Source organism: Streptomyces sp. B5E4 (assembly GCF_039871555.1).
Lineage (GTDB): Bacteria > Actinomycetota > Actinomycetes > Streptomycetales > Streptomycetaceae > Streptomyces.
The window spans coordinates 1-86,213 of record NZ_JBDPMI010000036.1; the positions used below are offsets into that span (position 1 = coordinate 1).

At 74.8% G+C, this 86,213-nt stretch carries 80 protein-coding genes and 1 riboswitch; of the genes, 35 read left to right on the forward strand and 45 right to left on the reverse strand.

What is annotated here, in order from left to right; genetic code table 11:
• Positions 1-41: 41 nt before the first annotated feature.
• From ABGA99_RS31745 to ABGA99_RS31755, 3 genes are all read left to right on the forward strand, one after another.
• The gene (locus ABGA99_RS31745; protein WP_347583995.1) at positions 42-1,322 is read left to right on the forward strand and encodes a pectate lyase; all 1,281 of its coding nucleotides are present in this window, start codon (positions 42-44) and stop codon (positions 1,320-1,322) included.
• Between the two features lie 173 nt (positions 1,323-1,495).
• Positions 1,496-2,944 carry an NCS2 family permease gene (locus tag ABGA99_RS31750; RefSeq protein ID WP_347575649.1) on the forward strand — a complete coding sequence of 483 codons (1,449 nt, stop codon included), beginning with the start codon at positions 1,496-1,498 and terminating at the stop codon, positions 2,942-2,944.
• A 365-nt stretch (positions 2,945-3,309) separates the two neighbouring features.
• Positions 3,310-4,215 (forward strand): NADP-dependent oxidoreductase, encoded by a 906-nt coding sequence (locus ABGA99_RS31755; protein WP_347575650.1) that lies wholly within the window; start codon positions 3,310-3,312, stop codon positions 4,213-4,215.
• A 15-nt stretch (positions 4,216-4,230) separates the two neighbouring features.
• Here ABGA99_RS31755 and ABGA99_RS31760 read toward each other — a convergent pair whose 3' ends face one another.
• From ABGA99_RS31760 to ABGA99_RS31775, 4 genes are all read right to left on the reverse strand, one after another.
• Positions 4,231-4,872, reverse strand: a complete 642-nt coding sequence (locus ABGA99_RS31760) for a response regulator transcription factor (RefSeq protein WP_347584014.1) — start codon at positions 4,870-4,872, stop codon at positions 4,231-4,233.
• 71 nt (positions 4,873-4,943) lie between these two features.
• Entirely contained in the window at positions 4,944-6,182 is a 1,239-nt protein-coding gene (locus ABGA99_RS31765) for a histidine kinase (protein WP_347583996.1), read from the reverse strand.
• A 3-nt stretch (positions 6,183-6,185) separates the two neighbouring features.
• Positions 6,186-7,304: a hypothetical protein gene (locus ABGA99_RS31770; RefSeq protein ID WP_347583997.1), complete on the reverse strand. Its 1,119-nt coding sequence runs from the start codon at positions 7,302-7,304 to the stop codon at positions 6,186-6,188.
• 149 nt (positions 7,305-7,453) lie between these two features.
• Entirely contained in the window at positions 7,454-8,227 is a 774-nt protein-coding gene (locus ABGA99_RS31775; protein ID WP_347575653.1) for an IclR family transcriptional regulator, read from the reverse strand.
• Between the two features lie 136 nt (positions 8,228-8,363).
• On the opposite strand from ABGA99_RS31775, the gene ABGA99_RS31780 reads away from it, so the two are divergent.
• Positions 8,364-9,902 carry an aldehyde dehydrogenase (NADP(+)) gene (locus ABGA99_RS31780; RefSeq protein WP_347575654.1) on the forward strand — a complete coding sequence of 513 codons (1,539 nt, stop codon included), beginning with the start codon at positions 8,364-8,366 and terminating at the stop codon, positions 9,900-9,902.
• 138 nt (positions 9,903-10,040) lie between these two features.
• Entirely contained in the window at positions 10,041-12,164 is a 2,124-nt protein-coding gene (locus tag ABGA99_RS31785; protein ID WP_347583998.1) for a hypothetical protein, read from the forward strand.
• A 22-nt stretch (positions 12,165-12,186) separates the two neighbouring features.
• On the opposite strand, the gene cobC is transcribed toward ABGA99_RS31785, so the two are convergent.
• The 16 genes from cobC to ABGA99_RS31865 all read right to left on the reverse strand — a co-directional run bounded on the left by cobC (position 12,187) and on the right by ABGA99_RS31865 (position 32,044).
• On the reverse strand, positions 12,187-13,272 hold the full coding sequence (gene cobC, locus ABGA99_RS31790; RefSeq protein ID WP_347583999.1) for an Rv2231c family pyridoxal phosphate-dependent protein CobC: 1,086 nt from the start codon (positions 13,270-13,272) through the stop codon (positions 12,187-12,189).
• Positions 13,262-14,173, reverse strand: a complete 912-nt coding sequence (locus ABGA99_RS31795; protein ID WP_347575657.1) for a sirohydrochlorin chelatase — start codon at positions 14,171-14,173, stop codon at positions 13,262-13,264. The genes cobC and ABGA99_RS31795 overlap by 11 nt, the downstream gene beginning before the upstream one ends.
• Positions 14,174-14,232: 59 nt before the next feature.
• Positions 14,233-14,925: a precorrin-8X methylmutase gene (locus ABGA99_RS31800; RefSeq protein ID WP_347584000.1), complete on the reverse strand. Its 693-nt coding sequence runs from the start codon at positions 14,923-14,925 to the stop codon at positions 14,233-14,235.
• Positions 14,922-15,230 carry a 4Fe-4S binding protein gene (locus tag ABGA99_RS31805; RefSeq protein WP_347584001.1) on the reverse strand — a complete coding sequence of 103 codons (309 nt, stop codon included), beginning with the start codon at positions 15,228-15,230 and terminating at the stop codon, positions 14,922-14,924. Before ABGA99_RS31805 ends, ABGA99_RS31800 begins: the two co-directional genes overlap by 4 nt.
• Positions 15,227-16,939 (reverse strand): precorrin-3B C(17)-methyltransferase, encoded by a 1,713-nt coding sequence (gene cobJ / locus ABGA99_RS31810; protein ID WP_347575742.1) that lies wholly within the window; start codon positions 16,937-16,939, stop codon positions 15,227-15,229. The genes ABGA99_RS31805 and cobJ overlap by 4 nt, the downstream gene beginning before the upstream one ends.
• A 59-nt stretch (positions 16,940-16,998) precedes the next feature.
• A complete protein-coding gene (gene cbiE, locus ABGA99_RS31815) occupies positions 16,999-18,546 on the reverse strand; it encodes a precorrin-6y C5,15-methyltransferase (decarboxylating) subunit CbiE (RefSeq protein ID WP_347584002.1) in 1,548 nt (515 codons plus the stop codon).
• A complete protein-coding gene (locus tag ABGA99_RS31820; RefSeq protein ID WP_347584003.1) occupies positions 18,543-19,808 on the reverse strand; it encodes a cobalt-precorrin-5B (C(1))-methyltransferase in 1,266 nt (421 codons plus the stop codon). Before ABGA99_RS31820 ends, cbiE begins: the two co-directional genes overlap by 4 nt.
• Before the next feature lie 46 nt (positions 19,809-19,854).
• On the reverse strand, positions 19,855-20,676 hold the full coding sequence (cobM, locus tag ABGA99_RS31825; RefSeq protein WP_347575743.1) for a precorrin-4 C(11)-methyltransferase: 822 nt from the start codon (positions 20,674-20,676) through the stop codon (positions 19,855-19,857).
• Between the two features lie 11 nt (positions 20,677-20,687).
• The gene (cobI, locus tag ABGA99_RS31830) at positions 20,688-21,416 is read right to left on the reverse strand and encodes a precorrin-2 C(20)-methyltransferase (protein WP_347575662.1); all 729 of its coding nucleotides are present in this window, start codon (positions 21,414-21,416) and stop codon (positions 20,688-20,690) included.
• Positions 21,413-22,978, reverse strand: a complete 1,566-nt coding sequence (locus tag ABGA99_RS31835) for a cobyrinate a,c-diamide synthase (protein WP_347575663.1) — start codon at positions 22,976-22,978, stop codon at positions 21,413-21,415. The genes cobI and ABGA99_RS31835 overlap by 4 nt, the downstream gene beginning before the upstream one ends.
• Positions 22,979-22,985: 7 nt before the next feature.
• Positions 22,986-23,594 (reverse strand): cob(I)yrinic acid a,c-diamide adenosyltransferase, encoded by a 609-nt coding sequence (cobO, locus tag ABGA99_RS31840; protein ID WP_347575664.1) that lies wholly within the window; start codon positions 23,592-23,594, stop codon positions 22,986-22,988.
• A complete protein-coding gene (locus tag ABGA99_RS31845; RefSeq protein WP_347575665.1) occupies positions 23,594-25,789 on the reverse strand; it encodes a putative cobaltochelatase in 2,196 nt (731 codons plus the stop codon). The genes cobO and ABGA99_RS31845 overlap by 1 nt, the downstream gene beginning before the upstream one ends.
• A 115-nt stretch (positions 25,790-25,904) precedes the next feature.
• Entirely contained in the window at positions 25,905-29,642 is a 3,738-nt protein-coding gene (gene cobN, locus ABGA99_RS31850) for a cobaltochelatase subunit CobN (RefSeq protein WP_347575666.1), read from the reverse strand.
• Positions 29,639-30,817 carry a cobalamin biosynthesis protein gene (locus ABGA99_RS31855; RefSeq protein WP_347584004.1) on the reverse strand — a complete coding sequence of 393 codons (1,179 nt, stop codon included), beginning with the start codon at positions 30,815-30,817 and terminating at the stop codon, positions 29,639-29,641. Before ABGA99_RS31855 ends, cobN begins: the two co-directional genes overlap by 4 nt.
• A gap of 181 nt (positions 30,818-30,998) precedes the next feature.
• A complete protein-coding gene (locus ABGA99_RS31860; RefSeq protein ID WP_347575744.1) occupies positions 30,999-31,784 on the reverse strand; it encodes a CbtA family protein in 786 nt (261 codons plus the stop codon).
• A gap of 23 nt (positions 31,785-31,807) precedes the next feature.
• Positions 31,808-32,044 (reverse strand): CbtB domain-containing protein, encoded by a 237-nt coding sequence (locus tag ABGA99_RS31865; RefSeq protein WP_347575668.1) that lies wholly within the window; start codon positions 32,042-32,044, stop codon positions 31,808-31,810.
• Between the two features lie 60 nt (positions 32,045-32,104).
• Positions 32,105-32,187, reverse strand: a riboswitch (cobalamin riboswitch).
• A 122-nt stretch (positions 32,188-32,309) separates the two neighbouring features.
• Between ABGA99_RS31865 and ABGA99_RS31870 the strand changes: the two genes are divergently transcribed.
• Positions 32,310-32,963, forward strand: coding sequence for a histidine phosphatase family protein (locus ABGA99_RS31870; RefSeq protein ID WP_347575745.1), 654 nt, complete (start codon positions 32,310-32,312; stop codon positions 32,961-32,963).
• A gap of 60 nt (positions 32,964-33,023) precedes the next feature.
• Positions 33,024-33,725, forward strand: a complete 702-nt coding sequence (locus ABGA99_RS31875) for a DsbA family oxidoreductase (protein ID WP_347575669.1) — start codon at positions 33,024-33,026, stop codon at positions 33,723-33,725.
• 113 nt (positions 33,726-33,838) lie between these two features.
• Here ABGA99_RS31875 and thpD read toward each other — a convergent pair whose 3' ends face one another.
• From thpD to ectA, 4 genes are all read right to left on the reverse strand, one after another.
• Positions 33,839-34,732, reverse strand: coding sequence for an ectoine hydroxylase (thpD, locus tag ABGA99_RS31880; protein WP_347575670.1), 894 nt, complete (start codon positions 34,730-34,732; stop codon positions 33,839-33,841).
• Positions 34,733-34,737: 5 nt separating this feature from the next.
• Positions 34,738-35,136: an ectoine synthase gene (locus ABGA99_RS31885; protein ID WP_101425214.1), complete on the reverse strand. Its 399-nt coding sequence runs from the start codon at positions 35,134-35,136 to the stop codon at positions 34,738-34,740.
• A 105-nt stretch (positions 35,137-35,241) separates the two neighbouring features.
• Positions 35,242-36,510 carry a diaminobutyrate--2-oxoglutarate transaminase gene (gene ectB, locus ABGA99_RS31890; RefSeq protein ID WP_347575671.1) on the reverse strand — a complete coding sequence of 423 codons (1,269 nt, stop codon included), beginning with the start codon at positions 36,508-36,510 and terminating at the stop codon, positions 35,242-35,244.
• Between the two features lie 55 nt (positions 36,511-36,565).
• Complete coding sequence (gene ectA, locus ABGA99_RS31895; RefSeq protein ID WP_347575672.1) at positions 36,566-37,120, reverse strand: diaminobutyrate acetyltransferase; 555 nt, start codon at positions 37,118-37,120, stop codon at positions 36,566-36,568.
• Positions 37,121-37,530: 410 nt separating this feature from the next.
• On the opposite strand from ectA, the gene ABGA99_RS31900 reads away from it, so the two are divergent.
• A complete protein-coding gene (locus ABGA99_RS31900) occupies positions 37,531-38,622 on the forward strand; it encodes an amidohydrolase family protein (protein ID WP_347575673.1) in 1,092 nt (363 codons plus the stop codon).
• A 180-nt stretch (positions 38,623-38,802) separates the two neighbouring features.
• Positions 38,803-39,777 (forward strand): SCO1860 family LAETG-anchored protein, encoded by a 975-nt coding sequence (locus ABGA99_RS31905; RefSeq protein ID WP_347575674.1) that lies wholly within the window; start codon positions 38,803-38,805, stop codon positions 39,775-39,777.
• An 83-nt stretch (positions 39,778-39,860) separates the two neighbouring features.
• On the opposite strand, the gene ABGA99_RS31910 is transcribed toward ABGA99_RS31905, so the two are convergent.
• From ABGA99_RS31910 to ABGA99_RS31920, 3 genes are read right to left on the reverse strand one after another with little or no spacing between them, the layout of a single operon-like run.
• The gene (locus tag ABGA99_RS31910; RefSeq protein WP_347575675.1) at positions 39,861-41,390 is read right to left on the reverse strand and encodes a cobyric acid synthase; all 1,530 of its coding nucleotides are present in this window, start codon (positions 41,388-41,390) and stop codon (positions 39,861-39,863) included.
• Positions 41,387-41,629 carry a hypothetical protein gene (locus tag ABGA99_RS31915; protein ID WP_347575676.1) on the reverse strand — a complete coding sequence of 81 codons (243 nt, stop codon included), beginning with the start codon at positions 41,627-41,629 and terminating at the stop codon, positions 41,387-41,389. Before ABGA99_RS31915 ends, ABGA99_RS31910 begins: the two co-directional genes overlap by 4 nt.
• A gap of 35 nt (positions 41,630-41,664) precedes the next feature.
• Entirely contained in the window at positions 41,665-42,885 is a 1,221-nt protein-coding gene (locus ABGA99_RS31920) for an inorganic phosphate transporter (RefSeq protein ID WP_347575677.1), read from the reverse strand.
• 160 nt (positions 42,886-43,045) lie between these two features.
• Here ABGA99_RS31920 and ABGA99_RS31925 point away from each other — a divergent pair, with 160 nt between their 5' ends.
• The 3 genes from ABGA99_RS31925 (at position 43,046) to ABGA99_RS31935 (ending at position 46,366) form a co-directional block, all read left to right on the forward strand.
• A complete protein-coding gene (locus ABGA99_RS31925; RefSeq protein ID WP_347575678.1) occupies positions 43,046-43,678 on the forward strand; it encodes a class II aldolase/adducin family protein in 633 nt (210 codons plus the stop codon).
• Positions 43,679-43,756: 78 nt separating this feature from the next.
• Positions 43,757-44,896: a prolyl oligopeptidase family serine peptidase gene (locus ABGA99_RS31930; RefSeq protein ID WP_347584005.1), complete on the forward strand. Its 1,140-nt coding sequence runs from the start codon at positions 43,757-43,759 to the stop codon at positions 44,894-44,896.
• 165 nt (positions 44,897-45,061) lie between these two features.
• Positions 45,062-46,366, forward strand: a complete 1,305-nt coding sequence (locus ABGA99_RS31935; RefSeq protein ID WP_347584006.1) for a hypothetical protein — start codon at positions 45,062-45,064, stop codon at positions 46,364-46,366.
• Between the two features lie 16 nt (positions 46,367-46,382).
• Here the strand turns inward: ABGA99_RS31935 and ABGA99_RS31940 are convergent, their stop codons facing one another.
• Positions 46,383-46,790: a VOC family protein gene (locus ABGA99_RS31940; RefSeq protein ID WP_347575681.1), complete on the reverse strand. Its 408-nt coding sequence runs from the start codon at positions 46,788-46,790 to the stop codon at positions 46,383-46,385.
• Between the two features lie 220 nt (positions 46,791-47,010).
• Here ABGA99_RS31940 and ABGA99_RS31945 point away from each other — a divergent pair, with 220 nt between their 5' ends.
• From ABGA99_RS31945 to ABGA99_RS31955, 3 genes are all read left to right on the forward strand, one after another.
• Entirely contained in the window at positions 47,011-48,609 is a 1,599-nt protein-coding gene (locus ABGA99_RS31945; RefSeq protein WP_347575682.1) for an ABC-F family ATP-binding cassette domain-containing protein, read from the forward strand.
• A 335-nt stretch (positions 48,610-48,944) separates the two neighbouring features.
• Positions 48,945-49,163: a helix-turn-helix domain-containing protein gene (locus ABGA99_RS31950; RefSeq protein WP_347575683.1), complete on the forward strand. Its 219-nt coding sequence runs from the start codon at positions 48,945-48,947 to the stop codon at positions 49,161-49,163.
• Positions 49,164-49,256: 93 nt separating this feature from the next.
• The gene (locus tag ABGA99_RS31955) at positions 49,257-50,048 is read left to right on the forward strand and encodes an enoyl-CoA hydratase/isomerase family protein (RefSeq protein WP_347575684.1); all 792 of its coding nucleotides are present in this window, start codon (positions 49,257-49,259) and stop codon (positions 50,046-50,048) included.
• A 110-nt stretch (positions 50,049-50,158) separates the two neighbouring features.
• On the opposite strand, the gene ABGA99_RS31960 is transcribed toward ABGA99_RS31955, so the two are convergent.
• On the reverse strand, positions 50,159-50,986 hold the full coding sequence (locus tag ABGA99_RS31960; protein WP_347584007.1) for a hypothetical protein: 828 nt from the start codon (positions 50,984-50,986) through the stop codon (positions 50,159-50,161).
• 275 nt (positions 50,987-51,261) lie between these two features.
• On the opposite strand from ABGA99_RS31960, the gene ABGA99_RS31965 reads away from it, so the two are divergent.
• From ABGA99_RS31965 to ABGA99_RS31985, 5 genes are read left to right on the forward strand one after another with little or no spacing between them, the layout of a single operon-like run.
• Complete coding sequence (locus ABGA99_RS31965; protein ID WP_347584015.1) at positions 51,262-51,678, forward strand: Asp23/Gls24 family envelope stress response protein; 417 nt, start codon at positions 51,262-51,264, stop codon at positions 51,676-51,678.
• Positions 51,679-51,726: 48 nt separating this feature from the next.
• A complete protein-coding gene (locus tag ABGA99_RS31970) occupies positions 51,727-51,921 on the forward strand; it encodes a hypothetical protein (RefSeq protein WP_018835772.1) in 195 nt (64 codons plus the stop codon).
• Between the two features lie 4 nt (positions 51,922-51,925).
• Positions 51,926-52,327: a hypothetical protein gene (locus ABGA99_RS31975; protein ID WP_347575687.1), complete on the forward strand. Its 402-nt coding sequence runs from the start codon at positions 51,926-51,928 to the stop codon at positions 52,325-52,327.
• Complete coding sequence (locus ABGA99_RS31980; protein WP_347584008.1) at positions 52,324-52,998, forward strand: DUF6286 domain-containing protein; 675 nt, start codon at positions 52,324-52,326, stop codon at positions 52,996-52,998. The genes ABGA99_RS31975 and ABGA99_RS31980 overlap by 4 nt, the downstream gene beginning before the upstream one ends.
• A gap of 5 nt (positions 52,999-53,003) precedes the next feature.
• Positions 53,004-53,714 (forward strand): hypothetical protein, encoded by a 711-nt coding sequence (locus ABGA99_RS31985; RefSeq protein WP_347575746.1) that lies wholly within the window; start codon positions 53,004-53,006, stop codon positions 53,712-53,714.
• A 202-nt stretch (positions 53,715-53,916) separates the two neighbouring features.
• Here the strand turns inward: ABGA99_RS31985 and ABGA99_RS31990 are convergent, their stop codons facing one another.
• The 5 genes from ABGA99_RS31990 to ABGA99_RS32010 form a co-directional block, all read right to left on the reverse strand.
• Entirely contained in the window at positions 53,917-54,672 is a 756-nt protein-coding gene (locus tag ABGA99_RS31990) for an SDR family oxidoreductase (RefSeq protein ID WP_347575689.1), read from the reverse strand.
• A 5-nt stretch (positions 54,673-54,677) separates the two neighbouring features.
• Positions 54,678-55,607 (reverse strand): SURF1 family protein, encoded by a 930-nt coding sequence (locus ABGA99_RS31995; RefSeq protein WP_347584009.1) that lies wholly within the window; start codon positions 55,605-55,607, stop codon positions 54,678-54,680.
• A gap of 45 nt (positions 55,608-55,652) precedes the next feature.
• On the reverse strand, positions 55,653-56,864 hold the full coding sequence (locus ABGA99_RS32000; RefSeq protein WP_347584010.1) for a DEDDh family exonuclease: 1,212 nt from the start codon (positions 56,862-56,864) through the stop codon (positions 55,653-55,655).
• A 70-nt stretch (positions 56,865-56,934) separates the two neighbouring features.
• Complete coding sequence (locus ABGA99_RS32005; RefSeq protein WP_347575692.1) at positions 56,935-57,624, reverse strand: response regulator transcription factor; 690 nt, start codon at positions 57,622-57,624, stop codon at positions 56,935-56,937.
• Entirely contained in the window at positions 57,621-58,856 is a 1,236-nt protein-coding gene (locus ABGA99_RS32010) for a histidine kinase (protein ID WP_347584011.1), read from the reverse strand. The genes ABGA99_RS32005 and ABGA99_RS32010 overlap by 4 nt, the downstream gene beginning before the upstream one ends.
• A gap of 218 nt (positions 58,857-59,074) precedes the next feature.
• On the opposite strand from ABGA99_RS32010, the gene ABGA99_RS32015 reads away from it, so the two are divergent.
• On the forward strand, positions 59,075-59,437 hold the full coding sequence (locus tag ABGA99_RS32015) for a hypothetical protein (protein WP_347575694.1): 363 nt from the start codon (positions 59,075-59,077) through the stop codon (positions 59,435-59,437).
• A gap of 161 nt (positions 59,438-59,598) precedes the next feature.
• Positions 59,599-60,534 (forward strand): LysR family transcriptional regulator, encoded by a 936-nt coding sequence (locus ABGA99_RS32020; protein WP_347584012.1) that lies wholly within the window; start codon positions 59,599-59,601, stop codon positions 60,532-60,534.
• A gap of 11 nt (positions 60,535-60,545) precedes the next feature.
• Here the strand turns inward: ABGA99_RS32020 and ABGA99_RS32025 are convergent, their stop codons facing one another.
• Positions 60,546-60,995 (reverse strand): carboxymuconolactone decarboxylase family protein, encoded by a 450-nt coding sequence (locus ABGA99_RS32025; protein WP_347575696.1) that lies wholly within the window; start codon positions 60,993-60,995, stop codon positions 60,546-60,548.
• Positions 60,996-61,078: 83 nt separating this feature from the next.
• On the opposite strand from ABGA99_RS32025, the gene ABGA99_RS32030 reads away from it, so the two are divergent.
• Together ABGA99_RS32030 and ABGA99_RS32035 are read left to right on the forward strand one after the other, a co-directional pair.
• Positions 61,079-62,068, forward strand: a complete 990-nt coding sequence (locus tag ABGA99_RS32030) for a sigma-70 family RNA polymerase sigma factor (protein ID WP_347575697.1) — start codon at positions 61,079-61,081, stop codon at positions 62,066-62,068.
• 4 nt (positions 62,069-62,072) lie between these two features.
• Complete coding sequence (locus ABGA99_RS32035) at positions 62,073-62,795, forward strand: lysoplasmalogenase (RefSeq protein ID WP_347575698.1); 723 nt, start codon at positions 62,073-62,075, stop codon at positions 62,793-62,795.
• 53 nt (positions 62,796-62,848) lie between these two features.
• Here ABGA99_RS32035 and ABGA99_RS32040 read toward each other — a convergent pair whose 3' ends face one another.
• Positions 62,849-64,372, reverse strand: coding sequence for a S8 family serine peptidase (locus ABGA99_RS32040; RefSeq protein ID WP_347575699.1), 1,524 nt, complete (start codon positions 64,370-64,372; stop codon positions 62,849-62,851).
• A 268-nt stretch (positions 64,373-64,640) separates the two neighbouring features.
• Between ABGA99_RS32040 and moaA the strand changes: the two genes are divergently transcribed.
• Entirely contained in the window at positions 64,641-65,630 is a 990-nt protein-coding gene (gene moaA / locus ABGA99_RS32045; protein ID WP_347575700.1) for a GTP 3',8-cyclase MoaA, read from the forward strand.
• A gap of 40 nt (positions 65,631-65,670) precedes the next feature.
• Here moaA and ABGA99_RS32050 read toward each other — a convergent pair whose 3' ends face one another.
• Positions 65,671-65,970 carry a hypothetical protein gene (locus tag ABGA99_RS32050; RefSeq protein WP_347575701.1) on the reverse strand — a complete coding sequence of 100 codons (300 nt, stop codon included), beginning with the start codon at positions 65,968-65,970 and terminating at the stop codon, positions 65,671-65,673.
• 159 nt (positions 65,971-66,129) lie between these two features.
• Positions 66,130-66,525, reverse strand: coding sequence for a DUF3099 domain-containing protein (locus ABGA99_RS32055; protein WP_347575702.1), 396 nt, complete (start codon positions 66,523-66,525; stop codon positions 66,130-66,132).
• A 173-nt stretch (positions 66,526-66,698) separates the two neighbouring features.
• Between ABGA99_RS32055 and ABGA99_RS32060 the strand changes: the two genes are divergently transcribed.
• The gene (locus ABGA99_RS32060) at positions 66,699-66,980 is read left to right on the forward strand and encodes a GlsB/YeaQ/YmgE family stress response membrane protein (protein ID WP_347575703.1); all 282 of its coding nucleotides are present in this window, start codon (positions 66,699-66,701) and stop codon (positions 66,978-66,980) included.
• Between the two features lie 33 nt (positions 66,981-67,013).
• Here the strand turns inward: ABGA99_RS32060 and tyrS are convergent, their stop codons facing one another.
• From tyrS to ABGA99_RS32075, 3 genes are all read right to left on the reverse strand, one after another.
• Positions 67,014-68,291 carry a tyrosine--tRNA ligase gene (gene tyrS, locus ABGA99_RS32065; RefSeq protein ID WP_347575704.1) on the reverse strand — a complete coding sequence of 426 codons (1,278 nt, stop codon included), beginning with the start codon at positions 68,289-68,291 and terminating at the stop codon, positions 67,014-67,016.
• A 96-nt stretch (positions 68,292-68,387) separates the two neighbouring features.
• Positions 68,388-69,797 (reverse strand): metallopeptidase TldD-related protein, encoded by a 1,410-nt coding sequence (locus tag ABGA99_RS32070; RefSeq protein ID WP_347575705.1) that lies wholly within the window; start codon positions 69,795-69,797, stop codon positions 68,388-68,390.
• Positions 69,794-71,323 (reverse strand): TldD/PmbA family protein, encoded by a 1,530-nt coding sequence (locus tag ABGA99_RS32075; protein WP_347584013.1) that lies wholly within the window; start codon positions 71,321-71,323, stop codon positions 69,794-69,796. Before ABGA99_RS32075 ends, ABGA99_RS32070 begins: the two co-directional genes overlap by 4 nt.
• 234 nt (positions 71,324-71,557) lie before the next feature.
• Here ABGA99_RS32075 and fabG point away from each other — a divergent pair, with 234 nt between their 5' ends.
• From fabG to ABGA99_RS32090, 3 genes are all read left to right on the forward strand, one after another.
• Positions 71,558-72,277, forward strand: a complete 720-nt coding sequence (fabG, locus tag ABGA99_RS32080; protein WP_027772956.1) for a 3-oxoacyl-[acyl-carrier-protein] reductase — start codon at positions 71,558-71,560, stop codon at positions 72,275-72,277.
• A 5-nt stretch (positions 72,278-72,282) separates the two neighbouring features.
• On the forward strand, positions 72,283-73,050 hold the full coding sequence (gene fabI, locus ABGA99_RS32085; RefSeq protein WP_347575707.1) for an enoyl-ACP reductase FabI: 768 nt from the start codon (positions 72,283-72,285) through the stop codon (positions 73,048-73,050).
• Positions 73,051-73,272: 222 nt separating this feature from the next.
• Positions 73,273-73,683, forward strand: coding sequence for a hypothetical protein (locus tag ABGA99_RS32090; protein WP_347575708.1), 411 nt, complete (start codon positions 73,273-73,275; stop codon positions 73,681-73,683).
• Between the two features lie 15 nt (positions 73,684-73,698).
• Here ABGA99_RS32090 and ABGA99_RS32095 read toward each other — a convergent pair whose 3' ends face one another.
• Positions 73,699-74,382, reverse strand: coding sequence for a FadR/GntR family transcriptional regulator (locus tag ABGA99_RS32095; protein ID WP_347575709.1), 684 nt, complete (start codon positions 74,380-74,382; stop codon positions 73,699-73,701).
• A gap of 52 nt (positions 74,383-74,434) precedes the next feature.
• Here ABGA99_RS32095 and ABGA99_RS32100 point away from each other — a divergent pair, with 52 nt between their 5' ends.
• The gene (locus tag ABGA99_RS32100) at positions 74,435-75,799 is read left to right on the forward strand and encodes an MFS transporter (RefSeq protein ID WP_347575710.1); all 1,365 of its coding nucleotides are present in this window, start codon (positions 74,435-74,437) and stop codon (positions 75,797-75,799) included.
• Between the two features lie 55 nt (positions 75,800-75,854).
• On the opposite strand, the gene ABGA99_RS32105 is transcribed toward ABGA99_RS32100, so the two are convergent.
• On the reverse strand, positions 75,855-75,971 hold the full coding sequence (locus ABGA99_RS32105) for an SGM_5486 family transporter-associated protein (protein WP_018835810.1): 117 nt from the start codon (positions 75,969-75,971) through the stop codon (positions 75,855-75,857).
• A gap of 409 nt (positions 75,972-76,380) precedes the next feature.
• Here ABGA99_RS32105 and ABGA99_RS32110 point away from each other — a divergent pair, with 409 nt between their 5' ends.
• Entirely contained in the window at positions 76,381-76,899 is a 519-nt protein-coding gene (locus ABGA99_RS32110) for a histidine phosphatase family protein (RefSeq protein ID WP_347575711.1), read from the forward strand.
• A 105-nt stretch (positions 76,900-77,004) separates the two neighbouring features.
• Here ABGA99_RS32110 and ABGA99_RS32115 read toward each other — a convergent pair whose 3' ends face one another.
• A complete protein-coding gene (locus tag ABGA99_RS32115) occupies positions 77,005-78,363 on the reverse strand; it encodes a hypothetical protein (protein WP_347575712.1) in 1,359 nt (452 codons plus the stop codon).
• 62 nt (positions 78,364-78,425) lie between these two features.
• Between ABGA99_RS32115 and ABGA99_RS32120 the strand changes: the two genes are divergently transcribed.
• Positions 78,426-79,568 carry a WYL domain-containing protein gene (locus tag ABGA99_RS32120; protein WP_347575713.1) on the forward strand — a complete coding sequence of 381 codons (1,143 nt, stop codon included), beginning with the start codon at positions 78,426-78,428 and terminating at the stop codon, positions 79,566-79,568.
• Here ABGA99_RS32120 and serB read toward each other — a convergent pair.
• The gene (serB, locus tag ABGA99_RS32125) at positions 79,528-80,718 is read right to left on the reverse strand and encodes a phosphoserine phosphatase SerB (RefSeq protein ID WP_347575714.1); all 1,191 of its coding nucleotides are present in this window, start codon (positions 80,716-80,718) and stop codon (positions 79,528-79,530) included. The genes ABGA99_RS32120 and serB overlap by 41 nt on opposite strands.
• 687 nt (positions 80,719-81,405) lie before the next feature.
• Here serB and ABGA99_RS32130 point away from each other — a divergent pair.
• The 3 genes from ABGA99_RS32130 to ABGA99_RS32140 all read left to right on the forward strand — a co-directional run bounded on the left by ABGA99_RS32130 (position 81,406) and on the right by ABGA99_RS32140 (position 86,056).
• Entirely contained in the window at positions 81,406-83,982 is a 2,577-nt protein-coding gene (locus ABGA99_RS32130; RefSeq protein ID WP_347575715.1) for an FHA domain-containing protein, read from the forward strand.
• A gap of 219 nt (positions 83,983-84,201) precedes the next feature.
• Positions 84,202-85,368 (forward strand): GAF domain-containing sensor histidine kinase, encoded by a 1,167-nt coding sequence (locus ABGA99_RS32135; RefSeq protein WP_347575716.1) that lies wholly within the window; start codon positions 84,202-84,204, stop codon positions 85,366-85,368.
• Positions 85,361-86,056 (forward strand): response regulator transcription factor, encoded by a 696-nt coding sequence (locus ABGA99_RS32140; protein WP_347575717.1) that lies wholly within the window; start codon positions 85,361-85,363, stop codon positions 86,054-86,056. The genes ABGA99_RS32135 and ABGA99_RS32140 overlap by 8 nt, the downstream gene beginning before the upstream one ends.
• Positions 86,057-86,213: the final 157 nt, after the last annotated feature.

Genomic DNA, 86,213 nt, shown 5'->3' on the forward strand with positions numbered 1-86,213 from the left:
CCCCCGCCCCCGCCGACACCGACTCTGTGAAGGAGCCGCACATGCGTCACCTGACACGTCACACGGCGGGGTCGCTCGCGTGCTGCGCCGCACTGCTGGCCCCGGCGGCCGCTCCCGCGTCCGGGCACGACCTCGCCCGCGACACCCTCCCCGCGGGCGACGGCTGGGCGTCGGCGGCCGGCGGCACGACGGGCGGCGCGGCGGCGGGCCGGGAGAACGTCCGCACGGTCCGTACGTGGGACGAGTTCCGCGCCGCGCTCGCGGCGGGCGGCGGGGAGCCGCAGATCGTCCGTGTCGCCGGCACGATCGACGCCCACGCGGGCGGCTGCGCGGCGTACGGGGCACCCGGATACGACTTCGACCGCTACCTCGCCGACTACGATCCCGCCGTCTGGGGCTACGACACCCCGGTCAGCGGTCCCCAGGAGGACGCCCGCGCCGCCTCCGCCGCGAACCAGGCCGCGGCGATCGAGGCGTACGTGCCCTCGGACACCACCGTCGTCGGCGTCGGCCGCGACGCCGCCCTCAGGGGCGCCAGTCTCCAGATCAAGGACGCCGACAACGTCATCGTCCGCAACCTCACGGTGGAGAGCCCGCTCGACTGCTTCCCGCAGTGGGACCCCACGGACGGCGCGCGCGGCGCGTGGAACTCCGCGTACGACGCGGCCGTGGTCCACAACTCCACCCACGTCTGGCTGGACCACAACACCTTCACCGACGGCCGCCACCCCGACAGCTCCCTGCCGCGCCACTACGGCGAGCTGTACCAGCAGCACGACGGCGAACTCGACGTCGTGCGCGGCGCGGACCTCGTGACGCTCTCCTGGAACGTCTTCGAGGACCACGCCAAGACCCTGATGATCGGTAACAGCGACGGGGCGGGCGGCACCGACCGCGGCAGGCTGCGGGTGACGCTGCACCACAACCTGTTCCGCGAGGTGGGGGAGCGGGCGCCGCGGGTGCGGTTCGGGCAGGTGGACGCGTACAACAACCACTACGTGATAGCGGCGGAGTCGTACGCGTACTCCTTCGGCATCGGCTTCGAGTCGCGGCTGGTGGCGGAGAAGAACTCGTTCCGCCTGCCGCCGGGGGTGGGCGCCGGCCGGATCCTGAAGAAGTGGAGCGAGGCCCCCGTGACGGCAGACCACAACACCGTCAACGGCGTCCCCACCGACCTCGTCACGGCCCACAACACGGCCCATCCGGACACCCCGCTCCCACGGGACGCCGGCTGGACCCCGACGCTGCGCACCCGGGTCGACGACCCGCGGGCGGTGCCGGGCGTGGTGGTGCCGCGGGCGGGCGCGGGACGGATCCGCTGAGACCGCGGGCCGGTCGCGTACCCGGGCGGAACGATGCGTGGACAGGGCACGGAACTGTACGGCTCCGCCGCTGAGGTGTAACACAAGCTCAACCTGATCAGGCGGCTCAGCAGGCACAATGCGACCTGCCGTGTCCACGGCAACCGTCCCCGTCGCCGCTCAGGAGCACCCCCGTGTCCGACCAGATTGCCGACAAGTCCCCTTCGCCAGCGCCGGGTTCCCAGCGCCTGGAGAGTTTCTTCCGCATACGTGAGCGCGGGTCCACCGTCGGACGGGAGATACGCGGTGGACTCGCCACGTTCTTTACGATGGCGTACATCCTCGTGCTCAATCCGATCATCCTCAGCGGTGCCGAGGACAAGTACGGCAACCAGCTCGACTTCGGTCAGCTCGTCACCGTCACCGCCCTCGTCGCCGCCGTGATGACCGTGCTCATGGGGGTGACCGCCAATCTCCCGCTCGCGCTCGCCGCCGGGCTCGGGATCAACGCCGTCGTCGCGTACCAGATCGCACCGCTGATGACCTGGCCCGATGCGATGGGGCTCATCGTGCTGGAGGGCATCATCGTCTGCCTGCTCGCCGCCACCGGCGTGCGCGAGGCCGTCATGAACGCCATCCCGCAGCCGCTGAAGGTCGCGATCAGCGTGGGCATCGGCATGTTCATCGCCCTGATCGGCTTCATCGACGCCGGCTTCGCCACCCGTATCCCCGACATCGCCGACACCACCGTCCCGCTGCAGCTCGGCAGCACCGGGTCGCTCAGCGGCTGGCCGGTCGTCGTGTTCTGCGCCGGGGTACTGCTCACGGTGTCGCTGCTCGCGCGGGGCGTGAAGGGCGCCATCCTCATCAGCATCCTGGCGATGACCGTCGTCGCCATCGTCATCAACTCCGTCGCCGACATCGCCGACGAGGCGTGGGGCCTGACCGTCCCGGACTGGCCCGGCGACGTGGTCGAGGCCCCGGACTTCGGGCTGCTCGGAGAGTTCAGCTTCTTCGGCGCGTTCGACGAGGTCAGCGCGGTGACCGTGGTGCTGCTCGTCTTCACCCTCTTCCTCACCGACTTCTTCGACACCATGGGCACGGCGGTCGGCGTCACCAGCGAGGCCGGCCTCCTCGACGAGCAGGGCCGCGTCCCCCGCCTGGGCCGCCTCCTCTTCGTCGACGGCCTCGCCACCGTCTTCGGCGGCGCCGCCTCCGGCTCCTCCAGCACCAGCTACATCGAATCCGCCGCGGGTGTCGGCGAAGGCGCCCGCACCGGCCTGGCCAACCTCGTCACCGGCGGACTCTTCGCCCTGGCCCTCCTCTTCACCCCGCTCGCCCTGGTCGTCCCCTCCCAGGCCGCGGCGCCCGCGCTGATCGCGGTCGGCTTCCTGCTGATGACGCAGGTACGTCACGTCGACTGGACCCGCTACGAGATCGCCGTCCCCGCCTTCCTCACGATCGCCGTGATGCCGTTCACGTACTCCATCACCAACGGCCTGGGCGCCGGCTTCATCGCGTACGTGCTCCTCCAGGCGGTCATGGGCCGCGCCCGCAAGGTGCACCCGCTGATGTGGGCGGTGTCGGCGCTGTTCGTGATCTACTTCGCGATCGAGCCGATCGAGGACCTGCTCGGGGTGTGATGTCAGACCCGGCCGGTAACGTCCGCCGCCGGCCCCGAGGAGCAGGGCCCGTACACCCGGTTCGTGCACAGCGACGGCGTGCGGATGACGTTCCTGCGGGGCCGCGAGGTGGTGGCGGGGCTGACCCCCGGAACCTCGCGGAATCACCGCCGGCCGCGTACGCTGCGCCCGCCTCATCGCCTCTCAGGGCGGATGCGCATGCAACGTCATGAACGAGATCAGCACAGCCGGCAGTCCCGGCCTCCGGGCGTGGCTTGCGTCTGACGTTGGCGTGAGGTTCTAGCGTGGGCGTCTCGGCACGTGCCGAGCGGTCGGCCCACGATCGTACGAACGGCCCGTTCAGGCCGTGGGAAAGGCAGAACGTCATGCGCGCAGCCCGGTATCACGAGTACGGCGGTGTGGAGACCCTCGTGGTCGAGCAGGTGCCGGATCCGCACCCCGGGCCCGGTGAGATCCGCGTCCGGGTGGCGGCGGCCGGGGTCAACCCCGTCGACTGGAAGGTGCGCTCCGGGGCGGCGCGGGACGCGGTCTCCGTGGAACTGCCCGCGATTCCCGGGCGGGATGCCGCCGGGGTGGTCGACGAGATCGGCGCGGGGGTGGAGGGCGTGGGCGTCGGGGACCGGGTCTTCGGGATGGGCGGGGTCACCGGTGCGACCGCGGAGCTGGCCGTGCTGTCGGTCTGGGCCCGCACGCCCGGTACGTGGACCGACGAGGAGGCCGCCGGTGCCGGTCTGGTGTCCGTGACGGCGATGGGCGGGCTGCAGCCGCTCGGTCCGCTGCAGGGGCGCACGCTGCTCGTCGAGGGCGCCGCCGGGGGCGTGGGCAGCGCCGCGGTCGAGATCGCGGTGGCCCGGGGCGCCACCGTGATCGGGACGGCCGGCGAGCGCAACCACGACTTCCTCACCACCCTCGGAGCCGTTCCCACCACCTACGGCCCCGGGCTCGCCGAGCGCCTCGCGACCCTGGCTCCGGACGGTGTCGACCTCGCGCTCGACACCGCCGCCTCCGGGTCCCTGGACGATCTCGTCGCGATCGTGGGCGATCCCGCCCGCGTCTCGACGATCGCCGACTACCCCAACGCGCAGCGCCTGGGTGTGCACTGGGCCCACGCGGAGAACGACCCCGCTCTCCTCGCCGAAGCGGCCGCACTCGGCCGGCAGGGCCGCTTCACACCGCGCATCGAGAGGACGTACCCGCTCGACGAGATCAGGGAAGCGCACACCTACGCCGAGCGCGGACACACGCGGGGGAAGATCGTGGTCCGCCTCTGAGCCCGCCCGGAGCGCTCAGCCGGGGGTGACGAAGCCCGACTCGTACGCGGCGATCACCGCCTGCGTACGGTCCCGCGCGCCCAACTTGGCGAGGAGCGCGGCGACATGCGACTTCACCGTCGCCGCGCCGATGCCCAGCCGGCCGGCGATCTCCGCGTTCGTCAGCCCCCGCGCCATCAGCCGCAGCACGTCGGCCTCCCGGTCGGTGAGCCGGGCGCGGAGCGCGGTGGTGCGGTGGGATCTGGCGTGTGCGGCGGCCAGGGCGCGTACGGCGGCGGGGTAGAGGAGGGAGTCGGTGCGGGCCACGAGGCGGACGGCCCGGACCAGGTCGGCGGCGCCCGCGCGCTTGAGGAGGAAGCCGGCGGCGCCGGCGCGGAGCGCGTCGTAGACGTACGAGTCGTTCTCGAAGGTGGTGACGACGACGATGCGGGGCGGGGCGGGCATCGTGCGCAGGAGTTGCTCGGTGGCGCGGATGCCGTCGATCTCCGGCATGCGTACGTCCATCAGCACGACGTCGGGCTCCAGCCGGCGCACGACGGACACCGCCTCGGCGCCGGTGGCGGCTTCGCCGACGACGGCCAGGTCGTCCTCCGCGGAGAGGATGGCCCGTAGGGCGGTGCGCACCATGCGCTCGTCGTCCGCGACGACGATGCGCAGCGGCCGCGGGCCCGGCGGCTCCTGCTGCTCGTCGGGCCGCCGCGGCCCTCCGGCGTCCTCGCGCGGCTCGTTCACAGGGGGAGCCTCGCCGTCAGGCGCCAGCCCCGCTCGTACGGGCCCGCCTCCGCGGCGCCGCCGAGCAGCCGCGCGCGTTCGGCGACCCCGCGCAGTCCCCTCCCGCCGCGGGCGGCGGGTTCCGTCCCGCGCGCGGCCTCCGGCACGTCGTTCTCCAGCACGATCCCCAACTCTCCCTCCGCCACCGTGATCCGCAGCCGTACCGCCACCGGGCCCGCGTGCCGCAGCACGTTCCCCAGCCCTTCCTGCACGATCCGGTACGCCTCCCGCGACACCGGCCCCGGCAGCGCCGCCGTCTCCGCGGGCACCTGTGCCCGCACCGCCGCACCCGCCGCCCGGGTGCGCGCCAGCAGCGCGTCCAGGTCGCGGGCCAGGTCCGGCGCCGGCGCGTGGCCGTGGCCGGGGGCGGAGGCGGCTGCGGGGCCGGCGTCCTCCTGCCGTAGCAGCCCCAGCACCGTGTCCAGTTCCGCGACCGCCGAGCGGGTCGTGCCCTCGATCGCCGCCAGCGCCTCCCGTACGAACTGCGGGTCCCGGTCGAAGACCCGCCGCGCCGCGCTCGCCTGCAGCGTGACCGCGCTCAGCGCGTGCCCGACCGAGTCGTGCAGCTCCCGGGCCAGGCGGTTGCGGCGGGCCAGGTCGGCGGCGCGCTCCTCGGCGGCGGCGAGCCGGTCGGCCGGGGTCGGGCCGAGGAGTGCCGGGGCGGCGCGGGCGAGCAGCAGGCCGGCGCCGGCCGCGGCGGCGGTGAGCGCGGCCAGCAGCGCGAGGCCGAGCGGCGGGGCGAGCCACGCGGGCACCGCGAGCAGCCCCCAGTCCCGCTCGCGCAACTCGCGCCAAAACGGCGTCGCGAGCAGCACCACCGCCATCGGAGGCACCGCCAGCGTCGCCCCGCTGACCAGCGCCCCCAGCCCCACGTGCAGCGTGAACCACCCGGCCGTCCGGCGCCGCGCCGCCCACGACCGGTCCCGCCCGGCGGGCGGCAGCCCGCCGGGCACCCGGCACAGCGCCTGCGCGGCGGAGGTCTCCAGCGTCCGCACCATCGGGAACGCCAGCGGCGTCGCCGCCACCAGGGGCAGGGCCAGCAGGTACGCCACGACTTGCCAGCCCGGGCTGCGGAACGTGTCGACGTCGTGGTCCGCGACCTGGAGCGCCACGCTGACCAGCAGGAAGTACGGCATGAGCAGCGCCCCGCCGAGCAGCAGATGGGCCCAGCGAAGCCGCACGGCCCCCGCGGACACGGATCAGCCCCGCCCGCGCGGCGGCGAGCCCGCGGGTACCGGGCCCCGCGCGGATCCGGCGGGGCCGGTGGGGGAGGCGGGCACGGCGGGGGGCCGTGGCCCGGGGCCTCCGGCGGACACCGCGCGGCCGGCGGGCCGCAGGCCGCCCGCGGATACCGCCGCCGCGCGCTCCGCGAGCAGGGTGGCGCCGACCGCGAGGACCAGCAGGCCGGTGATCATGCCGCCAGCGTAGGCGAGGTTCATGGCCTGGGTCGGCTGCCTGTCGCCCCGTACCGGGTTCTCCGTGACGAGCGACGCGAGCAGCATCCAGCCGCTCCACGCCGCCAGCGCCGCGCCGCCGGTCCAGCCCAGTGCCACGGTCGTCGCCAGACGGGTGCGCGGGCGCGGGCGGTGGGCGAGGAGGACGACGCCCGCCGCGGCGGTCAGCGCGAAGACGACCTGGATCGCCTCGTTCACGCGGAGGTTGGCCGAGCGCTGCCCGACCAGGTGGCCGGACAGCCCCGCCGTCGAACCCAGCGCCCAGCTCAGGTGCACCCCCGCGACCGCCAGCGCGACGACCGCGGCGAGCACCGCGAGCACGCGCTGCGCCGGTGCGGTCGGGGACGGGGGCAGATCGCCGATCCCGCCGCGGAGCAGGTGGCCCCAGCGGTCGCGTACGTACAGCGCGAACAGCCCGCCGAGCGCCAGCGCCTGCACGCCGAAGCCGACGTAGACGACGGTGAACACCCACTCGTGCAGGAACGGCTCGTCGCCGCCCGCCGCGGCGCTGCCGCCGCCGAACAGGCTGACCACCGTCTGCAGCGGGAAGCCCACCACGATCGGCGCGAGCAGCCCGGTGGCGACCCACAGCGGCAGCGCGACGAGCCACGCCGGGATCCGGCGGCCCCAGGGGCGGGTCAGCGCGAAGGCCAGCACGATGACGGCCGCGTCCATGAGGACGGTGAGGGAGTTGACGGCGGCCATGGTGCCGCGCTGCTCCAGCAGTTCGCTGCCGGCCGGGATGCCGACGGTGCTGCCGGCGATCCAGGCGATCTTCAGCGACAGGTACGGCAGGCAGGCGACGGCCGCGACGAGGCGCAGCAGGCGGGCGGCCGGCGAGGGGTGCGGGGTGGTGACGTCCATGCGTTCACGTTCCCCTCCGGCCCCCGTTCCGTACGTCGCCCCCGCCGACGATCCGCCTCCGCCGCGCGGCGGAGACGGCCCCGCCGCCGGGTCGTACGCCCCGGGCTCCCGGGCCCGCGGCCTGTGCCCCGGATCCGGCAGCGCCCCGCTCAGAGGTGCCGCGTCGCCAGCGTCAGCCGGTCGCGGGCGTCGAGCAGCGCGTCCCGGATCCCCTGCTCGTGCGCCGGCGTCAGCCGCGCCACCGGCACCGAGCAGCTGATGGCGTCGCGCGCCGGCGTCCGGTACGGGACCGCGACCCCCAGGCAGCGCAGCCCGAGCGTCGACTCCTCCCGGTCCAGGGCGTATCCGCGTTCGCGCACCCCGTGCAGCTCCTCGATCAGCCGCTCCCGGTCCGTGACCGTGTGCTCGGTCAGCGGCGCCAGCGACTCGGGCAGCAGCTTGCGGACCTCCTCGTCGGGGCAGGTCGCGAGCAGCGCCTTGCCCAGCGCCGTCGCGTGCGCCGGGAGCCGGCGGCCGACGCGGGTGAACGGCCGCAGGTAGTGCTGGGACTGGCGGGTGGCGAGGTAGACGATGTTCACGCCGTCCAGCCGCGCCAGGTGGATGGTCTCCGTGGTGTCGTCCGCGAGCCGGTCGAGGGTGGGCCGGGCGGCGGCGACGACCTCGTCGCCGTCGATGTACGACGTGCCGACGAGGAGCGCCCGCACCCCGATCCCGTACCGTGTGCCGGTCGCGTCGGTCTCCACCCAGCCCAGCTCCGTGAGCGTGCGAAGGAGCATGTAGAGGCTGGACTTGGGGTAGCCGACGGCGTGCTGGACATCTCCGAGGCTGTGCATTCCGGGCCTGGCCGCGAAATACTCAAGCAGTTCCACGGTGCGGACGGCAGACTTGACCTGTCCACCCCCACCGGCGTCGGCGACCCCCATGGCGCTTGACCTCTCTGCTGCCGCAGCGATAAAAGTCCAAGAAAATTCATGTATAGAGACGGCGTTCAGAATACCGAACCAACGGTATCGTCGGTCACCGTCCGCCCAGTGTGCAAGAGGAACGGAGACATCTCAGTTGTCCGCACCAGTCTGGAGCGTCGATCCCCGCACCGGTAACCGCCGGGAGCAGGTCGCCACCGAGGCGACCGCCCAGGAGGTCGACGACACCGTACGCGCCGCGCACGCCGCCGCCCCGGCGCTCGCCGAACGCGCGCAGCGTGCCCGGTTGTTGCGGGCCGCGGCCGACCTCTTCGACCAGCACGTCGACAAGGTCGTCGAGTGCGCCGACGCCGAGACCGCCCTCGGGCCGGGCCGGCTCAGCGGCGAACTCACCCGCACGACCTACCAGTTGCGCGCCTTCGCCGACATCGCCGAGACCGGCGACTTCCTCGACGTCCGCATCGACCACGCCGACGCCGCCCTCGCCCCGCCGCGGCCCGACCTGCGCCGCTGGAAGGTGCCGCTCGGCGTCGTCGCCGTCTACTCCGCCTCGAACTTCCCGCTCGCCTTCTCCGTCCCCGGCGGCGACACCGCCAGCGCGCTCGCCGCCGGCTGCCCCGTCGTGGTCAAGGCCCACCCCGACCACCCGGGCACCTCCGAGCTGTGCGCGGCGCTGCTGCACCGCGCGGCCGAGGAGGCGGGGCTGCCGCAGGAGGTCGTCTCCGTCGTGCACGGCTTCGACGCCGGCGTCGAGCTGGTACGCCATCCCGTCGTCGCCGCGGCCGGGTTCACCGGCTCGGTCCGCGGCGGGCGGGCCCTCTTCGACGCCGCGGCGGCCCGCCCCCGGCCGATCCCGTTCCACGGCGAGCTGGGCAGCCTCAACCCCGTCGTGGTCAGTGTGGCGGCGGCCGCGGAGCGCGCCGAGGAGATCGGCGCGGGGCTCGCGGGGTCGATGACGCTGGGCGTCGGGCAGTTCTGCACGAAGCCGGGTCTGGTGCTGGTGCCGGCGGGCGAGGCCGGTGACCGGCTCGTCACGTCGCTCACGGCGGCGGTCAGCGACACCGAGCCGGGCGTGATGCTCGACCCGCGGATGCGGGAGGCATTCGTCGCCGGTGTACGGGAACGGGCGGAGCTGCCCGGCGTGGAGAGCCCGGTGACGCCGGGCGCGAACGGCGAGCACACCGTCAGCGGCGGCTTCCTCACCGTCGACGCCCCCCGCCTCGCCGGCGGCGGGGAGTACGACCTGCTCACCGAGGAGTGCTTCGGGCCCGTGACCGTCATCGTGCGGTACGAGGACGTGGCGCAGGTCTCCGCGGTGCTGGCCCGGACGCCGGGCAACCTCACGGCGACCGCGCACCTGGGCGCGGCGGAGGCCGCGGACGCGGGCGCAGGGGACGGTGGCGCGGCGCGGCTGCTCGCCGAACTGACCCCGCTCGCCGGGCGGATCCTCGTCGACGGCTGGCCCACGGGCGTCGCCGTCGCCCCCGCGCAGCACCACGGCGGCCCGTACCCGGCGACGACGTCGACCTCGACGTCCGTCGGCGGCACGGCGATCGAGCGCTGGCTGCGCCCGGTGACGTACCAGAACGCGCCCCAGGCGCTGCTGCCCGCCGAGCTGCGCGAGGACAACCCCGCGGGCGTGCCCCGCACGGTGGACGGGGTCCGGGAGAACTGACGAACGGGGCGGGCGGCGGAGGTTCGAACGCCGCCCGCACCCGTCGCCCGTACGGGTGGCGCGAGGCCGCGCACCCCCGTCCCGTCCCGCAGGATGGCTCCCCGGGAGAGCACGACGGCGCTCCCGGGGAGGAGCACCATGGTCCGGTCCAGGCGCCTGGCCGCGGCGTGCGCGATCGCCGCCGCGCTGTCCTTCGCCGCCGTCCCGAACGCCCGCACCGCGGGCACGCCGCGCGTCGACCTGGCCGTGCTCCTCGTGGACGACGGCGGGGAGCCCGTCGCGGCGATCGCCGAGCACCTGGCGGCGATCGGCGCGCCGGTCACGCAGGTGCGGCTGGGGGAGCGGGGCCGGCCGCGGATCGACGAGGAGTTCCTGGCCGGTACGAAGGACGGGCGGCCGCGGGCGCGGTATCAGGCGGTGGTGGTACCGGGCGGAGCCGACGCGGGGGCGGTTCCCGCCGTCGCGGCGGGCGGCGCCGCGCCGTTGCGTGCCGAAGCCCCCGCTCCCGACGGCGCCCGCGTCTCTCCCCTCGCCCTCGGCCATGCCGAGACCGCCGCCCTCGCCTCGTACGAGCGGCGCTTCGGCATCCGCCAGGTCGACGCCCACGCCGCCCCCGGCCCGCACTCCGCCTTCGGCACACCCGTGTGGTCCGGCCGCCTCGACGGCCGCACCGCCCGCGTCACCCCCGCCGGGCGGGCCGGGCCCTTCGGCTACCTCGCGGGTCCGGTGCCGTTCGCGGACCTCGATCCGCGGGTGGCCGAGACGTACGGCCGTCTCGTGCGGCCGGGCCCGGACTTCACGCCGTACGTGGACGCCGCCGTGCCCGGGACGCCGCGCGCTCGCGGCGCGCTCGTCGGCGAGTACGCCGACGACGGGCGGCGCCGGCTCCTCGTCACCTTCGGCGACCCCGGCGACCGGCTCGCGTACCGGCTGCTGGCCCGCGGCATCGTCGACTGGGCCACGAACGGCGTCCATCTCGGCGCCGCCCGCTACGGGTTCGCCGTCCATGTCGACGGCGTCCTCGGCCGCGACGCCCGCTGGGACCCCGAAGGCGACTGCACCGCCGGCACCCCCGGCTGCGCCGGCCTGCCGCCGGTCCGGATGAGCGGTGGCGACGCCGCGTACGCCCGCGACTGGTCGGCCGACCGGGACTTCACCCTCGACCTCGTCTACAGCGGCGGCGCCGCGGAGCGCCACCGCCGGGCGCACGGCGGCGGCGACCCGCTCGCCGACCGGTTGATCACGGACCGGGAGGCGTACCGCTGGATCAACGGCACGTACGATCGCGCGCCGCTCGGCTGCGTCCGCGGGGGCCGTGACGATGCGGCGCGCTGCGCGCGGGACGCGGCGGGGGAGGTGCGGTGGAAGCCGGAGCGGCGCATCGCGCGGCAGATCGAGGACAACGTCGGCTGGGGGTGGGCCAGGAACCTGCTCGTGCGCAGGGACGAGTTGGTCACCGCCGGCCACTCGGGGCTCGCCGCCCCGCCGGGGCAGCCGTTCGACAACCCGAACCTCGCGCCCGCTCTGGGGACGACGGGCGTCCGCTGGCTGGCCTCCGACCGGGCCCGGGATCCGCTGCAGCGGCGGGTGGGGACGGCGTCGACGGTGCCGCGGTACGGGCTGGGGCTGTTCGCGGGGGCGGGGCGGGAGCGGGAGCAGGTCGACGCGTACACGTACCGGTACGGGGAGGGGAGCCTGGCAGCGGACCCCGGTGCCGGGGACGGTGGCGGCGGGGACCGCGGTGCCGGGGAGGGCCCCGTGGCCGGGGGTGGCGGCCTCTGCGCCGCCCCGCCCGACCCGGAGTCCCGCTACCGCTCGTCCCTCGTGCCCCGTGCCGCGCACGCCGCCCTCGGCCACGTCCTCGCCCCCGACCCCGGCCCGCACTACCTCCACCAGTCGAACCTCGCCGAGGACCGCATCGCCTACCCCCTCCTCGACCGCGTCCTCGCCGACTACCGCCGCCTGTTCACCCCCGCCACCCCGCTCGACAACCCCCGCCTCGGCGCCATCGCCCGCGACCTCCGGCGGCGCGGCGTCTGGGCGGAGGCGGTACGCAACGGGGAGGTGACCGCGTACCGCGTCGGCGGCACCGTGACGGTGCGGGCGCCGGCCGGTGTCGAGGTACCCCTCACCGCGCCGCCCGGTACCCGGCAGCGGTTCGGCCGCGGCGACGCCAAGGTGGGCCGTCCGTACGCCGGGCGGGCCGCCGGCTGGACGCGCGCCGATCCGGTCCGCGAACCGGTCGTCCTCCGGCTGCCGTGACCGCCCCCGCGCCGGCCCCGGCTCAGCTCAGCGCCCGTGCCAGCGCCTCGGCGAACCGGTCCGTCGTGTGCCGGTCCCGCACCGCGAGCCGCAGCCAGCCGGGGCCGAGACCGGGAAAGGTGTCGCCGCGGCGTACGGCGAAGCCGAGGTGGCGCAGCCGTTCGCGTACGAGGAGACCGGCGGCGGCGCCGTCCGCACCCGCGACATGGACCGGCACGAACGGCGCCTCCGGCGTCCCCGCGGTCGTGACCTCCGCGAACTCCCCGAGCCTGGCCAGCAGATACGCCCGGTCCGCGGCGATCGCCCGCGATGCCGCCGCCGCCTCCGCGAGCGCCCGCGGCGCGCACACCGCCTCCGCCGCCGCCAGCGCGGGTGTCGACACCGGCCACAGCGGCTGGGCCCGTGCCAGCGCCGCGACGGTGCCGGGGCCGCCGAGGACGTAGCCGACGCGCAGGCCCGCGAGCCCCCAGGTCTTGGTGAGGCTGCGCAGGACGACCAGACCGGGGACGTCGGTGCGCCCGGCCAGCGACTCGCGCTCGCCCGGCACCGCGTCCATGAACGCCTCGTCCACGACGAGCGTGCGCCCCGGCCGGGCCAGCGCGGCGAGGGCGGCGGCGGGGTGGAGGACGGACGTCGGGTTGGTCGGGTTGCCGACGACGACGAGGTCGGCGTCCTCCGGCACCGCCCGCGGCGGCAGCCGGAAGCCGTGCTCCGCGCGCAGCAGCACCCGGTCCACGGCGTACCCCGCGTCCCGCAGCGCCGCCTCCGGCTCCGTGAACTGCGGGTGGACGACGACCGCCCGGCGCACCGCGGGCCGCGACGCCCGCGCCAGCAGCACGAACGCCTCCGCCGCACCGGCGGTGAGCAGCACCCGGTCGGCCGGCACCCGGTGGCGCGCGGCGACGGCGGCACGGGCGGCGCGGCCGTCGGGGTAGGCGGCGAGCCGGTCGAGGGAGGCGGCGAGGCGGGCCTTGAGCCAGGCGGGGGGCGTGCCGGCGCGGACGTTGACGGCGAGGTCGGTGAGGCCGGGGGCGGCGTCGCGGAGTTCGGCGTCGCCGTGGTGGCGGAGGTCGTCCGCGGCGGGCGGCGGCGGGGGTTCAGTGCGCATGGGCGTGGTCGCCGTGGTGGTGGTGACCCGGACCGTGGCCGTGGGCCGTGCCGTCTTCGCCGGGGTGGAAGTGGGGGTGCTGCGGGGCGCCGACCTTGTCCTCGTAGCCGGGGAGGGCGATGCGGTAGACGCAGGAGTCGCAGTTCATGCGCAGGTCCCCGGCGACGGCCTCCTCGTACCGTTCCGTCACCAGCTCCACCAGCTCCGCCGCCGGGCCGATGACGTCCGCCGTGCGCACGTCGACCTCGGGGTGGGCCGCCGCCCACTGCCGCGCCTGGTGGGCGACGCGCTCGGGGAGCACGCCGGTGAAGAGGAAGTACGGCAGCACGACGACGTGTTCGGCGCCCAGCCGGCGGCAGCGTTCCAGCCCGGCGGCCACGTCCGGCGCGGCGAGCGACACGAACGCCGTCTCCACGCCCGCGTACCCGCGGCCCTCCCAGAGCAGCCGGGCGGCCTTGTGGACCTCGGCGTTGGCGTCGGGGTCGGTGGAGCCGCGGCCGACGAGGAGGACGGTGGTACGGGCCGGTTCGGTGCTCCGGGCTTCCGCCACGCGGCGCGCCAGGACGGCGAGCAGCTTCGGGTGCGGGCCGAGGGGGCGGCCGTAGGCGTACGAGAGGCCGGGGTGGCGCTCCTTCTCGCGGGCCAGCGCGGCGGGGATGTCGCCCTTGGCGTGCCCGGCGGAGACGAGCATGAGGGGGACGGCGGCGAAGTGCCGTACGCCGCGCGCCACGAGCTGCGCGACGGCCTCGCCCAGCGGGGGCGGGGACAGCTCGATGAACCCCCCGGCGACGGGCAGCCCGGGGCTGCGCTCGGCGAGCACACGCACGAACGCGCGGAACGCCTCGGCACCGGCGGCGTCACGGGTGCCGTGACCGGCGATGAGCAGGGCGGGCTTGGTCACTTGCGTCCTCTCGGTGGTACGGGATCCGGCGGGGCCGGGCGGGCCGGTGCGGCGGGTGGTCACGGGCCGGGGCTCGTCCGGCGCGCGGCGGGGGCGTGTCCTGCGGGGCGGGTGACCGGGCTCGGCGCTCCGGGTTCCGTAGCGGTGCGGTACGCGGCGGCCGGTGCCCCCGGCGCCGCCGCCGGGGGCGGCTCGTAGAGGAGGGCGTTCAGGGCGGCCGCGGCCACCGCCGAGCCGCCCTTCTCCGAGACGTTGCTGATCGCCGGCAGCCCCGCGGCCCGTAGCGCCGCCTTGCTCTCCACCGCCCCCACGAACCCCACCGGCAACCCGATCACCAGCGCCGGCGCCGCGCCCAGCGCGAGCAGTGCCTCCAGCGCCGTCGGCGCACAGCCGACCACCCACACGGCGCCGTCCCCCACCTCCCCGTACGCCAGCCGCACCGCCGCCGCCGAGCGGGTCAGCCCGGGTGCGGCCACCGCGTCGCGCAGCCTGCAGACCGCCCTGCGCGCGGTGATCCCCGCGGCGACCATCTCGACGTCGGCGACGACCGGCGCGCCCGCGTGCAGCGCGGCGTGCGCCGCGCGCAGCGCCGTCTCGTCGCACACCAGGTCGCCGGCGTAGGCGGGATCGGCGGAGGAGTGGATGACGCGCTCGACGACCGCGCGGGTCAGCGGCGGCAGATGCGCGGTGTCGACGCGGGCGCGCAGCCGGCGGTACGACTCCTCCTCGATGGGGTGGACGGTCCTCGTCACGGGTGTTCCTCCGGGGCCTCGTCGATGGCGTCGGCCGGGCAGACCTCCACGCACTCCAGACAGCCGGTGCACAGGTCGGCGCGGACGAACAGGGCGCCGCCGCGGGGGCGGACGGCGTGTGCGGGGCAGGTGAGGAGGCAGGCGCCGCAGCCGGTGCAGCGGTCGGTGACGGTGAGGGTGAGGGCCGGCGTGCCCGCCGACCGGGGAGCGGCGTGGCCGTCGCCGGTGGCCGCTCGCGCGGTGGTGCGTGCCGTCCCCGTCGGGGCGGGGGCCGGGGCCGGGGGATTGCGCGTACGGGCGTTCACGTCTGCCACCGGTAGCCGCGCGGCGTCACCATGCGGCCCGCGATCTCGCGGGACGCCGAGTTGCCGACCGTCACCACGGTCATCATGTCCACCGTCTCCGGGTCGAGTTCGGCCAGCGTCGTCAGCAGCACGTGCTCGTCGGGCCGGGACGCGCTGCGTACGACACCCACCGGCGTCGTCGGCGCGCGGTGCTTCGCCAGCAGCGCCAGCGCCTGCGGGAGCTGGCGGCGGCGGGCGCGGCTGCGCGGGTTGTAGAACGTGACCACGAGGTCCGCCTCCGCCGCCGCCCGCACCCGGCGCTCGATGACCTCCCACGGCGTGTGCAGGTCGGACAGGCTGACGGCGACGTGGTCGTGCCCCAGCGGCGCGCCCAGCAGCGCCGCCGCGGCCAGCGCCGCGGTCACGCCCGGCACGCCGGCGACGTCGATGTCCGCGCCCGCCTCCGCCAGCGCCGGGGCGGCCATCGCGTACACCCCGGCGTCACCGCTGCCGACCAGCGCGACCGCGTGCCCCGCGCGGGCCTCGGCGACGGCGGTACGGGCCCGCTCCTCCTCGGCGCCGAGCCCGGATTCGAGAACCCGGGTGCCGGGGCGGAGCAGGTCGCGGATCTGCGCGACGTACTGGTCCAGGCCGACGACCACCGACGCCCGGCGCAGCTCCGCGCGGGCCCGCGGCGTCAGCAGGTCGCGGGCGCCGGGGCCGAGGCCCACGACCGCGAGCCGCCCGCGGGGGCGGCGGCGGGCGACGGCGCAGGTGGCCATGGCGGGGCGGTCTGCGGGCCGGGACTTCCGTTTGGGTACGAGGAGTTCGGCGTCCGGGCCCGCGGCCGTGAGCGCCGCGGCCTCCGCGACGCTGGGCGTGCCGACGGCGGCCAGCGGCGCGGCGGAGGGCGTGGGTACGTCGACGGTGGCCAACCCGGCGGCGGGGAAGGTGCGCAGCGGCACCCCGAGGCGGTCGGCGGCGGCGAGCAGGCCGGGTTCGCCGGCCTTGGCGTCGACGGTGGCGAGCGCGGCCACGGAACGCGGGCTCAACCCGGCCTCGTCGAGGGCGTCCCCGACGAGGCCCAGCACCTCGTCGACCCCCACGCCGCGGCTTGCCCCCACGCCGACGACGAGGGACGGCGGGCGGAGCACCGCCTCGCGGGCGGCGAGCGGCAGCCGGCGGTCGGTGACGTACAGGCGGACGTCCGTCGCCACGCCGCGGACACCGACGTGCGGCGGCAGCGCGGGCAGCGGCCACGTCGCGTCGGCCCGCAGCGCGACGGGAGCGCCGTCCAGCACCGCGCGCGTCACGGCGGCGACCGCGCCCTCGACGGGCCAGCCGACGGAGTCGAGGCCGGGGATGCCGACGGCGTCGGTGGCGGTGGTCACGACCGGCGTGCACCCGTCGCCGAGCAGGTCGGCGACCTCGGCGGCCAGGTCGTTGGCGCCGCCGCCGTGGCCGCCGAGGAGCGCGACGGCGAAGCGGCCCGCCTCGTCGACGCAGACCACGCCGGGGTCGGCGGCCTTGTCGCGGAGCAGTGGGGCGAGGAGGCGGACGGTGGCGCCGGTGGCGAGAAAGCAGACGAGTCGGTCGCAGTCCTCGAAGGCGCGCGCGACGGCGGTACGGACCGGGCCCTCGTCGTAGCGGCGGGTCCGGTCGGGCCAGGCGTCGGCCAGCCGCTGCGCGGCGGCGGAGCCGGCGGCGGTGGCGGCGACGAGGCCGATCACGGGGCGGTCCGGCGGGGCGGTCACGGGTGGTTTCTCCTGGGGGAGTCGCGGGTGGTGTGTCATGTGCTCAGGCCGAGGGGTGGTGAGGTGTCCGGTGGTCGCCGGGGTGCCGGCTGCTGCCGCCCTGCTTCCGGCCGCGCCTCCCGGCGGCCCCACAGGACGAACACCGGGTTGGCCGCCGCCAGTCGCGTGACCTCGCCGGGCAGCGGAGCGAGCCGGGAGGACTGCAGCAACACGCCGTCCACCGCGAACCCGGCCGCCGCCAGCGCGGCACGTACCCCCGGCACCCGGTCGACGGCGGCCAGCGTCACCACCACCGCCCGGCGCGCCCGCCGGGCACACGCGGCGACGACTTCCGCGACGTCGCCGCCCCCGCCGCCGACGAACACCGCGTCAGGGTCGGGGAGTTGGGCCAGCGCGGCGGGGGCCGTACCGTGCACGGCCTGTACGTCGACGCCGTGCGCCGCCGCGTTGGCCCGGATCCGTGCGACGCCCCCGGCGTCCCGCTCCACGGCGACGACGGCGGCCCCGAACCGCGCACACTCCACCGCGACGGACCCGGACCCGGCACCCACGTCCCACACCAGGTCGCCGAGGCGGGGCACGAGCCGCGCGAGGGCGAGGGCGCGCACCTCGAACTTGGTGACCATGCCGGCGCGGTGCTCGAAGTCCGCCTCGGGCAGCGCCCAGCCGTCACCGGGGCGACGGGCCAGGGGGTACGGGCCGGGGCCTGCGAGGGCGCGCTGTGCCGGGGCGAGGGTACGGCCGGGGCGTTCGTCGAGGCAGAGCACGACGTTGACGGAGTGCGGCGGCCAGGGGCGGGCGGCGGCGTCGGCGGGGGAGAGGCGGACGACGTCCTCGTCGGCGGTGCCGAGTCCGGTGCCGACGACGAGGGTACGGGGCACGCCGGACGCGGCGAGCGCGGCGCCGAGTTCGGCGGGGCCGGCACCGGGTCCGGTGAGGACGGCGGTCTTGGGATGGGCGCGGCAGACGTGGACGGCGGTACGGAGGTCGCGCCCGTGGGCGCTGACGACGACGGCGTCGTCCCAGGGAAGCCCGACGCGGGCGAAGGCGACGGCGAGGGAGGGAACGGCGGGACGGACGTCGAGCAGCCGGGGCCCGAAGCGGCCGGCGAGAACCCGGACCACCCCGAAGAACCCGGGGTCGCCTGAGGCCAGTACGACGACGCGGGCCGGCGGCCGGGGGGTCTTCCCCGTCCCCGCCCCTTCCCGAAACTCAGGGGCTGTGCCTCCGAGCCCCCCGCCGAGGGCTGCGCCCCAGGTCCCCGCCCGGGGGTCCGCCCCAGGACCTCCACGGGGCTCCGCCCCGAGCTGCCCACGGGCCTTCGCCCCCGGCCCGCCTCCGTGCTCCGCCTCAGCCGCACCCCGCGGCTCCGCCGTGCAGGTCCCGTCCGCCGGCGCCCTCTCCTCTCCCCCCACATACGCCGCGATCCGGTCCAGGGCCGGGCCCAGCGGCCCCAGCGTCACGCGCTCCGCCCTCCGCGGCAGCTCCGCCTCCGCCAGGTGCCGCGCCGCGCCCACCACCAGCGCCGCGTCCCCGACCCGCGCCGGAGGCGAGCCCGTGCCGCAGCCTATGACCGTGATCACCGCGGCGACTCCCCGTCGCTCCGCGCCACCAGCACGCGCCCCGTGAAGTCCACCATCGCCGCCTCCGCCGCCACCCGCCGCTCCGTGAAGCGCTCCAGCACCTCCGCCACCCGGCCGCACAACTCCCGCCCCGCCGCCGGCAGCAGACCCGCCGCCTCCCACAACTCGTACGCGTGCCGCCCCGTGTTCGCCTCCGCCACCGCCGCCGCCAGGTCCCCCGGTCCGCCCGCCACGCGCGTGATGTCCGCCAGCACCCCCGGGTCGACCTTCGAGCGCGTGTAGTGCGTCATCAGCACCCCCGCCGCCAGCTTTGTCAGCTTCCCGACCATGCCCACGAACACCACCCGCTCCACCCCCTGCGCCACCGCCCGCCGCAGCGCCGCCCCCGTGAAGTCCCCCACCTCCACGAAGCACACCGCCGGCAGCCCCGGCAGCAGCTCCATCGCCCCGCGCTCCGTCCGGCCGCCCGTGCACAGCACCACCGCCGTCTCGCCCTGCGCCGCCGCCACCGACACCGCCTGCTCGACGCTCGCCCGCCACGACGCCGTCGAGAACGGCCGCACGATGCCCGTCGTGCCGAGGATGGAGATGCCGCCCAGGATGCCCAGCCGGGCGTTCGTCGTCTTCCGTGCCCGCCGCTCGCCGTCCGGCACGCTGATCGTCACGTCCAGACCCCGCCGCCCCAGGTCCACGACCTCCGCCACCGCCTGCGTGATCATCCGCCGCGGTACGGGGTTGATCGCCGGGCCGCCCAGCTCCAGGCCCAGGCCCGGCTTCGTCACCACCCCCACCCCCACGCCGCCGTGCAGCCCGAGACCCGGCGCCGCGCGCCAACTGACCGTCGCCGTCAGGTGGGAGCCGTGCGTGACGTCCGGGTCGTCGCCCGCGTCCTTGACCACCACCGCCTCCGTACGCCCCGGCCGCAGCTCCACCGCCCGCTCCACCGCGAAGGTCACGCGCCGCCCCGACGGCAGCGCCACCTCCACCCACCGCCGCGCCTCGCCGGTCGCCAGCAGCAGCGCCGCCGCGCGCGCGGCGGCCGACGCGCAGGTGCCGGTGGTCCATCCCGTGCGCAGCGCCTTCTGCCGCACCTTCGCGGTACGCGGCAGGTCGGGTTCACGGAGGTCCGGCCCCCGCCGGTCCGGTTCCGGCGGCCCAGGCTCCCGGACCTCCGGTTGCCGTACGTCCCCTGCCCGCACCTTTCGTTCATCCCGGCCCGGCTCCTCCGCGCCTTCCGCGTCCGCACCCCGCTCCCCTGGCATCCGCCCTCCCCCTCTCCGCCGTCTCGAACCGACCACCGCGCCCGCCCTACGCCCCGCCCTCGCGCAGCGCCTTCCGCGCCTCCGGGTCCGCCCGGCGGAAGCCGTGGAAGTGCCCCGGGTGGTACAGATGCGACCGCGTGCCCGCCGCCCCCAGCGCCGGGCCGACGAGGAAGAGCGTGTGCTTCCACAGCCGGTGCTCCTTCACCGCCGCCTCCAGCGTGCCGACCGTGCAGCGCACCACCAGCTCGTCCGGCCACGTCACCCGGTACGCCACCACCACCGGCGTCTGCGCCGCGTACCCGCCCGCCAGCAGCTCCGCCGCCAGCCGGCCGGAGCGGGCCGCCGACAGGAACACCGCCATCGTCGTGCCGTGCCGCGCGAACTCCCGTACCTCCTCGCCGCTCGGCATCGGCGTCTTCCCGCCGCCCAGCCGCGTGAGGATCACCGACTGCGCCACCTCCGGGACCGTCAGCTCCCGCCCCGCCGCGGCCGCCGCCGCCGAGAACGACGACACCCCCGGCACGATCTCCACGTCGAGTCCCAGCTCGGCGCACCGCTCCACCTGCTCCTGCGTGCCGCCCCACAGCGCCGGGTCCCCGGAGTGCACCCGCGCCACCCGCAGTCCCGCGCGGGCCGCCCGCGCGTAGACCGCGACGACCTCCTCCAGCGGCACCGCCGCCGAGTCGACGATCTCCGCGTCCGCGCGGGCGTGCAGGAGTACGTCCTCGTGGACGAGGCTCGCCGCCCAGATCACGACGTCCGCCTCCGCGATGGCGCGCGCGGCCCGGAACGTCAGCAGATCCGCCGCCCCCGGTCCGGCCCCGACGAACGTCACCCTGCCCGTGGCGTACGGCCGCTGCCCCGGCACTCCCGCCGCGCTCACAGTTTCTCCCCCCGCCCCGTCCGCCGCGCCGGCGCGATCAGCGTCGACAGATACGGCAGCGGCCGCGCCCCCAACTCCGCCGCCGGCCGCACCGACTCCTCCGCCAGCCCCAGCGACGACCCCCACACCGCCCCCTCCATCCGGCCCGTCTCCGCGAGCACCCCCGCCACCTCGCCCGCCAGCCGGCCGAACTTGTACGCCACCACCGTCCCCGGCCCCCGCAGCGCCTCCTTCAGCACCGCCGTGCCCGCCGTCACCGGCACCAGCGTCAGCGGCTCCGTGCCCTCCGCGAGCACCGCGCCGCCGCGTGCCGCCAGGTCCTGCATCGCGGTGATGCCCGGCACGCTCGCGACCGTGACGTCCGGGAGCAGGGCGGTGACGGTCGCGGCGAGGTAGGTGAACGTCGAGTAGACGTTGGGGTCGCCGAGCGTGGCGAACGCCACCGAGCGGTGCTCGCGCAGCAGTTCCGCGACCCGCGCGCCCGCCGCGTCCCACGCCGCCTCGCGGCGCGCGGCGTCGCTGCGCTCGTTGAGCGCGAAGACGACGCGTACGACCTTCGCCTCGTCGACGTAGTGCAGGACCGTCGCCTCGGCCCGGCCGGTGCCGCCGCCCTCCATCACGGGGACGACGACCACCGCCGCCGTCCGCAGCGCGCCCGCGCCCTTGACTGTGACCAGCTCGGGGTCGCCGGGGCCCACCCCGACGCCGACGAGTCGCATGTTCATGCCGTCTCACACCCTTCGACGAGCCGGCGCGCCACGGCGGGGGCGGCGGCCCAGTGCACGTGCAGGTAGGAGGCGTGGACTCCGCCCCGTACGAATCCTTCGACGCGCCGGACGGGCCGCGTCATCCCCCATGCGGGCGTCTCGCCGGCGGGCGGGTCGAGCGCGGTGCGGTGGAACTCGTGGCCGCGTACCCGGGTGCCGGCGGCGGCCAGCGCGCTGTCGGCGACGGCCACGGCGTCGCGGTAGCCGAGGGTGAGGCTGTCGGTCATCCGCGCCCGGGCGTCCAGAACGCCGCACATGGGGGCGCCGTCGAGGTCGCGGGCGAGGTAGACGAGGCCCGCGCACTCGGCCGCCACCGGCGCGCCGGCGGCGGCGAGCCGGGCGACGTCGCGGCGCAGCGGCTCGTTGGCGGCCAGCTCGGCGCCGTACACCTCGGGGAAGCCGCCGCCGATGACGAGGGCGCGGGTGCCGGGGGGCAGGGCCTCGTCGTGCAGGGGGTCGAAGGGCACGACGTCGGCGCCGGCGGCGGCGAGGAGTTCGGCGTGCTCGGCGTACGAGAACGTGAACGCGGGGCCGGCCGCCATGGCGACCACCGGCCGGTCGGCGGTGCGGGAGGTGTTCCCCGATCCCGCCCCTTCCCGAAACCGGGGGGCGGCCCCCGGGCCCCCGGTGGCGCCCGCGCCTGCGGCGCGCGGCGCGCTTCGGGAACTCCGCCCCCCGGTCCCCGCCGCGGGTCCGGTCTCGCGGTCGTCTCCCGTGCCGTGCCCACCGTGCGGCGCCGCGCCCGCCTCTGCCGTCCCCGGCGGCCCCACCGCCTCCGCCGCCGACCACGCCTCCGCCGCCAGCGGCGGTGCCGTGCGCGCCAGCCGCAGCAGCTCCGGGACATCGCACGACTCCCGCACCCGCGCCGCCAGCGCCCGTACCGCCGCCACCGCCGCCGGGCGGCGCTCCGCCGCCGGGACCAGGCCCAGGTGCCGCGACGGTGCCGCCAGTTCCGGGTGCCGGCGCAGTGCGCCCAGGACCGGGACGCCCGCCTCGTCCAGGGCCTCGCGCAGCAGGGACTCGTGGCGGTCGGAGGCGACCTTGTTGAGCACGACACCCCCGATCCGCACCTCCGGATCCCACGACGCGAAGCCGTGCACCAGCGCCGCCACCGACCGCGACTGCCCCGAGGCGTCGACCACCAGCACCACCGGTGCCCTCAGCAGCTTCGCCAGCTCCGCCGTCGAGCCCGACTCGCCGGCGCCGGAGGCGCCGTCGTACAGGCCCATCACGCCCTCCACGACGGCCACGTCCGCGCCCGCCGCGCCGTGCGCGAACAGCGGGGCGATCAGGCCGGGGCCGCACATGTGCGCGTCGAGGTTCCGGCCCGGGCGGCCGCCCGCCGGGGAGCCGGCGACGGCGAGCGCGTGGTAGCCGGGGTCGATGTAGTCGGGGCCCGCCTTGTGCGGCGAGACGGTCAGGCCGGCGGCGGTGAACGCCGCCATCAGGCCGGTCGCGACGGTCGTCTTGCCGCTGCCGGAGGCCGGCGCGGCGACGACGAGCCGGGGGATGTCGATCACGGGAATCTCACCATTCGATGCCTCGCTGGCCCTTCTGGCCCGCGTCCATGGGGTGCTTGACCTTGCCCATCTCCGTGACGAGATCGGCGAACCCGACCAGCGGCGCGGGCGCGTTGCGGCCCGTGATGACGACGTGCTGGCTGCCCGGCCGGTCCCGCAGCACCGCGATCACCTCGGCGGTGTCCACCCACCCCCAGTGCATCGGGTACGCGAACTCGTCGAGGACGTACAGCCGGTACGTCTGCGCCGCCAGGTCCCGCTTGACCTGCTCCCAGCCCTCCCGGGCCCGCGCCTCGTTGTCCGGCTCGGCCTCCTTGGCGGGCCGCTGGATCCACGACCAGCCCTCGCCCATCTTGTGCCACGCCACCGTGCCGCCCTCGCCGCTCGCGCCGAGGACCCGCAGCGCCCGCTCCTCGCCGACCCGCCACTTGGCGGACTTCACGAACTGGAACACCCCGATCGGCCACCCCTGGTTCCAGGCCCGCAGCGCCAGCCCGAAGGCGGCCGTGGACTTCCCCTTGCCCGTGCCCGTGTGCACCACGACCAGCGGGCGGTTGCGGCGCTGCCGCGTCGTCAGGCCGTCGTCCGGTACGGCGGCGGGCTGTCCCTTCGGCATCAGGCGGCCCTCCTCGGACTCCTCGACTCACGACCGGTGCCGGGCACGTCGGGTACGGCACGTGCGCGCCGGTCCCCCCGGGCGTCCCGGACGAGCCCGGTCACCGCCTCCGCCCGCAGCTCGCCCAGCGCCACCGCCGTGCCCCGCAGCTCGCGGGCCAGTTCGCCCGCGAGCCCCAGCCGCACCGGCCCCGACTCGCAGTCGACGACTACCGAAGCGACCCCCTCGGCCGCCAGCAGGCGCGCCGCGCGCGCCGCCCGGCCCACCGGCTCCCGGCCGCCCGTCGCCCGGCCGTCGGTGACGACGACCAGCAGCGGGCGGCGCGCCGGGTCCCGCAGCCGCTCGACGCGCAGCGTCTCGCGGGCCCGCAGCAGCCCGGCGGCCAGCGGGGTGCGGCCGCCGGTGGGCAGCCGCTCCAGCCGGACCGCCGCGGCGTCCACCGAGGAGGTGGGCGGCAGCGCCACCTCCGCGTCCCGGCCGCGGAAGGTGACCAGGCCGACCTTGTCACGGCGCTGGTACGCATCCAGCAGCAGCGACAGCACGGCGCCCTTCACGGCGCCCATGCGCTGCCGCGCGCCCATCGATCCCGAGGCGTCGACGGCGAAGAGCACGAGATTCGACTCGCGGCCCTCGCGGACGGCCTCGTGCAGGTCGTCGCGGCGGACGACGAGACCGGGGCCGCGGCGGCCGCGCGCGTGCTGGTGCGGGGCGGCGGCCTGGACCGTGGCGGCGAGGTGCAGGGTGCCGAGGGCGCCGCGGGGGCGGCGGGCGCCGGTGGTGCGGCCGCGGGCGGTACGGGCGCGGGAGCGGCGGCCTGCGGCGCCCTCCCCGACGCCGGGGACGTCGAGGCGGCGGGTGCGGAACGGCTCGGCGGGGGCGGCGGGCCGGTCGTCGGGCGGGGGTGGCGCGGTCCCGGGCGGAGAGGGCTCCACGCCGGGTTCCTCCGCCGGGGCGCGGGTGGCGGTGGGGGCGGAGCCGGGCGGCTCGGCGGTGTCCGTACGGGACGGGTCCTGCGGCGCGGGGTCCCGCGGGGCGCCGGCGCCGGGGTGTCGCTGCGGCGCCGCGTCACCGGGTCCGGCGTCGCCGGGCTGCTCCGGCCGGGCCGGCTCCGGTCCGTCCGCGTCCCCGGGCGGTGCCCCGCCGCCGTCGCCGTCCGGCGGGCCCTCGTCCGTGCCGCCGTGCTCCCGTAGCGTGTCGTCCAGCTTCTCCTCGTCGAGCCCCGGCGCGTCGAAGGGGTTGCGCCGCCGCCGGTGCGGCAGCGCCAGCAGCGCCGCCTGCCGTACGTCCTCCGCCGCCACGTCCGTACGCCCCGACCACGCCGCCAGCACCGTCGCCGTCCGGGCCATGACGATGTCCGCGCGCATCCCGTCCACTTCGAACGCCGCGCACGTCGCCGTGATCTGCCGCAGCGCCGCGTCGCCCAGCGTCACCGCGGGCAGCAGCGCCCGGGCCGCCGCGATCCGGGCCCGCAGCGCGTCCTCCTCCGTCGCCCAGCGCGCCGCGAAGCCGGCCGCGTCCGCGTCGTACGCGAGGCGCCGCCGCACCACGTCCGCCCGCTCCGCCGGCTCCCGGGACGCGGCGACCTCCACCGTCAGCCCGAACCGGTCCAGCAACTGCGGGCGCAGCTCGCCCTCCTCCGGGTTCATGGTGCCCACCAGCAGGAAGCGCGCCGCGTGCCGGACGGAGACGCCCTCGCGCTCCACGTAGTTGGCGCCCATGGCCGCGGCGTCCAGCAGCAGGTCGACGAGGTGGTCGTGGAGCAGGTTGACCTCGTCCACGTACAGCACGCCGCGGTGCGCCTCCGCCAGCAGCCCCGGCTCGAACGTCTTGCGGCCCTCGGCCAGCGCCCGTTCGATGTCCAGCGCCCCCGCGAGCCGGTCCTCGGAGGCGCCCACGGGCAGCTCCACCATCCGCGCCGCGCGCACACCGTCCGTGCGCGCCGACTCGTGCGGGCCGTCCGGGCAGCCGGCGTCCGGCACGGCCGGGTCGCAGGAGAAACGGCAGCCGGGCACCACGGCGACCTCGGGGAGCAGCGCGGCGAGGGCTCGTACGGCGGTCGATTTCGCCGTTCCCTTCTCGCCGCGCACGAGCACCCCGCCGACCGCCGGGGACACCGCGTTGAGCAGCAGCGCGAGCCGGAGTTCTGCCATGCCGACGACGGCGGTGAACGGATAGTGCGGCGCACCGGTGTTCATGCGCGGACCCCTCCAACGGGTGATATGGCGGTCAACTGCTGTGATACGCGGAAGAATCGTGCCAGCGTGTACGTGCCGGACGTGGAGCGGACTTGCACGGTCCGCGTCCTGTGGGTCATTCCTCCCCCTCCAGATCGCCCTCGAGTTCGAGGTAGATCTCGCGGAGCCGGGCCAGGGTCCGCTGGTCCGGCTCCGCCCACAGACCGCGCCCGGCCGCCTCCAGCAGCCGTTCGCCGATCCCGCGCAGCGCCCACGGGTTGGAGCGCCGCATGAACTCCTGGTTCTCGGCGTCGAAGACGTACTCGGCGGCGAGCTTCTCGTACATCCAGTCGTCCACCACGCCGGCGGTCGCGTCGTAGCCGAACAGGTAGTCGACGGTGGCGGCCATCTCGAACGCGCCCTTGTAGCCGTGCCGCCGCATCGCCGCCGTCCAGCGCGGGTTCACCACCCGGGCGCGGAAGACGCGGTGCGTCTCCTCGCCCAGCGTGCGCGTTTTCACCTGCTCGGGCACGGCGCTGTCGCCGATGTACGCCTCCGGCGAACCGCCCGTCAGATGGCGGACCATCGCCACCATGCCGCCGTGGTACTGGAAGTAGTCGTCGGCGTCGGCGATGTCGTGCTCGCGCGTGTCGACGTTCTTCGCCGCCACCTGGATCCGCCGGAACGCCGCCTCCATGTCGCCGCGCGCCGCCCTCCCGTCGAGCCCGCGGCCGTAGGCGTAGCCGCCCCAGACCGCGTAGACCTCCGCGAGGTCGGCGTCGGAGCGCCAGTTGCGGGCGTCGATCAGCGGCAGCAGGCCCGCGCCGTACGCGCCGGGCTTGGAGCCGAAGATGCGGGCGGTGGCGCGGCGGCGATCGCCGTGGGCGGCGGTGTCCTCGTCCGCGTGCGCCCGTACGAAGTTGGCCTCCGGCGGCTCGTCCAGCTCCGCGACCGCGCGCACCGCGTCGTCCATCAGGCCGACGACGTGCGGGAAGGCATCGCGGAAGAAGCCCGAGATGCGTACCGTCACGTCGATGCGCGGCCGGCCCAGCTCCGCGGGCGGCACCACCTCGAAGCCCGTCACCCGCCGCGAGGCGTCGTCCCACACCGGGCGGCAGCCCAGCAGCGCCAGGATCTCCGCGATGTCGTCGCCCTGGGTGCGCATGCAGGAGGTGCCCCAGACCGTCAGCCCCACGGACTTCGGGTACGCCCCGTGGTCGGCGAGGTGGCGGGCGAGGAGGGAGTCGGCGAGGGCGCTGCCGACGTCCCAGGAGAGCCGGGAGGGGATGGCCTTGGGGTCGACGGAGTAGAAGTTGCGGCCGGTCGGCAGCACGTTGACGAGACCGCGGGTGGGGGAGCCGGACGGCCCCGCGGGGACGTAGCCGCCGTCGAGCGCGTGCAGGACGTTGCCGATCTCGTCGCCGGTGCGGCGCAGCCGCGGAACGAGTTCCGCGGCTGCGAACTCCAGTACCCGTACGGCGTCCGGGCACTCGACCCCCAGCACCTCCGCCACGGCGGGACCCGCGGCCTCGGCGGACCAGTCGTGCGCCTCCATGAACTCCGCGAGGCGACGGGCGAGGGATTCCAGCAGGTCGACGGCGTCGGAAGCGGTACGGAGGGCCGGGGGCCGCCGGTCCCCCGCAGCGGCGGCTGCCGAGGGTTCCGCCGGACCGCGCCCGGCAGGCCGACCGCCACCCCCGGCCGCGCCCCACTCCGCCAGCGTGGCCGGCACCGCGATCCGCGCCCCCGGCTCCGCCAGCAGCTCCGCCTCGACCAGCCCCGCCCGCGCCGCGAGCGCCGCCCGCAGCCCCGGCAGCGCCCCGCCGGCACCGCCCCACATCTGTGCGGAACGCAGCACCGCCAGCGCCAGGTTCACCCGTGGCCCGCCGACCGGTCCCGCGCCCAGCACGTGCAGCCCGTCCCGGATCTGCACGTCCTTGATCTCGCACAGCCAGCCGTCGACGTGCAGGACGAACTCGTCGAAGTCGGCGTCCTCCGGCTGCTCCGCCACATGCAGGTCGTGGTGCAGCTCCGCGGCCCGTACCAGCGTCCAGATCTGGCTGCGCACCGCCGGGGCCTTCGCCGGATCGAGGTCGCAGACGAGCGCGTACTCGTCGAGCAACTGCTCCAGCTTCGCCAGGTCGCCGTAGGAGTCGGCGCGGGCCATCGGCGGCACGAGGTGGTCGACCACCGTGGCGTGTCCGCGGCGCTTGGCCTGGGTGCCCTCGCCCGGGTCGTTGACGATGAACGGGTACACCAGCGGCAGATCCCCCAGCACCGCGTCCGGCGCACACCCCGCCGACAGCCCGAGGCCCTTGCCCGGCAGCCACTCCATCGTGCCGTGCTTGCCCATGTGCACGAGCGCGTCGGCGCCGAACGTGCGATCCAGCCAGCGGTACGCGGCCAGGTAGTGGTGCGACGGCGGCAGGTCCGGGTCGTGGTAGATCGCGATGGGGTTCTCGCCGAAGCCGCGCGGCGGCTGGATCATCACCACGACGTTGCCGAAGCGCAGCGACGCCAGCACGACGGCGGGCCCGCCGTCACCGTCGTCCACGTACAGCTCGCCCGGCGGCTCGCCCCAGTGCTCGACCACCGAGGCCCGCAGCTCCGGGTCGAGCGCGGCGAACCACCGCTCGTAGTCGCCCAGCGGCACGCGCGCGGGTGCCGCCGCCAACTGCTCCTCCGTCAGCCACTCCACGTCGTGCCCGCCGGCGGCGATCAGCCGGTGGATCAGCTCGTCGCCGTCGTCGGGGTGGCCCTCGACGCCGTACCCCGCGGCCCGTAGCGCGTCGAGCAGCCTGACGGCGGAGGCGGGCGTGTCCAGGCCGACGGCGTTGCCGACGCGGGAGTGCTTGGTGGGGTACGCGGTGAAGACGAGCCCGACCCGCTTCTCGCCGTTCGGCGTGTGCCGCAGCCGCGCGTGCCGCACCGCGATCCCCGCGACCCGCGCGGCCCGCTCCGCGTCCGCGACGTACACCGGCACGCCGCCCGGACCGTCCTCCTTGAACGAGAACGGCACCGTCACCAGCCGCCCGTCGAACTCGGGAATCGCCACCTGCATCGCCGCGTCCATCGGCGACAGCGCCGCGTCCGAGGCCAGCCACGCGCCGCGCCCCGACGTCAGGCACAGCCCCTGGAGCACCGGCACGTCCAGCTCCGCGAGCGCCCCGACGTCCCACGCCTCGTCGTCCCCGCCGGCGGAGGCGTCGCCCGGCCGCGTCCCACCGGAGGCGAGCACGGTGGCCACGAGGGCGTCGGCGCGGCCCAGCAGCTCGAACAGCCCGGACTCCGCGCCGCGCAGCGAACCGCAGTACACGGGCAGGGCGTTGGCTCCGTGCGCCTCGACGGCCCCGCAGAGGGTGTCGACGAAGGCGGTGTTCCCGGAGAGTTCGTGGGCGCGGTAGAAGAGCACGCCGACGGTGGGCCGGTCGTCCTTCAGCCCGTACGAACCGTGCACCCCGTAGGCCGGCATCACCCTCGGCGGGGCGAAGCCCTCGCCGGTGAGCAGCACGGTGTCCGACAGGAACCGGCTCAGCTCGGCGAGGTTCGCGGGCCCGCCCTCCACCAGATAGCGCAACGCCTCGGCGACCACCCCGGCGGGCACGGACGACTCGGCCATCAGTTCGGCGTCGGGCACCGACTCCCCGCCCAGTAGCACGGTGGGCCGCCCCGCGGCCCGCAGGGCGGCGAGCCCGTCCGCCCAGGCGCGCTTGCCGCCGAGGAGCCGGACGACGACGACGTCCGTTCCGTCGAGGAGTCCGGGCAGGTCGGAGGGGTCGGTGCGGGAAGGGTTGGCGATACGGAAGTCCGCGCCGGAGGCGCGGGCGGCGAGGAGGTCGGTGTCGGCGGTGGACAGGAGGAGCACGGTGGTCATGCGGCACTCGCTTCGGTGGGGAGCAGGGCGGCGAGGGTGGTGGTGAGGAGGGCGAGGAAGCAGACACGGGAGGAGAGGCGGACGGCACGCTCGATGTCGTGGACGTCCGGAACCCGTCCGGTCGGGTTGAGGAGGGCCCGGTGCTCCTTCCGCCCCGCGTACGACAGCTCCCCGCCGAGCCGCAGCCCGAGCGCACCGGCGAACGCGGCTTCCACGGGGCCGGCGTTGGGGCTCGGATGCCCGGGCCCGTCCTCGCGCCAGACGCGCCGGGCGGCGCGGGGATCGGGCCCGGCGAGCGTCGCGAGCGCGGCGGTGAGGCGGGCGCCGGGACGGCCGATGAGATCGTCGAGCCGGGCGGCGGCCCAGCCGAAGCGCAGATAGCGGGCGGACCTGTGCCCGACCATGGCGTCGAGGGTGTTGACGGCCCGGAACCCGGCGAGCCCGGGAACGCCGCCGACGGCCCCCCAGACGAGGGCGCCGACGACGGCGTCGGAGGTGTTCTCGGCGACGGACTCGACGACGGCGCGGGCGATGTCGGCTTCACCGAGGAGGTGGGGGTCGCGCCCGCAGAGACGGGGGAGGCGGTGGCGGGCGTCGTCGAGGTCGTGGGCGTGGAGGGCGCGGGCGATGCCGAGGGCTTCCCGCCGCAGGGAGGCACCGCCGAGAACGGCCCAGGAGCCGAGCGCGGTGAGGAGGACCAGGGGGGTGTGTTCCCCGATCCCGCCCCTTCCCGGAACCCGGAGGCTGCGCCCCCGAGGCCCCGCCGGGGCTGCGCCCCTGATCCCCTTGGGGCTCCGCCCCGGGTCCCGGCCACGGGCCGCGCGCGCGGGTCCTGCGAGGCCGCGCCTCGGCCCCTCACTTGCGCGCCCCTCGGGGCTCCGCCCCGAACCGCCGCCCACGGCTGCGCCCTTGCGGGTTGCTGCCGTGGCCAGGGCGGCAGCCGCCACCGTCGCGCCTACGCAGAGCGCCGTGTGCAGGGCGCCCGCCGGGCGGGTGTCGCGCCAGAGGCGGGTTTCGAGTGCCGCTGCCGCGCGGCCGAACCCCGCTACCGGGTGGCCGCGTCGGGGGTCGCCGAAGAGGTGGTCGGCGGCGTAACCCAGGGTGATGCCCAGGGCGTACGCCAGAGAGCGGCCGCGGACGAGCCGGGCAGGGTGTGATGCGCTGGTGGGTGTCATGGTGCCGTTCGGTGCGGTTGGGGTGCGATTCGGGCGAAGCCCCCGGAAGGGGTGCGGGGCGCAGCCCCGCCCGGAGCTCCGGGCGGCTACGTGGACGCGGGTGCCGGGCGCGGCCCCGCGGGGGTCTCGGGGGCGGAGCCCCTGAGTTTCGGGAAGGGGCGGGGCCGGGGAACAACCCCCCTCAGCCCGCCACCGGCGCCCCCCGCGCCCGGCCCGCCCCACCCCTCGCCAGCAACCTCTCCGCCAACTCCCCGAACAACAACCCGAACCCCACCCACACCACCCCGTGCACCCCCACAGACGCCAACCTGAACCGCCACAGCACATCCGCCGGATACCCCTCCGGCACGGCCACCGACGACTCCGGCAGCAGCGCCGCCGCCACCGCCGCCGCCGCCACGAACACCGCGCCGCCCGCCACCGTCGCGTACCAGCCGCCCAGCCGCGGCACCAGCCGCCGCCCGACCACCGCCGCACCGACCGCCAGCAGCACGCTCAGCACCACCATCAGGAAGTACTGCGTCGTCCGGGAGCCGACCGTCGACGGGTCGCCGACGCCCGGTGGGTTCGCCGGGTATTTCAGGAACGGCACCGCGGAGACCGTGACCAGTCCGCCCAGCGCCAGCAGCAGCGCCGTCGACCGCGGTCCGAACCGGCCGACGCGGCCCAGCGCGTACGCGACGGCCAGCGCCGCGAGGCCGCCGAGCGCGACGCCGTAGACGAGCAGGCCCGTCGCCAGGCCCGCCGTGGACTGCAGGGAGCGGCTGACCAGTTCTTCTTCTCCGGAACCGGAACCGGAACCGGAACCGGAACCGGAACCGTGACCGCCCGCGTGCGCCTCCTGGGCGATCGCCGCATCCACCTGCGGTTCGCCCACGACGTACGCGACGGCCAGCCCCAGCACCCCCGCCCCCAGCCCCGCCAGCATTCCGCGCAGCAACAGCCCGCGCACCGCCGCAGAGTTCAGCGTCATCACCGGAATCCCCCCGCTCAGTGGCAGGGGAAGCCCAGGAGATGCCGGCCGTCGTGCAACCACTCGTGCACGCCTTCGCCGGACACCACGGACGCAGCGCCCTGTTCGGCGCCGACGAAGTACAGCAGAACGAGCATCAGGATCCCGCCGAACAGCGCCCACGGGGCGAGGGTCTTCAGCGGGACGGGGGTGAGGAGAGAGCCGGCCGGTCCGTCGGCGGCGGATGTCGTGGGTGACACGGCTGACTGAGCCATGGCGGAAAACCTCCCGGGGATCACGCGTCCCATTCGGTGGAGCTGCTCACGACGGTGCGGGTCTGACTCACCGGACTCCGCCCCGCGCGGGGCGTCGTCCGGCTCACAGTGGCGCGGCCGTGCCGGAATCTCACCGGGCTTCCGTTGCGCCGTCGTCTTCGGTTGACGAGGTGACGATACCGTCGCCTGCGGGTCGGCGACCAGCGGGCGTCCGCCGGCCGAGATAGGGAAGGGGCAGGTGAGACGGCTGGTGACAGTCCGGGTGATGCTCGTCACGCCGGCGGTCAACGCCGAGCTGCGGCACGCGGTGTTCGGCGCGGACGAGCCGCTGGACGCGGCGGGCCGACGTGCGGCGGAGCGCGCAGGCGCACATGCGGCGGCTTCGCTGCGTACGCACACGCCGGCGTACGCCGCGCCGTCGGTCCGCTGCCGGCAGACGGCCGACGCGCTGGGGCTCGCGGCGGAGCCGGAGGCGGAACTGGCGGACTGGGACGTCGGCCGCTGGCGCGGGCGGGGGCTGGAGGAACTGGCGGAGGCGGAGGGCGAGGCGGTACGGGCCTGGCTGACGGATCCGGCTGCGGCGCCGCACGGCGGGGAGTCTCTGCTGCAGTTGCGGGGGCGGGTGGGCGTGTGGCTGGACGGCCTGACCGGGCCGGCGGGACCGGCCGTACCGTCCGGTCCGGAGAGCACGAAGAGCCCTGCCGCCCCGGTGTCCGAGCGCACCCACCGCATCGTCGCCGTCGCCGAGCCCGCGGCCGTGCGGGCCGCCGTCATACACGCCCTCGACCTGCCCTCCGCGGCCTTCTGGCGCCTTGACGTACCGCCTCTGACCCGCACCGAGCTGACCGGCCGCGCCGGCCGCTGGAACCTGCGCTGCGGCATCCCCCTGACCCCGGATCCCCTGACCCCGGATCCCTGACCGCCGTGGTCTCGTAGCCCGCGGGGAATACCCCCCACCGCCTCGCCCGTTGATGCCGTCATGCGTGTAGAGATCTGGTCCGACGTCATCTGCCCCTGGTGCTATATAGGCAAGGCCCGGTTCGAGAAGGGCCTGGCCGCCTTCGCCGGCCGGGACGAGGTCGAGGTGGTGCACCGCTCGTTCGAGCTGTCCGCCGGGGCGCCGCGGGACGGCCGCCAGCCGCTCGGCGACGAGCTGAAGGCCAAGTTCGGCTGGGACGACGCGCAGCTCAAGGCGATGGAGGACCGGGTCGGCGGCGCCGCCGCGGCCGAGGGCCTCGGCATGCGCCACGACCGGTTCGTCACCGGCACCTTCGACCTGCACCGCCTCCTGCACCTCGCCAAGGAGCACGGCCTCCAGGACCGGCTCCTCGACGCGCTGTACACGGCGAACTTCGCCGAGGCCCGCCCGATCGGCGAGGACGACACGATCGTCGACATCGCCACCGGCGTCGGCCTCGACGCCGACGAGGTACGCAGGGTGCTCGCGGACGAGCACGCCTACGCCGACGCCGTGCGCGCCGACGAGAAGGAAGCCGCCGAGCTGGGCGCGGGCGGTGTGCCGTTCTTCGTCATCGACCGCCGCTTCGCCGTCTCCGGCGGGCAGCCGGCGGACGTCTTCACGCAGGCCCTGGAGCAGGCGGCCGTGCGGCGGCTGCAGGACGTCACGGGCACGGGCGGCCAGGGCCTCTGCGCGGACGACCACGCCTTCGACGCCCCGTAGCCGACCGGTCACAGGCGTACACACCGAAGCAGCCACGGACGCGTCCGCGCCCCCCGCCCGGAGATCCGGGCGGGGGGCGCGGTACGTGTACTCCGTGACCTCGGCGCTCCGCGTCACCTCACCGGCGTGAAGTCCCGTGCGCCGATGAAGTCAGGCCGCCGCACCGGGGCCGCGAACGGCTCCACCGCCGCGTTCTCCACGCTGTTGAAGACGAGAAAAACGTTGCTGCGCGCATACGGGGTGATGTTGTCGCCCGAGCCGTGCATGCAGTTGCAGTCGAACCAGGTCGCACCCCCGGCCGTGCCGGTGAACAGCTTGATACCGTGCGCCTCGGCCATCTCCGTCAGCGCCCCGTCCGACGGCGTGCCGGCGTCCTGCATCTGCAGCGACTTCTTGTAGTTGTCCTTCGGCGTGGCGCCCGCGCAGCCGAGGAAGGTCTTGTGCGACCCCGGCATGATCATGAGGCCGCCGTTGGTCTCGTAGTTCTCCGTCAACGCGATCGAGACCGACACGGTCCGCATGTTCGGCAGGCCGTCCTCGGCGTGCCAGGTCTCGAAGTCCGAGTGCCAGTAGAAGCCGGTGGCACCGAACCCGGGCTTGATGTTGATCCGGCTCTGGTGGATGTACACGTCGGAGCCGAGGATCTGCCGCGCCCGGTCGAGGACGCGCTCGTCGCGTACCAGCTTGCCGAAGACGTCGCTGATCTTGTGGATCTCGAAGATGGAGCGTACGGCCTGGGTGCTGGCCTCGACGACCGAGCGCTCGTCGGCGCGTATCTGCGGGTCGGCGATGAGCCGGTCCAGCTCGGCCTTGTACGTCTCCACCTCCTCCGGAGTGATCAGTTGGTCGACCGTCAGGTAGCCGTTGCGCTCGTAGCCCTCCAGCTCCCAGGGCGGGATGGGCCCGTCGGCACCCGGTTCCGACCAGACCACCGGGTCCTGACGGGGCGTGCTCACTTCTTCCGCGCCGCGCGTCGGGTAGAGGTCGGTGACAGTCGGGCTGGCCATGGTTCTCAGTCCTCCTCAGTCAGCAGGGGGTACACGCCGTTCTCGTCGTGGTCTTCGCGGCCCGTGACCGGCGGGTTGAAGACACAGATGCAGCGGAAGTCCTGCTTGATCCGCATGGTGTGCTTCTCGTGCCCGTCCAGCAGGTACATCGTCCCCGGCGTGATGGCGTGCTTCTCGCCGGTCTCGTCGTTGGTGAGTTCGGCCTCGCCCTCGACGCAGACGACGGCCTCTATGTGGTTGGCGTACCACATGGACGTCTCGGTGCCCGCGTAGAGCACGGTCTCGTGGAGGGAGAAGCCGACGCGCTCCTTCGCGAGCACGATGCGCTTGCTCTCCCAGGTGCCCGACGCGGATTTGATGTGCCGGTCGGTGCCCTCAAGCTCCTTGAAGGATCGGACGATCACGGTGCCTTGGTGCCTCTCTCTCGGGACTGGCCGGCGGCTCTGCCGCCGGCCGGTCGCGTGTACGTGCCTGCCCGTACGCGACGGGCGGGGGCCGCGCCCCGGTCCTCAGGCGGTCTCGCGGACCGCCCGGGCCAGCGTGCGCAGCCCCTCGTCCAGGTCGTCCGGCGTCGTCGTCAGCGCCGGCAGCAGCTTGACGACCTCGCTCTGCGGCCCGGAGGTCTCCAGGATGAGTCCCAGCTCGAAGGCGCGCCGGCAGACACGCGTGGCGCGCGCGGGGTCGGGGAACTCAAGCCCCCACACCATGCCGCGACCGCGGTACGTGGCGTCCGCGTCGGCGTGCTCCGCGCAGATCGCGACCAGCGCCTGCTCGATCTGCCGGCCGCGGGCGAGGGTCTGCTTCTCCATCTGCCCGTCGGCCCAGTACGTGTCGAGCGCCGCGGTGGCGGTGACGAACGCCGGGTTGTGGCCGCGGAACGTGCCGTTGTGCTCGCCCGGCTCCCAGATGTCCAGCTCCGGCTTGAACAGCGTGAGCGACATCGGCAGCCCGTAGCCGCTGATCGACTTGGACAGCGTGACGATGTCCGGCGTGATGCCCGCGTCCTCGAAGGAGAAGAAGCCGCCGGTGCGGCCGCAGCCCATCTGGATGTCGTCGACGATGAGCAGCATGTCGCGGCGTTTGCACAGCTCGGCGAGGCCGCGGAGCCACTCGGCGCGGGCCACGTTGATGCCGCCCTCGCCCTGGATGGTCTCGACGATGACGGCGGCGGGCTTGTTGAGCCCGGAGCCCTGGTCCTCCAGCAGCCGCTCGAACCACAGGAAGTCCGGGACCTGGCCGTCGAGGTAGTTGTCGAACGGCATCGGGGTGCCGTGCACCAGCGGGATGCCGGCGCCGGCGCGCTTGAAGGCGTTGCCGGTGACGGCGAGCGAGCCGAGCGACATGCCGTGGAAGGCGTTGGTGAACGAGACGATCGACTCGCGGCCCTTGACCTTGCGGGCCAGCTTCAGCGCCGCCTCGACGGCGTTGGTGCCCGTCGGCCCGGGGAACATGACCTTGTACGGCAGGTCGCGGGGGCGCAGCACGACGTTCTGGAAGGTCTCCAGGAACGCCCGCTTGGCGGTGGTGGCCATGTCCAGGCCGTGCACGATGCCGTCGCGCTCCAGGTAGTCGAGCAGGGCGCGCTTGAGCACGGCGTTGTTGTGGCCGTAGTTGAGGGAGCCGGCGCCGGCGAAGAAGTCGAGGTAGGTGTGGCCGTCCTCGTCGTACAGATAGCTGCCCTGGGCCCGGTCGAAGACCGCGGGCCAGCCACGGCAGTAGCTGCGCACCTCCGACTCCAGGGTCTCGAAGACGCTCAGGGCGGGCGGTGTGATGGTCACAGCGTTCTCCTGGGAGATGATCCGACGTGCGGGGGGTGCGAATGGGGCGGTGCACTCAGCCCGCGAGGGGGCCGATGCGGTACAGCAGCTCGGGCTCGTGCCCGTCCGGGAAGTGCTCGCCGTGGAACAGCACGTCGCGGTCGACGTCGGCGCCGTGGCGGCGCGCGTACGAGCGGAAGAGCTGGTCGGAGGCGGAGTTGTCCGGCGTGATGGTCGTTTCGAGACGCTGTATGGCGCGGTCCTGCAGCGCGCGCTCCGTCAGCCCGTCGAGCAGTGCGCCGGCCAGTCCGCGGCCGCGGAACGCGGCGTCCACGGCGATCTGCCAGACGACGAGGGTCTCCGGCCGCGCGGGCCGGATATAGCCGGTGACGAAGCCGACCGGGGCGCCGTCCGAGTCCCGTGCCACGACCGTGGTGTCGGCGAAGTCGCGACACCACAGGAGATAGCTGTACGACGAGTTGAGGTCCAGCGAGCCGGAGTCGCGTGCGATGCGCCAGATTGCGGCGCCGTCCTCGATTCGCGGGGTGTCCAGCCGGACACCCGCCTCGTCTGCAGCCGCGGTGCGGGGTTTATCGGGAGGGCCTGCTAGGTCTGCTTGTGCGGCAGTCATGCAGATTGAATTTACCTAGGGGAAATTGAAATCGCACGGCCGATAGGGGTTACAAAAGGGACGTAGATATGTTATCCGCGGGCACGCGCGAGCGCGCGAACCGAAGGGGATATGCCCCGATATATCATGGAATTCCCGGGGGGACTCGACGTCCAGGTCAGAAATGTAACGTATTGATAACGACTCCGGCCAGTGTCCGGATTGAGAAGGTTGACTGGCCGAAAAATTACCTGGTTTATCCGACCGGGAAGCGGGCAGAAGAAGACGGGAAAATCACTTCGCGGAGGCGACGATAAACTGCCGTTAAACATACGTCAATGCCTCACCCCCCGTGTTCGTTCCTTCGCGTGTACGTCGCTGTGCTACGCCCGGGAGATCGCCGGAGCCGGCGGTTGGCTAAGGTGCCCCGCATGAGCGAGAGCCCGGTGCTGCGCGTGAGGGGCCGGGTGCTGACCGGCCGCGAGGAAGTCCGCGACGAGCTGTGGGTGGTGGGCGGGCGCGTCACCTTCACGCCACCGGCCGCCGCGCGTGAGGTCGTCGACATCGAGGGCTGGGCGCTGCCCGGGCTCGTCGACGCACACTGCCACGTCGGGCTCGACGCACACGGCGCCGTGGACGACGCCACCAGCGAGAAGCAGGCCCGCGCCGAGCGCGAGGCCGGCGCCCTGCTGCTGCGCGACGCGGGCTCCGCCGCCGACACCCGCTGGATCGACGACCGCGACGACCTGCCGCGGATCGTCCGCGCCGGCCGTCACATCGCCCGTACCCGCCGCTACATCCGCAACTACGCCCACGAGATCGAACCCGCCGACCTCGTCGCGTACGTCGCCCGCGAGGCGCGCAGGGGCGACGGCTGGGTCAAGCTCGTCGGCGACTGGATCGACCGCGTGGCGGGCGACCTCACTCCCTGCTGGCCGCGCGAGGCCCTGGCCCCCGCGATCGCCGAGGCGCACCGCCTGGGCGCCCGCGTGACCGCCCACTGCTTCGCCGAGGACTCGCTGCGCGACCTGGTCGAGGCGGGCATCGACTGCATCGAGCACGCCACGGGGCTCACCGAGGAGACCCTGCCGCTCTTCGCCGAGCGCGGCGTCGCCATCGTGCCCACGCTCGTCAACATCGCGACGTTCCCCGAGCTCGCGGCGGGCGGCCAGGCCAGGTTCCCGCGCTGGGCGGACCACATGCGCCGGCTGCACAGCCGCCGCTACGCCACCGTGCGCGCCGCCTACGACGCCGGGATCCCCGTCTACGCCGGCACCGACGCCGGCGGGTCGCTGGCGCACGGTCTGGTCGGGCAGGAGGTGGGTGAGCTGGTCGCCGCCGGGATCCCGGTGGCGGACGCCGTCTCGGCGGCGGCATGGGGTGCGCGGGAGTGGCTCGGGCGGCCGGGTCTGGAGGAGGGCGCGCCGGCGGATCTCGTGGTGTACGAGGCCGATCCGCTGGGCGACGTGCGGGTACTGACGGCGCCGCGGCGGATCGTCCTGCGGGGCCGGATCGTCGGCTGAGAGCAGAGTGCCGGGGGAGGGGGCCGACTTCCGTGGCCTGATTCGCCCGATGGGGTGAACGAGCGCAGAGTGTCCGTCGGGTCACCCTGAGTGCGTAAGCATGGCGGGGCAGTTGACGATCCGACGCACGTTCACCCGTGGGGGGTTTGTTCCTTGTCCCGTTTGTCCCGTCTGTTTCGCATGCCCGCGACCGCCGTCACGGCGGCCGCGCTGACCGGCCCGGCCCTGTTCCTCGCCGTACCCGCGCACGCCGACGACACCGGCGGCGCCGCCCCGGCCCGTACGGGCTCGGCCGGCGCCTCCGTGCTCCGCGCCGACCTCGACGTCTCGCTGCTCGACAAGACCGTGCAGGTACCGGTGCTCTCCACGCTCAACGAGGTCCGCGTGCCCGCCGCCGGCCGCGACTCCGGCGCCGCGGACAAGACCGCGCTCGACGTCCGGGTCGACGGCCTCAGGGCCGCCGAGGGCGAGGAACACCCCGCCGGCGCCGGGGCGGTGAACATCGCGCGCGCCGAAGTCGCCACCGCGGACGCCACCGTGGACGAGGACGGCGCCGAGGCGTCGTCGAACCTCGCCCGCGCCGAGGTGCACGTCCCCGGGCTGCCCGCGCTCTCCCTCATCGAGGTCGAGGAGGTGACGTCGACGGCCGTGTGCGCGGTGGGCGCGAAGCCGAGGGCGGAGTCCCGCACCCTCGGCTCCGTCACGGTGCTGGGCAAGCGCGTCACGGTCACCGTGGGCGGGGAGCCGACGGTGGTCACGGTGCCGGGCGTGGGGGAGGTGTCGCTCGGCTTCTCGCAGACGGAGACCACGCGGTCGGCGGCGAGCGCCGCGGCGCTGCGGCTGCGGGTGTCGGTGAACCCGCTGAAGCTGAACGTCGCCGCGGTGGAGGGCGAGGTGACGCTGGTCGAGGCCGCGTGCGAGACCCCGGCGGGCGGCGGTACGGACCCGGCGGAGGAGCCCGGCGAACGCCCGCAGGGCGACGCCGAGCCGGTCCAGGACGAACGGCCCGGCGACACCACGGACCCCGCCCCCGGGCAGCAACTCGCCGAAACGGGCGGCAGCTCGACGACCCCGTACCTGGTCGGCGGCGCGGCCCTGCTCGTCGGCCTGGGCCTGAGCGGCCTGGTGCTGGCCCGAATCCGGACGCGGGGCTGACACGCGCCTGAGCGGCGCGCGTGCGGCACCGTGCCCGAAGGCCGTACCGGTATCGGCGACGTCCCCGCGTACCGGTACGGCCGCTACTTCGTCGGTGCCCCGGGCGGCAGGAACGGAAGGTCGCCCGGGGCGCCCGACTCGATCAGGCGCAGCAGGGCCTTGGTGTCCGCGTGCTCCTCGATGAGGTCCCCCAGCCGCTCCAACTGCTCCTCCCGCAGCCCCGCGAAGGACGTGTCCGGCGCCGGGACGAACGCCCGGCCCGCGTCCGACGCCACCTGCCGCAGGAACGCCCGCCGGAAGCCGTCGTTCTCCAGGGCTCCGTGCCAGTGCGTCCCCCACACCTGGCCCACCCGGCACCCGGCGAGGAACGGCTCCCCGCCCCGTACGTCCGCGACCCCGTGGTGGATCTCGTACCCCTCCACCGGCTCGCCCAGCGCCGTGCCCGCCGGCCGGCCCAGCGTCTTGTCCGCCGCGAACTCCACCCGCACCGGCAGCAGTCCCAGCCCGGCCACCGACTGCGCCGGCCGCGCCTCCACGCCCTCCGCGTCGCCGATCCGCTCCGCCAGCATCTGGAACCCGCCGCAGATGCCCAGCACCGGCCGCCCCTGCGCCGCCCGGCGCGCCACCGCCGCGTCGATGCCCCGCTCCCGCAGCCACGCGAGCGCCCGTATCGTGCCCCGCGTTCCCGGCAGCACCACCAGGTCCGCGTCCGCCAGCTCCTCCGGCCGGTCGGTGAACTGCACCGCGACGCCCGGCTCCGCGGCCAGCGCGTCCACGTCGGTGAAGTTCGACATCAGCGGCACCGGCACCACCGCCACCCGCAGCACCTCCGCCCCGTGCGGCGGCTCCGCGGGCAGCTCGCGTATCCGGCCGCGCAGCGACAGCCGCAGCCCGTCCTCCTCGTCGATGCCCAGCCCGTGCCGGTACGGCAGCACCCCCAGGGTCTGCCGCCCGGTCAGCCCGCGCAGCATCGACAACCCCGGCTCCAGCAGGGAGACGTCACCGCGGAACTTGTTGACCAGATAACCCGCGACCAGGCTCTGGTCCGCGGCGCTCAGCAGCGCGGTGGTGCCGAAGAACGACGCGAAGACCCCGCCCCTGTCGATGTCCCCGACGACCACGACGGGCAGCCGCGCCGCCCGCGCCAGCCCCATGTTGACGATGTCGCTGTGCCGCAGGTTGATCTCCGCCGGACTGCCCGCGCCCTCGCAGATCACCACGTCGTACGCGCGCCGCAACTCCTCCAGGCAGTCCGTGACCGTGTCGAACAGCGCCCGCTGCCGCTCCCCGTGGTAGCCCGCCGCGCTCAGCTCCGCCATCGGCCGGCCCAGCACCACGACCTGGCTGCGCGCCTCGCCGCCGGGCTTCAGCAGCACCGGGTTCATCAGCGCGCTGGGCTCGGTGCGGGCAGCCGCCGCCTGCATGGCCTGCGCCCGCCCGATCTCGGCGCCCTCGCGGGTCACGTACGAGTTGAGCGACATGTTCTGCGCCTTGAACGGCGCGACGGAGACGCCGCGCCGGGCCAGCCACCGGCAGATGCCGGCGGTGACGACGCTCTTGCCCGCGTCCGACGTCGTGCCGGCGACCAGCAGGCCGCCGGCACGCGCCGTCATTTGACGATCAGATAGATCCCGTACGCCACGGCTGCTGCACACAGCGTGAAGCATACGTACGCACCCGTCCTGGCCAGGGCGGAGGGTGCCGTCTCGGTCGTCGTGACGCCGTCGGCGCCCTCGGGCTCCGTCTTCGGGGAGAGGCCGACGATGCCGACCGTGAAGAGGCCCACGAGCGCCACCGTCATGACGAGGCTGACGCCGAAGACCTCGCCGAGTGCTGCCCAGTCGATGTCCATGCTGCTTCCTCAGTACTCAGTCGGGGATCGGCCGGTCAGACCGTGGCCTGGGAGGCGGGACCGGACGCGGTCCGCGGCGAGGGGATGCTCACCGGCTCCACGGCAGCCTCCGTGCCGCCGTCGGCGACCGCGGCCGCCTGGCCGGTCGCCGGGTCCACGTCGTTGACGTTGGAGTGGTCGACCCGGTCGCGGCGCGAGGCCGCCCAGATCGTCGCGCAGGCCGCGATGCCCAGGACGGCGACCGTCACCACACCCCAGTCGCCCTGGTCGGCGAGGAACGCCGAGGCCCCTGCGATCAGCCCCGCGGCCGGCAGGGTGAGCCCCCACGCGGCGACCATCCGCCCGGCGGTGCTCCAGCGCACCACGCCGCCCTTCTTGCCCACGCCGGAGCCCATGATCGAGCCGGAGCAGACCTGGGTGGTGGACAGGGCGAAGCCGAGGTGCGAGGAGGCGAGGATCACCGTGGCCGAGCTGGTCTGGGCGGAGAAGCCCTGCGGCGGCTGGATGTCGGTGAGGCCCTTGCCCATGGTGCGGATGATGCGCCAGCCGCCGAGGTACGTGCCGAGCGCGATGGCCAGCGCGGCGGAGACGATGACCCAGGTGGGCGGGTCGGCGCCCGGGGACAGTGCGCCGCCGGTGATCAGCGCCAGGGTGATGACGCCCATCGTCTTCTGTGCGTCGTTGGTGCCGTGCGCGAGGGAGACCAGCGCACCGGAGGTGATCTGCCCGGCGCGGTAGCCCTTCGCCGTCTGGCCCGCGGAGCGGCGGCTGGCCAGCCGGTAGGTCAGCCGGGTCGCGGCGGCGGCGGCGATGCCCGCGACCAGCGGCGCGGCGATGGCGGGGATGAGGACCTTCATGACGATGGCGTCCATGTGCACGCCGTTCCAGCCGACGGAGACGAGGGTCGCGCCGATCAGACCGCCGAAGAGGGCGTGCGAGGAACTGGAGGGCAGCCCGGCGAGCCAGGTCAGCAGGTTCCAGACGATCGCACCCACCAGCCCGGCGAAGATCACTTCGGGCTGGATGCCGGACCCTTCGTCGATGATGCCGCCGGAGATGGTCTTGGCGACTTCCACGGAGAGGAAGGCGCCGACGAGGTTGAGGACTGCGCTCATCGCCACCGCCGTCTTGGGCTTGAGAGCCCCGGTGGAGATGGTGGTGGCCATGGCGTTGGCGGTGTCGTGGAACCCGTTCGTGAAGTCGAACACCAGGGCGGTGACTACGACGACTCCGATGATGAGAGTGAGGTGTTCCATGTACCCAAGCAATCCGCTCGAAGGTCGGGGGCCGTGAGGAACGTAAGTACTCCGAGTGAACACAAGGTGAACTGGGCCGGACGCGACGGTGACGAGGGCGAATGGGTGTCGCAATGTCTCCGGGCGGACGCTTCATGCGCAGGTCATAGGGAGGATACAGATGCGTCACGCGTGGCGTGAGCTGCTGGCGACGGCCCGGCGGATGTACTCCGAAGGGCTGGTGGTCGGAACCTCGGGCAACGTCTCCGCGCGGGTGGGCGACCATGTGCTCATCACCCCGACCGGCGTTCCCTACGAGGAGTTGGGGGACGACGACCTCGTCGCCGTCGATCTGCGGGGGCGGCAGACGCACGGCTCGCTCAGGCCGACGAGCGAGCTGCCCATGCACCTCGCGGTCTACGGGAGCACCGACGCCCGCGCCGTCGTGCACACCCACGCCGTGCACGCGACGGCCGTCTCCACGCTCGTGCCCGAGCTGCCCACCGTCCACTACGCCACCGCGGCCCTCGGCGGCCCGGTGCGCGTCGCCCCGTACGCGCTGTACGGGACGGCGGAGCTGGCCGCGGGCATGCTGGAGGCGCTGGCCGGGCGGTCCGCGTGCCTGCTGCAGAACCACGGCACCGTCGCCTACGGCGCCGGCCTGGCGCAGGCGTACGACAGGACCGCCCAGCTCGAATGGATGTGCCGGGTGTGGCTGGCCGCGCGTTCGGTACCGGGGCTGAGCCCGTCGCTGCTGTCGGCGGATCAGCTCGGGGAGGTGGTGGAGAAGCTGAAGGGCTACGGCCAGGGGTGAGCCGTGCGGCCGCCCGCCCGTGACCCGGGCGGGTGCGCGCACTGGCAGGGTCCTGGCCGTACGCGGACAATGGGCGGGATGCGTATCAAACCGGCCGCCGCGACCCTGACCAGCCTTCTCGCCGCCGGACTCGGCGCCGGGGCCGCCGCCGTGGCCGCCGGGCGGTACGGCTCCCGCTCCGCCCTGCGGCCCACCCCCGCGGGCCCCGTCGGCTTCGACGGCCCCCGGCTGCGGGTCGTCGAAGCGGCGGACGGGCAGGTCACCCTCGCGCCCGGCTCGCCGCCCGCCCTGCGCCCCGAGGCGTACGGCCTGATGGCCCCCGGCGTGCACGCCGTCGTCGGCCCGCTGGTGCGCGCCGAGTCCCGGCCGGGCGGCCGGCTCGTGCGCCGCCTGGAGCGGGTCACCCACGGCAGCCTCGACGCGGGCACGCGGGTGCGGCTGACGCCGAAGGTGTACGTGGGCACGCCGCGCTCGGCGCTGGGCATCGCGTACGAGGACGTCACCGTCGAGGGCCCGCTCGGGCCGCTGCCCGCGTGGTACGTGCCGGGCGCCCGCGCCACCTGGGTCATCGCCGCCCACGGCCTCGGCGACACCCGCGAACAGGTCCTGACCGCCCTGCCGCTGCTGCACGAGCTGGGGCTGCCGGTCCTCGCCCCCGCCTACCGCGGTGATCCCGACGCGCCGCCGGCCCCCGGCGGCCGCGGCGCGCTCGGCCACGCCGAGTGGCCCGACCTCGACGCGGCGCTCCACTGGGCGGTACGCCACGGCGCCCGGCGCGCGGTGCTGTACGGCTGGTCCGCGGGCGCCACCATGGCGCTGCGCACGGCCGCGGAGTCCGCCGCCGCCTACGGCATCGCCGGGCTGGTGCTGGACTCGCCGGTGCTCGACTGGCGCGCCGCGGTACGGGCCCTCGCCGGCCGCTCCGGCGCCCGCGGACGGCTCGCCCTGCCGCCGCCGCTGCGCGGGCTGGCGGTGCTGGCGGCCGGGGAGTACGCGGAGTTGGACACCGCGCTCGCCGTGCCCGAGGCGCCGACGCTGGTGCTGCAGGGCCAGTCCGACGACGTCGCCCCGCTCGCCGCGGCGCGGGCGTTCGCGGCCCGCGGCGGCGACCGGCTGGTGCTCCGCGAGGTCCCCGACGGCCGGCACGCGGCGCTGTGGAACGCCACCCCGCACGCGTACGACGACACCGTGCGCCGCTTCCTGACCCCGCTGCTCTAGCCCGCTCCGGGGGCCGGTGCCGAGCGCGCCGCGGTACCCCCCTGAGTGCCCCTCGCCAACCCCGGATTGGGCTTTCGCCGCCCCACCCGCGAGACTTGGTGCGTGATGGCGCACAGTTCGCACCACCCGCCGCTCCGCCTCGTCCCCAGGCAGCCCCGTCGCGAGATGGCCGCCGCAGCCCGCCGGGCCGTCGTCGACCGGGCCCTACGCCCCGCGCCGCGGCCCCCGGAGGGCATCGCCGCGCCCCGGGTGCTCGCCGGCCACGCCCGCACCCTGCTCGCCGAGGCGGTGCGGGTCGCCAGGTGGGCCGAGGGGCGGCCACAGCCCTGGACGGAGGCACCGCAGGCCGAGTGGGACCGGGCCCGGCTCGCGGGCCTGGTCGAGGTGCAGGGCGCGTACGCCCGTCCCGCCTGGCGGCTGCGGGCCTGGGACCGCGACGAGCGCGCCGTGCTCCGCGGCTGGGTCGCGCTCTTCGACGCCTGGTCGCTGGCCCACCCCGCGCCCGAGCCGCTGGCCGTCGACTCCGTCGCCCTCGGCGACGCCATCGAGGCCATGCCGCAGATGCTCGCCCTGCTCCACCTCACCGGCGGCCCCGTCCGCGTCCCCGTCCTGCTCGACCTCCTCGGCCAGCGCGTGGAGGAACTGCGCACCGAGCGCTGCGAGGTCGCGTACGGCAGCGAGGGCACCCCCGTGCCGGGCCAGGCCGCCGAGCCGGCGGCGGCGGAAGTGCCGGACGCGGAGCTGCCGGCGCTGCTGTCGGGGCTGCTGGACTGGGCCCTGGAGGCGTTCGCCTCCGTGGGGGCGCTGATCCGGGAGGGCCCCGAGGTGTCGCTGACCCCGCTGGGCCACTGGGCCGTGTGGATGAAGATCGAGCAGATCTGCATCGCCGCCCAGGGCCCCGAGGGCCACATCGAGAAGCCCGCGGAGGCGATGCTCCGCAGTTGCGCGGGGCTGACGCCGGGGCCGGCCCGCGCCGAGTACCGCGCCTGGCTGGCGGCGCGGCCCTCGGGCAGCGCGGTCGCCGAGCTGCTGGAGGTGGCGCGGGGCGACGACGCGCTGCTGCGCGGGCTGGCGTTCGAGGCGCTGCGCGTGGTCGGCGCGGCGGCGGAGAGCGCGGTGCGCGAGTCGTGCGACGAGCCGATGCTGCGGCCGTACGCGCTGCTGTGGCTGGCGGAGCAGGAGGGCGGCGACGCGGACGAGGCGCTGGGCGCGCTGACCCGCGAGGAGGCGACCTGGCTGTGGGTCGACACCGCCGCCGCGGTCGCCGACCACGGCGAGGGCAGCCTGCTGGTACGGCATCTGGAGTCCGCGGTGCAGGGCAGCGTGCCGGCGCTGCTGGCGGAGGTGGGGGGCGCGGGCCATCCCCGTACGGTCCAGGTGCTGGTGGCGCTGGCCGCCGCGCACCCCGACCCGGCCGTGGCCAAGGCCGTGCGCCGGGCGGCCTTCCGGGTGCACACCGGCGGGGCGTGAGCGGGGCGGGCGCGGGTCAGCCGGGGACGGGCGCGTACGTGCCGAAGCTCCAGACGTTGCCCTCGTGGTCGCGCGCCATGTAGTCCCGCGCCCCGTAGTCCTGGTCGGTCGGCGGCACCAGGATCTCCACGCCGTGCTCCACGGCCTGGCGGTGGTGCGCGTCGGGGTCGTCCACCACCACGTACACCGCGCTGGGGCCGCCGGCGCCCACCGCCCTGTCGAACTCGCTGCCGGTGCCCTTCGAGCCCAGCATCACCATCCCGTTCCCCTGGGCCAGCTCCGCGTGCACCACCGTGCCGTCCTCGCCCTCGTAGACCGCGACCTCCCGGAAGCCCAGCCCTTCGGTCAGCAGCCGGACGGCGGCCTTGGCGTCGTCGTACAGCAGGGTGGGGTAGACGGTCGGGGCGTCGTCGCTGCCGGGCATGCGGATCACGTCCTCTCGAAGCCTGTACGGGCAGTCTGGCACCGGCCACCGACGGCGGCAGCCCGGCCGCGCTCCCGGGGCCGCCCGCCGGATCCGGCGGGTTAATCGGGTTGCGGCCCCCGATACACTTGCCGCATGGCAACTCTCCACGTGCATGAGTAGCGGCGTAGCTCCGTAACCCTCCGTCCCTGCCGTCCTCGTCCTGCCCTGGAGAACTTCCGTGATCACCGCCACCGGCCTGGAGCTGCGCGCCGGCGCCCGCATCCTCCTCGAATCCGCCACCTTCCGCATCGCCAGGGGCGACCGCATCGGCCTGGTCGGGCGCAACGGCGCCGGCAAGACCACCCTGACCAAGGTCCTGGCCGGCGAGGGCCAGCCCGCCACCGGCGCCGTCACCCGCGGCAGCACCGTCGGCTACCTGCCGCAGGACCCGCGGACCGGCGACCTCGACGTGCTCGCCCGCGACCGCATCCTGGCCGCCCGCGGCCTGGACGCCGTCATCCGCAAGATGCGTGAGGACGAGGACCGGATGGCGAACGGCAAGGGCGCCACCCGCGAGAAGGCCATGCGGCGCTACGAGCGCATGGAGACGGAGTTCCTGACGAAGGGCGGGTACGCCGCCGAGGCCGAGGCCGCGACCATCGCGGCCAGCCTCGGACTGCCCGACCGGGTGCTCGGCCAGCCGCTCCATACGCTCTCCGGCGGCCAGCGCCGCCGCGTCGAGCTGGCGCGGATCCTCTTCTCCGACTCCGAGATCCTGCTGCTGGACGAGCCGACGAACCACCTCGACGCCGACTCCGTCGTCTGGCTGCGGGACTACCTGAAGACGTACCACGGCGGCTTCGTCGTCATCTCCCATGACGAACAGCTCGTCGAGACCGTCGTCAACAAGGTCTTCTACCTCGACGCCAACCGCGCCCGGATCGACGTCTACAACATGGGCTGGAAGCTCTACCTGGCGCAGCGCGAGGCGGACGAGAAGCGCCGCCGCCGCGAGCGCGCCAACGCCGAGAAGAAGGCCGCCGCGCTCAACGCGCAGGCCGACAAGATGCGCGCCAAGGCCACCAAGGCCACCGCCGCGCAGAACATGGCCCGCCGCGCCGAGCGGCTGCTCTCCGGGCTCGACGAGCAGCGGCAGGCCGACAAGGTCGCGCGGCTGCGGTTCCCCGACCCGGCCCCGTGCGGCAAGACGCCGCTGACCGCCGAGGGCCTGTCCAAGTCGTACGGCTCGCTGGAGGTCTTCACCGACGTCGACCTCGCCGTCGACAAGGGCTCCCGCGTCGTCATCCTCGGCCTCAACGGCGCCGGGAAGACCACGCTGCTGCGGCTGCTGGCCGGCGTCGAGAAGCCCGACACCGGCGGGGTCACCCCCGGCCACGGCCTCAAGCTGGGCTACTACGCGCAGGAGCACGAGACCCTCGACCCGGACCGCTCGGTGCTGGAGAACATGGCCTCGGCCGCGCCCGACATGGACGCCGTCGAGAGGCGCAAGGTGCTCGGCTCGTTCCTCTTCTCCGGCGATGACGTCGACAAGCCCGCCCGCGTGCTCTCCGGCGGCGAGAAGACCCGGCTCGCGCTCGCCACCCTCGTCGTCTCCTCCGCGAACGTGCTGCTGCTCGACGAGCCGACCAACAACCTCGACCCGGCCAGCCGCGAGGAGATCCTCGGTGCGCTGCGCACCTTCACCGGCGCCGTCGTCCTCGTCACCCACGACGAGGGGGCGGTGGACGCGCTGGAGCCGGAGCGCATCATCCTGCTGCCGGACGGCGTCGAGGACCTGTGGAACGCGGACTACGCAGACCTGGTAGCGCTTGCTTGATCACCCCCGTCTGGATCATTCGGCTCATGGGTGATCCATCATCTGAGTGAGTGGTGCTCGTACCACGGCGTGGCGCCTGGTCACCGGGCGTGCGGTGCCGGCTACGCGCGCCGTCGCCGCCGCCTCGCCCCGGCACCGCCCCCTGACCTGCCCAATCACTCCGAGCCGCGGTCCCGGCCGGTCCGCCCACGGGCTCGGAACGTGGGGTTCCGACGGTCTCCGAGAGGAACTGGGGAGAAAACCTCGTGCCGCGGACCTTGCCGAACGGGTGGCCAGGAGGCCATAAAGGGGTGATCATGAGAGTCCAGAGCGCACTTCCGTACGAGGAGGCACGGGTGGCCGAGACTCTGAAGAAGGGCAGCCGGGTTACCGGCGCCGCGCGCGAAAAGCTCGCGGCTGACCTGAAGAAGAAGTACGACTCCGGTGCGAGTATCCGGGCGCTGGCCGAAGAAACCGGTCGCTCCTATGGATTCGTGCACCGGATGCTCAGCGAATCCGGCGTGACCCTGCGCGGTCGCGGCGGCGCGACGCGAGGCAAGAAAGCGTCGACCTGACCGGACTGCCGCGGCCGCCGTGACCGGCGCCCCCGGCCCTGGACGGGCACCCGGCCGGTCCGCTGGACCGGCCGGGTGGTTACTGTTCGGTATATGACAGAGCTGCTGCACAGAGACGGCGTACGGCTCGCCCTGGACGGCGAGGACGGCACGCTGGCCACGGTGACCCTCGACCACCCCGCCCGGCGCAACGCGCAGTCGCCCGCCATGTGGCGGGCCCTCGCCGCCGCCGGGCGTGAACTCCCCGGCAGCGTCCGCCTGGTGGTGCTGCGTGCCGAGGGCAAATCCTTCTCCGCCGGACTCGACCGGCAGGCATTCACCCCCGAAGGCTTTGCGGACGAGCCGTCGTTCCTTGAGCTCGCCCGCTATTCCGACGGCGACCTCGACGCGGTCATCGCCGAATACCAGGAGGCGTTCACCTGGTGGCGGCGGAATGACATCGTTTCCCTCGCGGCGGTGCAGGGACATGCGATTGGCGCGGGTTTTCAGCTCGCCCTCGCCTGCGACCTCCGGGTGTGCGCGGACGACGCGCAGTTCGCCATGCGGGAGACGTCGCTCGGGCTGGTGCCCGATCTCACCGGAACCGGGCCGCTGGTGCAACTCGTCGGATATGCACGGGCGTTGGAAATGTGCGTCACGGGACGCTTCGTGCACGCGGCGGAGGCCGAGCGGGTGGGTCTGGCGAACCTCGTGGTCCCGGCGGCGGAGCTGGGGGCCGCGACCGCGGACCTGGCGGCGGCGCTGCTGGCGGCGCCGCGCGACGCGGTGATCGAGACGAAGGCGCTGCTGCGGGAGGCCGCGGGCCGGACGTACGACGAGCAGCGCGCGGCGGAACGCGCGGCGCAGGCCCGCAGGCTGCGGGACCTGGCGGGGGCGGGGGAGTAGGGGATCCTTCCGCGGGCGGGGCCCGGCCCGGTCGCCCCGGTGGTACGGAGGCGCGGTGTACGGCCGCGGGGTGAGGCCGGCGCTCGTGGCGCGCGCGGCCGCCGGGCGCGTTACCGGATGTCGGTGACGAGGACCGTGACGGTCGCGGCGTCGGTCCGGGCGCGTACGGCGAGAGCCACGTCGAGCGCGCGGTGCGCGGAGTCGAGGACGACGCGTACCTCGGCATGGTCGCCGCCGGGGAGGACGTCGACGTCGAGCAACCCGGGCACGTCCGGGGCGCCGTGGCCGGGGTGGGGCTTCTCCCGGGCGGCGGGAGGAGAGCCCGGCGGGGCCCCGGCGGCGGGCTGTGCGGCGGCCTGCGGGGTTTCCAGCAGGCCTGCCACGTGGATGTCCACCGCTGCCACGCGCAGCCCCAGGCGCTCCTGTGCGCCCTGTAGCAGCGCCTCCCGCAGGGCCTCGGCCGTGGCGGTCATCGGCCGGTCCACCGCGGCGTCGCACTCGGCCGCGATCCGCAACTCCCCGTACGGCAACGCGCTCAGGGGCGCCGGCCCCGCCGCCCGCCGCCGGTGCGCCTCGGCTCCGGCCCGGGTGCGCTCGTCGAGGTAACGCACCTCCGCCCCGGCGCCGCCCCCGTCGTGGACCGGGTCCGGCCGGGGTCCTGGCCGTGCGGTGTCCCCGCCTTCCCCGCCGCCCCCCGGCCCCGCGCCCTCCGCCCCGCCCGCCGACTCCGTACCGCCCCCGGCGTCCGCCGCGTCCGCCGCAAGCTCCACCCGCAGACCCGTCACCCGGGCCCCGGGCACCCCCGCCGCCGCGCGGCGCAGCACGCCCGCCGCCGCGCGTTCCGCGATCCACGTGCCGTCCGCCGCGGCGCCCAGCGGCAGCAGCCTGCCGAGGCCCACCTGCTCGCGCACCGCCCGCTGCCAGTTCCCCGCCGTCATACGCTCCATCCTCCCCCGGGCAGGGGGAACGCACCGCCCGGTGCCGGTCCTCCGTCCTCGTCCGCCGCATCCTCCCCTACCCGCGCGGTCGGCCACCCGCTCGCGGAGCCCCGGTGGCCCGGCTGTCGCATTCCCCTGGCCCCACCCCGGGCAGGGGACGGATAGTGGGGGGCGAAACGAGCGCACGCCACGGTCGTCAGGAAAGGGTGGAGACGGTGAGCAGCGAGTCGACGGTCAGGGAGGTCAGGCGGGAGCCGGCAACGGCCCCGCCGAAGGTGCTGGGCACGCGGCGCGGCACCGGCGATCCGGCGACGCGGGGGCGGACGACGATCGCCGACGGCGTGGTCGAGAAGATCGCGGGCCTCGCCGCGCGCGACGTCGTCGGCGTGCACGCCGTGGGCAGCGGCCTCACCCGTGCCGCGGGTGCCGTACGGGACCGCGTGCCCGGCTCCGCCCGGCCGGCGGCCGGCGTGCGGGCCGAGGTCGGCGAGGTGCAGACGGCGCTCGACCTGGAGATCGTCGTCGACTACGGGGTCTCCATCACCGAACTCGCCCGCGCCGTACGGGAGAATGTCATCTCGGCCGTCGAGCGGATGACCGGCCTCGAAGTGGTCGAGGTCAACATCGCGGTGACCGACGTGAAGCTGCCCGACGACGAGGACGAGGGGGCCGAGCAGCCGCGGCTGCAGTGACGGCGGGGCGGGGGACCCGCCCCGGGGAGCTTGGGGAAGGTGCGTGCGATGAGCATGGCAGTGGTCGGCCTGATCGCCGGGATGGCGTTGGGCTTCGCCGGCTACTTCGGCGGGTTCGGTGCCTTCCTGCTGGTGGCGGCGCTCGGCGCGATCGGCTTCGTCGTCGGCCGGGTGCTGGACGGCGACCTGGAGCCGGGCGACTTCTTCCGCAGACCGGGCGAGCGCGACGACCGGCGGCGGTGACCCCGTGACGTCGGTGGCGGGCGAGCACGGAGAAGAAGCGGCGCAGGCCGGGGACGCCGGGTCAGGAGAGCCGGCCGTGCCGGCGGGGGAGCGGGGCGCGACCCGGATCGAGGACCGCGTCATCGCGAAGATCGCCTCCCAGGCGGCCCGCGAGGCGCTCCTCGGCGCGCCCGGAACCGACGCCGCGCACGCCGCCGTCGTCGTACGCGGCGACACCGCCCGCGTCCGCGTCGGCGTCCACCTGGGGTTCCCGTCCGACCTCGGCGCCCAGTGCTGCGCCGTGAGTCGGGCGGTCACCGAGCGGGTAAGGGCTCTGGTCGGGCTGGAGGTCCCGGAGGTGGCCGTGGAGGTCGAGCGGCTGCACGCCACGGAGCGGCCGAACGCGCCGCGGGGGAGGGTGCGATGAGTTCCGACAAGACGAAGTCCTGGTCACAGGGCGGCTCGGCCGGCACCGTGGCCGCCGAGCCGGACGAGTGGCGGCAGAGCACGTCGGCCTCCGGGTACGCGGCCGAGCCGGCCGGCGCGGGCGCCGATGCGGCGGCCCGCTTCTGGTCCGTACGCCGGGTGCCCGCCGCGCTCACCGCCGCCGCGGCCACCGTGGGCATCGGGCTGCTGCTCTACGACATCGTCGCCGTACGCACCGAACGCCCCGCGATGCAGTGGCGCCGCCGCGTCGCCGACGAACTGGCCGCCCGCCCGCTCGACGACGCCTGGGTGCTCACCGCCGCCGCCCTGGCCGTGCTGCTCGGCGCCTGGCTGGTGCTGCTGGCCGTCACGCCGGGGCTGCGCGGCGTGCTGCCGATGCGGCACGCCTCGCCGGACCTGCGGGCCGGGCTCGACCGGCGGGCGGCGTCCGTCGTGCTGCGCGACCGGGCCATGCAGATCTCGGGCGTGCGGTCGGTACGGGTCTCGGTGGGCCGCCGCCGCGTCAGCGCGCGCGCCGAGTCGCACTTCCGCGAGCTGGACGACGTCCGCGCCGACCTCGCCGCGGTCCTCGGCGACGGCATACGCGAACTCGGCCTGGCCCGCAGGCCCGCGCTGTCCGTCCACGTACGCCGGCCGCCGGCGAAGGGGTGAGCGAGATGCTGCGCGTGATCAACCGGATCCTGCTCGCCGTCGTCGGCCTCGTGGCCGCCGGCGCCGGGATCGCCGTGCTCGCCGCCGGCCTCGACCTGCCGCGGCCCGGCTTCGCGCCGTACGCCGACGGCCCCGACGACGTGCTGCTGAGCCGCGGCACCCGGCTGCGGTGGCGGGACGACGGCTGGTGGTGGCCGACGGTGGTCGGCGGTCTGTCGCTGCTCGTGCTCTGCTGCGGCTGGTGGCTCGTCGCCCAGTTGCGCCGGGCCCGCCTCGGCGAGGTCGTCGTCGACACGGGCGGTGCGCTCGCGCCCGGGGGGTCCGGCCCGTCCGGTACGGACCCCGGCCGGGCGGAGGACTGGGCTTCCCCCACGGACCCGGACCCCGAAGGCACGGAGCCCGAGGGCCCCGGCACGCTCACGCTGCCGGCCGCCCCGCGGGCCCTGCTGCGCGGGTCCGCGCTGGAGGAGGTGCTGGCGGAGGAGGCCGGTGCGCTGGAGGGGGTGGAACGGGCCCGGGTGACCCTCACGGGCCGGCGCACGGCGCCGCGCGCCAGCTTCGGTGTGCTGCTGGGCCCCGGCGCGCATCCCGCGGCGGCCGTGGACCACATCGAGGAGCGGGCGCTCGCTCCGGCCCGCGCGTCGGTGGGCCTGGCGCGGCTGCCCGCGGAGATCAGGTTCCGCTCGGCCAGGCACCGCCCGGAGCGCGTCTCGTGACGGCGGGCGCGGGCGCGGGCCCGTGGGTCTTATCCGTGCCGGACCGCGGCGGTCGCGCGGTGCGCACGGCTCGTACCGGCGGTACGTCCCGTACGGCGCACGCGCGACCCGCCCCGGGGCTCCGCGCTCGTCCCGCTCGAGGGTAACCGGCGTAAGCGGCCGGCGTCCGTGCCCGTACGTGCGCTGCGTCCGGCCACCGCGCTCAGATGCTCCGCCGCATGCCGCCGTCGATCGGCAGCATGATCCCGGTCAGGTACGACGCCGCGGGCGACAGCAGGAACGCCGCCGTCCGGCCGAACTCCTCCGGGGTGCCGTAGCGGCCCAGCGGGATCTTCGCCTCCATCCGGGCCCGCGCCGCCGCCGCATCGCCGGACAGCGCGTCCAGCTCGCGGGCCCGGTCGGTGTCGATCCGCGCCGGCAGCAGCCCCACGACCCGCACGCCGCGGGGCCCGAGGTCGTCGGCGAGCGACTTGGCGTACCCGGCGAGCCCCGGGCGCAGCCCGTTGGAGATGGTGAGCCCGGGAATCGGCTCGTGGACGGAGCCGGAGAGCACGAAGCCGATGACCCCGCCCTCCTCCAGCTCGCCCGCGGCCGTCCTGGCCATCCGCATCGCGCCGAGGAAGACGGAGCCGAACGCCGTCTCCCACTCGGCGTCGGTGTTGGCGGTGGCGTTGCCCGCCGGCGGGCCGCCGACGCTGATGAGCACGCCGTCGAAACGGCCGAAGCGCTCCCGGGCGGCGGCGATGAGCCGGTCCGGGGTGCCGGGGTCGGCGTTGTCGGCGGCGACGCCGACGGCCGACTCGCCGAGTGCGGCGGCTGCGCTCGTCACGCGGTCCTTGTCGCGGCCGCTGAGCACCACCTTCGCGCCTTCCGCGAGCAGTTGCTCGGCGACGGCGAGACCGAGGCCGCGCGAGCCCCCGGTCACGACGTAGGCGCGGTCGTTGAGTCCAAGATCCATGGGGGTCAGTCTGCCGCCATCTGCTCGGCGGGCGCCAGGGATGGGGCAGGGTCGTCGTCCGCGGGCCGCCGCGCGGGGCCGTTCGCGGTCTTCCCGGCCGCGTCCGCGGCGATCCCGCCCGGCGCCCGTCCGGCCTCCGCCGTCCCGGCCTCCGCCGCCCCGGCCCCGGCCGCCTTCGCCGCCGCGGCCTCGCGGTCGCGGCGCTCCCGGCGTACGAGAACCCACCAGCCGAACGGCACCGCCGCCGCGAAGATCCACCACTGGATCGCGTACGCGATGTGCACCCCGATGCTGCTGTGGTCCGGCTCGGTCACCGGCTCGGGCTGCCTGCCCGTGGCCTTCGGCGAGGTGCCGACCAGCTCGACGAACCCGCCGAGCACCGGCCCCGGCAGGCCGTCCGCGGCCTCGTCGGCGCTGTTGATCAGCATCACCTGGCGGTCCGGCAGGCCCGCCTTGTCGCGGATGCCGCTGCCGGTCGTCTCGTCGGGGCGCAGCCGGCCGGTGACGGTGACCTCGCCGGTGGGCGGGGGCGGCACCTTGGGGAAGGTGGTGAGATCGGCGCCCGCGGGCACCCAGCCGCGGTTGACGAGGACCGCGGAGCCGTCGGTGAGGCGGAGCGGGGTGACGACGAAGTAGCCCTGCTTGTCGTCGGCGCCGAGCCGCTGCCGTACGACGACCTCCCGCTCCGGCTCGTACGCGCCGGTGGCCGTGACCGTCCGCCAGGTGTCCTCGCGCGGCACGGTGCGCCCCTCACGCGTGAGCCGGTCCACCGGGACCGGCTCGGCCTTCAGGTTGCGGGCGACGAGGTCGTTGCGCGCGACCCGGTCCTCGTGGCGGTGGAACTGCCAGAAGCCGAGCCGGATCATCACGGGGATGAGCAGGACGGCCACCAGGGTGACGATCACCCACTGCCGGGACAACAGGAAGCGGTACACCCCTTGACCGTACTCCCCGGTCCGGCGCCGCCCGACGGGACCCCGCTACCCCGCCCCGCCCTCGGTGTCCGGCAGCGCGTCCGCCGGCTCGACGTCCCGCATGAGGTGGAGGAAGGCGGCCTCGTCGATCACCGGGGTGCCGTGTGCCGCGGCCCGCGTCACCTTGCCCGTCGGCGCGCCGGGGTCGTTGGTGACCAGCAGGCTCGTGTAGCGCGAGACGCTGGCGGCGACGTGCAGCCCGGCCTCGACGGCCCGGTCCTCCAGCAGGCTGCGGTCCACCGAGGTGTCGCCGGAGAAGGCCACGCGCATGCCCTGCTTGAGCCGCCCGCCGCGCACGTACCGCCCCGGGTTGGGATACGGGGACGGGGGCAGCCGGCGGTTCGGCCGCCAGGTGCGCCACTGGTACGCGCCGTGCCCGCCCGGCGAGCGGGTGCCGCCGGTGCTCCCGGAGGGCGCCTGCTCCGACCACTCCGTCAGCGGCTGGCAGGCCAGCAGCGGCAGCCGGGCGCCGGCCTCGGCGGCCTGCCGCAGGCTGGGGCGGAAGATCTCGGCGAGGACGCGGGCGTCGTCCTCGGCGTCGTGGGCCTTGCGCTGGGCGACGCCGAAGTGGGCGGCCAGCGACGCCAGCCGGGCGTTGGGCAGCGGCAGCCGCAACTGCCGGGCGAGCGCGATGGTGCACAGCCGCCGGCGCACGGGAGCGGTGAGCCCGGCGCGGGCGTACTCGCGGGCGATCATCATCCAGTCGAAGACCGCGTTGTGCGCGACGAGCACCCGGCCCTCCAGCCGGGCCGTGAACTCCTCGGCGATCTCCGGGAAGAGCGGCGCGTCGGCGAGCATGTCGCGGGTCAGGCCGTGGATCCACACCGGGCCGGGGTCGCGCTGCGGGTTGACCAGCGTGTACCAGCTGTCCTCCACCGCGCCGTGGGCGTCGAGGCGGTAGACGGCGGCGGAGACGATGCGGTCGTCGGAGCGCAGCCCGGTGGTCTCGACGTCGACGACGGCGTACGCCTCGGGGTAGTCGGCGGGCCAGCGTTCGGCGGGAGCGCCGGGCGGGGGGATGCCGGGGCGCTGCCCGGCATCGGTCGCGCTGTCGGCGGTCCCCGATCCTGCGGTACGCGCCGGGTCCGCGGGCTCCGCGGGGCCGGCCGGCGCGGGCAGCGGGAGAGCCGGCTGCAGCGGGGCCGGATCCGCGCCCGGAAGCGGCTGCTGCTGCGCGACTTGACGGGGACTCAGGGGCGTCGCGCGGTCTTCGAGCATGGGTTCAGAGCATAGAGCCTGCCACCGACACGGCGGCGCGCGCGGGGGCCGCCTGAGCACCCGTCAGCGGTCAGTCCGCGGGCTGTCCGGCCACCGGGCCGCGCGGGGTGACCAGGCCCGTCTCGTAGGCGAGCACGACGAGTTGCGCCCGGTCGCGGGCGCCGAGCTTCGTCATCGACCGGCTGACGTGCGTCTTTGCGGTGATCGGGCTGATGTGCAGCCGGGCGGCGATCTCCTCGTTGCTGAGGCCGCCGCCGACCAGGGTGACGACCTCGCGCTCGCGCCGGGTGAGGTCGCGCAGCGCGTCGTCCGCGTCGGGCACGCCGCCGGCGGGGCGGGAGACGTACTCCTGGATCAGCTTGCGGGTCAGCGCGGGGGAGAGCAGCGCGTCGCCGCGGGCGGCGACCCGTACGCCGTGCAGCAGGTCCTCCGGCTCCATGTCCTTGACGAGGAACCCGGCGGCCCCGGCGCGCAGCGCGCCCCAGACGTACTCGTCCACGCCGTAGTTGGTGAGGATGACGACGTGCACGCCGGCCAGCTCGGGGTCGGCGGCGATCCTGCGGGTGGCCTCGATGCCGTCGAGCACCGGCATCTGCACGTCGACCAGCGCCACGTCCGGACGGTGCCGGGCGGCGAGCCGTACGCCCTCGGCGCCGTCGGCGGCCTCGCCGACCACCTCGATGTCGTCCTCGGCGTCGAGCAGCGCCCGGAACCCGCCCCGGATGAGGGCCTGGTCGTCGACGAGCAGCACCCGGATCACGTGGCCGCGCCCGCCGGCCCGCCGGTCTGCCGCAGCGGCAGCTCGGCGCGTACCCGGAAGCCGCCCTCCGGCCGCGGCGCGGCGTGCAGTTCGCCGCCGAGCGCGGCGACCCGCTCGCGCATCCCCGTCAGCCCGATGCCCGGCTGCGGCGGTGCCCCGGGGTCGGCGGCGCCGTCGTCGTCGACCTGGACGACGACCTTGTCCGGCGCGTACGAGACGTGCACGCCCACCGCCGCCGCGGGCCCGGCGTGCCGCGCGACGTTCGTCAGTGACTCCTGCACGATCCGGTACGCCGCCCGGTCCACCTCCGCCGGCAGCGCCGGCCGCTCGCCCGCGACGGCCACCGTCGCCGGCACCCCCGAGCCCCGGGCCCGCTCCACCAGCTCCGGCAGGCGTTCGAGTCCGACGCCCTCGGCGCCGCCGTCCGCGTTGCGCAGCACGTGCAGCGTGGAGCGCAGTTCGCGCGCGGCGTCGCCGCTGGCCTCCTGGATGGCCAGCAGTGCCGGCGGGGGCTCCTCGCCGCGCTTCTTCGACAGGTGCACGGCCACCCCGGCCTGGACCTTGATCACGGAGATGCTGTGGGTGAGGGTGTCGTGGAGCTCGCGGGCGATGCGCAGCCGCTCCTCGTCGGCGCTGCGCTGCGCGTTCTCCGCGGCCCGCTCCTCGGCCTGGGCGAGCATCGCCTCGTGCTGGATGCGCATGGCCGCGCCCATCGCGCACGCCACCACCCAGCCGAACGTCAGGAACCGCTTCTCCAGCGCCGCGCGCAGCGCCTCGTCGCCGAGCGGGAGCAGCGGCAGCGAACCCAGGCTGACCGCGAGGGAGACCAGGGCGGTGACGGCGAAGAAGGCGCGGTGCCCGCCGCGGATGGAGCGGTAGACGGCGACCAGCATCGGCAGCACCGGGCTGCCGTCGGGGTAGCCGCGGAGCTGGTACGCGACCATCGCCGCAGCCGTGATCACCAGTACCGCGCGCGGGAAGCGGTGCCGGGCCACCAGCGCCGCGCTGCCGGCCAGGCCGAGCACCCAGGCGAGCGCGTCGAAGCCGGTGCGCCCGTCCGGCGCCAGCAGCATCGTGCCCACGCAGCCGAGGGCCACGACGGCGGCGAAGCCCGCGTCCTTGGCGTACGCGCGGGTATCTCGCGCCGTCTTCCGCCCGTCCTCGATCGCGGTCGCGAGGTAGCGGAGCACCGTGTGCTCGCTGTTCGCGTCCGTCTGCGCTGCCGCCGTCATGCCCTGCACCGTAACCAATCGGCGCCGGTCAGGCGTCCTCCGGGAGGCGCAGCGGGCGCTGCTGCACAGGTTGCAGGCGGCGGGGACGTACACCCCTGACCGCAGTGCGGGAGCCACTCGCCGGACGATGACGGGCGGCCGTCCCGGGGCGGATCGTGGGACCCGACGGCGGCCGGCCGTCGGACGGCCGGCACGCGCACGGCGGACGGGAGCCCACCATGCCCCTTTACGGAACGGACGGACACCGGCGCGTCCGGATCCCGCAGCCCGCGGCGGCCCGGGACGCGCCGCGCGACCCGGTACGCCAGGCCGCACCGCCCGCGGTCCGGCACGACGCCGGGCCGTGGGACGCGGCGCCCGGGCACACCCGGCACCTGCTGCTGCGGCTGGCGGAGCCCGCGCGCCGCCCCGGGGCGCGGCGGCTGCTCGCGCTCGTCCTCGACGTGCCCCCGGTGCCCGGCGATGATCCCGCGGTGCTGATCGCCGAGGTGCCGGACAGCCGGCGGGCGGTGGACGTGCTGATCGAGCTGGCGTGGGCGGGGATCGCGCTGGACGGGTTCGTGCTGGACTCCGCGGCATGACGGCCCGCGCCGGGAGCGGTGACGAGGGAGCGCGCTCGGCGCCGGGCAGTCAACTCCGGTGTGCCCATGGTCACTTGACGGAGCTCGCGGCACGTATTGTGTGGCGCGTCCATGCAAAAAAGTGATGGCGCGGGTGAAGAGGGCGGTGACACGATCCCACGGTGGACTCTCGATATCTGCGCGCCTTCGTGACGGTGGCCGAGACCGGCGGGATATCGGCCGCGGCCGAGCGGCTGGGGTACGCGCAGTCGAGCCTCAGCGCCCAACTGCGCCGTCTGGAACAGGAACTCGGCGTCACGGTCGTGGTCCGCACCTCCACCGGCGCCTCCCTCACCGACGCCGGCCGCCGGCTGCTGCCGTACGCGCGCGAGGCCCTGGAGATCGACGAACGCATGCGCAGCGCCGCCGCCGCCTCCCGGCCCCGGCTGCGCATCGGGGCGCCGGAGACGCTGGCGGGCGAGTGGCTGCCGGACATCGTCACCGCGCTGGACTACGGCGCCGGCGGCCCGGACGCGGACGCGGAGATCAGCGTCGTCGTCGGTCCCCGTGAACGGCTGGCGGAGCAACTGGCCGCCGGCGAACTGGACCTGGCCTTCCACTTCGACGACGGCAGCCGCACGGCGGGCCCCAGCGCGGTCGTCGGGCACGAGGAGGTCGTGCTCGTCACCGGCCCCGCGCACCCGCTGGCGGGCGCGGCGGAGGTCACGGAGGCGGACGTGCTGGCCGCCGAGTTCCTCGTCGCGGAGCCGGGCTGCAGCTCGACCGTGCTCTACGACCGCCTCAGCCGCGACCTGCCGGCCCGCACCCGCGCCGCCACCACCGCCGACTCCCTGCCCGCGCTGCGCCGCCTGGCCGCGCACGGCCGCGGCCTGGCGCTGCTGCCCCGGCTGGCCGTCCTACGGGACCTGGAGGACGGCGGCCTCGTCGACCTCCCGCTGGCCACTCGCCAGGGACCGGTGGCGATCGAGGCCCGCTGGCGCCGCGACCCGGGCCAGGCGGAACCGACGCTGCGGGCGGTGCTCCGGCTGGCCCGCCGCCACACCACCCAGCTCTCCCCGGCGCCCGCCCTGCGCCCGGCCCCGGCCCGCACCGCCTGACCCGCCACCGCTCACCAGGTCTTGCCGGCCTGCTCCCGGACCGTGCGGTTGATCCTGTTGAAGAAGTTGGTCAGCGCGATCTCCAGGGTGATCGCGCCCAACTGCTCCTCGCCGAAGTGCTCCGCGGCGGCGTCCCAGACCTCGTCGGTCACCCCCGGTCCGCCGTCCTGGAGCCGGGTGGCGGCCTCCGTCAGGGCGAGGGCGGCCCGTTCCGCGTCCGTGTAGAACGGCGTCTCGCGCCACGCGACCACGTGGTGCAGCCGCTCGTCCGTCTCGCCGGCCTTCTTCGCCGCCTGGATCGTGGCGAAGACGCACGGGCTGCAGCCGTTGATCTGGCTGGTGCGCAGGTGGACGAGCGACAGCAGGCGCGGATCCACACCCCCGGCGTTGATCGCCTTGTAGAGGTGCTGGATCGCCGTGATCACGTCGGGATTGGCCGGGTTCGTCATCCGTGCTTCCATCGGTCCTGCTCCTTCATCGGTTACCTGTGCCCCTGCGGGCCCGTCATCTCCCATGACGGAGCAGAACGGAGGAAGGTAACCGCATGTCCGACCCCACCCCCAACGGCGACCCCGCGGCCGAGGCGTACGAGGTGACCGAGGCGTTCGAGGCCCAGCGCGACCGGCTGCGCTCGGTCGCGTACCGCATGCTCGGATCGCACGCCGACGCCGAGGACGTGGTGCAGGAGGCGTGGCTGCGCCTGTCCCGCCAGGACGCGGCGGCCGTCCGCAACCTCCCCGGCTGGCTGACCACCGTGGTCGGCCGGATCTGCCTCGACGTCCTGCGGGCGCGCCAGGCCCGCCCCGAGGCGGCGTACGACGACGGCCTGCCCGAGCCCGTGGTGACGCTCGACGACGGCGGCGCGCCCGAGGACGACGCGGTGCTCGCCGACTCCGTCGGGCTCGCGCTGCTGGTGGTCCTGGAGTCGCTCGGGCCGGGCGAGCGGCTGGCGTTCGTGCTGCACGACCTGTTCGCCGTGCCGTTCGACGAGATCGGCCGGATCCTCGGCAAGTCCACCGCCGCCACCAAGATGCTCGCCAGCCGCGCCCGCCGGAAGGTGCGGACGAGCGAGCCGCCGCCCGGTGGCGGCCGGGAGCGGCGTGCGGTGGTCGACGCCTTTCTGGCGGCGGCCCGGCGGGGCGACTTCGAGGAGTTGCTGCGGGTCCTCCACCCCGAGGTGAAGCTGACCGTCGACACCCCGTCCGGCGTCGTCGTCACTCTCGGCGCCACCAGGGTCGCCGCCGGCGCGCAGTTGTCCGCCGGTGCCTCCGCGCGGGGGCGCGCGGTGCTCGTGGACGGCAGGCCCGGAATCGTCTCGTGGCACGAGGACGGCAGCGTGCAGGCGGTCCTCGCATTCACCGTCACGGGCGAGCGGATCACCGCCATCAGGGTCGTGATCGACCCGGCCAGGCTCGCGTCGATGGATTTGCCCGACCCGGCACCGGATCCGGCAGGGAACGCGGAGGCCGGCGGAGTTCTCCCTACGGAACCGGCCGGCCTGCGAGGACGCCGGCCGGCCGGTGCGCCGGACTGAGCCCATGGCCGAAGCCGCCGCCGTGCCGACCCGCGGGCCCCGCCGGCGCCCCCGGGTGGGCCGCGGGGCCGTGGCGCGGGGTGCGGCCGGGGTGTTCGCGGCGGCTTCCGCGGCGCATCTGGCCGGGCACCTCGCCGGGGCCGGCTGGCTCGTGGACGGCACGAAGCCGCTGCTCATGCCCGCGCTCGCCGGCTACGCCGCCGCCCGTGGCGCCCCGCGGGCGCTGGTCGCCGGGCTGGGTTTCGGGTGGGCGGGGGACGTGCTGCTGCAGGTGGGCGGGGACGGGCCGTTTCTGGCCGGAATGGGGGCGTTCGCCGCCGGGCACGTGTGCTACCTGACGCTCTTCCGGCGCGAGCCCCGGCTGCCCCGGGTACGGCAGCGGTGGCTCGCCGTCGCGTACGGGGCCGCGTGGGCCGCCGGTGTCGGCGCGCTGTGGCCGGGGCTCGACCCCGGGCTGCGCGGGCCGGTGGCCGCGTACAGTCTGCTGCTCGCCGTGATGGCGCTCGGCGCCGCCAGGTTCGGGCCGCGGGCCGGTGCGGGGGGTGCGCTGTTCCTGCTCTCCGACACCCTCATCGCCACCGACCTCGCCGGCCGGCCGCAGCCGCCCGCCGCCGGGTTCTGGGTGATGGCGACCTACCTGGCCGCCCAGTACCTCCTCGCGGACGGCGTGCTGCGCCGCCGGCGGCCCGGCCCCGTACACGGCGAAGGCCGGGCCGCGGCGCCCTGAGGCACCGCCGCCCGGCCCGGTGGCCGCCGGTGGGTCACGTCACCGGCGGGCCCTCACTGCCGTACCGCGTCGTAGGCGTCGACGATCCCCGCGCCGTAGAAGGCGTTGGTCCGCTTGTTGCCGGTGCACGTGGCGTCCTCGACCCCGTTGCCGTCCGGGTCGTAGAACTCCGGGCAGCCCGGGTTGTCCGCCTGGGACTTCATCATCGTGTGCAGCGCCGTGGGCGACACCCGCGGGTGCTTGCTCTTGATGAGCGCCGCCACGCCCGCGGCGTGCGGGGTGGCCATCGACGTGCCCTGCAGCCAGCCGTACTTGTTCTCCGGCAGCGTCGACAGGATGCGGCCGTTCTTCGACGGCGTGTCCGGGATCTGGTAGCCGTCACCGCCGGGCGCGGCGACGTCGACGACCTTCTGGCCGTAGCTGCTGTAGTACGACTTGTCCTTGTTCACGCCGGTCGCCGCGACGGTCACGATGCCCGGGAGCTGGGTCGGCACGTCCCAGCACTCGGACGGGTCGATGGTGCGCTCCCCGGGCGTGGTGTCGTTCGGGCTGGAGCCGTCCACGATCTCGTCGGAGGCGAGGTCGTGGTTGGAGTTGCCGGCCGCGGCGAGGTGCAGGGTGCCCTTGCCCATCGCGTACAGCGAGGCGCGGTTGACCGCCTCGACGATCGCCCGCTGGTCGGGGTCGTCGAGGCAGTTGTAGAGCCACGGGTCCACGTAGTAGCTGTTGTTGGTGATCTCGATGCCGTTGTCGCCCGCGAAGACGAAGGCGCAGACGACGGCCTCGGCGTAGAACAGCGCGGTCTCGGGCTCGCTCACCTTGAGCGAGGCGATCTGCACGCCGGGCGCGACGCCGGCCACGCCGACGCCGTTGCGCGCGGCGGCGATCTCACCGGCGACGTGGGTGCCGTGGTAGTCGCCCGCCGGGTCGTACGGCCGCCAGGCGCCCTCGCTGGTGTCCGCGACGCCGCCGACGCAGTTGGCGGACTGCTCGGCGGAGAAGTTGGGCTTGAGGTCGGGGTGCCGGTCGTCCACGCCCGTGTCGATGACGCCGACGGTGACGTCACGGCTGCCGGTGGAGATCTTGTGCGCCTTGTCGGCGCCGATCGCCGGCAGGTCCCACTGCTCGTTCTCCAGCGGCTCGACGTCCGGGTTCTGCGAACGGGCCTTGGCGGCGCCCCTGTAGACCTCCGGCGCGCTGGTCTCCAGCGTCCCTCCGGGCGTCAGCGGGGCGGTACGGCTCGCGCCCGCGGACTGCACGCCGCGCACCTCCCGCAGCTCCGCCGCGAAGGCCGGGTCGGTGGAGTGGGCGACGACCACGCCGATCTTCTTGTACGTGGCGACCACCGAGCCGTCCGCGTCGGCGATCGCGTCCTCGACCCGGGCGATCGTCTTGTCGTCGGTCCTCGTGTTGACCACGTACGAAAGCTTCTCGCCGGCCGCGGCCACGGAGCTGCCGCCGGGCTCCGGGGCCGACGCGGCGGAGGCCGCCCCCGGCAGGAGGCCGAGCGCCGCCGCGAGAGTCAGCCCGAGAGGCACTGCCAGCAGGCGCCGACCGCGGGGTCGGAGATGAGTCATGGGATCTCCAGATCATCAGTCAGGAATCCGCCGCGGACAGTTGCCGCGGTCAGGTACACGGCAAGCGAACGTAGCGCTGATCACCCGTGGCCATCAATACATCGCCCTGCAGTGTCTTTTGGCGTGTCGAGCACGCCAGGCGCATCCGGCCCAGTCCTCACGCGCGTACGGCGGAACGTTTCGCCCCGCGACCTCAACAAACTGTTGATTGTCGGTGGCCTGGCGTAGGCTGCCAAGGGTCAGGTACCGCCGTGGGAGGGCCTTCTCCATGCTGCGTGACACCTATGGGCGAGTCGCCACCGATCTGCGCGTCTCGCTCACCGACCGCTGCAACCTGCGGTGCACGTACTGCATGCCCGAGGAGGGACTCCAGTGGCTCGGCAAACCCGAGCTGCTCACCGACGACGAGATCGTCCGCCTCGTCCGCCTCGCGGTCACCGAATTCGGCGTGACCGACGTGCGCTTCACCGGCGGCGAGCCGCTGCTGCGCCCCGGGCTCACCGGCATCGTCGAGCGCTGCGCCGCCCTCACCCCCCGCCCCACGCTCTCCCTGACCACCAACGGCATCGGCCTGGAGCGTACGGCCGCGGCCCTCAGGGCCGCGGGTCTCGACCGGGTGAACGTCTCGCTGGACACCCTCAGGGCCGACGTGTTCCAGCGGCTGACCCGCCGCAAGCGCCACGGCGACGTGCTCCGCGGCCTCGCCGCCGCCCGGGCCGCCGGCCTGGAGCCCGTGAAGGTCAACAGCGTGCTGATGTCCGGGTTCAACGAGGACGAGGCCCCCGATCTGCTCGCCTGGGCCGTCGCCGAGGGCTATGAGCTGCGGTTCATCGAGCAGATGCCCCTCGATGCGCAGCACGGCTGGCAGCGCGACGGCATGATCACCGCAGGAGACATCCTCGCCTCGCTGCGTACGCGCTTCACGCTGACCCCCGAGGGCGAGGCGGCGCGCGGCTCCGCGCCCGCCGAGCGCTGGCTCGTGGACGGCGGCCCGGCCCGCGTCGGCGTCATCGCCTCCGTCACCCGGCCCTTCTGCCGGGACTGCGACCGCACCCGGCTGACCGCGGACGGTCAGGTGCGCAACTGCCTGTTCGCGCGCGAGGAGAGCGACCTGCGGGGCGCGTTGCGCTCCGGCGCGCCGGACGAGGAGATAGCGCGGCTGTGGCGGGCGGCGATGTGGGGCAAGAAGGCCGGCGCGGGGCTCGACGACCCGTCGTTCGTCCAGCCGGACCGGCCGATGTCCGCGATCGGCGGCTGACACGGGGGAGTCGGGGATCCTGCCGCGTACGGCCGGGCGCTCAGCCCCGGGCCGGGTCCGGCCCGCTTTCGCCCCCGGCGTCCTTCTCCGCGCTCTTCTCCGCCTCCTGCCAGTCCGCCAGCGTGACGACCTCCTTGAGGAAGTCCCGTACGCCCAGGAACCGGCTCAGGTATTCGCGGTGCTCCTCGCACGCGAGCCACGTCTTGCGGCGCTCCGGCGTGTGCAGCTTCGGGTTGTTCCAGGCGAGCACCCACACCGCGGGCGCACGGCAGCCCTTGGCGGAGCAGATGAGAGCGGGATCAGCGGTGTTCACGGGGCCCCAGCCTACGTCCCCGAACATGGGCGACGCCGGGCAGCCACGGGGGGAGCCGCCCGGCGTCGGTCCGTCGCTCCGACGGGGGATGCGGAGCGCGTACGAAGTATGTCACGCGAGGAGGGCCGCTCGGCACCGGATGGGCATATTTGATTTGAGGTTTTTCTGAGCTTGCACTGTTGGTGATCAAACGGGCGGCGGAGCGCTGTCGCTGGTCGTCGACTCGTTCCCGGCGGGGGCCCGTTCACCAGGGGCGTCGGGCTCCCGAACGGTCCGCGGCGGCGGGGCGATCACTCTGCGCTGCGGGGTGACGACGAAGGCCGAGGGCAGCGAACGGACGCTTTCGCGGCCCGCGTTCGCGATGATCACCGCGAAGTACGGGATGAACATCCCGAGGATGAGCGCAACCACCGCGATGTGCCGCTCGACGTTCCAGAGCAGCGCGGCGGCCACCACCGAGACCGCCCGGACCACCATGGAGATCACGTACCGCCGCTGCCGGCCGCGTACGTCATCGTCCAGACTCTGCCGCGCGCCCGTGATCCTGAACACGTCGGCATCGCCGTGGCGCTTCCGCTTCACACTCCACCCCCTCGCACCGGGTACGTCCCCAAAATACGCCGGGAAAACGCCTCCCTCGACGCGGGGGCGGGACATACCGCCCCACAACCCGAACGGCCCTGGCCGGAATGCGCCCACAGGGCCGCGACAAGAAACTGGCACGGCAGGCGGACCCCGCCGCACGAGGAGGCGACATGAGCTGGCTGTGGGCCATCATCCTGGGTCTGATCCTGGGCGTCATCGCCCGGATCATCCTGCCCGGCAGGCAGCCCATCCCCATCTGGCTGACCATCGTTTTCGGCATCATCGGATCCAGCATCGGCAACGCCGCGGCCTCGGGGATCGGGGTGGGCGACACCAGGGGAGTCGACTGGATCCGGCACCTCCTGCAACTTGCCGGCGCCGTGGGCGCCGTGGCCCTGGGCACCCCGGTGTACGAGAAGCTGCGCGGCCACAAGACGCGCAGCCCCCGCTAGCGGAGGCTGCGCGTCTCCAGGTCGGCCGGCCGGTCAGCCGGCCGGCGGGGGCGCCAGCTCGATCGCCGCCAGGTTGCGCTTTCCTCGGCGCAGCACCAGCCAGCGCCCGTGGAGCAGGTCCCCGGGGGCCGGCACGGCGTCCTCGGCGGCGACCTTCACGTTGTTCACGTACGCCCCGCCCTCCTTGACCGTCCTGCGGGCCGCCGACCGGCTCGGCGCCAGGCCCACCTCGGCCAGCAGCTCCACCACCGGACCCAGCTCCGTGACCCGCGCGTGCGGCACCTCGGCCAGCGCCGCGCGCAGCGTCGCCTCGTCCAGCTCGCCCAGCTCACCCTGCCCGAACAGCGCCCGCGACGCGGCGATCACCGCGGCGCACTGCGCCGCGCCGTGCACCAGCGTCGTCAGCTCCTCCGCCAGTGCCCGCTGCGCGGCCCGCGCCTGCGGCCGCTCCGCGGTCTGCTTCTCCAGCTCGGTCAGCTCCTCACGGCTGCGGAAGCTGAGGATCCGCAGATAGCGGGAGACGTCCCGGTCGTCGACATTCAGCCAGAACTGATAAAAGGCGTACGGCGTCGTCAGCTCCGGGTCGAGCCAGACCGCGCCGCCCTCCGTCTTGCCGAACTTCGTGCCGTCGGCCTTCGTCATCAACGGCGTCGCCAGCGCGTGCACCACGGCCTCCGGCTCGACCCGGTGGATCAGGTCGGTGCCCGCAGTGAGATTGCCCCACTGGTCGCTGCCGCCGGTCTGCAGCGTGCAGCCGTGCCGCCGGTACAGCTCCAGGAAGTCCAGGCTCTGCAGGATCTGGTAGCTGAACTCGGTGTAGCTGATGCCCTCTTCCGACTCCAGCCGGCGGGCGACGGCCTCTTTGGCGACCATCTTGTTCACCCGGAAGTGCCGCCCGATGTCGCGCAGGAACTCGATCGCGGACAGCCCCGCGGTCCAGTCCAGGTTGTTGACCATCCGGGCGGCGTACGGGCCCTCGAAGTCGAGCAGCGGCTCGATCTGCGCGCGGACCCGCTCCACCCAGCGGGCGACGACCTCCGGATCGTTGAGCGTGCGCTCCGCGTCCGGCTTGGGGTCGCCGATCTGGCCGGTCGCGCCGCCGACCAGCGCCAGCGGCAGATGCCCGGCCTCCTGCAGCCGGCGTACGGTCAGCACCTGCACCAGGTGGCCGACGTGCAGGCTGGGCGCCGTCGGGTCGAAGCCGCAATAGAAGGTGACGGGACCGTCCGCGAGCGCCTTGCGCAGTGCGTCCTCGTCGGTGGACAGGGCCAGCAGCCCGCGCCACCGCAGCTCGTCGACGATGTCCGTCACGTCTCTCGTCTCTCCTCGGTCTCGATCCCGGGTCCCGTACGCGGACGCCGCCTGGGCGGCCGCGTACGGGAGTGCTGCGTACGAGGGTAATGGCGGCTAGACGCCCTGGCTGACCGAGCTCATGTTGAAGTCGGGGATCCGCACCGGCGGCATCGCCGCCCGCGTGAACCAGTCGCCCCACTCCCGCGGCAGCGTCCGCTCCGTGGCCCCGGCCTCGGCCGCGCGCCCCAGCAGGTCGACGGGCGACTCGTTGAAGCGGAAGTTGTTCACCGCCCCGGTCACCTCGCCGTTCTCCACCAGATACACGCCGTCCCGGGTCAGCCCGGTCAGCAGCAGCGTCGCCGGGTCGACCTCGCGGATGTACCACAGGCAGGTCAGTAGCAGCGCGGGCCCGTCGTGCCCCAGATCCGCGACCATCTCGTCCAGCGACTTCGTCCCGCCCGCGTCCAGCACCAGGTTGTCCGCCTCGGGCGTGACGGGCAGGCCGGTGAGGTCCCCGGTGAAGCGGCCGGTCAGCAGGTGCTGCAACGTGCCCTCGCGCACCCAGTCCGTGGGCCCGACCGGCAGCCCGTTGTCGAAGACCGACCAGTCGTTGCCGGAGGCGTGCGCGACGACGAACGGCGCCGACTCCAGGCCCGGTTCCGCCGGGTCGCTGCGCAGCGTCAGCGGCAGCTCGGCCAGCTTCTCGCCGACGCGGGTGCCGCCGCCCGGCTTGCTGAACACCGTGCGGCCGTCGTGCGCGTCGCGCCCGGAGGCCGACCAGAACATGTAGACCAGCAGGTCCGCCACCGCGCTCGGCGGCAGCAGCGTCTCGTACCGTCCGGCGGGCAGCTCCACCGTGCGCTCCGCCCACGCCAGCCGCTGCGCCAGCTCCTCGTCCAGCTCGGCGGGGTCCACGTCGGTGAAGTCCCGGGTCGAGCGGCCCGCCCAGGCGGACTTCGTCCGGTCGGGGGACTTGGCGTTCAGCTCCAGCGTGCCGGTCGGCTGGTCGTGGCGCAGCCGCAGCCCGGTGGAGGTCCCCAGGTAGGTGGAGGTCAGCGTGTGGTTCGCGAAGCCGTAGAGCTGCCGGCCGCCGGCCCGGGCGCGGGCGAAGGACTCGCCGAGCGCCGGCGCGAAAGCGGCGAACACGTCGGAGGAGGTCTCCGCGGGCGGCTCGGCGAAGCCGGCCGAGTGCGGCACCCCCTCGACCAGCGGACGGGCGTCCTCCGCCGGCCCGCTCTCGCGCGCGGCCGCCTCCGCGGCCCGTACCAGAGACTCCAGGTCGTCCGCGGTGACCGCGGCGCGGGAGACGACGCCGGAGGCCGTGCCCTCCCGGCCGTCGACGGTGGCGATGACCGTGAGCGTACGGCCGCGGGTCTCGCCGTTCGTCGTCAGCGCGTTGCCGGCCCAGCGCAGATTCGCGCTCGACTCCTCGTCGGCGATCACCACGCAGCCGTCCGCGCGCGACAGCTCCAGCGCCCGCTCGACGGTCTCGTGAGGCGCGCTCGTCCGGGTCGTCCGCGTCATCGGCCGGCCTCCTGGGTGGTGTTGAGGATGTTGACGTTCCGGAAGAGCGCCGACGGGCAGCCGTGCGAGACGGACGCGGACTGCCCCGGCTGGGCCTTGCCGCAACTGAACGTGCCGCCCAGCACATACGTCTGCGGGCCGCCGATCGCCGACATCGAGCCCCAGAAGTCGGTGGTCGTCGCCTGGTACGCCACGTCCTTGAGCTGGCCCGCCAGCCGGCCGTTCTCGATCCGGAAGAAGCGTTGCCCCGTGAACTGGAAGTTGTAGCGCTGCATGTCGATCGACCAGGAGCGGTCGCCGACGACGTAGATGCCGCGCTCGACCTCGCCGATCAGCTCCTCCGTCGTCGGCCCCTCGGGCGCCGGCTGCAGCGAGACGTTCGCCATGCGCTGGACGGGCACGCGGGCGGGGGAGTCGGCGTAGGCGCAGCCGTTGGAGCGGTCGAAGCCGGTGAGCTTCGCGATGCGGCGGTCCGTCTGGTAGCCGACGAGCACGCCCTCGCGGACCAGGTCCCAGGACTGCGCCTGCACGCCCTCGTCGTCGTAGCCGATGCTGGCGAGCCCGTGCTCGGCGGTGCGGTCGCCGGTGACGTTCATCAGGCCGGAGCCGTAGCGCAGCGTGCCGAGCTGGTCGAACGTGGCGAAGGAGGTGCCCGCGTACGCGGCCTCGTAGCCCAGGGCGCGGTCCAGCTCGGTGGCGTGGCCGACGGACTCGTGGATCGTCAGCCACAGGTTCGACGGGTCGACCACCAGGTCGTACGAGCCGGCCTCGACGCTCGGCGCCGCCATCTTCTCGGCCAGCCAGCCGGGGATCTGCGCCAGCTCCGCGTCCCAGTCCCAGCCGGTTCCGGTCGCGTACTCCCAGCCGCGGCCCGCGGGCGGGGCGAGGGTGCGCATCGAATCGAAGTCGCCGGAGTCGGTGACCGTCACGGCGGTCAGCTCCGGGTGCATCCGCACCCGCTGCTGGGTCGTCGAGGTGCCGGCGGTGTCGGCGTAGAACTTGTTCTCCTGCACCGCCAGCAGCGAGGCGTCCACGTGCGAGACGCCCGGCGCGCCGAGCAGCCGTTCGCTCCACTCGGTCAGCAGCGCGGTCTTGTCCGTGTCCGGTACGTCGAAGGGGTTGACCTCGTACGCGGAGATCCACGTCTGCTCCGCGTGCACCGGCTCCGGCGCCAGCTCGACCCGCTCGTCCGCCCCGGCCGCGGCGATGACCCGCGCCGACAGCTTCGCCATCGCCACCGCCCGGGCGGCGACCCGCGCGGCGGCGTCCATCGTCAGATCGACCCCGGCCGCGAAGCCCCACGCCCCGCCGTGCACCACGCGCACCGCGTACCCGAGGTCGGTGGTGTCCGTGGAGCCCGCCAGCTTGGCGTCCTTCAGCCGCCAGGCGGCGCTGCGCACCCGCTCCAGGCGGAAGTCGGCGTGCTCGGCGCCCAGCGCCCGGGCCCGCGCGAGCGCGGCGTCCGCGAGGGCGCCGAGCGGCAGTGCGAGGAACCCGTCGTCGAGGGAATGGACCGACTTGCTCACGTTCTGCCCTCCGGTCGGTGGTGGGTGGTGGTGCCGCAGGCCGCGTCCCGGCCCCCGGCCGATCATGCCCGAGCGGCTGCCCGGTGCCCAGCGGGTTTATGTCAGAACCCCACAAGTGTCCGCCGCGGGGCTGTGTGGGGGGCGGAATGCCCGTGGCGCGTCCCGTACCGATAGCTTCTCGGGTGAGGCGTCCTGGAGAAAGTCCGGGAGCCACCAGGGAGAAGGGATGGGTCCTTGAGCCGCTCGGTTCTGGTCACCGGAGGCAACCGAGGTATCGGCCTCGACATCACCCGCGCGTTCGCCGAGGCGGGCGACAAGGTCGCGTTCACGTACCGCTCCGGCGAGCCGCCCGCGGCACTGGTGGAGCTGGGCTGTCTGCCGGTGAAGTGCGACATCACCGACACCGAGCAGGTCGACCGGGCGTACAAGGAGGTGGAGGAGGAGCACGGCAACGTCGAGGTGCTGGTGGCCAACGCCGGTATCACCAAGGACCAGTTGCTGATGCGGATGTCCGAGGAGGACTTCACCTCCGTCGTGGACACCAACCTCACCGGCACCTTCCGCGTCGTCAAGCGCGCCAACCGCGGCATGCTGCGGGCCCGCAAGGGCCGCGTGGTGCTCATCTCCTCCGTGGTGGGCCTGATGGGTTCCCCGGGCCAGTCCAACTACGCCGCCTCGAAGGCGGCGCTCGTCGGCTTCGCCCGCTCGCTGGCGCGCGAGCTGGGCTCGCGCAACATCACCTTCAACGTCGTCGCGCCCGGCTTCGTCGAGACCGACATGACGCGGGTGCTCTCGGCGGAGCGGCAGGCGGAGATCGCCGCGCAGGTGCCGCTCGGCCGGTACGCGCGGCCGGAGGACGTCGCCGCCGCCGTGCGGTTCCTCGCCTCCGACGACGCCTCGTACATCACCGGAGCCGTCATCCCCGTGGACGGCGGATTGGGCATGGGTCACTGAGCACCATGAGCGGAATCCTCGACGGCAAGCGCGTCCTCATCACCGGCGTGCTGCTGGAGTCGTCCATCGCCTTCCACGCCGCGAAGCTGGCGCAGGAGCAGGGTGCGGAGATCATCCTCACCGCGTTCCCGCGGCCCACGCTGACCGAGCGGATCGCGAAGAAGCTGCCCAAGCCGACGAAGGTCGTCGAGCTCGACGTCACCGACGACGAGCACCTGGCGCGGATCGAGGGCATCGTCCGCGAGGAGCTGGGCGGGCTCGACGGCCTCGTGCACTCCGTGGGCTTCGCCCCGCCCGACGCGCTCGGCGGCAACTTCCTGCACACGCCCTTCGAGTCCGTCGCCACCGCCATGCACGTCTCGGCGTTCTCGCTGAAGTCGCTGACGATGGCGTGCCTGCCGCTGATGCAGGGCGGCGGGTCCGTGGTCGGCATGACCTTCGACGCGCAGTACGCCTGGCCGCAGTACGACTGGATGGGCCCGGCGAAGGCGGCGCTGGAGGCCACCAGCCGCTACCTGGCCCGCGACCTGGGCAAGGAGAACGTCCGCTGCAACCTGGTCTCGGCCGGGCCGATCGGCTCGATGGCGGCCAAGTCCATCCCCGGCTTCTCGGACCTGGCGGACGTGTGGAACACGCGCTCGCCGCTGGAGTGGGACATGGCGGACCCGGAGCCGGCGGGGCGCGGCGTCGTGGCGCTGCTGTCGGACTGGTTCCCCAAGACGACGGGCGAGATCGTGCACGTCGACGGCGGCGTGCACATCATGGGCGCGTAGCCGGGGGCGCCCGGTTCCCTCACGGCTCGACGCGTACGGCCGGCACCGGCTGTCACACGCTCTGCGGGGCGGACGGGCGGCCCCCGCACGGGGTCGCCCGTTCGGCGTACGCCGGTGGGCCGCGGGCGGGGCGGCGGCGCACGCTGGAGGGGCAGGTACCGTCCCCTTGTGGTGCAGCAGCGACGCTCGTGTGCGGCGTCGCCGTACGGCCGAGGAGGTTTCGTGGTGCGTGAGGGCCCGCGTCGTTCCGGCCACCGCACCCGGGCCTTCGCACGTCCCCGTACGCTCCTGGGCGCGGCGGTCGCCGCCGTCGCCGTGCCGGTGCTGCTGACGGCAGGCCCCGCGGACGCCGCGGACGGCCCCGGCGCAGACGACCGCGGCGGCCCGACGAAGGCCGAGTGCCGCACCACGGTCACCGGCTCGACCGTCACCGCCCGCTGCTACAACGCCGGCCCCTACACCGACGCCGTCCAACTGCACATCGAGTGCGCCCGGTGGTGGGACCCGGACGTGGACGGCATGCGGATGCGCCTCGACCCCGCGGAGAGCGGCGAGATGACCGACCGCTGCTGGTTCGGCGTCACCCGCGCCTGGGTCACCCACGAGCCGATACGGGACGTGCCGGACGGCTGACCGGGCCGCGCCCCGTCAGGCGCCGAGGGCCGGTTCCGGCATGCAGCCGTAGGCGTGGGCGGCTGCTTCCGCCGCCGCCGTTTCGGCGTCGCCGGCGCGGATCGCCGACACCATCCGGGCGTGGTCCAGATGCTCCGCCGGCAGCAGGACGTCGCCCACCTTGGAGCGCAGTGTCGTGCGGACGACCTCGCCCAGGTCCGCGTAGATCGCGGTCAGCACCTCGTTGTGCGACGCCGTCGCCACCGCCAGGTGCAGCGTCGCGTCCGCGTCGACGAAGGCCGCCGCCTCGCCCGACTCCCACGCCTCCTCGCGGCGTCGCAGCAGCAGCTCCAACTGCGCCATGTCCGCCTCCGTACGGCGCACCGCCGCCAGCCGTGCCGCCTGCGCCTCCAGCGCGCTGCGCAGCTCCGCGACGTCCCCCGGCGGGGTCCCGGCGAACCGGCGCTGCATGACGCCCGCCAGCTCGCTCGTGGCGGCGACGTACGTGCCGGAGCCCTGCCGGATGTCGAGCAGGCCGTTGTTCGCGAGCGCCCGCACCGCCTCGCGGACGGTGTTCCGCGCGACGCCGAGTTGCTCCACCAGCTCCGGCTCGGTGGGGATGCGGCTGCCGACCGGCCACTCGCCCGCCGTGATCTGCGTGCGCAACTGGGCGATCACCTGGTCGGTGAGGCTCGACCTGCGCGGCGACGTCAGTGCCATGTCTCTCCCGTGCTCGGACTGAGGAGTGGACAACCATTCATCCAATGATTCTATGATGGTCTCCATGTCGCGCCGCAGCATCCTCACCAAACCCGCCGGGGCACCGGGGCAGCCGACCCGAGACGTGCAGGTCACCGGGCCGGGATCAGCCTCCGGGTCGTCCTCCGCGCCGCGGGTGACGCCATGGCTGCTGCGGCTGATGATCCCCGCGCTGCTGCTCGCGGCGATCAACCTGCGGCCCGCGATAGCCTCGTTCGGCTCGGTACTGGAGGACGTGCGCACCGACATCGGCATGAGCGGTACGGTCGCCGGGCTGCTCACCTCCATGCCGGCGCTCTGTTTCGCGGTCTTCGGCAGCCTCGCGCCCCGCTTCGCCCGCCGCTTCGGCCCCGTGGCCGTCGTCGCCGGCGGGCTCGTCGCGATCGCCGGCGGTCTGGCGCTGCGCCCGCTGTTCGGCAACACCCCCGCGTTCCTGGCCGCCAGCGCGCTTGCGCTCGGCGGCATCGCCGTGGGCAACGTCCTGATCCCCGTCATCGTCAAACGCTGGTTCCCGGACCGCGTCGGGTCGATGACCGGGCTCTACTCGATGGGCCTGGCCCTCGGTACGGCCTCCGCCGCCGGTCTCACCGTGCCGTTGAGCGAGGCGCTGGGCGGCAGCTGGCGGCTGGGGCTCGGCGTGTGGGCCGCCGTCGCGGCGGTTGCGGTGGTGCCGTGGGCGGTGCTGTCGCACGGCTCGCGCCGTGGGGCGGCGGAGCCCGCGGGGGCGGGCGGGTCTGCCGGGTCCGCGGCGCCCGCGGTGGACGACGGTGCCGAGGGGGCGGCGGAGCCTGCGCGGCCGGTTCGTATCACCGCCAGCCCCACCGCGTGGGCGCTCGCCGTCTTCTTCGGCCTCCAGGCCACCGCCGCGTACGTCACCATCGGCTGGCTGCCGCAGATCTACCGCGACGCCGGTGTGTCCGCCTCCACGGCGGGGCTGCTGCTCGCCCTCGCCATGGGCATGGGCGTCCCGCTGGCCTTCGTGCTGCCGCGGATCGCGGCCCGGCTGCACCACCAGGGGCCGCTGGTCGTGGTGCTCGGCGTGTGCGGCCTCGGCGGCTACGCGGGGCTGTGGCTGGCGCCGGCGGGCGGCGCCTGGGTGTGGGCGCTACTGCTCGCCGTGTCCAACTGCGCGTTCCCGCTGGTCCTCACCCTGCTCGGGGCCCGGGCCCGCAGCCACGCCGGCCTCGTCCGGCTCTCCGCCTTCGCGCAGAGCACCGGCTATCTGATCTCCATCCCGGGCCCGCTGGCCGTCGGCGCGCTGTACGGGGCCACGGACGGCTGGACCGTGCCGCTGGCGGTGCTCGCGGCGTTCATGGTCGCCCAGGTGGCGGTGGGGATCGTCGCCGGCCGCGACCGCGTGGTCGAGGACGAGCTCTGACGGCTGCACGGCCCGCCGGCGTCGGCGACAGTTGCAACGGCAGCGCTCGCGCGGCTCAGGGCGAGGCGATCGTGGCGATGACGCCGATGACCACCGTGATGGCGAGCATCGCGCCGAGCACGTAGAGCAGCTTGCGCTGCCCGTTCTGGGGATTCGGGTCGAGCACGGGCATACGGCCAGTCTCGCATCCCCGCCCCGCCGCCCCGCGCGGGGGCGCCGCCGGGCGCCCGGGGGTGGGGCTAGCCCCACCCTCCCCTAGGGGGCCAGGGTCAGGGGGAACTGGGTGGGTCACCGGATGGGGCGGGCGGCCCCGGGTCCGTAGGTTCGAAGCAGTACGAAGGACTCGGGACGTCAGGCAACCCCACGGAGGCGAAGATGTCAGCCGGTGCCCACACCCAGCCCGCACCGCCGGCGGCGCAGCGCTGGCTGCCGTGGTGGTCCGTCGCCCTGCCCGTCATGGCCTTCACCGCGCTCTTCGCCCTGCGGCTGCTCTGACCTCCCGCCCGGCCGCCCGTCACTCCTGGCGGGAGACCCTGCGAACTGCCCGGACCCCGCGGCCGGTTTCGTGCGAAGCTGAGCTTATGAGCGCAGGAACGCCCCGCAGCATCGTCCTTCTCCGACACGCCAAGGCCGAATGGGCCCAGGACTCCGACCACGAGCGCCCGCTCGCCGAGCGCGGCCGCGCCGACGCGCCCGCCGCCGGGGACTTCCTCGCGGCCCACGACGTCGACCCGGACCTGACCCTCTGCTCCAGCGCCAAACGCACCCGCGAGACCTGGAAACTCGTCGTGGGCAAGCTCCCCCGCCGCCCCCGGACGGTGTATGAGGAGCGGCTGTACGAGGCATCCCTCGGGGAGCTGATCCAGGTGCTGAACGAGGTCCCCGACGACGTCTCCACGCTGCTGGTCGTCGGCCACAACCCCGGCATGCACGGCCTCGCCGACGCCCTGGCGGGCTCCGCCGAGGGCGACACGCTGAGCAGGCTCAGCCGCGGCTTCCCGACCTCGGGCGTGGCCGTGGTGGAGTTCGCCGGCTCCTGGAAGGGCGTGGAGCACGGCGTGGGCCGGCTCACCGAGTTCTGGACGCCGCACCAGCAGTGACTCCGGCCGCCGGCCCGCGCGGGCCCGCCCCGTGCGGGCCCGCGCACCCTGCCCGGGGCCCCGCCCCCCGCGCTTCCGGCCCTCCAGACCTCCCGGCCCTCCCGCTCAGCCCGCGAGATCCCGGCGCAGATACTCCGCCGTCGCCGACCCCGCCGTGCGGGCCAGCTCCGCCGGGGTGCCCTCGAACAGCACCCGCCCGCCGTCCCGCCCGCCACCGGGCCCCAGGTCGACGACCCAGTCCGCGTGCTTGACGACCTCCCGGTCGTGCTCGACCACGACCACCGTGCCGCCCGCGTCCACCAGCCGGTGCAGCAGCGCGATCAGCCCCTCGACGTCGGCCATGTGCAGCCCGGCGCTCGGCTCGTCGAAGACGTACACGGCGCCCGGCAGCCGCAGCCGGGCGGCGAGCTTGAGCCGCTGGCGCTCGCCGCCGGACAGCGAGGCGACGGACTGGCCGAGGGCGGCGTAGCCGAGCCCCACCTCGGCCAGCGGGGCCAGCAGGTGCGCGATCCGCGCCTCCTCGGTGCCGCCGGCCGCGAGGAAGTCCCCGGCCTCGCCCGCCGTCATCTCCAGCACGTCGGCGATGGAGCGGCCCCGTACCGCGTGGGCCAGCGCCTCGTCCCCGAACCGCCGCCCACCGCACGCCTCGCAGCGCCTGCTGACCGGGTCCATGAACGCCAGGTCGGTGACGACGCGCAGCACCTCGTCCCGGATCCGGCCGGAGAGCGCGGCGACGTCCCGCCTGAGGTACAGCCGTCCGAAGCGCTCGACCAGGCCCTCGTACGCGTTCCGTCCGTCCGCGCCGGTGCTCTTCACCCGGCGCGGCACCCGGAACCCCTTGCCGTGCAGGAGCAGCTCCCACTCCCGCGCGCCATAGCGTGCCAGCGGCAGGTCGGGGTCGAACAGGCCCGACTCGGCGTATGTCTGCCACCACACCGAGCCGACGCCGAACGGCGCGAAGCGGATCGCGCCCTCGTTCAGCGACCGCGACCGGTCCGGGAAGCGGTCGAGGTCGAGGCGGACCGCCTTGCCGAGCCCGTCGCAGCCGGGGCACATCCCGCGCGGATCGTTGAACGAGTACGCGCTCGACTCGCCGGCGGACGGCGTGGCGCAGCGGGAGAACAGCACGCGCAGGACGGCGTGGACATCGGTCGCGGTGCCGACGGTGGAGCGGGCGCCGCCGCCGAGCGGCCGCTGGTCGACGACCACGGCGGGCGTCAGGTTCGCCGGCCCGTCGGCCCGCGGGCGTTCGTGCCGCGGCAGCCGGTTGCGCAGGAACCAGCCGAAGGTCTCGCCGAGCTGGCGCTGCGACTCCACCGCGAGCGTGTCGAAGACCAGGGAGGACTTGCCGGAACCCGACACCCCGGTGAAGACGGTGATCTTGTCGCGGGGGATGTCGAGGGAGACGTTCTTGAGGTGGTGCTCGCGGGCTCCGGTGATACGGATGACGTGCCGAGGTGCCATGACCCCGACGCTACGGGCGAAGGAGGCCGGAACATGTCCGCCTTCCCGGTCATGATCGGGGGATGAGCGACACCCCCGCGCGGCTGCTCACGCTGCTGTCCGTGCTGCAGAGCGGGCGCGAGCACAGCGGCCCGGAACTGGCCCGGCGCCTCGGCGTCAGCGTGCGCACCGTGCGCCGCGACGTCGACCGGCTGCGCGCGCTGGGCTACCCCGTGGCCGCCACCGTCGGCGCCGTCGGCGGCTACCGGCTCGCCGCGGGCACCGCGATGCCGCCGCTGCTGCTCGACGACGACGAGGCGGTCGCCGTCGCCGCCGGGCTGCGCGCCGTGGCCGCCGGGGGCGTCGAGGGGATCGAGGAGACGTCCGTACGGGCCCTCGCCAAGCTGGAGCAGGTGCTCCCCGCGCGGCTGCGCCGCCGGGTCTCTGCGCTGCAGCGGGCCACGGTGCCGCTGACCGTGAGCCCGGCGGGCGCGGTGGCGGCGGCCGGGGCGCCGGTGGCCGCGGAGGTGCTGGCGGCGCTGGCCGCGGCGAGCAGCAGGGGGGAGGGGCTGCGGTTTGGCTACCGGGGCAAGCGTGCGGGCTCGGCGGGTCGGGGAGACGAGCCGGCAGGCGGTGAGGCGGGCCGCGTACGCGCGCGTGAGGCGGGCGCCGGGGCCCGCGCCCCGCGACCGGCCGCCGTGCCCGGCGACGAGCCGCCGGGCACGGGCCGTACCGGGCCCGGCGGCGGCATCCGCCGGCACGTCGAGCCGTACCGCCTCGTCAGCACCGGGCAGCGGTGGTATCTCGTCGCGTACGACCGTGACCGCGCCGACTGGCGCAGCTTCCGCCTCGACCGGATCGACGACCCGCAGCCCACCGGCGTCCGCCACCCTCCGCGCGAGCTGCCCGCCCCCGACGCCGCCGCCTTCGTCGCCGAGTCCATCGCAGGACACCGGGGCCGCTACCGCGCCGTCGTCACCCTGCACGTACCCCTCGACGAGGCCGTACGCCGCCTCCCGCGCGGTGCCGGACTGCTGGAGGCCGACGGGGCCGGCCGCTGCACCCTGGTCACCGGCGGCGACGCGCTCGACTGGCTGGCCGTGCGGATCGCGCTGCTCGGCGTGGACTTCGAGGTGCGCGAGCCGCCGGAGCTGGCGGACTTCCTGCGCGACCTCGGCGACCGCATCACCCGGTCGTATCCGCCGCCTCCACCTCGTCGCGCGTGATGCCCAGCAGATAGAGCACGGTGTCGAGGAACGGCACGTTCACCGCCGCGTGCGCGGCCTCCCGTACCAGCGGCTTGGCGTTGAAAGCCACCCCCAGCCCTGCCGCGTTGAGCATGTCGAGGTCGTTCGCGCCGTCCCCGATCGCCACCGTCTGCGCCAGCGGCACGCCCGCCTCCGCGGCGAAGCCGCTCAGCAGCCGGGCCTTGCCCGCCCGGTCCACGACCGGGCCGGTGATCCGCCCCGTGAGCTTGCCGTCGACGATCTCCAGGGTGTTCGCGGCGGCGAAGTCAAGCCCGAGGCGGTCCTTCAGGTCGTCGGTGATCTGCGTGAAGCCGCCGGAGACGACGCCCACCTGGTAGCCGAGCCGCTTGAGCGTACGGATCAGGGTGCGCGCGCCGGGCGTCAGGCGGACCTCCTCGCGCACCTTGTCCACCACCGACTCCTCCAGCCCCGCCAGCAGCGCCACCCGGGCGTGCAGGGACTGCTCGAAGTCCAGCTCGCCGCGCATCGCGGCGGCGGTCACCTCCGCGACCTCGGCCTCGCAGCCGGCGTGCGCGGCGAACAGCTCGATGACCTCGTCCTGGATGAGGGTGGAGTCGACGTCCATCACCACCAGCCGCTGCGCCCGGCGCTGCAGCCCGGACGCCACGACGGCGACGTCCACACCGAGGCGGGCGGCTGCTATGGCCAGCGCGGTGCGCAGTTCCTCGGTGGCGGCGCCGGAGACCTCGAACTCGACGGCGGTCACGGGGTACTTCGCGAGCCGGAAGATGCGGTCGATGTTGGCGTCGGTGCCGGTGATCGCGGCGGCGATGCCGGCGGTCGACTCGGCTGTCAGCGGCTGCCCGAGCACGGTCACGTGGGAGCGGCCGGGAGCGCGCGGCTCGTTGTCGCCGGTGCCGGAGATTATCTCCGCCTCCAGGCGCATCGAGCCGGCCCAGGAGTGGATCGTCGCGCGCAGCTCGCCCTCGGTGGCACCGATCGGGGGCGTGACCAGGGCGCACAGCGTGATGCGGCCGCGGGTGACGATCTGCTCGATGTCGATGACCTCGACCCCGTAGGCGGCGAGGGTGTCGAAGAGGCCGGCGGTGAGGCCGGCGCGGTCGCGGCCGAAGATCTTGACAAGAAGCGTGCGGGCGGCGGTGGTCATGATGCGACCACGGTATCGCGGTGCGGCCCGCGGGCGGCGGGGCGGGTCGGTTTGCGGCGGGCGGCGGCGGGGCCGCTGGGCTGGGAGGTTGCGGCGAGGGATACGTGCGGTTGCGGGCGGCCGAACGGACGGGGGAGGGGCCTCGGGGGGCGTCGCGGGCCGGGGCCGCGCGGAGGGTCCGCGCGGTCGCCGGGGGCGGCGTTCGGGGGCCGGGGAGACCGGGGTCCGAGGGCTCTCCGGCGTGCGGGTTCGGCGGTGTGGCCGGCGGTCGGCGGCCTCCGCCCGACGGTACGGGCCGGGGCCGTCCGCGGCGCCCGGACAGGTCCGTACGCCGGCGTGCGCCCCGCCCGCGCCGGATGCGGCGGCACCGCCGGCCGGATGCGGCGCCCGGCTCGCCGCCGCGATTGCCGTTTCCCCCTCCGGGCGCAATTCCCGGATCTCCTCGCCCGCGTATGCGCGCCGGCACCGTCCGTGAGTGATCAAGTGCCCTCAACATGCGCGAATCGCCCGGGAGCGGGGAGAAGTGGAAGGCGAAAGTCCGCCTTCCTGTCCGACCCGCGTTTTCGTGAAGCGACTGTTACTGAAATAGTTCCTCAGGATGTTCGCCATCCCTAGACTCCTTACGGGCCTGTTGAAGTCAGGTGCCGTGCATGGGGCACCTCGGGGGACAACTTTGTGGGGCATGGAGTGCCTGAACTCGTACTTGAACTGAACGGACAGACATGGACCCTCGACCCGGCGCGGGCGTATCGCGTCGGGCGGGATCCGCAGGGGGACGTGGTGCTGGAGGACGCCAGGGTTTCCTGGCGGCACGCCAGCCTGCGGTGGGGCGGCCGTAGCTGGCTGCTCGAGGACGTCGGCAGTACCAACGGCTCGTACGTGGAGGGCCAGCGGGTCCACCAGATCGAGATCGGCCCCGGCTCGGTCGTGTATCTCGGCAACGCCACCGACGGGCCGCAGTTGCGGCTCTCCGCGCCGGCCGGCGCGGCCCCCCCTGACGTGTACAGCGCGCAGACCGCGATGGCCCAGCCGCCGCCCGGCGCGCAGCAGGCCGCGCCGCCGCAGCAGGCGCCCGGCGCCTGGGGAGGTCCGCCGCAGGGCCCGCCGCCCCAGGGCCCCCCGTTCCAGGGGGCACCGGCCGGCATGCCGCCCCAGCAGCAGCCGTACGTACCGCAGCAGCAGCAGCACTCCGCGCCGCAGCGCCCGCCCGCCGGCGCGGGCCCCGGCGGCGGCTCCGGCGGGCCGTCGGTCTACGGCGACCGCAGCCCCACGACGTTCCACCAGCTCTCGCTGGGCCGCGTCACCCGCATCGGCCGTGCGCTGGAGAACGAGCTGGTCGTCTCCGACCTGCAGGTCTCCCGCCATCACGCGGAGTTCAGGTCCACGCCCGACGGCCGCTCCGAGATCGTCGACCTCGGCAGCCACAACGGCACGTACGTCAACGGTGAACAACTCCCGCAGCGTGGCCGGCGGCCCATCGGCCCCGACGACATCATCGGCATCGGTCACTCCACCTTCCGGCTGGTCGGGGACCGGCTGGAGGAGTTCGTCGACACCGGTGAGGTCAGCTTCTCGGCCCGCCACCTGACCGTGAAGGTCGACGGCGGCAAGGTCATCCTGGACAACGTCTCCTTCGGCGTCCCCGAGAAGAGCCTGATCGCCGTCATCGGCCCGTCCGGATCCGGCAAGTCCACGCTCCTCAAGGCGCTGACGGGCTACCGCCCCGCCGACGTCGGCGAGGTCCTCTACGACAACCGGAACCTGTACAAGCAGTTCGCCGAGCTGCGCCACCGCATCGGCCTGGTGCCGCAGGACGACATCCTGCACACCCAGCTCACCGTCACCCGCGCCCTGCGCTACGCCGCCAAGCTCCGGTTCCCCGGCGACACCGCCGAGGCCGAGCGCGCCGCCCGCGTGGACGAGGTGCTGCGCGAGCTGAAGCTCGACATCCACAAGGAGAAGCGGATCAGCTCCCTCTCCGGCGGCCAGCGCAAGCGCGTCTCGGTGGCCCTGGAGCTGCTCACCAAGCCGTCGCTGATCTTCCTGGACGAGCCCACCTCGGGCCTCGACCCGGGCATGGACCGCGACGTCATGCAGTTGCTGCGCGGCCTGGCCGACGACGGCCGCACGGTCCTGGTCGTCACCCACTCCGTCGCCGAACTCGCGCTCTGCGACCGGCTCCTGGTCATGGCGCCGGGCGGCGGCGTGGCGTACTTCGGCCCGCCCGAGGAGGCGCTGAACTTCTTCGGCTACGAGAGCTGGGCCGACGTCTTCTCCGCCTTCGAGAACTACCGCGAGTACGACTGGAAGGGCCGCTGGCAGGGCTCCCAGCACTACCAGATGTACGCGGCCGACATCGACGCGGTCGCCCCGCAGCCCGTCGCGATGCAGCCGCCGCAGATGCTCCGCCCGTCCAAGCCGCAGGGCTGGGGACCACAGCTCTGGACGCTGGTGAGACGGTACGTGTCCGTCCTCGCCTCCGACGGCGTCTTCATCGCCCTCACCATCGCCCTGCCGGTGGTCCTCGGCGTCGTCAGCATGGTCATCCCCGCCGAGTTCGGCCTCGGCTACGGCCCGGCGAAGATCCACCTGATCAACAGGGCCGCGGGCACGATCCTGCTCATCCTCGCGGTCGGCGCCTGTTTCTCCGGCGCCGCGAACTCCGTGCGTGAGCTGATCAAGGAACGGGTGATCTACGAGAGGGAACGGGCGGTCGGCCTCTCCCGCTCCGCGTACGTGATGTCCAAGGTGCTCGTCCTCGGCGTCATCACGATCTTCCAGGGCGCGGTCATCAGCGCCATCGGCGTCCTCAGCCGCAGCAAGCTGCCCGAGGAGGGCGTGATCCTGTCCGACCTGCCGGCGGTGGAGCTGGCGATCGGCGTGACCACGCTGGGTCTGACCTCGATGATGGTCGGCCTGATCATCTCGGCGCTGGTGAAGACCTCCGAGATGACCATGCCGCTGCTGGTGATGTTCGCGATCGTGCAGGTGGTCTTCACCGGCGTGCTGTTCCAGTTGCACGGCACCCCGGGCGTGGAGCAGCTCGCCTGGCTGATGCCCTCGCGCTGGGCTGTGGCCGCGATGGGCTCGACGGCCGACCTGAACGTGCTGCTGCCCTGGGACAGCGGTGAGACGGACGCGCTGTGGGAGCACACGGCGGGCACGTACGTGCTGAACATCGGCGTGCTGCTCACCATGGGCGTGATCTGCGGCTTCATCGTCGCGCGGCTGCTGCGCAAGCACGAGCCGGAGGTCATGCGCTGAGCGCACCCCGGCACCGCGGACGGGCGGCACCCCCCACCGGGGGTCCCGCCCGTCGCCGTCCGTACCCGGGGGCCGCCCGCGGCGGCCGCTGCCCTCTCGGGGCGCGGCGCACACCCGGGGGGTCCCGCGGGTCGGCACAGCGGCCTAGGACCGGGGGCCGAGACGGGTCGGGACCGCGGCTGGATCACGTGGATCGGCGCGGCGGGTAGCGTGATCGGCATGTCCACACCCGCCCCAGGACCGGTCGCCGGACTCGAAGCGGTCAGCCGCGCACTGCTCGCCATGAGCAGGCAGGTGCAGGTCCGCGACGTGCTCCAGACGATCACGGCGTCCGCGCGCGAGCTGCTCCAGGCCGAGTACGCGGCCCTGGGCGTGCCGGACGACCACGGCGGCTTCGCCCAGTTCGTCGTCGACGGCGTCAGCGACGCGCAGTGGAAGGCCATCGGCCCGCTGCCCCGCCAGCACGGCATCCTCGCCGCGCTGCTGGAGGACGGGAAGCCGGTGCGCCTGGGCGACGTACGCAAGGACCCCCGCTTCGGCGGCTGGCCCAGCGCCCACCCGCGGCTGCGGGACTTCGTCGGCGTCCCCATCGCCGACGGCGAGGAAGTCCTCGGCGCGCTCTTCCTCGCCAACAAGCAGTGCGAGCCGGACGACCTGCCGGGCCCCGACGGCTGCCGCTTCGGCGCCGAGGACGAGGCCCTGCTGCGTACCCTCGCCGACCACGCCGCCATCGCGCTGACCAACGCCCGCCTCTACGAGCGCAGCCGCGAGCTGACCATCGCCGGCGAGCGCGCCCGTATCGCACACGAGCTGCACGACGCCGTCTCCCAGAAGCTCTTCTCGCTGCGCCTGACCGCGCAGGCGGCCGCCGCCCTCGTCGACCGCGACCCCTCCCGCGCCAAGGGCGAGCTGCAGCAGGTGGCGCGGCTCGCCGCGGACGCCGCCGACGAGCTGCGCGCCGCCGTCGTCGAGCTGCGCCCCGCGGCCCTGGACGACGACGGCCTGGTGGCCACCCTGGCGACCCAGGTGCAGGTGCTCGACCGGGCCCACCGCGCCCGCGTCACCTTCACCTCCGCGCACGTGCGCGCCCTGCCCGCGGCACAGGAGGAGGCGCTGCTACGGGTCGCGCAGGAAGCACTGCACAACGCGCTGCGGCACGCCGACGCCGAGGTGGTCGAGGTCGCGCTCACCCGGCACGGCCGCGGCGCCCGGCTGCAGGTGCGCGACGACGGCCGGGGCTTCGACCCGGACACCGTCCGCTCCGCCGGCCGCCACCTGGGCCTGGTGTCCATGCGCGACCGCGCCGCCGGCGTCGGCGGTGCCCTGACCATCCAGTCGGCGCCCGGGCAGGGCACCGTGATCGAGATGGAGGTGCCCGGTGGCTGAGACCGGCGAGAAGCAGCGGCCCGCAGGACCGGACGACACGGACGTACCCGGCCGGATCCGGGTGCTGCTGGTCGACGACCACCAGGTCGTACGGCGCGGGCTGCGCACCTTCCTGGAGGTGCAGGACGACATCGAGGTCGTCGGCGAGGCCGCCGACGGCGAGGAGGGCGTGGTCCGTACCGCCGAGCTGGCGCCGGACGTGGTGCTCATGGACGTGAAGATGCCCGGCACCGACGGTATCGAGGCGCTGCGCCGCATCCGCGAGTCCGGCAGCGCGGCGCGCGTGCTGGTCATCACCAGCTTCACCGAGCAGCGCACCGTCGTGCCCGCGCTGCGCGCGGGCGCCGCGGGCTACGTCTACAAGGACGTCGACCCCGAGGCGCTGGCCAAGGCGATCCGCTCGGTGCACGCCGGGCACGTGCTGCTGCAGCAGGACGTCGCCGGGGCGCTGCTGGCTCCGGAGGCGGGCGGCGGCCCCGCGCAGGGCCGGGGAACGACGCTGACCGAGCGCGAGCGCGAGGTGCTGGCGCTGATCGCCGACGGCCGCTCGAACCGGGAGATCGCCCGCGCGCTCGTGGTCTCGGAGAAGACGGTCAAGACACATGTGTCGAACATCCTGATGAAGCTCGACCTCGCGGACCGTACGCAGGCCGCCCTCTGGGCCGTACGACACGGTCTGAGCGGCTGAGACGACTATCGGGCGGGGCCACCGGGCGTCAGCGGAACGGCGTCTTCCGGTCCGAGATTCATACTGTCGTGTAGTCGTCGCCCGCCCTGCGCAACTGCGCCGGGGCTTCCGCGTTCTCCATGGCGTGCCCCGCCCGCCGGCCCCGGCCACCCCCCGG

Excerpts from the sequence above, each read along its gene's own strand:
- ABGA99_RS31745 (WP_347583995.1), top strand. The coding sequence starts at position 42 with ATGCGTCACCTGACACGTCACACGGCGGGGTCGCTCGCGTGCTGCGCC.
- ABGA99_RS31755 (WP_347575650.1), top strand. The coding sequence starts at position 3,310 with ATGCGCGCAGCCCGGTATCACGAGTACGGCGGTGTGGAGACCCTCGTG.
- ABGA99_RS31770 (WP_347583997.1), bottom strand. The coding sequence starts at position 7,304 with ATGGACGTCACCACCCCGCACCCCTCGCCGGCCGCCCGCCTGCTGCGC.
- ABGA99_RS31775 (WP_347575653.1), bottom strand. The coding sequence starts at position 8,227 with ATGGGGGTCGCCGACGCCGGTGGGGGTGGACAGGTCAAGTCTGCCGTC.
- ABGA99_RS31785 (WP_347583998.1), top strand. The coding sequence starts at position 10,041 with ATGGTCCGGTCCAGGCGCCTGGCCGCGGCGTGCGCGATCGCCGCCGCG.
- cobC (WP_347583999.1), bottom strand. The coding sequence starts at position 13,272 with ATGCGCACTGAACCCCCGCCGCCGCCCGCCGCGGACGACCTCCGCCAC.
- ABGA99_RS31820 (WP_347584003.1), bottom strand. The coding sequence starts at position 19,808 with ATGCCAGGGGAGCGGGGTGCGGACGCGGAAGGCGCGGAGGAGCCGGGC.
- cobI (WP_347575662.1), bottom strand. The coding sequence starts at position 21,416 with ATGAACATGCGACTCGTCGGCGTCGGGGTGGGCCCCGGCGACCCCGAG.
- cobO (WP_347575664.1), bottom strand. The coding sequence starts at position 23,594 with ATGCCGAAGGGACAGCCCGCCGCCGTACCGGACGACGGCCTGACGACG.
- ABGA99_RS31845 (WP_347575665.1), bottom strand. The coding sequence starts at position 25,789 with ATGAACACCGGTGCGCCGCACTATCCGTTCACCGCCGTCGTCGGCATG.
- cobN (WP_347575666.1), bottom strand. The coding sequence starts at position 29,642 with ATGACCACCGTGCTCCTCCTGTCCACCGCCGACACCGACCTCCTCGCC.
- ABGA99_RS31855 (WP_347584004.1), bottom strand. The coding sequence starts at position 30,817 with ATGACACCCACCAGCGCATCACACCCTGCCCGGCTCGTCCGCGGCCGC.
- ABGA99_RS31865 (WP_347575668.1), bottom strand. The coding sequence starts at position 32,044 with ATGGCTCAGTCAGCCGTGTCACCCACGACATCCGCCGCCGACGGACCG.
- ABGA99_RS31870 (WP_347575745.1), top strand. The coding sequence starts at position 32,310 with ATGCTCGTCACGCCGGCGGTCAACGCCGAGCTGCGGCACGCGGTGTTC.
- ABGA99_RS31875 (WP_347575669.1), top strand. The coding sequence starts at position 33,024 with ATGCGTGTAGAGATCTGGTCCGACGTCATCTGCCCCTGGTGCTATATA.
- thpD (WP_347575670.1), bottom strand. The coding sequence starts at position 34,732 with ATGGCCAGCCCGACTGTCACCGACCTCTACCCGACGCGCGGCGCGGAA.
- ectA (WP_347575672.1), bottom strand. The coding sequence starts at position 37,120 with ATGACTGCCGCACAAGCAGACCTAGCAGGCCCTCCCGATAAACCCCGC.
- ABGA99_RS31900 (WP_347575673.1), top strand. The coding sequence starts at position 37,531 with ATGAGCGAGAGCCCGGTGCTGCGCGTGAGGGGCCGGGTGCTGACCGGC.
- ABGA99_RS31905 (WP_347575674.1), top strand. The coding sequence starts at position 38,803 with ATGCCCGCGACCGCCGTCACGGCGGCCGCGCTGACCGGCCCGGCCCTG.
- ABGA99_RS31910 (WP_347575675.1), bottom strand. The coding sequence starts at position 41,390 with ATGACGGCGCGTGCCGGCGGCCTGCTGGTCGCCGGCACGACGTCGGAC.
- ABGA99_RS31915 (WP_347575676.1), bottom strand. The coding sequence starts at position 41,629 with ATGGACATCGACTGGGCAGCACTCGGCGAGGTCTTCGGCGTCAGCCTC.
- ABGA99_RS31920 (WP_347575677.1), bottom strand. The coding sequence starts at position 42,885 with ATGGAACACCTCACTCTCATCATCGGAGTCGTCGTAGTCACCGCCCTG.
- ABGA99_RS31925 (WP_347575678.1), top strand. The coding sequence starts at position 43,046 with ATGCGTCACGCGTGGCGTGAGCTGCTGGCGACGGCCCGGCGGATGTAC.
- ABGA99_RS31930 (WP_347584005.1), top strand. The coding sequence starts at position 43,757 with ATGCGTATCAAACCGGCCGCCGCGACCCTGACCAGCCTTCTCGCCGCC.
- ABGA99_RS31935 (WP_347584006.1), top strand. The coding sequence starts at position 45,062 with ATGGCCGCCGCAGCCCGCCGGGCCGTCGTCGACCGGGCCCTACGCCCC.
- ABGA99_RS31940 (WP_347575681.1), bottom strand. The coding sequence starts at position 46,790 with ATGCCCGGCAGCGACGACGCCCCGACCGTCTACCCCACCCTGCTGTAC.
- ABGA99_RS31955 (WP_347575684.1), top strand. The coding sequence starts at position 49,257 with ATGACAGAGCTGCTGCACAGAGACGGCGTACGGCTCGCCCTGGACGGC.
- ABGA99_RS31960 (WP_347584007.1), bottom strand. The coding sequence starts at position 50,986 with ATGACGGCGGGGAACTGGCAGCGGGCGGTGCGCGAGCAGGTGGGCCTC.
- ABGA99_RS31970 (WP_018835772.1), top strand. The coding sequence starts at position 51,727 with ATGAGCATGGCAGTGGTCGGCCTGATCGCCGGGATGGCGTTGGGCTTC.
- ABGA99_RS31980 (WP_347584008.1), top strand. The coding sequence starts at position 52,324 with ATGAGTTCCGACAAGACGAAGTCCTGGTCACAGGGCGGCTCGGCCGGC.
- ABGA99_RS31985 (WP_347575746.1), top strand. The coding sequence starts at position 53,004 with ATGCTGCGCGTGATCAACCGGATCCTGCTCGCCGTCGTCGGCCTCGTG.
- ABGA99_RS31990 (WP_347575689.1), bottom strand. The coding sequence starts at position 54,672 with ATGGATCTTGGACTCAACGACCGCGCCTACGTCGTGACCGGGGGCTCG.
- ABGA99_RS32000 (WP_347584010.1), bottom strand. The coding sequence starts at position 56,864 with ATGCTCGAAGACCGCGCGACGCCCCTGAGTCCCCGTCAAGTCGCGCAG.
- ABGA99_RS32010 (WP_347584011.1), bottom strand. The coding sequence starts at position 58,856 with ATGACGGCGGCAGCGCAGACGGACGCGAACAGCGAGCACACGGTGCTC.
- ABGA99_RS32015 (WP_347575694.1), top strand. The coding sequence starts at position 59,075 with ATGCCCCTTTACGGAACGGACGGACACCGGCGCGTCCGGATCCCGCAG.
- ABGA99_RS32025 (WP_347575696.1), bottom strand. The coding sequence starts at position 60,995 with ATGGAAGCACGGATGACGAACCCGGCCAATCCCGACGTGATCACGGCG.
- ABGA99_RS32030 (WP_347575697.1), top strand. The coding sequence starts at position 61,079 with ATGTCCGACCCCACCCCCAACGGCGACCCCGCGGCCGAGGCGTACGAG.
- ABGA99_RS32035 (WP_347575698.1), top strand. The coding sequence starts at position 62,073 with ATGGCCGAAGCCGCCGCCGTGCCGACCCGCGGGCCCCGCCGGCGCCCC.
- ABGA99_RS32040 (WP_347575699.1), bottom strand. The coding sequence starts at position 64,372 with ATGACTCATCTCCGACCCCGCGGTCGGCGCCTGCTGGCAGTGCCTCTC.
- moaA (WP_347575700.1), top strand. The coding sequence starts at position 64,641 with ATGCTGCGTGACACCTATGGGCGAGTCGCCACCGATCTGCGCGTCTCG.
- ABGA99_RS32050 (WP_347575701.1), bottom strand. The coding sequence starts at position 65,970 with ATGTTCGGGGACGTAGGCTGGGGCCCCGTGAACACCGCTGATCCCGCT.
- ABGA99_RS32060 (WP_347575703.1), top strand. The coding sequence starts at position 66,699 with ATGAGCTGGCTGTGGGCCATCATCCTGGGTCTGATCCTGGGCGTCATC.
- ABGA99_RS32070 (WP_347575705.1), bottom strand. The coding sequence starts at position 69,797 with ATGACGCGGACGACCCGGACGAGCGCGCCTCACGAGACCGTCGAGCGG.
- fabI (WP_347575707.1), top strand. The coding sequence starts at position 72,283 with ATGAGCGGAATCCTCGACGGCAAGCGCGTCCTCATCACCGGCGTGCTG.
- ABGA99_RS32095 (WP_347575709.1), bottom strand. The coding sequence starts at position 74,382 with ATGGCACTGACGTCGCCGCGCAGGTCGAGCCTCACCGACCAGGTGATC.
- ABGA99_RS32100 (WP_347575710.1), top strand. The coding sequence starts at position 74,435 with ATGATGGTCTCCATGTCGCGCCGCAGCATCCTCACCAAACCCGCCGGG.
- ABGA99_RS32105 (WP_018835810.1), bottom strand. The coding sequence starts at position 75,971 with ATGCCCGTGCTCGACCCGAATCCCCAGAACGGGCAGCGCAAGCTGCTC.
- ABGA99_RS32110 (WP_347575711.1), top strand. The coding sequence starts at position 76,381 with ATGAGCGCAGGAACGCCCCGCAGCATCGTCCTTCTCCGACACGCCAAG.
- ABGA99_RS32115 (WP_347575712.1), bottom strand. The coding sequence starts at position 78,363 with ATGGCACCTCGGCACGTCATCCGTATCACCGGAGCCCGCGAGCACCAC.
- ABGA99_RS32120 (WP_347575713.1), top strand. The coding sequence starts at position 78,426 with ATGAGCGACACCCCCGCGCGGCTGCTCACGCTGCTGTCCGTGCTGCAG.
- serB (WP_347575714.1), bottom strand. The coding sequence starts at position 80,718 with ATGACCACCGCCGCCCGCACGCTTCTTGTCAAGATCTTCGGCCGCGAC.
- ABGA99_RS32135 (WP_347575716.1), top strand. The coding sequence starts at position 84,202 with ATGTCCACACCCGCCCCAGGACCGGTCGCCGGACTCGAAGCGGTCAGC.